The following is a 115,343-nucleotide window of genomic DNA, read 5'->3' as shown; positions in this document are numbered from 1 at the left end:
CGCTTACAAACAGCGAACCGCTGCCTTCCAGCGACTCGTCCCCCGACTGTATCACGGTCGAAGGACCTCTTGCCTGCCAGCTGCATTCATCGTCCTCAAAGTTACTGGTGAAGTATCCCACGCCGCCTGCAACAGGCATTACGCCGCCGCCCTCATTTTTGGTGACTTCTGGCGCAGGGTCAGCCGAATAGTTCCCGTCTATGGTCAGTTCGTTCTCGTAGATCTCCGCATGACCCTTTGACTGATATCCCTCTATATTCAGCGCGACTTCATACATATTTCCCAACTCAAGACCCACCTGTTCCCACGCATCAAAGTGCTTTGAAACAGATATCGTCCCCTCCAGCTTCGTACCGTTCATTTCGGGCTTGACCTGCCTTACGCTCCAGTACTGGTCGAAGGTCTTTGTGCCGTCTATCGATGGCTGTTCGTATCTGGTGGTCTTGTAGATGTCGTATGTGCCGCCGTCCACCGTCACAGTGCCCAGCGGTGCTGTCGCTCCGGGTGGCCTCCACGAACCCCATGTTTCTACGATGTAATATTCCACCAGCGGATCTCTCGTCCAGCCGTAAACGCACATGTAGGAGTTGCCGTCGGGCTGATAGTCAACACCATATTTAATAGAGATATTTCCAAGATCCTTATAAGTCTTTGTGCAGTCGAACTTCTGCCCCCTGCGGAACAGCGCATTGTTGATGTTGTCCCAGCTGCACTTGAATTTTCCGCCGTCCATGACGGTCATCTCGGTGTCACCGTTATCTTTCCAGAGTTCGTAGTCGTATCCGTCAGCCGAACCTGTGATATTTTCGGTGAACACCTGTTCTTCCTTATCTGTCATAGTTTCCGTCTGCCCCTCCGACCGTGTAGTTGTTTCAGCCGCAGAAACCGATCTGCTGTCATCGTCAGCCGTACCGCCGCAGCCTGCTGTCATTCCGACTGCGCAGACCAGTGCGGCAGCCAGCGCCGCGCGGCGTACAAAAAGTCTGTTTCCCATTCGGGCACCGACCTCGCTTTCCCGTAATTATAGCGATCCGCCTTAAAATTCAGACAAGATCCGGTCACAAAACCCATAAATCCCAGCTTTTGCGACCGGATTTTGTGAATTTAAAAAGTTGGATTGCTATAAAGACCACGCTCTGCCGTAACGATCGGCATTTCGGTGAACGTTAAACGCACCCATGCCATCATTATAATAGTGTACCCGACAGTTGAGCATGTTCTTTATTTTAGGTTTAACATTTTTTGACGCATTTTTCAAGTCAAAAATTGCCCTTTGACCTGTGACATCAGTCGGTTTTTGTGCTTTGTGATTATAATTGCCGTCAGTATTACCTTGATATAAATGAAATATGACCAATCGGGTAAATGCTGTGTGAGCAATATATGTGTATTTGCATTTGTGGTCATTCCGCTGACACAACGCCCGATCATGCTTTGGCTTGCCGCATTTTCAGCAGGAGTGTTAAAGGGATAGTCATATTTTCATTTATCACTTATATGTATTATAATGTATGACCCATTAAAAGTCAATACTGCGGAAAGGGACGGCATACTTTGCAAAAGAGGAAATTTTGGCAGTGTTCTGATTTGCTTGCGTATATTTTGTTGAAATATACATAGATTTATAAAAAAGTGCAACCGACATTAACACAAGTGCAATCGCGGAAGTATTGACATTCGGGGCAAAATAGCTTATAATTAAAGCATAGAAAGAGAGAACAACAAAAAGATTATCATTATATGTTTCTCCGCATATGCGGGGGGACATAGATGATGATCGCACTACAGAAAGAAAACAGGCTTTGCAGGCGGCATGGATCTTTGCCGTTTGCTGTAATATAACATTTGATGTGTCGGCGGATGACCGCATGACATGAACTTCGTTATAAGATATCATGGACGGAGGGCGGCAGGTGTTCGGAAATAAAACGGATCTTGATAAGGAACTGCGCCGCGCCGAAAAAAGCGCAAGGCGGTTCGCCGCAAAAAACGCCCGTGAAGCAAAGGAAGTGAACGATATGTTCGGCAAAAAGAATAAGAACACAACTAACTACAGCTATACCGACCTTTCACAGAACAGTTCATCGGGCAACCCTATGCTGCAGTTTTTCATAGGTTTCCTGCTGTTGGGCGGCGGGCTTTACTGGCTGTTCAACTCCTTTACCGTTGCAGGCGGTTTCGGTTTCGGCATGAGAATGTTCGGTATGCACGTATCGGGCGGCGTTATGCTTATACCCCTTATGCTGGGCATCGGGCTGATATTCTTCCTTGACGGCAAAAAGCGTTTTATCGGTTACATGACCGCCGCGCTGGGGCTTTTCGTTATAGTGATATCACTGCTGAATTCTCTTGAATTCCGCCCGAAATACGGCACCACACTTTATGTGTATGTCATCATTTTCGCGATGATAGCATCGGGTGCCGCACTTATGATAAAATCTACCATGAAGAAAAAGAGCTGACCGAATGGAACTCCTTATTGCGGGAATAATACTTTTACTGATACAGCTGCCGCTGGGCTGGACTGCGGGGTATATCCTCAAGGCGATGGGCTTTGCCCTCTGCGCTGCGGGCTTTGCCGCGCTGACAGACTTCTGCGGACAGCAAAATAAAAATGATAAGAATGACCCCCCTGACCGCGCAAGCGGGCTTGGGGGTATCGCTGTTTGGAGAGTTGTGCGGGACATGCTGCAAGCTGCTCCCGAAAGCGCTCACTTTTGTAAGTCAAGGCTGGCAGCGCTCGGCATGCTGCACAGGAACGCTGTCATTTCGGCCGGCGCGGCACTTGTAAGTGCTGGCGCGGCGGCTGTCTTTGAGTTTTTGGTGAAAAGTCCTGCGGGTGCTTATGCGGCGGCTTTTCTCGGTGCGGTGAACACTTTCACCTCGCTGAGGGTGATACTTGCCGCTGTCGGGTTTTTGTGTGAGAACGATTCGCCATCGCCCGAAAAACGCAGTGAACTGCATTTCACCGACAACCGCACCGACCTGCTTCGGCTGAAAGATATACTGGGCAAGACCGCTATCTGTATGCTGGTGAACCTCGCCTGCGACCTGCTGAACCGAATCATACCGATAGAAAGCGTGCAGACATTTGCAGGCTTCATGGCGGCGATGAGCAAGCTGACGCTCTACGTGTTCGCGATAGCGGCGGCAGTGCGCGCAAATGCGGTGAGAGAAGGCTTCTACAGAAAACACCCCGAAGCTAAAAAAGAGAGGGATAGTATATAGACCCTGACTGCCGCTTGAAGAAAAAAATATTGGCGGCGGTAATATAAAAGTGTAAAAATAAGCGGAGATGAAAAATTTGATATCTGTAATAATCCCTGCCTATAACGAGGAGGGCAATGTCGAACGCACTGCTTCGGCTGTGGGCAGGATATTGAGTGAAAATGACATTGACTATGAGATAGTCTTTATAAATGACGGTTCTGCTGACAGAACATGGCAGAAGATGCAGGCGATGGTGAACAGCGACAAACGCATCACTGCCGTGAATTTTTCCAGAAATTTCGGCAAGGAGAGCGCCATTTTTGCGGGACTTGAACTGGCGCGGGGCAACTGCGCGGTGCTGTTTGACTGCGACTTGCAGTTCCCTGTGGAAACTGTGGTCGAGATGTACCGCATCTGGGAAAAGGGCGGTGTGGATATAGTCGAGGGACGCAAGAAGTCGAGAGGTAAGGAAAATCCCGTGTACAAGGGCTTTTCACTGCTTTTCTACAAACTGATAGGCAAGGGGAGCGGGCTGGATATGCAGGACGCTTCCGACTTCAAGCTGATGGACAGGTGCGTTATAGATGCGCTGAACCGCATGCCCGAAAGACTGACCTTTTTCCGCGCAATGTCGGGCTGGGTGGGGTTCAGTACCGAAAAAGTGTGGTTCGAGGTGGCTGAACGTGAGATAGGCACATCGAAATGGAAGCCGTCACAGCTGGTGCATTTTGCGGTGAACAATATAACTTCTTTCACATCTGCGCCTTTGCAGATAGTGACGGCATTCGGCGTGATAACTTTTCTTATATCGATAATACTGGGTGTGAACACTCTTTACAATAAATTTTTCGGCAATTCCGAGGCGGGTTTCCCCACTGTTATAATACTGCAATTGCTGACTTCAAGCATAATAATGTTCAGTCTTGGGGTGATAGGCTATTACATCTCGAAGATATACGAAGAGATAAAACAGCGCCCCCGCTACATCATACGCGATATAGTCCGCCAAAGAGAGGATAAGGATAAAAATGGGTAATTCATCGGCAATGTCTGCACCGCTGACCCCGCCTGCGAAGAGGGGCAGTGCTGTCAGGCGTTTTCTTGAAAACATAGGAGGTTTCTGCATAGACAGGCGGATATACTTTGCGGTGTTCTTCCTGTCAGCGGCGATAATGTACGGGTCGTATGCTTTCTTTAAGATACACCCTATCGGTGACGGTTCGGTGCTGGTGCTTGACCTCAACGGTCAGTACGTTTACTACTATGAACATTACCGCGAAGCCTTCTGGGGCAACGAAAGCTGGATATACAGCTGGTCGCGCAATCTGAGCGGTGAGATGTTCGGCATATTCGCCTATTATCTTGCAAGCCCGTTTATGATAATAATAGCGCTGATGCCGCGACACATGATGCTTACTGCCATACTGATAATACAGCTGGCGAAAATCGGGTCATCTGCGGTGACATGCTGTTTCTTTCTGAAACGGTCGGCAAAGAAAGAGCCGAAAACGGTGTCGCTGGTGATCTTCCCGCTGATGTATGCGCTGATGGCGTACATGGTGGTACAGCTGATGGACCCCATGTGGCTTGACGGGCTGATATATCTGCCTCTTATATGTTGGGGCGTTCAGCGGCTGGTGAAAGAGGGGAAGCTGCTGCCCTATATAGTACCGCTGGCACTGATGTTCATAGCGCATTTTTACATCGGCTATATGGTGGGCATCTTCACGTTTTTCTACTTCTGCTATACCTGTCTCAGTGACCCGAAAAGGGCACTGCCGAAGAAGTTCATACTGCGGTGTCTGGCTTTTGGGGCGGGAACTGTGGTGGCACTGCTGTGTGCGGCGTGGGTGCTGATACCTGTGTACAATTCGCTGAAACTGGGCAAGTTCGAGTTTACCGAACCCGATTTTTCGCTGGCGACACAGTTCGATTTCCTGACATTCATCACAAAGCTGTTCCCCATGACTTACGATACGGTATACCCTGAGGGCATGCCGATGATATACTGCGGTACTTTGGTGCTTCTGCTGGTGCCGCTGTATTTCATGAATGAGAAGATAACCGTCAAGGAGAAAGCGGCTGACGGCATACTGGCTGCCATAATGGTGGTGCTTATGTACATCAAGCCGTGGGATATGGCTATGCACGGCTTTCAGGTGCCTAACTGGCTGCCTTTCAGGTACTCGTTCACGTTCTCTTTCCTGCTGGTGGTGATGGCGTTCAAGAGTTTTGAGAACCTTGACGGCATAACCGCGAAAAATATCGGCGGGGTGTTCTTCGGACTGATGGTCTTCCTGTTCTGGTGCGAGAGGGAGAACTACACACATTTCAAGCTGTTCATCACCCGCAAAAATGCTGAGGGAGAACCTTACAACGTGATACAGGGCATCTGGGTCAGCATGCTGGCGCTGGCGGTATATTTCGTACTGCTGTATCTGGTGAGAAAGTATCCGAAGTCAAAGGTCGCGGCGCTTTCGCTGACGATGGTGCTGACGGTGGAACTGTTCGCGGTGGATATAGACACCATCAAAAAGATAGATGTAGATGTGGCATACTCGAAGTACAGTTCTTATGAACCTTACATGTCAGACCTGAAAAAGGCGGTCGATATGATAGAGGATTACGACACGGAACCTTTCTACCGAATGGAAGCGACTTTCCACAGGACGGTAAATGATGCTATAGGCACAGGCTACAAGAGTCTTTCGCATTCAAGTTCGACCATGAATGCACCTGCGCTGACGATGCTGCACAGGCTGGGATTTGCATACGGCGGTCACTACACCAAATATGACGGCGCTACCCCGATGACTGATGCCATCTTCGATATAAAATACTTGATGGACAAAACGGGCAATGACATGTATGTCAGCAGCAGGTATAAAGTTTACCCTGAGTACAAGCTGACTACCGAGATAAGTTTCGACCATGAAAAGGTAGTTGACGGCAAGTCCACTGTTGTGCCGACCACTTTCAAGTTCTATAAGAACCCCAACGCACTTGGTCTTGGTGTGGCGGCAAAGGGTGACATAGCAGGCGTGAAGCTGGACGATGATGACCCTTTTGAGAACCAGAACAGGCTGTTCAATGCGCTGGCGGGCGAGGAGTATGACTTCTTCAAGCCTGTTGATGTGGTGAACAGCGCCAGTGAAAATCTGATGACGGTGAATACCACTGACGGTCATGTGAAATACTATCCGATGGATAACAGCACGAAGGAATGCCACATAGATTATGTGGTGCGCATGGACAGGTACAGCGACCTGTACATGTTCCTGCCGACCAAATATGAGAGAAGCTGCAACATATGGTATCAGCCCGAAGACGACTATGTTGACGGCGAGTACAAGATGGAATATGTGGGACAGTTCTTCACGGGGGACAACTACTCGATAATGAAGATAGGCAGATTTATCGAGGGGCAGGAGATACGTGTGCGCGTGACCATCGCCAATGATGACAATGAGGCTTATTGGCGCGACAAGCTGTTCTACAGCTTTGACTATGACGGTTTTGCGCAAGCCTGCGCGAAGATGCAGGAAAACTCCTTAGAGGTGACGGAGTTTGAGGACACACAGCTGACGGGCAGAGTCAACGGTGAAGAGGACGGTCAGCTTTTGTTCACGACCATACCATATGAGAATGGCTGGAACATAACCGTCAACGGAAAGACTGTCACTCCGATTAAGGCGGTCGATGACACGCTTATCGCCATACCCCTTGAAAAGGGTGAGAACGTAATAAAGATGAAGTTCTCACCGAACTACTGGCGGCTTTCGCTGGTGGTAAGCATTTTCGGTGTTATACTGCTGGCTGTCATATCTGTATGGGAACTGGGCGGCGGAAAGAAGATGATACGCGCGATGCAGTCGGAAGAAGATACGGGCGAAAATGGTGATGTTCTGCCCGAACCGAAATACAGCGGTGCGCAGGTGCCCGAACCTGTGATGATAGAGATAGACGATGAAAAAACTTTGTCCGAAAAGGCGGATAAAACGGTTGACAAAAAAGAGTGAACCGGGTATCATATAGATATATGATGGAGATAACTGGAAATAAACCACAAAGGGGAACTGAGAATGGCTAAGAAGATATACAGAAAAAAACTGACCAACAGCGGCGGCGGGGTCTGTGTGCTGACGGGTCTTGCGGCGGTATTTGCGCTGTGCGCATCTGCGGGGGACTACATCGCGGGGGCGGTGTACACGCAGTTTTACAAAAAGCAGGTATACGACATGTCTTTTGATGTGATGAAGTACATCGAAAATTACAGAGCCGCATTTGTGATGGCTGTATTTGCGCTGATAATGTTCATCTGGGCGCTGTCTGCCGCTAAGGGCAAAAAGATGGGGCGCGAGTTCGGGTGGACAGGCATATTGATGGGGCTTTGCCTGAGCATAGAGCCTGCACTGGCTGTATGGGAAAAGCTGGAAGGTTCGCTTATCAGCGACTATTTCAAGACTGATTATGACAGCGACAAATTTCGCGGCGGTGTAGAGTTAGCTAAGGGCGGTCTGCCTGTGCTGGCGGGGCTGTTCATACTGCTGGCGGGTCTGGCAGTGGTGATAAAGGTAAGCGGCGAGGACTTTATGGCTGAGGTGCCGAGAGCGGACAAAAAATCAGAAAAGTCTGCAAAAGGTGAAGAGGGTGACGCAAGAGGTTTCGGCGGCGGCACGCAGGAAGTACAGGGTCTTACAGGCGAAACGAAGCCTGCGACCTACAGCGGCACTGCTGAGGAGGCGGTCGTTTCCGAGATGGCGGGTGAGTCTGTTGGCGGTGTTTCGCAGGACAAGTCTGCAAAGAAAGCGACTGTGAACCTTTGCCCACAGTGCGGCGAACTGGTAGGGGCAGACGAGTTGTTCTGTTCCAACTGCGGTCACAAGATGTGATATGTATCAAGAAAGCAACTGCATGGAGCGGCGTTTAGCTGTTCGGTGCGGGGCTTTCTTTTTTTTGTGGGGGCGACTGCTGATGGTGGTTTTATCCTTTGGAGCGAAGAACGAACTGCGGGAGGGTGGGGCTTGCCCCCACCTTATCAGTCATCGGTATGCTTGGTGTTTCTGGTTGGCTTGCGGGCGAGGGTTTAGTGGTTTCATCTTTTTGCGTGCGGGACGAACGGCGGGAGCAAGCCCCCGCCCTACACTATTGACAGGCTTATCCTTTGGAGCGAAGAACGAATGGCAGTAGGGTGGGGCTTGCCCCAAACTTATCAGTCATCGGTATGCTTGGCTTTTTTGGTTGGCTTGCGGGCGAGGGTTTGGTGGTTTTATCTTTTTGCGTGCGGGACGAACGGCGGGAGCAAGCCCCCGCCCTACACTATTTACAGGCTTATCCTTTGGAGTGATGGAAGACCGCCGAAGACGCTATCGCTGTTTAACGCCGGCAAAGCTGTCGCGCTGATACCGCGCGCTTTTTCTCGCTCACTGCTTTGTGGTTCTATCGTGGCTTTGCTGGGCGGCATGGTTTGCTAAAACGGCTTGCTTTCGGTCATGCCAATAATTATGAATTATGAATTATGAATTGTGAATTATGAATTATTGACTTGATACGGAAAATATTGTATAATGTGTGTGATGTTTACTGTATTTCGGTGAAAGTGAGGTAATTCAATGAGAGGTAAAAAGGTCACGGCGTTTGTCTGCGCGGCTGTCTTCTGTATGGGAATTATGGCGGGCTGTGCCGATAAAAGCAAGGAAAATTCCGCTGACAGCAAGGCGGGGGAGAATGTTATGGCTGATAAAACAGAGTTCTACAACGCTCAGCCTGTCGATACAGGCTGGGAATGGTCGAATGTGGAGATAGTGGGGGGCGGCTTTGTGCCGAATATTATCTACAATCCCACAGAAGAGGGTCTTGTATACTGCCGCACCGACATCGGCGGCGCATACAAACTGAACAAGGAGAACAACAGGTGGGAGTGCATCACTGATTTTATCGGCGGTGATGACTGGAACTACATGGGCATCGAAAGCATAGCCACCGACCCTGTCGAGCCTAACCGCGTTTATCTGGCGGCAGGCACTTATTCAAATTCGCCCGGTGCTATATTCTATTCAGAGGACTACGGCGAGAACTGGGGCATTTTTGAACTTCCTTTCGGGTGCGGCGGCAACGAAGTCGGCAGAGGTGCGGGCGAAAGGTTACAGGTAGACCCCAACGACAATTCGATATTATATTTCGGCTCGCGCGCTGACGGGTTATGGAAGTCTGAGGACTATGGCAGGACATGGGCGCAGGTGGAAAGTTTCCCGACCAAAGGCGGCTATTCTGAGGACGGATACAGTCAGGGGCTTACTTTTGTGGCGTTTGACAAATCGAGCGGAGAAGCGGGCAAGGCTACGCAGACTATATTTGTGGGCGCGGCGGCGACAAACGGAAACTACATCTATCGTTCAGACGATGGCGGGCAGACATGGACTGACATCGAAAATCCTGATGCGATAACTGCTGAGGGTGACAAACAAAAGCTGAAACCCTGTCAGGGCGAGGTGTCGGCTGACGGGTATCTGTATACTTCGTGGTCGATGAAGATAGGACCGAACGGTGCGATGGACGGTGCGATACAGAAGTACAACATCGCAACGGGCGAGTGGAAGGAGATAACTCCCGAAACGGGGCTGACCTGCGGGTACAACGGCATATCGGTCAACCCGAACGACCCGAACATGATAGTATGCACCACCCTTGACCTGTGGGCGATAGTGGACAATGTGTTCGTCAGCTTTGACGGCGGTGAAAGCTGGGGAAGCATATGGTACCGTGACGAGGATAAAAACAGGGTGGACAACTACGTGATGGACATTTCATCGGCGGAATGGCTTGACTGGCAGGATCAGCTGAAACCGGGCTGGTGGATGACGGGCGTGGCGATTAACCCTTTCAATGCGGACGAGATAATGTACGGCACAGGCGCGACTATTTACGGCACGACAAATCTGACGAAGGTGGACAGCGAACCTGTCAACATTGAAGTGCGGGCTATGGGCATTGAGGAAACGGCGATATTTGACTTTGTTTCACCGATGCCGAATGATGAGAACGCGCCCGACCTCTATTCGATAATGGGCGATATATACGGTTTCAAGCATCAGGACGCGAATATTGCGCCGAAAGAACATTTCGGTGATTTCAAGTCTACCGACATAGACTGTGCGGCGCTTGACTATAATATAGTTGTACGTGCGACAGATGAGGGAAGCGGTACTATATACTATTCCACCGATGCGGCTGACACTTGGGAAGAGGTGGAAACTCTGCCTGAGGGTGTGAAGAAAGCGGGCGGCGGGAGCGTCAAGCTGTCGGCGGACGGCAAGACCATTCTCTATGCGGCAGGCGTTGCGGGCGCAGGCGTGTTCATCAGCGATGACTTCGGCGCAAGCTGGACGATGTGCGAGGGCGTGCCGTCAGCGGCGCAGATAGAGACCGACAAGGTCAACCCCGACAAATTCTACGCGGCATTTGACGGCGATGTGTTCATCAGCCGTGACAAGGGCAGGTCGTGGGAGAAGCTGACTACCCTGCTGGTATCGAGTTTCTACATGCAGGCGTGTCCCGATGTGGAGGGCGACCTGTGGATAAATATTGGAAGCGGACTGTTCCTGCTGGACACCGAAACGGGCGAACTTGGCAACATGTCGCAGGGCTTGCAGGACTGCAAGGCGATAGGTTTCGGCAAGGCTGAAAAAGACGGTGACTACATGACCATCTACATGCTGGGGCAGGCAGACGAGAAAGGCTTCGGCGTATACATGTCGCAGGACAAGGGCGCAACATGGAAGCGCATAAATGACGATGCGCACAAGTGGGGCAACGTAAACAGCGTGATCTCAGGCGACCCGAAGCACTTCGGCAGGGTGTACATAAGCACCAACGGACGCGGCATAATCCGCGGAGATGTAAGATGATTCATAATTCATAATGCGGAATTCATAATTTTTTGGTATAAGAATATCCCCTCGCGGCGGCGGGGGGATATTTTTAGAATTTATCATTTTTAGTGTTTGTTATTATTTTTAGTATTGAGATAATATCTAAGGCATTTTTATGAGCGATTAAGTAGAAAATACTATCTTTCTTGCATTCAAATGATAATGAAAGAACATCAATATAGACGGTCGGATTGCTTACATCATTTACAGTAATAATAATTTGAATTTTACGACATGTAGGGCTAAAGGTTATTGCATCGGGAGATAAAGGGTTATTACAAGTGGTAGTGCCACATTCCTCAATCAATTGATAATCAATTATATCAGAGTAATCATAAATTTTTGTACTTTTGGTTATAGCAAATGTCACGTTGCTATCAGGAAGTTGTTTGGGAATAGCCCATTTTTTTCTTTTTTCGTCAATGCAAAATAGATTGCTTATTGATTTAGTTGTTTGAAAATAGTCTATTTGCGCTTGTTCCTTCAATGCAATTTGAGTTGTTTTGATATTCTCTTTTTTCTTTTCAATATCTATAGAGATTGAGATTATAACGTAAATTGCAATTAAAAAGAATGGCAATAATCCAATTAAAAGTATATCCATATAATGATCACTCCAGTAATGGTGGGAAACACATGATATTTAATGTATCTATATTATACACGAAATATCATGTAAAGTCAAGTGTTTTTGTGAAAAAGTGTTATAATATTTTCAAAAAGCACAGAGAGGACAGCCGCCATGTACTACCGCAGACTGCGTGACCTTAGAGAAGACCATGACCTGAAACAGCGTGAGGTCGCTGAGATGTTGCAGACTACCCAGCAGGTTTACAGCGAATATGAAAAAGGTATAAGAGAGATACCGCTCCATCGTGTCATAACGCTGGCGAAGTACTATGGCGTGAGCATTGATTATATTGTCGGGCTGACTGATGTGCCTGAACCAAGAAGATAGTTCCCCGTTCGTTGAGCGGGGATATTTTCTTACCATTTATTGCGCTGTGAAGTATATATAGATATGTTGGGTTAGTATACACTAACTATTTTACACAAAAATTTATGCTAAAAAAGTGCCCTTTACGGTAAAAAAAACGGAAAAAACTCTTTACAAACTAAAAAAAAAGTGGTATACTATAAGAGTTAAAGCGGGCACTGTTTGGTAAAAATGGCTAAAATATGGCTAAGAAATTTGTGGTTCATAAGTTTCTTTTTGTTAACTTTCCCGCCGAATTTTGAGAGTTCGTTTCTCAAATCATGTCGGGCTTGACCGCCCGTAGAAAGGATGATCGTTTAAATGGCAAGAAAAATGAAAACCATGGACGGTAACAACGCTGCTGCTTGGGCTTCATATCCCTTCACAGAAGTCGCTGCTATCTACCCAATCACCCCTTCCTCTGTTATGGCAGAGGTCACAGACCAGTGGTCTGCTAAGGGTCAGAAGAACCTGTTCGGCACACCTGTAAAGGTTGCTGAGATGCAGTCGGAGGCAGGTGCTTCCGGTACAGTTCACGGTTCGCTGAGTGCAGGTGCGCTGACCACCACCTACACCGCTTCTCAGGGTCTGCTGCTGATGATCCCTAATATGTACAAGATCGCCGGCGAGCTGCTGCCCTGCGTTATCCACGTTTCTGCAAGATGCGTAGCTTCGCACGCACTGAACATCTTCGGCGACCACTCTGATATTTACGCATGTCGTCAGACAGGCTTCGCTATGCTGTGCTCTTCCAATGTACAGGAAGTTATGGATCTGGGCACTGTTGCTCACCTGTCCACAATCGAGAGCAGAGTTCCTTTCCTGCACTTCTTCGACGGTTTCCGTACTTCCCACGAGATCCAGAAGATCGAAACATGGGATATCGAAGATGTAAGAGAGATGACCAACTTCGAGAAGATCGAGGAATTCAGAAAGAACGCACTGAATCCTGAGCACCCTGTACTTAAGGGTACTGCTCAGAACCCTGATATCTTCTTCCAGGCAAGAGAAGCATGCAATCCTTACTATGATGCAGTTCCCGGCATCGTTGAGGACTACATGAACAAGGTAAATGCCAAGATAGGCACTGATTACAAGCTGTTCAACTACTACGGCGCTGAAGATGCTACTCACGTTATCGTAGCTATGGGTTCTGTTTGCGATACTATCGAAGAAACCATCGACTACCTGAACGCTAATGAGGGCACAAAGCTGGGTCTGGTAAAGGTAAGACTGTACAGACCTTTCGCAGCTGACAGATTGGTAGCTGCTATACCTGCAACTGCTGAGCAGATCACTGTTCTGGACAGAACAAAGGAACCCGGTTCTCTGGGCGAGCCTCTGTATCTTGACGTTGTTGCTGCACTGAAGGGCACTCAGTTCCACGATATCCCCGTTGCAAGCGGCAGATACGGTCTGGGTTCAAAGGATACCACTCCCGACCAGATCAAGGCTGTTTACTGGAATGCAAGCTGGAAGGAGAACTACAAGCCTCGCTTCACTCTGGGCATCGTTGATGATGTTACCAACCTGTCACTGGAGACCGAGGGCAAGCTGGACTCTGCACCCGCAGGCACAACTGCATGTAAGTTCTGGGGTCTGGGCGCTGACGGTACTGTTGGTGCTAACAAGAACTCCATCAAGATAATAGGCGACCACACCGACCTGTTCGCACAGGCATACTTCGCATATGACTCCAAGAAGTCGGGCGGTGTTACCGTTTCCCACCTGAGATTTGGTAAGACTCCTATCAAGTCCACCTACCTCATCAATCAGGCTGACTTCGTAGCATGTCACAACGAGTCGTACATCAACAAGTACAACATCGTAAACGACATCAAGCCGGGCGGAACATTCCTGCTGAACTGCCAGTGGGACGAGGCTGACCTCGAAAAGCATCTGCCGGGTCAGGTAAAGAGATATATCGCTGAGAACAACATCAAGTTCTACACCATCAACGGCGTAAAGATCGGTAAGGAGATCGGTCTGGGCAACAGGATCAATACTGTGCTCCAGTCTGCATTCTTCAAGCTGTCCGGCATCATTCCTATGGAAGACGCTATCAAGTACATGAAGGACGCTGCTACTGCTTCTTACTCCAAGAAGGGTGAAGCTATCGTTAAGATGAACCACGATGCTATCGACGCAGGCTACCAGCAGGTAGTTGAGGTAAAGGTACCTGAGAGCTGGAAGAAGGCTAAGGATACCGAGATGGGTATGCCTAAGGTTACCGAGAAGCAGGAGAAGAACAAGACTCTGCGCGACTTCGTTAACAATATCCAGATACCTTGCAACGCTCAGGAAGGTAACTCACTGCCTGTATCCACATTCAAGGATATGGCTGACGGTGTATTCCCTCAGGGTTCTGCTGCATTCGAGAAGAGAGGTATCGCAGTAGATGTTCCTGCTTGGAACGGTGAGAACTGCATACAGTGTAACTTCTGCTCTTATGTATGTCCTCACGCTGTCATCAGACCTGTTATCATGACTGATGATGAACTGGCTAAGGCTCCTGCACTTGCTAAGGAGAAGGCTGTTCCTGTAACAGGCATGGCAGGTTATAACTTCGTTATGACTATGTCTGCACTGGACTGCACAGGCTGCGGTTCATGCGTAAACGTATGCCCCGGCAAGAAGGGCAACAAGGCTCTGAACATGATGCCTCTGGAGAGCCAGCTGGCTGAGCAGGAGGTATTCAACTACGCTCTGACTCTGGCTGACAAGCCTGAGGTTCACGAGAAGTTCAAGGAAACTACAGTTAAGGGCTCGCAGTTCAAGCAGCCTCTGCTGGAATTCTCCGGCGCATGCGCAGGCTGCGGCGAAACTCCTTATGCTAAGCTGATAACTCAGCTGTTCGGTGACAGAATGTACATTGCTAACGCAACAGGCTGCTCGTCCATCTGGGGCGGTTCCGCACCTTCAACTCCTTACACTGTAAACAAGGAAGGCAAGGGTCCTGCTTGGGCTAACTCCCTGTTCGAGGATAACGCTGAGTACGGTTACGGTATGTTCCTGGCACAGTCTACCATCAGAAACAGAACTATCGCTAAGGTTCTGGAACTGAGCAAGACTACTAAGGCTGCAGGCGTTAAGGAAGCTGCTGAGGCTTACCTGAGCACAGTTGATGACGGTGCTGCTAACAAGGCTGCTACCGCTGAACTGATCGCTGCTCTGAAGAAGTCCAAGAGCGCAGCTGCTGACGAGATCCTGAAGGACGCAGATTATCTGGCTAAGAAGTCCATGTGGATATTCGGCGGCGACGGCTGGGCTTATGATATAGGCTTCTCCGGCGTTGACCACGTACTGGCATCGGGCGAGGACGTTAACATCTTCGTATTCGATACCGAGGTTTACTCCAACACAGGCGGACAGTCCTCCAAGTCTACTCCTACAGGTGCTATCGCACAGTTCGCGGCAGCAGGTAAGGAAGTTAAGAAGAAGGATCTGGCTGGTATAGCTATGAGCTATGGCTACGTTTACGTTGCACACGTTGCAATGGGCGCAGACATGAACCAGTGCCTGAAGGCTATCAGCGAGGCTGAGAGCTATCACGGTCCTTCCATCATCATCGGTTATGCACCTTGCATCAACCACGGTATCAAGGGCGGCATGAAGCTGGCTCAGACTGAGGAGAAGAAGGCTGTTCAGGCAGGTTACTGGCATCTGTACAGATATGATCCTCGTCTGAAGGCTGAGGGCAAGAACCCATTCATTCTGGATTCTAAGGCTCCTTCTGCTGATTACAGAGAGTTCATCATGGGCGAAGTTCGTTACAACGCTCTGGCTAGACAGAATCCTGAGAGAGCTGAGAAGCTGTTCTCTAAGGCTGAGCAGAATGCAAAGGATAGATATGACTATCTGCTGAGATATGCTAAGCTGTACAACACTGAGGAGAAGTAATCCTTAAAGTGAGATAAATTTCCGCCGTACCTGCGGGTGCGGCGGATTTTTTTGTTGACAAAAACTGCGATGTGAGGTATGATAGTATCAGGGCAGGAAGTCTGTAAAACCGCGCAGACAGGGCGTGTCAAAGAGATTTGACAACGATTTTTCGCGGTTGTAAAATGGTTTTGGTGGAGATTTTCGGCGGAATGTGCTATGATGAGTTCACACAAAAGAAAGGAGGCGACCTTATGGAACTTTGCAAGACTATCAGAAAACTGAGGACTGAAAAGGGGTGGTCACAGGAGATGCTGGCTGAGAAGGCTTATGTAAGCCGACAGACAGTTTCAAATTGGGAGAACGAAAAATGCTATCCCGATGTTCACAGCCTGCTGATACTCAGCGACCTGTTCGGAGTGAGCCTCGATGAACTTATCAAAGGAGATGTCGAAACTATGAAAAAGACGGTAAATGAAAAAGACGCAAAAACGCTGAAAACTTCACAGTGGTGCGGGGTGCTGGGGCTTGTCGCCATGATGCTGACGACAGCGATATTCGAGAACTGCGGTGAGGTCGGCAGGGTCATTGGTGCGGTGCTGGCAGGCGGTCTGGCGGTGCTGACTTTCCTTTCCTTCCACCGAATGGAAACGATAAAGGCTGACAACGATATTCAGACTCAGCGGGAGATACTGGCTTTCGTGAAAGGCGAAACGCTCGATGACATCGAGAAAGAGAAGGAGCGGAAAAACCGCCGTTCCATCAGGAATGGTCTGCTGACGGCGGCAGGCATCAGTGCGATCAGCGGAATCATCTGCATAGTCAGGCTGGTGATGGAACTGGTGTGAGGTTCTATTATATATAGTATAGTCCCGTCGGCGGAGGTCGGCGGGACTTTTGGCGAGAAAATGTAAGATATCTGGCAGGGCATCTTGATATATGCAGTAAATAGAGAGAATTGTACATACTAAACAGAAAAAGGTGAAGCGAAAGTCGAAAATTCTACATTGGATAGACGGATAAATTTCCGAAAGCCCTTGCAAAATCGTGGAGGATAGTGTATAATAGTACTTGCACGACTGCAATAGATATGCGATGAAACGGAAGGTTGCTGGCGGTATGTCAGGTAATTTCCGCGGAGTATGTCCGATTTTAAACCGGGCGGCTGTAATACCGAGCACTGTTTGTGTTATGCTTCTTGCGAGAAGGCTGTGGGATATCCTGCGCTCTTTTAGCATAATGCGTGACCTTGTGCTTTGTTTCTTGGCTCGGAGACCGCGATGCGGTGTTCGGGATTTTTTATTGAGAAGCGAGGAACACACGGTAGAGTGTAGATTGAAATCACGAAATTTCGATTGGTAGAACAGATAGTCCTGCAAGCCTGTCAATTGCACAAGCGGTTGAGGGAAAACAGTCGATCGTTTGTGCAATTGACTGAGGCTTCCGGACTTATACTGATACTTACCCAATGTAGTATCGGTACCTTGCCCCTAAAACAATTTTATATTGCTGTAAGGAGGCGATTCAAGTGGCAGTCAATGAGAAGATGAGGATCAAGATCAAGGGCTATGAGCATGCTGTTGTTGACAGCGCAGCTACAAAGATCGTTGAGGCGGTAAAGCGTTCAGGCGCACAGGTTTCAGGACCTATCCCGCTGCCTACCAACAAAGAGGTAGTAACGATACTGAGAGCTGTTCACAAGTACAAGTACAGCCGTGAGCAGTTTGAACTGAGAACTCACAAGAGACTCATAGATGTAATAAGACCTACTAAGGAAACTGTTACCGCTCTTGAGAATCTTGAACTTCCCGCCGGCGTAAACATCGTTATGGAGGTCAAGTAATCTCCAAATGAGACCGAATTTGCGGGTCTCAAAAAACGAGGTTAACGTTAGGTCATGTCGGAAAGTTCCGACCAATAACCACAAGGAGGAAAAATCATGCAGAAGGGAATCATCGGTAAGAAGATCGGTATGACACAGATCTTCGATGAAACAGGAAAAGTTGTTCCTGTAACAGTTGTTGAAGCAGGTCCCTGCGTAGTTGTTCAGAAGAAGACTGTCGAGAATGACGGTTATGAGGCTGTACAGCTGGGTTATGGCGAGATCAGAGCCAAGAGAGTCAACAAGCCTCTCCAGGGTCACTTCAAAAAGGCTGACGTTGCAATGAAGAGAACTCTTAAGGAGTTCAAGCTGGCTGATGCAGCAAACATGAACGTTGGCGACATTGTAAAGGCAGAAGTTTTCACTGAGGGCGACGTTGTTGATGTCAGCGGCACCAGCAAGGGTCACGGCTTCAGCGGTACTATCAAGCGTCACAACGGCCACAGACTTAAGGAAACTCATGGTACAGGTCCTGTACACAGACATGCAGGTTCCTACGGCGCTTGCTCGGATCCTTCAAGGATCTACAAGGGCAAGAAGATGCCTGGTCAGTACGGTAACGTTAAGGTAACTGTACAGAATCTGACAGTCGTTAAGGTAGACGCAGAAAATAATCTTATCGCTATCAAGGGCGCTATCCCCGGTCCTAAGAACGGAACAGTGACCATTTGCGACAGCGTTAAGAAGAAGGCTTAGTGGAAGGAGGAGTTAATATGTCACAGATCGCAGTAGTTGATATGACAGGCAACAAGGTAGCTGACACTGAGCTGAACGATGCAATATTCGGCATCGAGCCTAACAAGGCACTTATGCACGCTATGGTAGTTAATTATCTGGCTAACCAGAGACAGGGCACACAGTCCACTCTCACCAGAACAGAGGTAAGAGGCGGCGGCAGAAAGCCTTGGAGACAGAAGGGTACCGGTCACGCAAGACAGGGCTCCATCAGAGCTCCTCAGTGGGTACACGGCGGTATCGCTCTTGGTCCTAAGCCCAGAGATTACAGCTATTCGCTGAATAAAAAGGAAAGAAGACTTGCTATGAAGTCTGCACTTTCCACTAAGGTCATCGACTCCAACCTGATCGTTGTAAACGAGATCGAGACCAAAGAGTATAAGACCAAAGTTATGGTCGATATGCTCAAGGCTATCGGCGCAGAGGGCAAGGCTCTCATCGTAACTGCTGATGTTGATGCAAAGGTAGTTAAGAGCGCTGCAAACATTCCCGGTGTCAAGACAGCGACCGTAAACACTCTGAATGTTTACGATATCCTGAACTACGACAAGTTCGTTGTATCTTCGGACGCTGTAAAGAAGATCGAGGAGGTATACGCTTGATGAAAAACGCTCACGATATTATCATAAAGCCTATCATCACCGAGGACTCTATGGACAGACTCGCTGATAACAAGTACACCTTCAAGGTTGCTAAGGACGCTAACAAAGTAGAGATCGCTAAGGCTGTCGAAGAGATCTTCGATGTCAAGGTCGCTAAGGTAAACACCATCAGCGTTAAGGGCAAGGAGAAGAGAATGGGCAGATACACCGGTTTCCGCCCTGACTGGAAAAAGGCTATCGTTACTCTTGAGGGCGAGAAGACTATCGAATTCTTCGATGGTATGTACTAATTTCAAAGGCTTGAACTTCGGGTGAGAACCCGTTGGGAAAACTATGAGATAGCCCTCGCAAAAGAGGTGTGGACAGGTTCCGCATTCTCCGCGTTGTTTCGACATTACCGAGAATGGCGCGGAAAGGCTCTGCGAGGCGGCGAGGACCGCTTGTTTATATCACCGCAGGGCGTAGGTATGGAAGGGTGCTTGGCTATATGCTTTGACCTTTTCGCAAAACCATATTTTAAGGAGTTGAATTAAAATGGCAATAAAGACTTACAAGCCCACGACTCCCGGTAGAAGAGGCATGACTGTCATCGACTATTCGGGTCTGTCTAAGGTTGAGCCTTGCAAGTCCCTTCTCGAACCTCTGAAGAAGAATTCGGGAAGAAACAGCTACGGTAGGATCACCGTTCGTCACAGAGGCGGCGGAGTAAGAAGAAAATACCGTGTAATAGATTTCAAGAGAAACAAGCTCGATATGAACGCAACTGTTCAGACTATCGAGTACGATCCTAACAGATCCGCGTTCATCGCACTGGTTGAGTACGAGGACGGCGAGAAGAGATACATCATCGCACCTAACGGCCTTGCTGTTGGCGATGTTATCAGAGCAGGCGCTGACGCTGATATCAAGCCCGGCAACGCTCTGGCACTGGCAGATATCCCTGTTGGTACTTTCATCCACAACATTGAGCTGTATCCCGGCAAGGGCGCACAGCTGGTTCGTTCCGCAGGCAACATGGCTCAGCTGATGGGCAGAGAAGGCGCTTACGCTCTGGTAAGACTTCCTTCGGGCGAAATGAGAAAGATATCTGTTAACTGCATGGCTACTATCGGTCAGGTAGGCAACATCGACCACGCAAACGTAAACATCGGTAAGGCAGGCAGAAAGCGTCACATGGGCTGGAGACCTACCGTAAGAGGTTCCGTAATGAACCCCTGCGATCACCCTCATGGTGGTGGTGAAGGTAAGTCGCCTGTCGGCAGACCTTCCCCTGTTACTCCTTGGGGTAAGCCTACTCTGGGTTACAAGACCAGAGCTAAGCACGCTCGTTCCGATAAGTTTATCGTAAAGCGCAGAAACGGCAAGTAACCTGAAAGGAGGACGATGACTAATGGGCAGAAGTGTTAAGAAGGGTCCTTACGTTCAGGAGGCTCTTTATAAGAGAGTAGTTGCTATGAACGAAGCAGGCGAGAAGAAGGTCCTCAAGACCTGGAGCAGAGCTTCAACGATCTTCCCTGACTTCGTAGGTCATACATTCGCAGTACATGACGGCAGAAAGCATGTGCCTGTGTACGTTACAGAGGATATGGTAGGTCACAAGCTGGGTGAGTTCGCTCCCACAAGAACCTACAAGGGCCACGCAGGTTCCAAGACCTCGAACAACGGTAAGAAGTAAATAAGGAGGATCAGACATGGAAGCAAAAGCTATACTGAGAACAGCTAGAATTGCTCCTCGTAAGGTACAGATCGTCCTTGATCTTATCAGAGGTAAGGATTACGAGGTTGCAATGGCAACTGTAAAGAATACACCCAAGGCTGCCAGCGAGTATCTGGAGAAGCTCCTCAAGTCCGCAGCAGCAAACGCTGAGAACAACCACAACATGGACAAGAACAACCTCTATGTTGCTGAGTGCTACGTTTGCCCCGGACCTATCATGAAGAGGATCATGCCCAGAGCACAGGGCAGAGCCTATAGAATTCTGAAGAGAACATCGCACATCACCGTTGTTCTCAAGGAAAAGGATTAAGTCGAAAGAGGAGGTAAACTATGGGCCAGAAAGTAAATCCACACGGACTCAGAGTCGGTGTGATAAAGAATTGGGATTCCCGCTGGTTTGCAGATAAGAGCACTTTCGGCGACACTCTGGTTGAGGACTACAACATCCGTAAGGATATCATGAAGGACCTCAACAGAAGATCCAAGAACCCCGCTGACAAGTGCGTTTACGCAGGCGTTCCCAAGGTTGAGATCGAGCGTTTTACCGGCAAGGACGGCGCTCAGAAGGTTAGAATACACATCTACTGCGCTAAGCCCGGTCTGGTTATCGGCAAGGGCGGTGCTGAGATCGAGAAGCTGCGTGCAGCTATCGAGAAGAAGATCGGCAAGAGCGTAGCTATCAATATCGTTGAGGTCAAGAACCCCGACATCAATGCACAGCTGGTCGCTGAGAAGATCGCTCATGATCTGGAAGACAGAATCTCTTTCAGAAGAGCTATGAAGCAGTCTATCGGCAGAGCTATGAAGCTGGGCGCTAAGGGTATCAAGGTTAAGGTATCCGGCAGACTTGCGGGCGCTGAGATCGCAAGAAGCGAGAGCTACCACGAGGGTACTATCCCGCTGCAGACCATCAGAGCTGATATCGACTATGGTACAGCTGAGGCTCACACCACTTACGGTCGTCTGGGCATCAAGGTATGGATCTACAGAGGCGAAGTTCTGAAGGGCGAGATCGCTGCAAGCGACAGACGTGACGTTTCCGACAGAAACGACAAGAACGACAAGAAGCGCAGACCCCGCAGAGATGACAGGTCTAAGGACAATCGCAGAGATTTCAACAAGTCCCGCGCGATGAAAAGAGAAGGAGGTAACGTATAATGCTGCTTCCAAAGAGAGTTAAGTTCAGAAAACAGCACAGAGGTCGTATGACCGGTAAGGCGCTGAGAGGTAATAAGGTAAGCTACGGTGACTTCGGTCTGCAGGCTCTTGAGCCCGCATGGATCACTTCCAACCAGATAGAGGCTGCCCGTATCGCGATGACAAGATACATCAAGAGAGGCGGTCAGGTTTGGATAAAGCTGTTCCCCGATAAGCCCGCTACCAGAAAGCCCCTGGGTACCCGAATGGGTAAAGGTAAGGGCGCACCTGAGTACTGGGTAGCTGTAGTTAAGCCGGGCAGAGTAATGTTCGAGATCGCAGGCGTACCTGAGGAGACTGCTAGAGAGGCTATGCGTCTTGCTATGCACAAGCTCCCTATCAAGTGCAAGTTTATAGTTAAAGAAACGGGTGGTGAGCAGTAATGAAGGCAAATGAGATCAAGGAAATGACCGCAGACGAGCTGAACACCAAGCTCGCTGAGCTTAAGGAAGAGCTGTTCAACCTTCGCTTCCAGCATGCTGTGAACCAGCTTGAAAATCCCAAAAGACTTCAGGCTGTGAAGAAGGATATCGCTCGTGTTAAGACATTCATTCGTAAGCATGAGTCCGAAGCTCAGTAATAAAGGAGGAGGATCACTGTGAGCGAAAGAAATCTGAGAAAGACCAGAGTTGGCACTGTTGTTTCCAACAAGATGGACAAGACTATCGTCGTAGCTATCAAGGATAACGTTCAGCACCCTCTGTACAAGAAGATCATCAAGAAGACTGTTAAGCTCAAGGCACACGATGAAAACAACGAGTGCAACATCGGCGATACAGTTAAGGTAATGGAAACAAGACCTCTTTCCAAGGACAAGAGATGGAGACTTGTTAACATCATCGAAAAGGCTAAGTAATTTATATAATGAGTGCGAGGTTCCTCGGCAGAGCGCAAAAACGCTCCTGCCGCGGTAACTGAGTCCTAGTTTTGAAAGGAGGAGCGCTTCAATGGTACAGATGCAGACTTACCTGAAGGTTGCAGATAACTCCGGTGCTAAGGAGCTTATGTGCATCCGTGTTCTCGGCGGTACGAGAAGAAAGTATGCTAACATCGGTGACGTTGTAGTTTGTTCTGTTAAGAAAGCAACACCAGGCGGAGTTGTTAAGAAGGGCGATGTAGTAAAGGCTGTCATCGTTCGTTCGGCTAAGGGTCTGAGAAGAGCGGATGGTACTTATATCCGTTTCGATGAGAACGCAGCCGTAATAATCAAGGAAGATAAGAACCCCAGAGGTACTCGTATCTTTGGACCTGTAGCTAAGGAACTGAGAGATAAGGATTACATGAAGATCCTGTCGCTGGCTCCCGAAGTTCTGTAATGGAGGTGTCGTTGAAATGAATAAAGTACATGTAAAGACCGGCGACACCGTCGTTATCCTGTCCGGTAAGGACAAGGGTAAGCAGGGCAAGGTCCTGGCAGTATCCCCTAAGGAGGGTAAGGTGATCGTTGAGGGTCTGAACGTTGCAAGAAAGCACGTTAAGCCCAGAAGCGCACAGCAGCAGGGCGGCATCGTTGATGCTGAGGCTGCAATGTACGCATCAAAGGTAATGGCTGTTTGCCCTAAGTGCGGCAAGCCTACCAGAGTAGCTCATAAGTTCCTGGAAGATGGAACAAAGGTCAGAGTTTGCAAGAACGATGGCTGCGGCGAAGAATTCTAAGAGGAGGAGTTAAACTATGGGTGCAAGACTTAAAGAACAGTATGTTAGCACAGTAGCTCCTGAACTGATGAAGAAATTCGGCTACGCTAACGTAATGCAGATCCCTAAGCTCGATAAGGTAGTTATCAACGTCGGCTGCGGCGCTGATAAGGATAACAAGAAGGTCATCGACGCTATCATGACCGATCTGGCTGCAATAACCGGTCAGAAGCCTATCGTTTGCAAGGCTAAGAAGAGCGTTGCGAACTTCAAGCTGAGAGATGGACAGATAATCGGTGTCAAGGTAACACTGAGAGCGGATAAGATGTATGAATTCGTTGACAGACTTTTCAACGTAGCATTCCCCCGCGTAAGAGATTTCAGAGGTATCAACCCCAATTCCTTCGATGGCAGAGGCAACTACTCTACCGGTCTGAAGGAGCAGCTGATCTTCCCTGAGATCGAGTACGATAAGATCGACAAGGTAAGAGGTATGGATATCAACTTTATCACTACCGCAAAGACTGATGAAGAAGGCAAGGAGCTGCTCAGACTGATGGGCGCACCCTTTGCTGAGAAGTAATGAGGAGGATACGTTAAATGGCAAAGAAGGCTATGATTAATAAGCAGCAGGCTGCTCCTAAGTATTCCACTCGTGCTTATAACAGATGCAAGATCTGCGGCAGACCCCACGCATATCTGAGAAAGTTCGGCGTTTGCCGTATCTGCTTCAGAGAGCTGGCACATGACGGTCAGATCCCCGGCGTTAAGAAGGCAAGTTGGTAAGTAAGGAGGTAGGCACAAATGCAGATTACAGATACTATTGCAGATCTGTTAACAAGAATACGCAATGCTAGCACAGCTAAGCATGCGACTGTCGATGTACCTGCATCTAACATGAAGAAGTCCATCACACAGATCCTCGTTGATGAGGGCTATGTAAAGAACTTCACCGTTATTGAGGACGGTAAGCAGGGTATCATCAGGATCACACTGAAGTACGATGAGAACAGAAACTCCGTGATAACAGGGCTGAGAAGAGTTTCCAAGCCCGGTCTGAGGATCTACGCAAGCTGCGAGGATATGCCTAAGGTTATCAAGGGTATGGGTATCGCTATCGTATCCACTTCCAAGGGCGTTATCACCGACAAGAAGGCGAGAGAGCTGAATGTCGGCGGCGAGGTCCTTGCATTCATCTGGTAAGGAGGACTAAGATATGTCAAGAATCGGTTTAAAGCCTATTAGTGTTCCTGCTGGTGTTGAAGTAACAATTGCTGACGGCAACGTTGTTACAGTTAAAGGTCCTAAGGGCACACTTACAAAAACATTCCACAAGGATATGATAATCAAGAACGAGGGCGGCGTTATCACTGTTGCTCGTCCTTCCGAGGATAAGCTGCACAAGTCGCTTCACGGTCTGACTAGAACACTCGTTAACAACATGGTTGAGGGTGTTTCCAATGGTTTCTCAAAGAAGCTCGAGATCGTTGGTGTTGGTTACAGAGCACAGAAGCAGGGCAAGAACCTTGTTATGAACCTGGGTTATTCTCATCAGGTGATCTTTGAGGAAACTGACACTATCAAGATCGAAGTTCCCGATCCTAACCACATTGTTGTATCGGGCTGCGACAAGCAGGAAGTAGGTCAGTTTGCTTGTGAGATCCGCGAGAAGCGTCCCCCCGAGCCTTATAAGGGTAAAGGTATCCGCTATGAAGGCGAGTACGTTATCCGCAAGGAAGGTAAGGCAGGCAAGGGCGCCAAGAAGTAATAAAAGGAGAGAATCACTATGGTTAAAAAGCTTGACAGAGCTAAGGCAAGAATCAAGAGACATCAGAGGATCCGCAACAAGATCAGCGGTACTCCCGAATGCCCCCGCCTCAACGTATTCCGCTCCTCTAAGCATATATATGCACAGATCATCGACGATGTTAACGGCGTAACACTTGCTTCCGCTTCCTCTATGTCTAAGGGCTTTGAGGGCAACGGCGGCAACAAGGAAGGCGCTCGCAAGGTAGGCGAGATGATCGCAGAAGCTGCAAAGGCAAAGGGAATCGAGAATGTCGTATTCGACAGAGGCGGTTTCCTCTATCACGGCCGTGTGCAGGAGCTTGCAGACGGTGCCCGTGAAGGCGGACTTAAGTTCTAAGAGGAGGAGGAAAAACAATGGCTTTAATTGATGCTTCAAAGATCGAAGAGCTGCAGGAAAAGGTCGTAGCTATAAACAGAGTATCCAAGACTGTTAAGGGCGGCCGTATCATGAAGTTCTCCGCACTTGTAGTAGTAGGCGACGGCAACGGCATCGTTGGCTTCGGCATCGGCAAGTCGGGCGAAGTTCCCGACGCTATAAGAAAGGCTATTCAGGACGCTAAGAAGAACCTGGTCAGAGTATCTCTCAAGGGTACAACTATCCCTCATGAGATCGTAGGCAAGTTCGGCGCAGGTGAGGTTCTCCTCAAGCCCGCCGCACCCGGTACAGGTATCATCGCAGGCGGCACTGTGAGAGCAGTGGTTGAAGCAGCCGGCATAAGAGATATAAGAGCAAAGTCGCTTCGCTCTAACAATCCTTACAACGCAGTAAGAGCTACCATCAACGGTCTGACCAGCGTAAGAAGCGCTGAGGCTATCGCTGAACTGAGAGGCAAGACTGTTAAGGAAATATTTGAATAAGGAGGATAAACAGTATGGCAAACCTGAAAATTCAGCTGATCAAGAGCCTGAGCGGCAGAAGCGAGAAGCAGATCGCCACTGCAAATTCTCTTGGTCTGAGAAAAATCGGGGATACGACCGAGCAGCCCGACAACGCATGCACACAGGGCAAGATCAAGCTGGTATCCCACCTTATTAAAGTAACCGAAGCGTAAGCAGGGAGGTGCGACAACATGAAGCTTCACGAATTATCACCTAATCCCGGCGCAGTAAGAGATGTTAAGCGCGTCGGCAGAGGTCACGGTTCAGGAAACGGTAAGACTGCAGGTAAGGGTCACAAGGGTCAGAAGGCCAGATCCGGCGGCAGCATCAGACCCGGCTTCGAGGGTGGTCAGACCGCTCTTGCAAGAAGAATTCCTAAGCGTGGATTCAACAATATATTCGCAACTAAATATGCGGTTATCAATGTATCCGATCTTGAACAGTTTGTTGAGGGCACAGTAGTTGATACTGAAGTTCTGAAGGCAGCTGGCATCATCAAGAAGGAACTGGATGGAGTAAAGGTTCTCGGCAACGGAGAACTCACTAAAAACCTTACCGTCAAGGCTGCTAAGTTCTCAGCAGCAGCTAAGGAGAAAATCGAAAAGGCAGGCGGGAAGGCTGAGGTGATGTAATTGTGATAGAGACATTTCGTAATGCCTGGAAGGTCCCGGAATTAAGAAGAAAGCTTCTATTTACATTTTTCATCATCGTTATATACAGGATAGGCGGCGCAGTTCCTGTGCCCTATCTTGACTCTGCTGCACTGGAAACATGGTTTGAGGGCAGCAAAAATTCAGGTGACTTTTTCAGTTACCTGAACGTCCTTTCGGGCGGTAACTTCTCAAAGGCTACACTGATGGCGCTGTCAGTTGGTCCTTACATCAACGCGCAGATCATTATACAGCTGTTGACCTATGCACTGCCTCCGCTGGAAAGACTCTCTAAGGAGGGTATGGAAGGCAGAAAGACTCTGAACAAGATCACCAAGTACACTGCACTCGGTATCGCACTGTTCCAGGGCTGGGCTTATTACAGAACACTGATGAACGTTGACGGTCTTCAGGTAGTTCAGTACACTGGTCACACCTTTGAGAGATATTTTACTGAAGTTATCATTATCCTCTGCTTCGTGGCAGGCGCTTCGCTGACTATATGGCTGGGCGACAGGATCAATGAAAACGGTATAGGCAACGGTGTTTCGATGCTTCTGTTCGCAGGTATCATCGCAAGAGGTCCTGAGGCTGTTCTCGGACTGTTCGAGCTGATGAAGACAGGCGAGGCAAGAAACATGATCCTTGTTCCTATCATCATCGTGGTATTCATTCTGATGATCGGCTTCATCATCTTCATGAACAATGCCGAGAGAAGGATACCGATACAGTATGCAAAGCGCGTTGTCGGCAGAAAGCAGTACGGCGGTCAGAACACTTACATCCCGATCAAGATCGCGATGAGCGGCGTTCTCCCCATCATCTTTGCGATGAGCTTTATGTCGATCCCCCAGACGCTCAAGCTCTTCACGGGCGAGCCGAAGGCGGGTACCTTCTATGCAGGACTCCTTCACTGGTTTGAGTACACTCATCCGTTCTATGCTTGTCTGTATTTCGTTCTCATCATCGCGTTCAACTACTTCTATGTAAGTATGTCCTACAACCCGATCGAGATCGCTAACAACCTCAGGCAGAACAACGGCGGCGTACCAGGCATCAGACCCGGTAAGCCCACCAGCGACTACTTCCAGAAGATCCTTGGTAAGATCACTCTGGTCGGTGCAGTGTTCCTGGGTATAATCGCTATCTTCCCTATCATATTCACTGTTATCACAAAGCTGAATATCGCAATGGGCGGTACATCTATACTCATCGTAGTAAGCGTTGCACTTGAAACTGCAAGAACTATGGAATCTCAGATGATGATGCGTCATCACTCGGGCTTCCTGAAATAATAAATTCCGATCGGGAAAGGGGTAAGACTTATGAACAATATCATTCTTTTGGGCGCTCCCGGTGCCGGCAAGGGCACACAGGCAGAGGTCATCTGCAAGGAGCTGAACATTCCTACCATTTCCACAGGCAATATGCTCAGAGCCGCTGTTAAGGCAGGCACCGAGTACGGTCTGAAGGCTAAGGCAGCTATGGACGCAGGCGCACTTGTTTCCGACGATATCGTTATCGGTATACTTAAGGACAGGATCGCTGAGCCTGATGCACAGAATGGCTTCATTCTCGACGGTTTCCCCAGATCTGTTCCTCAGGCTGAAGCACTGGACGCTATGGGCGTTCAGATAGACAAGGTCATTGAGATAGATGTTGCTGATGACACTATCCAGAAGAGACTTTCGGGCAGAAGAGTTTGCCTCGACTGCGGCGCTACCTACCATGTGGATTTCAAGCCATCTAAGGTAGAAGGCGTTTGCGATGTCTGCGGCAAGCCGATCGTTATCCGCAAGGACGACGAGCCTGCCACTGTAAAGAGCAGACTGGAAACATATCATAAGACCACCGAGCCCCTTAAGGGCTACTATGAGAAGCAGGGCAAGCTGACCTCCGTAAAGGGTCGCGAAACTGTTGAGGAAACTTCCGCAGCAGTTATGGCTGCTCTCAAGGCTTGATATTTATATAGAAAGCGTAATTTTTAAATGATATGTATCAAATCCAATAAGGAAATAGAAAAGCTGCGCAAGGCGGGTCAGATAACCGCCGGCGCGCTGCAAGCAGCAGGTGAGGCGCTCAGGCCGGGCATGACTACCCATGAGCTTGATAAAGTTGTCGAGAGATACATTCTTTCACACGGCGCTAAGCCGGGATTTAAAGGCTACGGCGGGTTCCCCGCTGCTGCCTGCATATCCGTAAATGACGAGGTCATTCACGGCATACCCGGTAACAGGAAGATCCTGGAGGGCGACATAGTTTCCGTTGATACGGGTGCTTTTGTTGACGGCTATCACGGTGACTCCTGCAAGACATTTGCCTGCGGCAAGATCTCAGACGACGTTCAGGCACTTCTTGATTCCACCGAAGAAAGCCTTTACGAGGCTATTAAAATGGTAAAGCCAGGCGTAAGGTTGGGCGACATCGGTGCGGCTATACAGAAGTATAACGAGGACAGAGGTTTCTCGGTCGTCAGAGAATACTGCGGTCACGGACTGGGCAGGGATCTCCATGAAGACCCCGAAGTTCCCAACTACGGCAGGGCAGGTCATGGAGTAAGGCTCCAGGCAGGTATGGTCATCTGCATCGAACCCATGATAAATATGGGTACTGCTGCCATCAAGGTACTGCCCGATGGCTGGACTGTAAAAACACAGGACGGCAAGTGGTCCGCACATTTTGAGCATGCGATCGCTGTAACACAGGACGGCTGTGTGATACTCAGCAAACTGTGATGACAGACGGTGGTATACAGGTCGGTTCATTGGTATGGGCGCTGGCAGGCCGTGAGAAAGACTCGCTCTATGTTGCAGTGAGAGTCGGCGGCGGCTTTGTGTATCTGGCGGACGGACGGCACAGAAAGGCTGAAAGTCCTAAGAAAAAGAGCATGAAGCACATTTCACCTGCGAACGCGCCTGTTTATACCGGCGAACTGACAAACAAGAAGTTAAGACGGCTGATAAATCAGTACATGACCCATACTGATGAACAGCAGACAAGACCTTTGAGTGGGGAGGTTTTTTAATGTCGAAAGAAGATGTACTTGAAGTTGAGGGTACAGTTGTGGAGGCACTGCCTAACGCAACATTCACTGTTGAACTTACAAACGGTCATAAAATTCTTGCTCATATTTCGGGTAAGCTGCGTATGAACTACATTCGTATCGTGCCCGGTGATAAGGTCACAGTCGAGATGTCGCCTTATGACTTGACAAAGGGAAGAATAACCTGGAGAGCTAAGTAAAGCAAGCGGTTGCAACAAGGCTTTCCCTTATACGTTGAGGGCTGAAAAGCCCGGATAATCGAAGGAGGTATTTCAATGAAAGTAAGACCTTCAGTTAAGCCTATCTGCGAAAAGTGCAAGATCATCAAGAGGAAGGGCAAGATCATGGTTATCTGCCAGAATCCTAAGCACAAGCAGCGTCAGGGCTAACAAACCAATAATGGAGGTGCAGCTAAATAATGGCTCGTATTGCTGGTATAGACCTGCCCAGAGATAAGAGGATCGAAGTCGCTCTTACCTACGTTTACGGCATTGGTCAGAAGACTGCTACAAAGATCATCAAGGAAACAGGCGTTGATCCTGACGTAAGAGTCAAGGACATGTCTGAGGATGATGTTTCTAAGCTTCGTGAGTATATAGATCACAACCTGACTGTTGAGGGCGACCTGAGAAGAACAGTTGCTCTGAACATCAAAAGACTGACAGAGATCGGTTGCTACAGAGGTCTTCGTCACAGAAAGGGTCTGCCCGTTAGAGGTCAGAGAACTAAGACGAACGCCAGAACTCGTAAGGGTCCTGTTAAGACCATCGCTAACAAGAAGAAGTAAGGGAGGGTATGAAGCATGGCTCAGGCTAAGAAGAAGACGACTGTACGTCGCCGTCGTGAAAGAAAGAACATTGAACAGGGACAGGTTCATATCCAGTCCACATTCAACAACACAATCGTTACCATCACTGACATGCAGGGCAACGCGATTTCTTGGGCATCCGCAGGCGGACTCGGTTTCAGAGGTTCCAAGAAGTCCACTCCTTTTGCTGCTCAGACTGCCGCAGAAACTGCTGCAAGAGCCGCTAAGGAACATGGTCTGAAGGTAGTTGAGGTATTCGTTAAGGGACCCGGCGCAGGCAGAGAAGCTGCTATAAGAGCGCTGCAGTCTGAGGAACTGGAAGTAAGACTTATCAAGGACGTTACTCCTATCCCTCACAACGGTTGCCGTCCCCCAAAGAGAAGAAGAGTGTAATAACATACGAATTGAGTTACAGTTTGACTCAAAGTCGGGTAAAGCTGCTTAGCGCGTAAGACTTAAGACCCGATATAACATTGAAAACGGAGGTCATTAAAAATGGCAGTAAACAGAGAACCAATACTCAAGAGATGCAAGTATCTCGGCATCAGCCCAATGGTTATGGGCGTAGCTAAGGAAACCAAGCGTGACCCTAACGCTAACAAGCGTAAGAAGGTATCCGAGTACGGTCTTCAGCTGAAGGAAAAGCAGAAGCTGAGATTTATCTACGGCGTTCTGGAGAAGCAGTTCCATCACTATTTTGAGATCGCTCAGAAGATGGAAGGTCAGGCTGGTACCAACCTGCTGACTATACTGGAGTCCAGACTGGACAGCGTTGTTTTCAGAATGGGTCTTTCCATGACCAGACGTGAGGCTAGACAGCTGGTCGTTCACGGTCACTTCCTTGTTAACGGCAAGAGAGTTGACATCCCTTCCTACAGAGTGAAGGCCGGCGACGTTATCTCCCTGAAGGAGAACAGCAAGAAGAGCCCCAAGTTCAAGCAGATCATCGAAGCTACTGCCGGCAGAGTTGTTCCTACTTGGCTCGATATGGACAAGGAGAACCAGACTGCAAAGGTAGTTCGTATGCCTGTTAAGGAAGACCTCGATTATGAGATCGAGGAACACCTGATCGTAGAGCTGTATTCTAAGTAATCCGTTTAAGGTTCTCGGTGTGCTGTACCTGCAAGGGTACAGCCTATCGGGATACTTGGAATTATTTAGTTAGATTCGGACACATTACAAATCATGTTTGAAAACAGGAGGGTTATTAATGCTTGAAAAGATAGAAAAGCCAAAGATCGAAACGCCTGAGCTCAAAAGCAACGGAACATACGGCAAGTTTATTCTCGAGCCTCTGGAGCGCGGCTATGGTATAACTCTCGGCAACAGTCTGAGACGTGTACTGCTCTCCTCTTTACCCGGTGTGGCTGTTACATCTGTAAAGATAGACGGCGTACACCACGAACTCTCAACGATCCCCGGTGTTAAGGAGGACGTTACTGAGATAATCCTTAACCTGAAGGGTCTGACTGCAAAGCTTTACGGTGAGGGTCCAAAGACTATCTACATTGAAGCTGAGGGCGAATGCGTTGTTACCGCAGGCGACATCAAGGCTGATTCTGAGGTAGATATACTTGTTCCCGATATGCATATTGCAACACTGGGCGCTGGTGCCAAGCTGTATATGGAGATCACTATCGACAGAGGCAGAGGCTATGTTTCTGCTGAGAAGAATAAGTCACTTATGCAGAATGCACCTATCGGCATTATTGCTGTAGACAGTATCTATTCGCCGGTACTCAAGGTAAACTACACTGTTGACAACACCCGTGTAGGTCACATTACCGATTTTGATAAGCTCACACTGGAGGTCTGGACTGATGGTACGATCTCCGCTAAGGAAGCTGTTTCAATGGCAGCCAAACTCCTCAACGAGCATCTTAATCCTTTCGTTGACCTCTCTGAGGAGGCTAACGTTGTGGAGATAATGGTTGAGAAGGACGATCAGAGCCAGGCTAAGGTTCTGGAGATGACCATTGAGGAACTTGACTTATCCGTGCGTTCTTTCAACTGTCTGAAGCGCGCAGGCATCAACACAGTCAACGATTTGATCGAAAAGTCAGCAGAAGAGATGATGAAGGTTCGTAACCTCGGTAAGAAGTCCTTCGACGAGGTAAAAGAGAAGCTTCATTCACTGGGCTATGAGCTCAATTCTGAGGAAGATAATTAATGTAAGGAGTGAAAATCTATGCCAGGCACAAGAAAGCTGGGAAGGACCAGTGACCAGAGAAAGGCTATGCTGAGAGCTATGGTTACTTTCCTTCTGGAAAACGGTAAGATTGAAACCACTGTAACTAGAGCTAAGGAAGTTGCTGCTATGGCCGAGAAGATGATAACTCTCGGTAAGGCAGGCGACCTGCATTCTAAAAGACAGGTACTTTCTTATGTAACTAAGGAAGCTGTTGCTAAGAAGCTGTTCGACGAGATAGCTCCTAGCTATGCTGAGCGCAAGGGCGGCTACACCAAGATCGTTAAGATCGGTCCCCGTCGCGGCGATGCTGCTGAGATGGCTATTATCCAGCTGGTTTAATATACTACTGATTTTTAAGACCGTACCTTTGGGTGCGGTCTTTTTATTTGCCGCTATTATTGGAGGGCGGGGGCTTGTTCCCCGCCGTTTTGCTGTGTCGTAATTCTTCTGTGTTTTTTCGTCTGTCACTTTGTTCGCCCAAACCGTTTCGTTTGTCGCGTTGCTTGACCGCGCGCTCTGACACTTTGGCGTTTCCCACTAATAAGTGCAAAAAAGCGCCCACTTTTTAAGTGAGCGCTCTTCTATCGTTCATGTCAATAATTATGAATTATGAATTATGAATTATGAATTCAGAATTATATCATCGACTCTTCCCAGCTTGCAGGTGCTTCGATACCCAGTATCTTAAGTACGGTAGGTGCAACGTTTGCAAGACCATACTTGGTGCTGTCAGCATCTTTGATCTCGTACTTATCCTTGCTTACGATGTAGAAAGGTACACGGTTCAGCGAGTGTGCTGTTCTTACAGTGATCTCGCCCTTCTTGTTCTTCTCCAGCATCTCGTCAGCGTTACCGTGATCTGCGGTGATGAGGACGGTGTAGCCGTATTCCTCAGCGACTTTCAGCAGTCTTGTCAGACCGAGATCAACAGACTCAACGCCGATGATAGTAGCGTCCATCGAACCTGTATGACCGACCATATCGCCGTTAGGGTAGTTGCATCTGATGAAGTCGAACTTCTCGGACTTGATAGCTTCGATGAGGTCATCGGTTATCTCAGCGGACTTCATCCAGGGGCGCTGATCGAAGGAAACTCTGTCAGAAGGTATCTCCTTCCACTCTTCGGAAGCGAACTTCTCGGATCTGTTGCCGTTCCAGAAATAGGTTACGTGACCATACTTCTGAGTTTCGGAAACTGCGTAGGACTTCAGACCTGCCTTGTCGAGTATCTCGGACATGGTTTCCTTGATCTCGGGAGGATTAACCAGATACTTGCTTGGAATGTGGAGGTCGCCGTCATATTCCAGCATGCCTGCGTACTTGACATCAGGCTTAACGCCTCTGTCGAAGTAGGTGAAGTCATCGCCTGCATCGAATGCCATTGAAAGCTCGATAGCTCTGTCACCTCTGAAATTGAAGAGGATAACGCTGTCGCCGTCAACGATCTTGCCCACTGGCTCGCCGTTCTCAGCGATAACGAATGCAGGAAGATCCTGATCGATAGCGCCGGTTTCGTTTCTCAGTGTTTCAACAGCTTCCAGTGCGTTTGCGAACTGTCTGCCTTCGCCCTTTACGTGAGTTTCCCAACCCAGCTTGACCATATCCCAGTCAGCCTGGTATCTGTCCATAGTGACTTTCATTCTGCCGCCGCCCGAAGCGATCTTAGCATCGAAAGTGCCGTCATTCAGTGAAGCCATGCACTTTTCCAGATCCTCGATATAGAGGGGAGCGCTTGTTGCGGGCACATCTCTGCCGTCCAGCAGAACATGTACTCTTACCTTAGCCGCACCCTGCTCTTTAGCCTTAGCTATCATTGTCTTGAGGTGAGAGATGTTTGAGTGAACGTTGCCGTCAGACAGCAGACCGATGAAGTGCAGAGTGCCGCCATTAGCCTTAGCGTTCTCCAGCAGTTCCTTCCATGTAGCGGAGTCGAACATCTTGCCGCTTTCGATGGACTCATTTACCAGCTTAGCGCCCTGCGAGTAGATCTGACCGCAGCCCAGTGCGTTGTGACCTACCTCTGAGTTACCCATATCGTCATCGGTAGGCAGACCTACTGCACTGCCGTGAGCCTTAAGGGTGGTATAGGGACAGACTTTTCTAAGTCTGTCCAGTGTGGGGGTGTTAGCCTCAGTGACAGCGTCACCCAGACCTGTAACGGAGATGCCAACGCCGTCCATTACTACGAGTATGACCTTTTTGTTAGACATGTTAAAAACGTCCTTTCATGTATATATTGCCGATCTATCTGCCAAGCGCCCCCGCGTCAGCGGGGGGACACCCGACAGCCATTCGGCTTGAATTTTCAGCCGAAACCGTTACTTTGCTTTACCCTGATTTGCCACGCTGTTCATTTTAGCAGTCAGTTCATCGGGGTCGCACAGATACTCTTTGCCTATCACGTTGAGGTCGTCATCGAATTCATACACCAGCGGGATAGCTGTAGGTATGTTTACACTAACTATTTCCTCATCGCTCAGACCGTCGAAGTACTTTACAAGCGCTCTCAGGCTGTTGCCGTGAGCGGCTATCACCACGCGCTTGCCTGCCTTGATCTGAGGTTTTATCACCTCTTCAAAGTAGGGCACTGCTCTTGCGATAGTATCCTTAAGGCTCTCCTGCAAAGGAAGTTCTGCGGGGTCTGCCTCGCGGTACTTGGGGTCTTTCTTCGGATTTCTCTCGTCGTCCTCAGTCAGAGCCATCGGAGGGATATCGAAGGATCTTCTCCAGATCTTTACCTGCTCTTCGCCGTATTTAGCGGCAGTTTCGCTCTTGTTAAGACCCTGGAGCGCACCGTAGTGTCTTTCATTGAGTTTCCAGCTCTTCACCACAGGCAGCCATTCCCTGTCCATCTCTGCCAGCACATTATTGAGCGTATGGATAGCCCTTTTGAGGTAAGAGGTATAGCATATATCGAAATCAAAGCCTGCATCTTTCAGCACCTTGCCTGCTTTCTTAGCTTCCTCCACACCTGCCTCGCTCAACTCAACATCTGTCCAGCCTGTGAACTTGTTCTCCTTGTTCCACTCGCTTTCGCCGTGACGGATAAGTACCAGTTTCATGCTCATATTAAATTGTCCTTTCGTTTATGCCCCATACCCGCGCATGAAGGGCAGCGGCATACTTATTTATAACAAATGCCGTTGGCATCTATTACCGAAACCAAATAAGATTTAAGCTATGCCGAACTCACTCAAATGCAGTGATGTCCAGCGTATCGGGGTCGGGGTTGACAGCGCGGTAAGCATCGTCAGCCTGATCCCACTTTTCTTTCATAAGTCGTTTTGTATCGGGGGCAAGGGCTTTTTTAAAGTCTGCCCTGAAATCGGGGTCGTATTTATCGACATCGTCCCATGTGTAGTACACGCCTTCGATGGTGAAGACACCTTGGTTTTCATGGACTTCCCTGCCGTCAGACAGCTTTATGTCGAACCAGTCGCCCACCTTGTCGTTCTGCGCTTCGATGGCTTTATCTTTGCCCGAACCGCTCTCAGCCATTGTTCTGATGAACTCGTCAGCCCGCGCGACAGCATCGGGGTTTGATAACTCCTGTCCGTAACCGTAGGGTGAACTGTCACTGCGATACCAGAGGGTAACACCGTCAAGGTCAGTCTTGCTTTCAGCCTGTGCGGGGGTCTTGCTATCGACATTTCCGCAGGCGGTCAGCGCCATCAGACAAGCCGCTGTAATAAAAAGTATAGTTTTTTTCATTTTGTTTTCTCTTTCAATTTATCTATCTCTTATAGCCTCACTCATGCGAGGTCGGCGTGTTTTTGTCTTGCGACCGCGTAAGCCATCATCAAAAAGATGAAAGCCGCGATATTTGCCCAGCCGCAGTAATTCATCACTGTGAAATTCATCATATGGAATGCAAATGTTTCCTGACCCTCACGGATCAGTATCCTTTGAGTTCTGCGATACATATAGATGTAGACCACCTGACTGACAGGCAACACCAGTAATGTCACCACGCCCATAAACAGCGGGTCTGAGTCGGTGTCCATAAGTAATTTCATAATGAACCAGAGTATGAAATACAGCACCACGCCGCCGTAGAGTGTTATCACCAGCGCGGTGTCGGGGCTGTTGGGCGGTATCTCGCTATTAAGGTCGAATACCGAGATCAGCGCCTTTGAATAAAAGGCGGGTCTGAAAATGTAGATTATCGTTATCAGCAGGAAATATATCTCCTCAAACACGATGGATAATATCATCAGTCGTCTGAGCAGTGTACTTCTCTTCATTCAGCATCACTATCCTTAGGATAAGATTTCCCCAAAAGATATTTGCCTTTCTCTCACATGCCGTGACTTTCGGGGGACTTTATACGTCCCCCCGAAAGCGGCATATGGTTTTATTCTATATTATATTAGCCGTTTACAGCTGCCTGTACGATGGTGTTGAAGTCAGCTGCCTTAAGGGAAGCGCCGCCTATCAGACCGCCGTCAACGTTCTCCTTAGATAGCAGTTCAGCAGCGTTGCCTGCGTTCATGGAACCGCCATACTGAATGGTAACAGCCTGTGCGGTAGCTTCATCATATATCTTAGCCAGAGTTGCTCTGATGAATGCACAAACTTCCTCAGCCTGATCTGCGGTAGCGGTCTTGCCTGTGCCGATAGCCCATACAGGCTCATAAGCGATAACAGTCTTCTTAACGTCCTCAGCGGAAACGTCATACAGATCCAGCTTTATCTGACGAGCGATAACTTCCTCAGTGATGTTGCACTCACGCTCCCACAGCAGTTCGCCAACGCAAACGATAGGCTTAAGACCTGCGGCAAGTGCAGCCTTAGTTCTCTTGTTTACTGTTTCGTCAGTCTCACCGAAATACTGTCTTCTCTCGCTGTGACCGATAACAACGTACTCAACGCCCAGCTCTACCAGCATGTCAGCAGAGATCTCACCTGTGAAAGCGCCGCTCTTCTCGAAGTGAACGTTCTCAGCGCCTACTTTAATGTTAGAACCTGCGGTGGTGTTTACAGCAGTTTCAAGGTTGGTGAAAGGTACGCAGGCGATGACTTCAACTTTGCCCTCAGCATTAGCTACGAGAGGCTTGATAGCTTCCAGCAGTTCCTTAGCTTCGGGACGGGTCTTGTTCATCTTCCAGTTACCTGCGATGATAGCTTTTCTTACAGACTTCTTCATGTTAAAAACTCCTTTTAAGTAATGATACGGACACTTTTCACACAAACGCCGAACGTCAGCATGCCGCGCCGTTAGATATTGACCTACATTGTTAATTATACAACAATATCCCCTCAATGTCAATCCTTAAACAAAAGAATTCACGGATATTTCGCGCATGAAAAAACAGCGGGTGCGGTCAATTTTTGCGGCGGTCTTTATCGGCTTTTGCCCCCTTGCAAAATCTGCCTTTATATGGTATAATAAACCTAAAAGAAAATATGACTATCCCTTTAGCACACCACTGCAAAATACCTTTATCAATGAGGAAAAACTGAGTCGATGTTATCTTTCCCCCGCCGCAGGCGGGGGAAAGATAACCGCCAACTGTATTCAATTCCCGATATAACATCGTTTATTTTGGTGTATCAGCGGGATAATCACAATTTATAAAAGGAGAACTCAAATGTACGAAGAATTTGCCGCATGGCTCGATGAAAAACTTGAAAATGCCCTGCCTGCCGATGCGCAGGCTGTAAACTTCAATATCTACGAAGAGGAGGACAACGGCTGGACTGTACAGCTGATAGCTTCCGACCGCTTTGACCCGCAGGACGATGAATGGGCTTGCTTTGAGGTCTATTCGACAGGTGAAGACCTGTATTACTGGGAGAAAGAATGCGGCTGGGAAGAGATACACGAAGATGTGCGCGAGATGGTCAAGACTTACCTTGAAAAGGGCAAGTTTGCTGAGGTGCTGAAAAACTTCCGCGCAGTGGGCTTCGGCTTTGTTGACGGCGACCTCGAACTGGCTTATGTGAGGGAACTTCAATGAAAACGCTCGAAATCGTCTTTGCCGTTGTGCTGTGGGTCATGGCTGTGCCCATGATAGTTGTTGATGTGCGGATGATACTGCTGATGAAAAAAACGGAGAAAAAGGCTGTGGTTTTCAGCCTGTTCAGCATTTTACCGGATTTTTTTCTGCTCGTTGGTGTAACATGCAGTTTTATTGGCGGTAATATCTCTGTGACGCTGTATGCGGCTTTCTGTGTTTTTGCCTTCACGATGCTTCCGCTGATACCTATTTACATCACACCGCAGGGAATGCCGAATGTAGGGCTTAAAGATGCCTCTTTTGAACCTGCTGACAGCGTAAGCTATGAATATGCGCAGGGTGGTCGGTTCAAAGAAACTCTGCTGATATACCGCAATGGTTCAGAAGTGCCGATAAAACTGCATTTCGGCATAAAAAATCCGAAACTGATAACCATACTGAACGACAATTATGTGAAGCATGGATATGAAAATCCTCTTTTAAAGGAGCAATAAAATGAAAACATATGAAATTGTTTTTACTGTTGTGCTGGCGGTCATGGCTGTGTATTACATAATTGCTGATGTGCGGCTGATACTTGTGCTTAAAAAGGCGGGCAAAAAGACTATGGCATTCAAATCAGACTGCTTTGGGGAGTTGTTTTGCCTTATCTTTGGTGTGACGATCTGTTTTTTGCACAGTAATATGATCTTGGCAAGCATAGCGGCGTTATGCACCGTTGTTCTGCTGCCGATGATACCGACTTATATCACATCGCAGGGAATGCCGAGAGTCGGTTTAAAAGCATTTATGGAACCTGCGGAAAAAATAAGTTATGAATATGCGCAGGGCGACCTTGTCAAAGAAAATCTGCTTATATACCGCAATGGTTCGGAAGTGCCGATAAAACTGCATTTCGGCATAAAAAGTCCGAAACTGATAACCATACTGAACGACAATTATGTGAAGCATGGATATGAAAATCCTCTTTTAAAGGAGCAATAAAATGGAAATTACAAAACTGCTGTCACTTGCGGCAGATGAAGAGAAAAACGCTTTTGACGGGCTGTTCAGCGGCGCGGGCGGAATTGTGGGCATAGTGCTTATCGTGACGGGCTTGCTGATAATCTATATCGGCATAAAAGTTATGAGAGGTTACAGCTTTATGCCGACACTGGGCGTTGAAACTGTCATTGAAGAAGACACCTACGTTGAGGGTACTGCGACACTTGTCAGTCAGCAGAAGACCACTCTGCCAGATTTTAACGGCACAGGCGAACGGGAGTTCACCGAATGGACGATAAGCTATACTGTCGGCGGTGAGGAGTATACTCAGACTATACCCGATGATGGCTACAGCAAAGGCGATACTATAAAAATAAAGTACGACCCCAAAAAGCCCGATGAATACTATCTGGCGGAAGAGGCTGATGAAGAAGCCGCCGAAGAAGCTGACAACACGGACGAGAGGAAGTCACGCAACAGCGGCGCGATACTGATAGTGCTGGGCGTTATCGTCATTGTGGGCGGCGCGGCACTGGTCACGATGTAGGGGATATATTACATTTTCAATATGAAAGGCAGCACCGCAAAAGCGCGATGCTGCCTTTTTTTGGGAGGAAAAAGGAATTTTGCTATTTTATGGATTATACATAATTAAAAGGGGGTATTAGCTGTATATAATGACATGTGAAAAATTGTTGTGATTTTACACAATAGTGTCTGAAAAATTATTGTGAATTAAAAAAATGTAATCGTTAAACCTGACGAAAAACACACTAAAATTTCGGCTAGATGCACAAAAATCGAATATCCGAATTGTGCGGTACAGACAAAGTTGTGAAAAATGCCAAAATTATGCTATTTCAAGGTGTTTTTACCGCTTGACAAACTGACGGTAAATTGTTATAATGAATGATAGCATAGTGTGCGGTTTTGTCCATTTTTGATAAAATTTCAAGCAAAATCGACTTTAAACAAATTGCTTTTTTGAACATATTGTACACAAACACTGCATGTTGTGTTCGGGATAATTAATATATCACAAGATGTGAAAATTGCACAAAACGTTAGCCTGAAGCAGACGCATTCGGGAGGGAGGCTGATCTCCAATGGATGTGATACTAAGGACGGAAGAACTGTACCGTGACTTCAAAATAGGTGACGGCAGCGTGGTTTCCGCTTTGAAAAATGTCAATATCGAGATAGAAAAAGGCAAGCTGACTGTCCTGCGCGGACGCTCCGGCAGCGGCAAGACCACTCTTATAAATATACTCGGCGCACTTGACCGCCCGACAAAGGGCAAGGTGATGTTCGATGGTAAGGATATCACGAAGCTGTCCGAGGGTGCGCGGGATAATTTGCGCAGGCACGATATGGCATTCGTGTTCCAGTCGGTGGCGCTGATGTCGGGCATGAATGCCTTTGAGAATGTCAGCTTCGGACTGAGGCTGGCAAAGTACCCCTACGACAAGCGCGATGAACGCACAAGGGAATGTCTGGCGGCTGTGGGACTTGACAAGCGCATGACCCACCGACCCAGCGAGATGTCGGGCGGTGAACAGCAGCGTGTAGCTATCGCAAGGGCGATAGCCCACGAGCCAAGACTCATATTTGCTGATGAACCTACTGCCGAACTTGATACGAATACTGCTCTGCACATCGTCAAGCTGTTCAAAGAGCTTGTAGCCAAGCAGAACATGACTATTATAATGACCACACATGACCCCAGCATGATGGACGTTGCGGACAAGGTCTACACATTGGAGGACGGTGAGATAGTTGGCTGAAACTGATGCTGATACTATTGTAAAGCCCGATGATGGTGAATATATGATCAGGTGTGAGAACCTGGTGAAAATCTATAAAACTTCTGATGTGGAGGCTGTAGCGCTTCAGGGACTCGACCTTGATGTAAAACGGGGCGAACTGATGGCTATAGTCGGCAATTCGGGAAGCGGCAAATCGACGCTGCTGAACATGCTGGGCGGTCTTGACCGACCTTCGGCGGGCAGTCTGGTGATAGACGGCAAAGATATGCTGAAATTCACTGATAAGGACTATATGGCGTATAAGCGCGATACTGTCGGGTTTGTCTGGCAGAACAATGCGCGCAACCTTGTGCCTTACCTGACAGCGGTGCAGAATGTCGAACTGCCGATGCTTCTGAAAGGCAAAAAAGGCAGACGGGCAAGGGCACTGGAACTGCTGAAAAAAGTGGGGCTGGAAAAGCGCAGGAACAGCAGGCTCGACCAGATGTCGGGCGGTGAACAACAGAGGGTGGCGATAGCGATAGCTATGGCGAATGACCCCAAGCTGCTGCTGGCGGACGAGCCTACGGGTTCGGTGGATACCAAGACTTCGGCAATGATACTGGATATCTTCAAAGAACTGAACAAGAGCGAGGGCGTGACGGTGGTCATCGTCACACACGACCTGAAACTGGCTGAACATATCGACAGAGTGGTCGCCATAAGGGACGGGCGCACGAGTTCGGAGATAATCAGAAAACGGTCATATGCCGAAGAACTCAACGAGATGGGTGAAGTCATCTCGGAGGGGGACGCTGTTCACGAAGAACTGGCGGTGCTGGACAGATCGGGCAGATTACAGCTGCCTAAGGAGTACATGCAGTCGCTGGGCATAAAGGGCGGCGGCAAGGTAAAGGTCGAACTTGACGAGGAGAGGGGCGGCATAATGCTGTTTCCCTCAGATCATTAGGATCATTGAGCCTGCGGGCTTAAGATAAATGGGATCTGTATACTTTTATGACACACGAGCGGTCGGAAAACAGTGAGGATCTCAGGCTTTTTACACACACTACATTTTGAGAAAGGGTGGATTCAATAGTGAAAAACACAATGTTTAGGCGTGTTGTTTGCTCTGCTGTAGCGCTCAGTCTGAGTGTCAGCTGCTTTGTTCCGACGGCTTTTGCAGACCAAAACAACTCTCTGGACACCCAGGACGAAAGCTCGGAATCGATGACAGGTACTGACAGTATACGTCAGACTTCTTACAGCAAGTATCTGGAGAAGTATGAGGATACCGCAAGACCGAATATCGATGAGATAGTCATAAAAGGCTCGGATTATATACCCGACTCGGTCAGTGCTGACCTTGTGCTGGGTACTGATACCAGCTTTGAGGGTGTCGATGATGTGCTTTACTGGGCAAACCAGCAGGGCTCTGTTTCCTACGAGGTGGATATCCCACAGGACGGCAGATACAACCTGAAAATGTCCTACTATGCACTGCCGGGCACTACCAATGACATTGAGTTCTCGCTGCTGATAGACGGTGAAAGCCCCTACGGCACAGCTCAGCGTATCACACTTGATAAGGTGTGGGTCAATGACGGCGAAATAGGCGAGGACGCAAAGGGCAACGATATGCGTCCCGGTCAGGTGGAGTTCCCGTCGTGGCAGATGGATAAGCCCGTAGCTGATGTTGACGGTCTGTACAATGAACCTTTGCAGTTCTTTATGACTGAGGGCAAACATGTGCTGACTATCGATTCGGACAAGGCACAGTTCGTGCTGGGCGATATCAAGGTATACAATTATAAAGAGCCTAAGGAGTATGAGTCACCTTCGGCTAACGATGTTTCGCAGCTGAAAGGGCAGATGATAACTCTTGAGGGTGAAACTGCGAACTACAAGTCATCGCGAACACTTTACCCCACATCGGACAAGACTTCTTACATGACTTCAAGTTCAAAGGGTTACAGCCCCACCAAAACAAGGTATAATACCATCGGCGGCGGCAACAACTGGAATCAGTCAACACAGTCTGTCACATGGGAGTTCAACGTTCCTCAGGCGGGCTACTATAAAATAGGCATCTTCGGCAGACAGGATCAGATGCGAGGCATGTACTCGAACAGAAGACTGTACATAAACGGCGAGGTGCCCAACAAGGAGTCGGAGCAGATCAAGTTCTACTATGACACCGACTGGAGCGTTGTATCACCTTCAAACAAGGCGGGCAACCCCATGCTGTACTTCTTTGAGGCAGGCACCAATACGCTTACTCTCGAAGCCGTACCCGGTGAGATCGGTGAGATCATGGGCGAACTGGACGATGTTGTTTTCGACATCAACAGCTACTACCGCCAGATCAGACAGATCACAGGTCCTTCTCCCGATGAGTACAACAACTACATGATAGATGTTGCTATCCCCGATATTCTCGGTGACTTTGAGTACAACGCAAAGCTGCTCAGACAGGAGAAAAAAGAGATCGAGCGTCTTTCAGGCTCAGGCGGAACAGAGGCTGAAACGCTGGAAAAAATGGCGATCGTACTTGACAAATGTGTGAAGAAGCCTGATATAATCCCTGAAATGATGGGACAGATCAAGGATAACGTTACTGCGGTTTCGACCTTTATAAATACTTACAGGATGCAGCCTCTTGAGGTTGACAAGATCGAACTTTGCTCGGATGACACTTCGTTCTCTGAATGCGACACCTCTTTCTTCGGCACTGTAGGTCACGGCTTCCAGTCTTTCATTGGCTCGTTCTTTGAGGACTACAACTCGCTTTCAAACGATGAAGATGCAGCTGCACAGGAGTGCTGGATAACTCTCGGACGTGATAACGCGGTAGTTATCAAGGAACTGATAGACAGCGACTACAATGCGACTTCAAATTCCAAGATCAACCTCAAACTGGTACAGGGCGGTATCACTGAGGCTACATTCTCGGGCAAGGGTCCTGATATGGCGCTCTTCCTGGGCGGCGACTACCCCATTCAGCTGGCGGTAAGAGATACGCTGGTCGATATCACACAGTTCCCCGATTATGAGGAAACCATACAGAGATTCGCACCCAATATAATGACTCTGTATACCTACGACGGCGGCGTTTACGGTCTGCCATGCACACAGAACTTCCCGATGCTGTTCTACAGATCGGATATACTTGCAGAGTACGGCATCGACCCCGAATATGATCTGGTATCGTGGGACAGGATAATCAACTGCCTGCCTACTCTCCAGAGAAACTACCTCGAAGTCGGTCTTAGACTTCCTGCGACTGCAAGTGCGGGCGTTACAATGGTATCGGCTGTTACCGAGAACGGCAACACTTTCGCTATGATGGTGCTTCAGCAGGGTCTTAACTACTACACTGCCGACCAGAAGAAAACTACTTTTGATACTCAGGAAGCTATCAACGCTTTCGATACCTGGACAAAGTTCTATACCACATACAGCTTTGAACAGACTTATGACGCATTCACACGTTTCAGACAGGGCGACATGCCTGTACTGGTCAACGACTACTCGTTCTACAACCAGCTGACTGCTGCGGCACCTGAAATAAAGGGCTGCTGGTCGTTCAGGGCAGTTCCCGGTACTTTTGACGAGAACGGCAACCTCAACCACGCTGCAAACTCTGAGGGTCAGTGCTGCGTTATCTTCAAAAAGGCGCCCGACCATCAGGCTGCATGGGACTTCATCAAGTGGTTCACAAGTGCTGATACACAGATGAAGTACGGCAACAACATCGAATCTGTACTCGGTCCTATGGGTCGTTACTCCACTGCTAACCAGGAGGCTCTGAGAGGTCTGTCATGGACAACAAAGGAAGCTGACCTGCTGCTGGATCAGATGAATGCACAGGTAGAGATACCGATAATCCCCGCTTCTTACGGCGTAACAAGAAACGTAATGAACGCATTCAGAAGTGTCGTAAACGACAACGAGAATGCAAGAGATACCCTGTTCTGGTACAACAAGGATATCAACGACGAGATCACACGTAAGCGTGAAGACCTCGGTTTAGACTAAGGAAAGGAGAGTGTGTTATGGCTAAAAAAACACAAGGCCCTATGAACAAACAGGGCAGAGGGGCTTATACCTGGCACATGATGAAGGCGAATAAGGGCTGCTACTTCATGCTCATTCCTTTCATGATCTTCTTTATCATCTTCACGGTAGTACCCGTTGTAATGTCCCTGCCTATGGGCTTTACAAACTTCAACATGATACAGATGCCCAAATGGGTGGGTCTGTCGAACTTTTACACACTGTTCGTAAACGACGATGTATTCCTGATCGCTGTCAGAAATACCCTGATATTCGCGATCTTCACAGGTCCGTTCTCTTACGTCCTCAGCTTCCTGATAGCGTGGCTGATAAACGAGATGAACGCATTCCTGAAAACATTCTTCACATTCGTATTCTATGCACCTTCGATGACCACATCGGTATATGTCACATGGCAGCTGATACTTTCGGGCGACTCCTACGGTTACCTGAATGCTGTGCTGATGGATCTGGGTATACTCAAATCTCCTGCACAGTGGATAACTGATACCAAGTACATACTGACAGTCGTTATCATCGTGCAGCTGTGGATGTCGATGGGCGCAGGCTTCCTTGCGATACGTGCAGGCTTCCAGAATATCGACAAGTCGATGTACGAGGCGGGCGCTATCGAAGGCATCAAGAACAGATGGCAGGAACTTTTCAAGATCACTATCCCCTCGATGGGACCCCAGCTGCTGTTCGCTGCTGTTATGCAGATATCCACTTCGTTCACAGTTGGTATGGTAGGTCAGAACCTCGTTGGTCTGCCTTCTACCGACTACGCAGCACATACCATAATGAACCACGCGACCGACTACGGCTGGGTACGTTATGAGATGGGCTACTCGTCTGCGATATGCTTCGTGCTGTTCGCTGCGATGCTTCTTGCCAATAAAGGTGTCAACTGGATACTTGGCAAGTATCTTGATTAAAAGGGGGGAATATTTCAAATGGCTAGAAGAAGAAAAAAGCAGTCTATCGAAAAGCTCAAAGTTTCTGCGAACAAGAAGCCTATCAACGGCTCTCGTGCAGGAGATGTGTGCATTTTCATATTCTTAGTGCTTCTGGGTGCATTCATGGTATTCCCGCTGTACTATTCGGTGATACAGTCACTTAAGCCTGTTGAAGAACTTTTCGTGTTCCCGCCGAAGCTGTACGTTATAAACCCAACGGGAAGAAACTTCTCGGATATGTTCAGAGTTGCGGCGAACTCATGGCAGGTGCCGCTGTCGAGATATATCTTCAACAGCTTCTTCATCACCATCGTTATCTGTGCTGCGAACCTCTTCGTGTGCTGCTGTGCGGCATTCGTACTGGCTAAGTGCAGGTTCCCCGGTGATAAGATCATCAACCAGATCATCGTGCTTGCGCTGCTGTTTGCTTCAAACGCTACATGGATCATGCAGTTCATGGTAATGGCTAAGCTGCACATGATAGATACCTACTGGGCACTGATACTCCCCAGCATCTCCACTTCGATCGGTCTGTACCTGATGCGTCAGTCGATGTCTACCATACACGACGCTATGGTAGAGGCTGCAAAGGTCGATGGTGCGAGCCTTTTCAGGATATGCTGGCAGATAGTCGTTCCCAACTCAAAGCCCGCTCTTATGACGCTTATCATTTTTGCATTCCAGGGCGCATGGAACATGCAGGGCGGCGCACTGACATACTCAGAAGAACTCAAAACACTACCTACTGTAGTACAGCAGATATCTGCGGCAGGTCTTGCCCGTCAGGGTGTTACCTTCGCATCGAGCGTTGTACTGCTCATTCCTCCGCTGCTGGTATTCCTTGTCGCTCAGGGCAACGTTATGGAAACTATGGCGAACTCAGGTATGAAGGATTGATAAGTATCCGACAAAAGATATGAAAAGGAAAAAGGTGATAAGTAGTGTTGAGAATAAAAAATTCTTTTAAGAAAATTCTCTGCGCAGGGCTGGCAGCAGTCGCCGCTATGTCGATGACGCTGGACGCCTTCGCAGCTGAGCCTTACAAGTCCTACATCTACGATACCTGGAACGACTCGATACCCTCGCAGAACGCTTACCGTATCGACAAGACAGTTACAGGCTATGACATGGGACTGAGCAGGCTGTCCGACCCTGCCGACCCGCTGTTTCTAAGTGAAACTGCATCGGCAAGGCTGTCAAACCCAAAGGACATGTACTTCGACCCCGATGAGAAAGAGTTCTGGATAGCGGATACCGACAATAACCGTATCCTCAGACTTGATGACCAGCTCAATATCATAGGTGCTTACGCAGAACTGTCCGACGGAAGCCGATTCGCTTCCCCGTCGGGTGTGTATGTAAAGAGAAGTCTGTATGATGACAAGCCCCTTTACATCTACATCGCAGACTATGAAAATTCAAGAGTCGTAAAGGCTAAGGTAAAGTCTGATACCGAACTGGAGATCGTCAAGGAGTATACAAGACCTGATACCGACCTTTACACAGTAGAAACTTTCAACCCATCTAAGGTCGTTGCAGACTTTGCCGAGAACGTGTATGCAGTTTGTACCTCTGTCAATCAGGGTGCGGTGCAGTTCAACCGTTCGGGCAAGTTCCAGGGTTACTACGGCGCTAACCGAGTTGAGGTAACAGCTGCCGTTATCGCACAGAAACTCTGGAGAAAGTTCGCATCGAACGAGCAGATCTCAGGTATGACAAGAAATGTACCTGTTGAGTATGCAAACTTCGATATCGACGACGGCGGCTTCATCTACACCGTCACCGAAGCGGCTAACACCACTACGGACGCTGTAAAGAAGCTGAATCCCGCAGGCTACAACATCTGGGACAACTCAGCGGGCAACGAATACAAGTTCGGTGATATCGCATCTGAGTATGACCCGACACAGAACCAGACCTATTCTACCAGACTGACTGATATCTGTGTGTCTGACAACGGTCTGATAAACGTGCTGGACTTCTCAACGGGACGAGTTTTCCAGTATGACAGAAATGCAAGACTCCTCTGCATCTTTGGTACAAAGAACTCTACCAACGACCAGAGAGGCAGTTTCTCGAACCCCAACGCGGTCGAGGCTTACAACAACAATATCTACGTAATAGACGGTTCAAAGAACGATGTTACCATCTATTCCGAAACCACATTCGGTGCACTGATGCACGAGGCTGTTGAACTTTACGATCAGGGCAGATATTCCGAAGCGAAACCTATCTGGCAGAACGTTATCGCAAGAGATGGCGGTTACCCGATGGCGTATATCGGTCTTGGCAAGGCAGCCCTGAATGAGGGCGAGTACAGCAAGGCGCTGGATTACTTTGAAACTGCCTACGATCAGGACGACTACGACAGGGCGTTCAAGTACGCAAGAGAAGAGTTTTTGAGAGAGAACTTCACTCTCATCATCATCGTGCTGGCAGTCATCATCGTGTTCCTGTTCGTGCTGTCAAAGATGCACAAGAAAGGCAAGTACCTGCTGAAAGGCAGACTGTACGGCAAAAAGTCAAGAAATAGGGGGGGAAGATAAACTATGTATGAATTTACACCTGTAGGCTGGTTGAAACATTGTATCTTCCACCCGGTCGAGGGTTTTGAAGACCTCAGATGGAAGAAACAGGGTTCAATGAAGATCGCCCTGATAATAGTTTTCTTCCTGTTCGTTGCAATGGTGGCTGACAGACAGCTGACGGGCTTCCAGTTCAACAACAATTATGTCAAGATCTTCAACGTTGTTCCGCTGATAGTCCAGTCGGTGGTATACTACTTTACATGGTGCGTCGGCAACTGGTCGATATGCACACTGCTGGAAGGCGAAGGCACTTTCAGGAAGATAAGCATATATTCAGCTTATTCACTGGTACCTTTTATAGTATGCACACTGGTAAAGGTGATCTTCTCGAATTTCCTCGTACAGGAAGAGTCCATATGGATCACTGCACTGACTTATCTGGGCTTTGGCTGGTCTATCGTGCTGATGATACAGGCGATGAGAGCCTGCCACCAGTATTCGTTCGGCAAGACCCTCATTTCGATGGTGCTGACACTGGTAGCTATGCTGCTGATACTGTTTTTGGCGATACTGCTGCTCTCGCTGTTCCAGCAGGTTTATGTATTCATATATCAGATCTACACTGAGATCGCGTATAGGATCCGAGGCTAATTAGAAACGGTGGTGTAAAAATGGCAAACAAAAGTTATAAAAAAGCTGTTGTCTTTGGTTTGTGTCTTGCAATGCTGACGCCTCTGGGTTCTATGGCAGTAACTTCGGCAGATGCCGAAGAGGATACTGCGGCGGTCGAGGAAACTGTTGAAGAAGTGGTTTCTGATGACGCTGTGACCTCTGATGACGAGGATAAACTCCCCGATAAGATCAGCAATGAGCAGGCTGCTGCTATGGCGCAGAAACTCAGCGAGAACGACAAATTCATTCTCTACGGCGACGAAGAGAACGAAAGACTCGGTCTTTATGTAAAGGAAACAAACAGTTATTGGTGGACTTCGCCCATCAATGTATATGCCGATGATATCGTGGTCGATCCCGAAAAGGGCGACATGATGAAGACAGCGCTGAGAAAGCAGATAGCTTCCAGCTGTGCTATCAAGGTCGGTGACCTCAGACAGGAGAAGAGGACTGAGTCCGCTGCACCTGTTTACTCCAATAAGGCGAAGGTAAAGTGGAAGACCAACGACAAGGGCGCAGTCATACACTATGACTACAACTCAGAGGGCGTTGAGTTCGATGTCCACTATGAACTCTGTGAAGACAGCCTTTATGTGTATGTCGATACCGCAGAGATAAAAGAGGACAATATCTCGACTGTTGACGGCAAGATACTGACAAAGCTACAGCTTTGCCCCTATTTTGCGGCAACACCTTCGGTCGATTACGAGGGCAATCCCACTGAGGGTTACATGATAATCCCCGATGGCAGCGGCGCTGTCATCAACTACAACAACGGCAAGGGCAACTACCCCGACTACGTACAGCAGGTATACGGCAGAGATTACACAATGGTACCCCTGACCGCGCCGAGAGTTACCGAGCAGGCTTATCTGCCCGTACTCAGCACTGTATACGGCGACAGCGGCATCGTTGCCATAGCTACTGACGGTGACTCGAATGTCTACGCAAGGGCACAGGTCAGCGGTCAGAACAAGCAGGTATACAACAACTGCTACTTTGAGTTTGAAACTCGTTCGTCAGATGCGTTCTTCATGAGCGGCGACAGTGCCAACAAGCTGAACGTTTTCGAGAAAGACGGTATCAAGACCGACCGCTTCGGCATACACTACTACCCCGTTGCTTCAAAGGACGGCGGTATGGTGAATTACGCTGACTGCGCTGAGGTCTACAGAAATTACCTGATAAACGAAAAGGGTCTGAAACAGCAGGCTTCACCAAATAACCAGCTGTACCTCGATATGTACGGCGGCGTGCTGAAGAGAACTTCGATACTGGGTCTGCCTTTCAACCTGAAGACTGAGATAACAGGCTTCGACCAGGCAGGTGAGATAGTTGACGAACTTAAAGGCAAGGGCGTCAGCGGTTTCACAGTAAACTACAACGACTGGACAAATGCCGCTATCAAGGGCAATATCTCCACAGGCTTCAAGCCTTCGGGCACACTGGGCGGCAAGGGCGATATGCTGGACTTCATGGGTACTGACGGCGTTACTGTTTACCCATCGCTCAACAACTTCACCATGAACAAGTCGAGCGCAGGCTACTGGACACTGACCAGTACAGCCATAAGGATATCCAATGCTTATTCAAGACAGTCTTCCTACAGCCTGTCCTTCGGCGTTGCACAGAAGGGCGTTGCGCCTGCACTGCTGTCACCCAGCAAGTATCAGGACACCTTTGAAGAGATAACCGAGAGTTTCAGTGACAAGGGCGTTAAGAACGCAGGCTTCGGTATGTTCTCGTCAAGACTGGTGGGCGACTACACCAGAAAGGACACATACTCCAGAAACAAGACCATGAACACTGTGGTCGAGAACTATCAGAAAGCACAGTCTTCCATCGGTTCACTGATAGCTGATGAGGCTAACGCTTACGTTCTGCCTTATGTTTCTACGGTAACAGGCGTGCCCGTATCGTCAAGCGGATTTGACCTGACAGATTTCGACATTCCGTTCTATCAGATGGTGCTTCACGGCTATCTGCCTTACTCTTCAAGCGCTATCAACAAGAGTTCCAACACTGATGAAACATTCATGCTGGCGCTGGCTTCGGGTTCGCAGATACACTACGATTTCACTTATGCAGACAGCGATGTTTTGCAGGATACAGACTACAACAAGCTGTATTATACCAACTACAAGGGCTGGACTGATGCTGCGGCTAACCAGTTCAAGGCTGAAAACGAACTGCTGAGCGGTCTGGGCGACTACACCATCAGCAAGTACGAGGTAAGCGCTGACGGCAATGAGTTCACCACAACATATTCTAAAGATGGTCAGAAGGACGTTGTGGTAGTCATCAACAAGGAAGATGCTACAGCATCGGTCGATGGCAGAAGCGTCAGCATAGAAAACTGTATTGAAGGAGGTCTGAGATAATGAGCGATACTGAAAAGACCACTACCGCTGCAGCGCCTGCAAAGGCGGAGAAAAAGCACAGACTCTCCTATGAAAAGAGAAAAGGTCTGTACGGCTACGGATTTATTGCACTGTGGGCACTGGGTACTATATACTTTTTCATATACCCGCTGATCGTTTCGATCATCTACTCGTTCAATGAAACTCACGTACAGCCCGGCGGCATGGAGATGAAATATATCGGCTGGAAGAACTATGTGAATGCCTTCCGTAAGGATCAGGACTATTCGCTGGCGCTGGTGGATATGCTTAAAAACACCGCGCTGAGGACTCCTCTGATAATCATATTCTCCATATTTATAGCACTTGTACTTAACCAGAAGTTCAAGGGAAGAACTTTCGCGAGAGCGGTATTCTTCCTGCCTGTTATCATCGCTACGGGTCCTGTAATGGATATCATCAACGGTAACATGAGCACAGGCGGCTACTCGGGCGGTTCCGAGCAGTTCAGCACAATGTTCGAGGCTAACCTCGTTGACCAGCTGCTGAATTTCTTAGGCATATATAACATCAGTGACAAGCTGTCGAGCATCATCAATTCGCTGACCACCGACATCTTCAATCTGGTGTGGAACTCGGGTATACAGATACTTCTGATATTGGCAGCTCTCCAGGGCATCTCGCCCGCCTCTAAGGAAGCGGCGCAGATGGAGGGCGCAACATCATGGGAATTTTTCTGGAAGATCACACTTCCTACGATCAGCCCGATGATACTCGCAAGCGTTGTTTACACTGTAGTTGACTCGTTCGTTGACCCCGGCAACAAGGTAATGACCATAGTTCTTAACAAGTCTACCAACTGGGATCACGGCTATTCGGCGGCAATGGCGTGGGCTTACTTCGCGATAATCGGTGTTTGCCTTGCGATCATCGTTGCCATACTGAACAAGGTCATCTACTACGAAGTTGAGTAAAAGGGGGGATAGAAGTGGCGACTAAAAAAGAAGAAAAGCAGTTTGAAAAGGAACGTAAAGCGGCTGCTAAAGCGCGTCAAAGACGCATGAAAGAGATCGGTATCGAAAAGTTCCTGACCCCTGAGCAGATCAAGTACAACAGAAGACAGAGGGCTATCAGTGCTGTTTGGCCTGTTTTCAGATTTCTGATATTGTTTGGTCTGTGTTTCATCATTCTCTATCCTCTGATCTTTATGCTGTCAACAGCATTCAGACCCAGTGAGCAGATGAACGACCCCTCTATCATCTGGATCCCAAAGAGTTTCACAATGGATAATGTTAAGCAGACATGGGGCGTTATGAAGTTCGATAAGACCCTTATAAACACCATAATCCTCAATCTGGTGGCTTCTATATTGCAGGTCGTGACCTGTTCGATAACAGGCTACGGCTTTGCAAGATTCAAGTTCAAGGGCAAGAACATACTGTTCGGCATCGTTATAATGATGATCGTCGTTCCGCCTCAGATAACCACCATACCTCTGTACATGCAGTTTGCGCACTTCAAGCCTGAATTCTTAGCAAAGCTGTTCACGCTGGGCAGATCCGCTTCGCTGATAAACAGCCCGTGGACAATGTATCTGCCCGCACTGTTCGCAAACGGTATCAGAGCAGGTCTGTTCATCTTCATCTTCCGTCAGTTCTTCAGAGGACTGCCGAAGGAACTGGAAGATGCGGCTTACCTTGACGGCTGTTCACCTCTTTACACCTACGTGAAGATAATGATACCAAACGCAAGGCAGTCTTTCCTGACAGTTTTCCTGTTCTCCATCGTATGGTACTGGAATGACTACTATGTATCCAGTTCATTCTTCACTAACAACGACACAGTTGCGCTGATGCTGAAGAACCTGAATACCAACCTGATACAGCAGTTGTTCGATGGTCAGTCGGTATCTGTTCGTCAGATAATCGTTTGGCTGGAAGCAGGCTGTCTGCTGTCGATAACACCTATACTGGTAATGTATGTATTTCTCCAGAGATACTTCGTTGAAGGTATCGAGAAATCGGGTCTTGCAAACTAACATGCTGAACTCTTCGGAGTTTTGCAGTGGTCACACAAAAAAGCACCTCCGTTTTTCGGGGGTGCTTTGCTGTATGTACACTTAATGCACTATATATAGTGGTCGGATACTCGGATATAAGCGCGTGTTCAGGTGGGCGGAGAAGCATGAAGCCCCGCAGACATGGCGTTTTGACGCTGTATATGGAGTGAAGGACACCTTATTTTACATTCCGTCCGACCTGCCGCAAAAAAACGCATGAATATTATTATCGTCCGATTTTTAACAATGTTTGTCTTAGCCCGACAGTGCGGTCATGCAGATGGTTCAGCTAAACAAAACACCGTAAAATATGAACCGCCCTTTGTGAGGTGTTCCAAAAAAAACAGCGTGTTATTGTGCAACATTAATTACCAAATCGCTTGACAAATACTATATCTTGTGTTATTATAATATACGCAATACAACATGATGAAAGTGAGAGGAAAATACTATGATAAGCGTAAACGTTAAAAACGGTGTCCTCAGTGAGGAAGAGAAGCAGGCATATGTATCAAGGGCGCATGACCTTTATCCCGGTAAGGCTATAGACTCCATCGATATCTCACTTGACGGTGACTATGCTGATGTCGAGTATCACTTCTCGGCAGTTCCTTTTCAGAGGATAAGGAGAATAACAGGTTATCTGGTCGGCACACTTGACCGCTTCAATGATGCCAAGCGTCAGGAAGTTGAAGACAGAGTAAAGCATGGCATTGTAAGCTGATAATTATATAATTTGATTTTATTGCTTGAAGACCGTTCCGACAATAGTTGGGGCGGTTTTTTATGCGATTAAAGATAAAGCGCAGTCGGGAAGATATGTCCCGACTGCGTTTTATCTATATATGGGAGAAAATCATCTGCATAATTATGTCATCGAGAACATTTCGCCGCGTCTGCCGCCGCGCATGCCGCCTTGCATACCTTCCTGCATCTCGCCGCCCATCATGCCGCCGTGACCGCCCATTCCGCCGCCCATCATTGAAACGGGTATCTCGCTTACCTCTTCACCGTTGACGATTATAGTACCGCCGTTGAATTCGGCAGTGCCGTCATAGTCGAAAGAGGACATCTGTGCGGTAACATCAATAGTGCCGCCGTTTACTATTACCGAACCGTTGGCATCAACGCCGTCGGTGTCGCCCTGACCCATGACTATCGTGGTATAGCCGCCGTTGAACTCTATCGCAACATCGTATGCGGTACTCTTGTTTGTGGCGTTTATGCCGTCATCAGATGCGGTTATGTTTATAGTGCCGTCATTTATCTGCACGTAGGTAGCTTCTATGCCCTCGCTTGCGGTCATGTCGAAACTGCCGCCGTCTATCTGCGCGATGGTCGTTGCCTGTACAGCATCGCTCTTTGCATCTATCGAGAATGTGCCGTCCGCTATGTAGATATAGCCCTGCGAATCGTCCTCGTCATTCTCGCTGTGCAGACCGTCTTTGCCTGAAATAATATCGAATGTGCCGCCGCATATCCTTATGGAGTCGTTGGCTTCTACAGCATCAAGGGCTGAGGTGATATTGTAACTGCCGCCTGTGAACTTGACATCGTCCTTGCCTGATATGCCGTTGCCGTATGCCGAAGAGATGTTCAGCACGCCCATACCGTTGAACACGATGTCGTCCTTTGAGAATATGACTGCATCGGTGTTGGTGTCAGCATCAGCGGTAAAACTGCCTGTTACCGAGAGGGTGTTCTCACTGCCCTCAGCAGTGGTGATGAAGCACTTGTCGGCACTTACAACGTAAATCGCGGGGAAATCTTCGTTGGTGATGGAAACACCGTCCAGCACCAGCTGAACTTTCTCCTGACTGTCAGCTTCTACCCTGATGGTGCAGTTTTCAGCCGAACCGCTTATCACATAAACGCCGCCGTCTGTTATGCTTATGGTGTCATTGCTGCTGACGGTGATATACTCAGCCTCAGAAACATCGGCTGTCTGTTCGAGATCTCTTTCGCTGAACATGTCAGCGGTGTCGAGCATACCCGATGTGCTGCCCTCAAATGAAGCTGATACGATGTCTAAGCTGTCACCGTCATCGGTGAATGCTGACTTTATCTCGGTATCAGCGTTCTCAGTATCGCCTGCCGCGACTTTTTCGCCCGAAACTGTTTCGGTGGAAAGGTCGGTTGTTGTCTTTGTTGTTGTTTCTGCTGTGTTGTCACTGCTTACTGCCGACTCTGCGCATGATGCCAGAGAGAGTACCATTGTTATTGCTATCATAGCTGCGTAAATATTAGTCTTTTTCATAAGGTCTTACCTCGCTTTCTTTATGTTGACTAAAGTATACCGCACATGACTTAAACCAACCTAAAGCAGGCGGTGAAACTTCTGTGAAAAATATAGGCATTCGGTGAAAAACCTGCCGCGAAATTACCCCGTGTTATTAACAGATATTCTCTTGACAATGGAGGCTGTTAGTGTTAAAATCTAAATAGGTATATCCGCACAATAAAAGTGCTGACTTTTTCATCACATTCAACATTTGATTTTCTATAAGATGGAGGGATATAATGAAAAAACTGCTTTTTGTGTTCAATCCTTTTGCGGGAAAAGGGCAGATAAAGAACGAACTTTTCAATATAATAGATATATTCACCCAAGAGGGCTATGACGTTACCGTTTACCCCACACAATATGCAGGTGACGGCGGGCGAAAACTGCATGAGGAAGCAGGCAATTACGATCTCGTGGTAGCCAGCGGCGGTGACGGCACTCTCAGTGAAGCGGTATCTGCTATGATAGGGCTTGATAAGAAAGTCCCGCTGGGATATATACCCGCAGGTTCGACCAACGATGTCGCAATGTCACTGGGACTGCCCCGCAATCCCGTTGAGTGCGCCAACGCTGTCGCACACGGCGTTTTCTTTGACTATGACATCGGTCTGTTCAACGGCGACACGAATTTTGTCTATGTGGCGGCTTTCGGCGCTTTTACGGCGGTGTCATATGAAACTCCGCAGGAGTATAAAAACAAGTTCGGTCACGCGGCTTACATTGTTGAAGCGCTTCGCCGCCTTAATGAGATACGCGGCTATGACCTTGTTATCGAACATGACGGCGAAACTATCGAGGGCAGTTTTGCGCTGGGGCTTATATCAAACTCGCAGTCCATCGCGGGCATGAAGAATTTCATACAGCATGGTGTCTGCTATGATGACGGTCTTTTTGAGGTCTGCCTTATAAGGACACCAGGCAACCCCATAGTACTCAGCAGTATACTGGCAGATGCCGCCATAAACAAGCTGACAGGTCCGCATTTTGTGACTTTCAAGACTTCAAAACTGACTATAAAGAGCAAACAGCCGTTGGCATGGTCGCTGGACGGTGAGTCGGGCGGCGTGCATGACGAGGTGGAGATCGTCAACCTCAAACAGGCGATACGCCTTAAGATAGGCTTCAACGAGATAACTGCCGAGCAGGAATTTGTCAGAATGCAAGCCCCCGCCGAAAAACTGCTGAGGCAGAGCGCGGAAGAATACTTCAAAGTACAGGAAAAAACTGACAGTACGTTTGAAGATAAGGACGATACAGATGAATAAAGGTCACCTGCCGCTGTAAAAACAGTGAGCGGTATGACAAAATATAAATATGACTATCCCTTTAGCACACCACTGCAAAATACCTTTATCAATGAGGAAAAACTGAGTTGATGTTATCTTTCCCGATATAACATCGTTTATTTTGGTGTATCAGCGGGATGATCACAAATATAAATAAAAGAAGGTAAGTAAAATGAATGGCTGCAAAAGAGTTGCCGCTATACAAGACCTGTCAGGGCTGGGCAGATGCTCGCTGACAGTTATAATCCCCACACTCTCCGCTATGGGGGTGCAGGTCTGTCCTGTACCGACGGCGGTGCTGAGCGCCCACACGGGTTACAGTGAGTTCGTTATTCGCGACCTCACCGATTTCATACACCCCGCCCTTGAACACTACAAGCGCATGGGCACACATTTTGACTGCATTTACAGCGGTTTTCTGGCTTCGGCTGAGCAGATAGACCATTGTCTGGAATTTTTCTCTGCTTTTCCCGATGCGCTGAAAGTCGTTGACCCTGTGATGGGTGATGACGGCAAAAGCTATGCCACATATACGGGCGAACTCTGCAAGCGCATGGGTGAACTGGTGGCGGTGGCAGATATAATCACACCGAATATCACTGAAGCGGCGATACTTCTGGGTGAGGACTACCCCGCTAACCCGCTGGGCAGCAGCGATGCAAGGTCGTGGCTGGTAAGGCTTTCCGAACAGGGCGCTAAGACCGTTGTCATAACCAGCGTAAATCTGGCGGGCGGCGGCATGCACACCATCGGCTATGACAAGGCTACGAACAGCTTCTGGAAGATACGCAACGACTATGTAAGGGGCGCACACTATTCGGGTACGGGCGATATTTTCACCAGTGTGCTGATAGGTTCGCTGTTAAAGGGTGACAGCCTGCCCATAGCCATGAACCGCGCGACTGCTTTCAGTGAACTGAATGTCAAGATAACATACAGCTATCAGCAGCCGTGGACTGAGGGTCTTATGCTGGAGGGTCAGCTGCCGTGGCTTACAAGCTACCAGCAGTTGGACGATTATTCGATACTATGATGAAGCAGGATAACGTAAATGCCCTTTCGCCAGAACATCAGCCGCCCGAAAATTCCCCAAAAAGGGCACACAGGCTGAACATTGTGCTGGTTGAACCCCGCATACCGCAGAACACAGGCAACATATCCCGCACCTGCGCCGTAACGGGCGCGGCACTGCACATGGTAAGACCGTTCGGCTTTGAGATAGACGATAAAAAGCTGAAACGCGCAGGTCTTGACTACTGGGATAAACTGGATATATACTATTATGATAACTTGGAGGACTTCTTTGCGAAGAACGAGGGCGAGTTCTATTTCTTCACCACAAAGGGCAGAAAAGTACACTCAGATGCGGCGTACCCCGAAGACAAGCCCGTTTACATAGTTTTCGGCAGAGAAGATGCGGGTCTGCCCGAAGAACTGCTGTATGCACACCCCGAAGAATGCGTGCGCATACCCATGCGAAACACGCTGAGAAGCCTTAACCTTTCAAACTCGGTGGCGATAGCGACCTATGAGGTACTGCGTCAGTGGGATTACCCCGATCTCGGCAGAGAGGGAAAGCTGACAAAATATACCTGGGACTGAAAGTAAAAGAAAAGAACAAAAAAATGAAAAAAAAATACTGTTACGAATCGGACAAAGACCTTGAGCCGGCGGATGCACTGATTTTAGGTTCGTTAGCATTGTTTATCATAGCATTTATCAAACGTGATGCTATTGAAACAAAGGTATTCTTCACGCTGCTTGCCATATCGCTCGTGTTATTTATCTGCTGGATCATATATTTAAATCTTCAAGGATCCTTTACCGCTGACGACAAAGCTGTAACATTCGGCAAGTTCTCCAAAAAGAGGATAGAGTATTCTTCGATAAAAAGCATCGATATTTGCAGATCAACGAAAACACGCCGGAAAAACCACAAAAAATATGCAAAACTGGTCGAGTGGATCACCTTCCACTGTGAGGACGGCGATCATAGATTTGCGGGCGTACTGGTCCCGGAACGAGAATGCAGCTCGCCGGGTTCAGAAATGTCTATGTTTAAAGGCGACTGGTCTGTCAGCCCTTTTTGGCAGCTTAAAAGATACATCGAAGAACAAATGAAATTATAGGACAGGCTAAAGAAAAACTTACCAAAAGGAGAAACAAAATGAAAGAAAAATACAAAAAAGATACCATAAGCAGAAATAAAACTCCTCTGCTTGTTGCGTGCATCGTTTTTCTGGCGATAGCATGTGTTTTAAAAATCTACTCTGACAGGACTGGCAAAAACCTTGACCTGTACATGATCTTAAGTCTGGGTGCAATGTTTTACTGCGCACTGTTCCCAGTCTGGACATCGGTATTTACCGCAGATGATAACGCAGTCACATTCGGCAGAGTATTCAGAAAGAAAATACCATATTCTTCAATAAGAAGCATCGACATACAAACCGAAAAAAGAACATACCGCCGCAACAGACACGATTATTCATATGTTGCAGAAATAATAACTTTCCACTGCGAAGACGGCGATCATTCCTTTGCGGGAATGATAGAACCCTCCCGCAAAAGCCTGACATATGTACAAGGTTCAACGGGTGTCAGCGCAGAGGACAAGGCGAACAGCGCCTTTTCAAGACTGAAATACTTCATCGAAAGCAAGAGGTATCTCTGACATGAAAGAAAACTACAATCACGATTTTGCAAGCAAGGAAGATGGTCAGGTAATGGGCTGTTTGGGGACAATGGTCATCTTTGGCGTTCCATTGATTATCGCTGTGCTGATCGATGACACCATGATCGGCATGCTGTTCTTTATTCTGGTCTTTGCCATAATGCTTGTCATACTGTATACATGCAAGGCGAGTTTTTCTGCCGATGACCATGCCGTGACATTCCGCTATCTGCTGAAAAAGACAGTTATACCTTATGAAAACATAAAAAGCATAGAGGTAAATGCTGAGTTGCGGGAGATGCGCGGTCGCGGCGGGGTGAACAGGTATTATGCGGAAGTCATATCTTTTCACTGTGATGATGAAAAGGAATATGTTTTTGGCGGCAATCTGGATATAGACTTTGAAGCGATACTAAAAGACCCGAATTATCTGCAAAAGCAGACGGAGAACAGCAAATTCACAAGACTGAAAGCGTTTATTGAGGGCAAAATGGCATGAGAGAAGAATTTACTTATCCGTCGAATATGACTTATGTGTTTCTTTTCCCGACTTTCGTAGTGACCTTTGTATTTGTTATAGCGGCAGATAAAGATTGGTATGATGGATTTGCTGTCTTCGGGATACTGTTATTGTTGTGTTTCCTTATCTTATTGATATTATCCTTTGTGCCGTGTAGCTTTGATGCGCAGGAAAAGGAAGTCAAATTTATAAAAGCGTTTATAAAGACCGATGTTATAAAATACAGCGAGATCAGGAGCATGGAAATAAAGCGAGAGCATTATGATACAAGGAGCGGCACACACTGGCTGGAAACTATCTGCTTTAAACTTGATGACAGAGAACTAACATTCAGTTCAATAATGGATATAGACTATGACAAGCTGTCCGCTGACCCCGATGAACTCGGAAAACAGTTTGATAACAGCAAATTTTCGCAGTTAAAGCGTTATATAGAAAGTAAAATGAATATTCAGGAGGAAAACTAAGATGTCAAAGATCAAGATAATGACCGACTCAGCAAGTGATATATCTGCTGAGAACGAAAAGAAGTACGATATACATGTGGTATCGTTCAAGGTGGCGCTGGGTGATAACAGCTACACCAGCCGTGTCGATTTCGACAACGAAAAGTTCTATAAGATGATGGACGAGTATGACGGCATACCCATTACCTCGCAGATAACTGTCTTTGAATTTACCGAGCATTTCAAGGCGCTGTATCAGCAGGGGTACACCGATGTCATATATGTCAGCATAAATTCAAAGGGTTCTTCCACCTACAATAACGCTGTAATGGCGGCAGAACAGCTTTTTGAAGAGATTCCCGAAGCTAAGGGCAAGTTCAATATAATCAACATAGACGGCAAGGGCTACACGGGCGGTTACGGCTATGCGGTGGTGGAAGCCGCTAAAAAGGCGCAGAAAGGCGCATCTGTCAGCGAGATAGAGAGTTTTATCCGCGACTGGGTGGATAACTGCGTGATATTCTTTGGCATGTATTCGTTACAGTATGCGAAAAAGTCGGGCAGGATACCTGCGGCGGCGGCTTTTGTGGGCGAGATAATGGGTCTCAGACCTGTATCGCGCATACAGCATAACAGCATCACCACCGAGTCAAAGGTGCGCGGCGACAAAGCCCTTGTGCCGAAGATACTCGAACTGACAGTCGGTGAACAGATACCGAAGACACCCTACTGTGTAGTTTACGGCAGTGATGAAGCTGTGCGCGATGAAATGGTGCAGGCTATGACAAAGAAAGTCGGCTACCCTCCCGCTGATACCTACCGTATAGGTTCTGAGGTGGCAGTTAACGCAGGACCTAAGGTGGTCGGCGTTATATTCAAGTCGCAGAAAAAGTAAACAGCGGGGAAAAAGATATGAATGAAGAGAACAAAAGCATAAAAGGGACAAAAAGTTATATCGTTGAAACGTTGTTCATCGCGGTGGTGATGTTGCTTGCGGTGCTTCTCATAATATTGTTCGGTGCAAGCACAGGCTATGCGATAGCGGTGCTGGGGATCGTCTGGCTGCTGATGATGAGATCAAAGCGCAAAAAAGGCATCACAGACTGGCAGGAGAATACCAAGCGGATAATAATTTTCGTGCTGGCGGCGGGGCTGATGAACCTCTTCCCTTTCCTGTCTATGGCGAAAACAGGCGGCTGGCGCTACCCGTTTGAAAGAAGCTACGTGGAGATGCGCCACACTTCGACTCTGCCCGAATGGTTCCCGAAAGAACTGCCCGACAGCGCCAAAAACTGCCGCATGGATTATACGCCCTCGATAATGCAGGGTACAGGCTTCTTCACAGCAGGCTTTGAGTGCAGTGATGAAGAGTGCGCAAAGTGGGAAGAATTCGGTAAAGAGCGGGCGAAATATATCATACCGCTGGAGGAATATCAGACAGACGAAAGTTTTGACCCCGCAGGTTATGAAACTGAACTCGCGGTCAAGACAGATACATCAGGCTCACACGTTGAAGTTGGGAAGATGTCTGCGATCTGGGACGGAAATGAGAGCGGCGCAAAGATATATGTCATAAACACGAACCTCGATCTCAACCACCCGCACAATGAGGCAGTCATAGTCGGGAACGGCAGGGTACAGCTGTTCGCGGAATAAAAAAGCCCCCGATATTTCGGGGATAAAAAGGAGGACTTATAATGAGCAAAGTTATCGAAAACATGGTAACAAGACGAAGCGTGAGGGCTTTCACCGATGAGATGCCCACTGATGAGCAGATAGCCGAGATAGTCAAGGCGGGTACATACGCCGCCACAGGCATGAACAGGCAGTCGCCCATAATCATCGCCGTTACCAACAAGGCGCTTAGGGATAAGCTGGCTGTTATGAATGCAAAGTTCATGGGCAAGGACGAAAGTTTTGACCCGTTTTACGGCGCACCCGCAGTGCTGATAGTTCTGGCAGACAAGAGCGCTCCCACGTACATTTATGACGGAAGCCTTGTCATGGGCAACCTGATGCTTGCCGCCCACGACCAGGGATTGGGAAGCTGTTGGATACACCGCGCAAAAGAGGAGTTTGAAACCGATGAGTGCAAAGCTATCCTCAAAGAACTGGGCATAGAGGGCGACTATGAGGGCATCGGTCACTGCGTTATAGGTCACATCAAGGGCGACTACCCCGCCGACAAGCCCCGCAAGGAAAATTACGTTTACTACATAAGATAACAGACGAAAATACCCCGCTGAGGGTCATTATAAAGGAGGAATAGATCATGCCATTCATTGACATCAAGACAAATGTTGCAGTTACTTCCGCTGAGGAAGAGGTCATCAAGACCGCTATGGGACAGGCAATAACTGCCATACCGGGTAAGTCCGAAAGCTGGCTGATGGTGGGCATCGAGCCTGAATTCAAGCTGTATTTCAAGGGTACTGCCGATCCTGCCGCTATGGTGCAGGTGAGCATCTACGGAAGCGCTGACAGGTCTGCAAAGAACAAGCTGACAGGCAAGATATCCGAGATACTGGGCGACGAACTGGGTATCAGCCCATCGAGGATATATGTCAGCTATGCCGAAACAGCTGACTGGGGCTGGAACGGTGCAAATTTCTGATAAGGTAATATCAGTCGGGCGGCAGGTGACTGCTGCCCGAATTTTTTTGCAGAAAATGAGATTTGCAGAAGCGGTATTTTTGTGTATTCTTCCCCGCCGCAGGCGGTGAAGAATCATTTAACGCCATGATCTGCCAACGTAATGACTGTGCTGACCTCTGCATTTCCTTAAAGATGCTTTCTGTGGTTCGCAGAAAAAATTAGTTGAAAAATGCGGTCGGTTGTGATATACTTTAAACATCGCAAGGGACGAAAGTTTGAAAGGAGAGATGTTAAATGAAGATCACATCGGCAGAGGCTGCAAAGCTGTTAAGACAGTTCAACGAAGAGTTCAACACCATAGCCAACAAGGAGAGAAACTCCAAAGAATTCAATGCCGCAGTGGGCGAGGATATAGAAGAACTGCGCCCCGATTACAGCTACGAAGAAACTCGTGACGCGCTGGACGAGATAGATGCGAAGATACGCAAGCTGAAACATGCCATAAACGTGTTCAATACTGTCACTGAGATACCCGGTTTCGGTATGACCATCGACCAGGCGCTGGTGTACATACCTCAGCTGGGTGCAAAGCGCAATAAGCTGTACGGCATGATGAACGTCCTGCCAAAGCGCCGCTGTACTTCAGGCAGTTACAGCAATATAATCGACTACACTTACGCCAACTATGATGTTGAGCAGGCTAAGGCTGACTATGCAAAAACAGGTGAAGAACTTGCGAGGTTGCAGACAGCCCTCGATCTTGTCAACAGCACTGTGACTCTGGAAGTCGAGTTGTAAAAGTGAATAAGCAGTGCTCAGGCGGTCGGGAACCTGTCGGGCGCTGCTGAAAAGATTTTCCGCTGCCTCCTGCATTTTGAGATTTTTAACAGGTTCAGTTTTGAATAGGTTCGGGTTCAATGATATGAGGATCTAGGATGCTGACAGTTATTTTTTGTCGTTATATGTAAAGGTACAAGGTCTGTGTATGTAAACGGATACTTTCTTATAAGTAATTTAGCGCAGGTCAGGCAGAAAAGCTGCTGCCGCAGAAGCTCGGTCATAAGCGGCACGCCCGTCGGGGGAAACTCCGACGGGTGTTTTTTTGCATGTGTTTACTTTTGCGGCATGCAAAAATTGATTTTCGAGTAGTTTGTCTATTTTTGGTTGATTTTTGAGAACGAGTATGCTATAATAAGATATATATGTCTTTTTGTGTAATCCCAATTTGGTTGTGTATTGTTCCCCAATTTTGTATCATCAGCAATACATATCAAAATTGGGAGTTTGTGTGAGAATGGCGGTGCTTATGATGAGAAACAGAAAAATATGGTTCAAAGCCCCTGCGGAGGACTGGAACGTTGCTCTGCCTGTGGGTAACGGCAGGATAGGCGGCATGTGCTTCGGTCAGCCGCTTTATGAGAAGATACAGCTGAATGAGGATTCGATATTTTCGGGCGGACAGCGTAAGAGAAACAATCCGTCAGCGAGGGAGAACCTTGAAAAGGTAAGGCAGCTGCTTAAAGAAGAGAAGATAGCCGAAGCCGAAAAGATAGTGCTGGAGGCTTTCTGCGGCACGCCTGTAAATCAGCGGCACTACATGCCTCTGGGTGACCTTGTGATACAGCACCACCTTGAGAGCGAATGCGAATACAAGTGCAGGAGCCTTGACCTTGAAAATGCTGTCTGCACTGCGGAATATTCCATAAAAGGCGTGAATTACGTAAGGCGGGTGATATGTTCCGAGCCTGCACAGGTGATGGCGATAAACATCACAGCAGACAAGTCGGCAAGCATCTCGCTTAAGCTGACCCTTGACGGACGGGACGATTATTTTGATGACAACAGCCCCATGAACGATACAGACATACTCTACTACGGCGGCTGCGGCGGCGAGGACGGCATAAATTTCGCGGCGTATCTGCGGGTCATCGGTGTGGGCGGCAGCGTACACCGATGGGGCAGCAGCATCGTCACTGAGGACTGCGACAGCGTGACCATACTCATCGGTGTACAGACAAGCTACCGTGTCAGCGACTATAAAAAATCTGCCGAACTGGATGTTATCACAGCGGCAGAGAAAGATTTTGAAGAACTGCTGAAAGAGCATATCGAGGACTACCGAAGTTATTTTGACAGGACGGAGATAGTTTTTGATGAGGGCGGGAATGACAGCCTGCCCACTGATGAGAGATTGAAGCTGGTGAAAGAGGGCGGCGTTGACAACGGGCTGGTCAGCCTGTATTTCGACTTTGGCAGATACCTGATGATATCGGGAAGCCGCGAGGGTACGCTCCCGCTGAATTTGCAGGGCATCTGGAACAAGGATATGTGGCCTGCATGGGGCTGCCGATTCACCGTTAATATAAATACCGAGATGAACTACTGGCTTGCGGAAGTTGCTGATATGGGCGACCTGCATATGCCGCTGTTCGACCATATAGAGAGAATGCGCCCCAACGGACGGGCAACAGCAAGGGAGATGTATGGGTGCGGCGGATTTGTCTGCCACCACAATACAGACATCTGGGGCGATACTGCGCCGCAGGACTTGTGGATGCCCGGTACACAGTGGGTGACAGGCGCGGCATGGCTTTGCACACACATATGGGAACACTGGCTGTACAGCCGCGACAGAGAGTTCCTTGCAGAGAAGTACGATACGCTGAAAGAAGCATCGCTGTTCTTTGTGGATTTCCTAATCGACAACGGCAAGGGTCAGCTGGTGACCTGCCCGTCTGTATCGCCTGAGAACACCTATATCACGGCGAGCGGCGCGAAAGGTTCGGTCTGCATGGGACCCTCTATGGACAGCCAGATAATATACGAACTGTTCACAGCGGTGATAGAAGCGGGCGAGGTGCTGGGCATAGATGCCGATTACAGAGAGAAGCTGAAAGGTATGCGTGAAAAACTCCCGAAACCGCAGATAGGCAAGTACGGGCAGATAATGGAGTGGGCTGAAGACTATGACGAAGCTGAACCGGGTCACAGGCATATAAGCCAGCTGTTCGCACTATACCCTGCCGATATAATATCATACAGGAAGACCCCCGAACTGGCGGCGGCGGCGCGGGCGACCATAGAGCGCAGGCTGGCACACGGCGGCGGTCACACAGGCTGGTCGAGGGCGTGGATAATAAACCACTGGGCGCGTCTGCATGACGGTGTCAAGGTAAAGGAGAACATCGCGGCATTGCTGGAAAATTCAACATCTGACAATCTGTTCGATATGCACCCGCCGTTCCAGATAGACGGAAATTTCGGCGCGGCGGCAGGTATAGCGGAAAGCCTTTTGCAGAGTGAGTGCGGTGAGATAGAACTTCTGCCTGCGGCAAGCCCCGACTGGAAGAACGGTCATTTCAGAGGGCTGAGAGCGCGCGGCGGCTTTGCGGTAGACTGTGACTGGGCTGACGGCAAGCCTGTGAAGTGTGTTATAAAGTCCCTTAAAGGCGAAAAGTGCAGGCTGGTGATCCCTGACGGCTGTGAGATAAAGAACGCATCGGCAGAGTATGTAACATCAGGTGACTGCATCGAACTTAATATGAACGCAGGCGAAAGCGCGGAGATAGTTTTCGCATAAATACAGAGGAGATGACATTATGGAAGAAAAACCAAGAAAGATATGGAGCATCAGTCTGCTGGTCATAAGTATTGCGGCGCTGACAATAAATGTGTGCGATCTGGCATCGGTGGAACTGCCTGTCATCGTTAAAGCGGTGTGTGCGGCGGTCTTTGCTGTGGGTGTGCCTGCGGCGGCATACACGACAGTCAGGCTGTTTAAGCTGAGAAAGGCTCGGAAAGACTGAGCGGGTATTTGTGTAAGATGGTGAAGAGAGGATAGTAAAAGGTAAAATGAAAATTAGGTTTATATCTGCTGTTGTTGCGGCTGTGCTTGCGGCTATGCTCGCGGGGTGCGGCAGTGAGATACAGGATAACGCCGAAGTTTCGGCGGATCTGGGTGTGCTTACGGCTGACGAAGATATCGTGACGAATGAGGAAGACGCACTCACCGATGAGGAAGAGGCGGAAACACCTGTGCCTGTGGCAGAGGAAACAGAAGAAGAGGTCAAGACTTTCAGCGAAGTCAAGATAAAGCCTGCCGATCTGAAATATGAGAAGTTTGACGAGATATATCAGGCTGAGAGCGGGACTGTCGGCGGCAGTGCGGCGATATCAAAGGAACGCAAGGGATATCAGGGCGATGGCTATGTCAGCGGCATCGGCAGTGAAGAAGACTGGTCGGTGAGTTTTGAGGTGCCTGCCGAACAGTACTACAATATCATACTGACAGTCGCGGCTGATGACACAGCAGAGGGCGGACTCAGTCTGAACGGCAGTAAGATAAGCGAATTCGAGGTGGGAAAGACCGAGAAGTTCGAGGGGCGGACTTTCCGCAACATAAAGCTGAAGAAGGGCGAGAACAAGCTGTCTTTCATACCTGTCAGCGGCAATGTGGATATCGACCGCATACAGGTGGCGGCAAGCGACGAGATAAGCAAGCTGAAACTGACGGCGGCGGGCGGCACGCTCTCCGACAGGAAAGCGGAGTACAATGCAAAGGCGCTGTACAAGTACCTCTGTGACAGCTTCGGCAGTAAGATACTTCTTGCGCAGAACGACACTATAGGCACAAGCTACGAAAGCGAACTTATCTACAAGAACACAGGCAAGTACCCCGCCATAAGGCTGGGCGACATGATGTATGTTACTGGCGGAGAGCATACCGAACAGGCACAGGCTGAGGTAAACGAAGCGCTGAGCAGGTCTGAGAGCGGTGCTGTGATAGGTTATATGTGGAACTGGACTTCGCCCAACAAGCCTGATGACAGTGAGAGCGTTTATGCCGAGAACTCTGATTTCGATATAACAAAGGCTGTCACCAAAGAAGATGTGGCGATGCTGGACATCGACACGCTGGAGAACATGGCTGAGAGCGGCGGCATAACAGTCGAATGCTTACAGCTTATGAGCGACATAGATAAGGTATCTGCCGAGTTGGAGAAACTCAGGGACGAGGGAGTGCCTGTGCTTTGGCGACCCTTGCAGGAGGCTTCCAACGGGCTGTACTGGTGGGGCAAAGATGCTGATGCCTACATATGGCTCTGGAAGACCATGTACAAGCGCATGACCGAGTATCACGGTCTGCACAACCTGATATGGGTGTGGTCGGCACAGAATTCCAACTGGTTCGTGGGCGGCGAGTACTGTGATGTGTTGTCGGCTGATGTGTACGGCGGCGGCAAGGGCGGTCAGGTGAGCACACTGCTGTTTATGCAGAGCATTGCGGGCGGCAAGCCCATCGCCATGAGCGAGTGTGACAGCATGCCGCTGATACAGAACATGGCTGACGAGCACGCTATGTGGTCGTACATCGGTCAGTGGGGCGGAAGCTACATCGTGGGTGAGGACGGCGAACTTTCGCAGGCATACAACGATGCGCAGGATATCATCACCATGTACAACAACGACCTTACAGTGACTATGGATAAACTGCCCGACTTCATGACTATGGCGGAAGAGGTCAAAAAAGCTGAGGAAAAGGCGGCGGCAGAAAAAAAAGACGAAAGCAAGGCTGAATAAACATAAAGTGCGCAGACGAAAAATAATGTCTGCGCACTTTTTTTGACCAAAAGAAAAAAGCCCGCATAAGCGGACTTTTGTAAATCGACTTTGATCAGTCTTCGGTCTTAGCCTCGATGAACTTAACGATGTCGCCAACAGTCTTGATATTCTCAACCTCTTCATCGGGAATTTCAAGATCAAAGCTCTCTTCGATACTCATGACCAGATCAACAACGTCCAGAGAGTCAGCACCCAGATCTTCGGTGATAGAAGCGTCTGTAGTTACCTTGTCCTCGTCAACGTCGAGCTGCTCAACAATGATCTCACGAATCTTGTCAAATACCATGTTCATTTCCCTCCATTCTATACTCAAACTGGTTCATTCAGCCGCATTATCTGACGGCTGTGTATCAGAATGCGGAAACTCATCAAAGTCTCCGACAACTCTAAACTTATTATAACGACTATTTAGCATTTCGTCAAGCCCTTTTTGAAATTTTCTTTGTAAATTTTGCAGACTTTCTGAAATATATGCAGAAATGTTCTCAGCAGTCAGCTGAGGGTCGTTGTGCGCACCGCCGTCTGCTTCTGGTATAACGTGGTCGCAGACCTTTAAGCGTACCAGATCTTCGGCGGTTATCTTCATTATATCGCAGGCTTCGCGCTCGCGTGAAGCATCTTTCCAGAGAATGCTGGCAAAGCCCTTTGGCGATATTACCGAGTAAAGCGAGTTTTCCAGCATAGCAAGTTCATCGCAGACTGCCAGTGCCAGCGCACCGCCCGAACCGCCTTCGCCTAATATAATGGAGATAACAGGTGTTTTCAGCATCATGAATTCCATTATATTGCGGGCGATAGCTTCGCCCTGACCACGCTTTTCAGCCTCGACGCCCGGATATGCACCGGGAGTATCCACAAGGCAGATGATTGGTCTGTGGAACTTCTCAGCCTGCTTGGCGAGCCTCAGTGCCTTGCGGTAGCCCTCAGGGTGGGGCATGCCGAAGTTGCACTGCTGATTTTCCTCAAGGTCGCGTCCCTTGACCTCTGCGATGACCGTTACGGGCGTGCCGTGAAAAGATGCCACGCCGCCGATTATAGCCCTGTCATCGCCGCAAAGCCTGTCGCCGTGAAGTTCAAAGAACTCGTCAAATATCATCGGTATGTAGTCGAGGGCGGTGGGTCTGCCCTTGTGTCTGATTATATCCAGCCTGCGGCTGGCAGAAAGCTGTTCATTCATCGCTCTCGACCTCCTTTATCTCAGGCGTTCTGTGGAGTCTGATAAGGTGTGCCAGCACACGGCGCATCTTGTTGCGTTCAACTATCATATCCACAAAGCCGTTTTCAAGCATAAATTCTGCCGACTGGAAATCATCGGGGAGTTTCTGCTTTATAGTGCCCTCTATGACGCGCCTGCCTGCAAATCCTATAAGCACTTTCGGCTCAGCGATTATTATGTCGCCCAGCGAGGCAAAGCTGGCTGTTACGCCGCCTGTGGTGGGGTCTGTCATAACAGATATGTACAGTCCGCCCGCTTCGTTATGTCTTGCCACAGCGCCCGATGTCTTAGCCATCTGCATCAGTGACACTATGCCCTCCTGCATACGTGCGCCGCCCGATGCAGTGAAAGCCACAACAGGGAGTTTTTTCTCGGTGGCGTACTCGATGGCGCGGGTGATGCGTTCGCCCACCACGCTTCCCATAGATGCCATCATGTAGTTTGAGTCCATGACTATCAGCACCACATCTTCGTGATGTATCTTAGCCCTGCCTGTCAGCACCGCATCATTAAGACCTGTCTTCTCGCGCAGTTCTTTCTGCTTAGCATCATAGCCTGGAAAATCGATGGGGTTTTTTGATATCATCTTTCTGTCAAACTCACGGAAACTGCCGTCATCAGCGGTTATTTTCAGCCTTTCGCGGGCAGTCAGACGTGAATGGTAGTTGCAGTTGGGGCAAACCTTGCCGTTCTGGTTGAACTCTTCGATGAAAGTCACGCTGCGGCAGCGGGGGCATTTGAAAAGCAGTCCTGCGGGGATATCGGTTTTTTTCTTTGAATTGTCATCACCCTTGTCACTGCCAAGTCTTTCCCTTACAACTGAGAAAAATTCATCGAACTGCATCAGTCTTCACCTCTTTCATCAGCAAGTATATCTGTGCGGTTGAGGAAGCCGTTGTCGTAGTTGCCGTCGATGAACTCGGGGCGGCGTATCAGTTTCAGCTGGAAATCAACGTTGGTGGCAACGCCGTCAACGATGAACTCAGCCAGCGCCCAGTTCATTTTAGCTATGGCTTCTTCGCGGTTCTTGCCGTGTACTATCAGCTTGCCTATCATCGAATCATAGTAAGGCGGTATCTCATAGCCCGAATAAGCCGCAGTGTCCACACGCACGCCAAATCCGCCTGGTATGAACATTGAGTTTATCCTGCCCGGTGACGGACGGAAGTCATTAGCGGGGTCTTCGGCATTTATACGGCACTCTATCGCGTGACCTGTCAGCTTGACATCTTCCTGCTTTATCGTGAGCCTTTCGCCGCCCGCTATAAGAAGCTGCTGCTTTACAAGGTCGATGCCCGTTACAGCCTCAGTGATGGGGTGTTCGACCTGTATGCGGGTGTTCATCTCCATAAAATAGAAATCGCCGTTGCTGTCCACCAGAAATTCTATCGTGCCTGCATTCCTGTAGCCGCATACCCTTGCAGCTGTGACAGCAGCCCTGCCCATTTTCGCACGCAGTTCTTCTGTCATGAAGCTGGCAGGTGAGGGTGCTTCTTCGAGGACTTTCTGTCTTCTGCGCTGCATCGAGCAGTCGCGCTCACCAAGATATATGACATCGCCGTAGTCGTCAGCGAGTATCTGTATCTCGATGTGCTTAGGGTCTTTGATGAACTTCTCTATGTACACCTCGTCATTGCCGAAGCATGCCAGCGCTTCCTGACGGGCAGCCTTCATCATCGGTTCAAGCTCTTCCTCGCTCTCCACGATGCGTATGCCGCGTCCGCCGCCGCCTGCCGATGCTTTGACCAGCACAGGGTAGCCCAAGTCGCGTGCGAGGGTCTTTGCGGCGTGTATATTGGATATCGCGCCGTCACTGCCCATTATTACAGGCACGCCGTTTTCTTTCATAGTTTCTTTAGCCTGCGCCTTGTCGCCCAGCATCTCGATCGAAGTCGCACGCGGACCTATGAAAACTATGCCGCACTTTTCGCACATGCGGGCAAAAGCGGGATTCTCGGACAGAAAACCGAATCCGGGGTGGATAGCTTCCGCGCCCGTTATCTCGCAGGCTGAGATTATCGCGCGTACATTCAGGTAGCTGTCCTTGCTCTGCGGACCGCCGATGCAGACTGCTTCATCTGCGAGCATGGCGTGCAGTGCATTTTTGTCGGCGGTGGAATATACCGCCACAGTTTTTATGCCAAGTTCACGGCAGGCACGTATAACACGCACCGCGATCTCGCCGCGATTGGCTATCAGAACTTTTTTTAACATATCTTACTCCTTGATAAGGAAAATTATTTATCAGCTGTTGATGCAGCTGCGGTATCTTTCCCCTCGCCGTCGGCGGGAGAAAAGATGCGGCAGTACAACTGTCGCGATAAGTTTTTGTGGTTATCCCGCTGACACACCAAAATAAACGATGTTATATCGGGAACTGAATATAGTTGGCGTTTATCTTTCCCCCGCCTGCGGCGGGGGAAAGATAACATCAACTCAGTATTTCCTTGTTATAAAGGTATTTTTTGGTGGTGTGCTAAAGGGATAGTCATATAAGTTTTTCATCAGTCGGGCTGCTGACCGTCATGGGCGAGCCACTTGCATTCAGTGACCTCCATATCGGTGAAAGTCGCTCTGAATGACGACTCTTCGGGACTGCATGCGTAGATGCCGAATTTTATGGTATCTTTCAGGCTGAAAAGGTGGCAGATGCGCATCTGGCTGAAATCCACGCCGTCAAGGGAGTTTTCTATGCAGATATCTTCCTCGCGGCGGCTCAGCCTGAACCACATGACTTTCACCGAAGCGTCGATATCGACCGATGCCCAGTCTGAATAGCCGTTGTTTGTGACCACACTGCCAAGACGCTGTATCCTGTCATTTTCGTACTCAACAGATGCCTTTACCCAGTTGTCGCAATCAAGGTAGACTGCAACGCCGCACTGGTCAAATCGGGTCGTTGATGCAAACTCTGTCCTGACGGTGAACGAGAAGAATTTTTCATCGCTCTCAGCCTGTAAAACAGGGGCATTGTCGTTGCGGAAATGATAATAAGTCCTCTGCCACAAGTCGGTGTGCGGTTCGGTGACTATCTCCACCTTATCCTCTCCGATAGTGAAAGAATGCGGAGGTCTTGTCCACTGCATTTTTTTCAGGTCAGGCTTCATGTCAGACTCTCCTTTTCGGAAGATGCCCTGTTTTTATGTCGTTTACCATATGTTACTTTATTGCAAATGTTATCTCGCAGGAAACAGCCTTCTTGCCGCCTACGGTAGCCAGCGCCTTGCCCACGCCGATAGGTCCCTTTACCTTGATGATCTCGACTTCTATCTCCAGCGTGTCGCCCGGTACCACCTGCTGGCGGAACTTGCAGTCGTTGATGCCGCCGAAGAAACCTATCTTGCCCTTGTTCTCAGGCAGTGCCAGCAGAGCAACAGCGCCCGCCTGTGCGCACATCTCCACCATCAGCACACCCGGAGTAACAGGGTACTGCGGAAAGTGACCCTTGAACCAGAAATCATCTTCCTTTATGTACTTTGTGGCTTTCACCCTCTTGCCGACTTCCAGTTCGTTTATCTCATCAATGAGCAGGAAAGGGTCGCGGTGGGGTATGACTTCCATTATCTGTTCTTTATTCATTAAAACTGCCATCTCAGCAGCTCCTTTCAGATTTATTTTTGACCGTCAGGGTCGGTGTTTTCATTTGTTGTGAAGCATCTCACATACCGCCGTAATAGCGGTAATAGTCATCGTCAGATTTTCTGCCTGCTGATATTATCATTCTGCCCATCTTGTACAGCGGTGTAACAAAAAATATGCTCAGCGTACATACCCCAAGATAGCCCAGATAATACTCAGCTGCACTATAAATGTGCTCAGTGACACGTAAAGCTAAGAGTACCGTGAACAAGATCGCACCCATCGGGAATACGGTCAACAGCCATATGCCTATTTCCTTGAAGTGCTTGCCCACTGCGGAGTCACTTTCACCTGTCAGCTTTTTGTAGTTTATCAGATAAGCTATCGGCATCGCGGCCAGCGGCAGACACGCAAAGTACACATATTTGTTCGTATCATCGTCAAGAAAATTATCAAGATAGTCGGTGACTATTGCCGCGAAAAAGCCCGCAAGATGCACTGCAACGCAGAATATCAGGAAATTCCTGCGCGGATGGATATCATACTGTTCCATAATATCATGCACCCCGCTTTTTTCTGACAAAATGGCGAATGCCCATAGCTATCGGTGTTAGCAGTACAAAGCCTGCGGCTGATGTGATGGCGAATATCAGATACTCCATACCGTTGAACATTATACGCCTCTGATGAATGAACCAGTGGTCGTAATTAACGGCATCCCAGAGCGGCAGTGATATCAGTGCCGATACAGCCGTCCATATGATACAGTGTATCGCAGTATCCTTTATGCGCTCGCCTGTGCTGAACAGCTTCTCTTTTAGCAGGTACAGCACCGCAGGAACGGCAGGCAGTGCGAAAAGCAACAGAAAATCAACGATGTATCGCAAAATGTAATGAATGCGTATCCTGCCCTCGTCTATCTCGTAGTCGTACAGGCAGAATACTGCCCACAAAAGCAGCTGCATAACAACTGCCGCAATGGTGAATTTAAGATAGATCTTTTTCATAGTTGTCAGCCTTTCTGCGGGCAAACGCCGCGTTTAAACGAAAGGGGAGTTATTCAAGCACCATTATAGTCTGGTCATATTCGACCGCATCGCCGTTCTGAACACATATCTCCTTTACAACGCCGTCAAATTCGCTGGGCACCTCGCTCATCACCTTCATCGATTCGATGATGAAGATGACATCGCCCTTCTTCACCCTGTCGCCTACCTTTACGAAAGGCTTTGAATCGGGTGACGGTGCAGAATAGAAAGTGCCTACGATAGGCGCTTTCACCTGCTTGCCCGAAACGGGTGCAGCTGCGGGGGCATCAAAGCCCTGTGCGGGTGCGGGCATCTGAGGCATGCCTGCGGGTGCGCCAATCGGGGGCATCATAGGGATAGGAGCGGGCGCAGGAGCAGGTCTTTTGCCCTTAATGGTGATGGTAGTGCCGCCGTCGGTTATAGTCAACTCGGAGAGTTCCTTAGCGTTGATTATATCAGCGAGCTTCTCAATTGTTTCAAGGTCGAACTGACCGTGTATCTTCTCACTCATCGGTGATATTCTCCTTTTCTATTAGTCGCACTTCTTTATGCAGATCGTAGCATTGTGACCACCGAAGCCCAGCGAGTTTGAAAGTGCCGCATATACGGGCATCTCGCGGTTGGCATCAACTGCGTAGTCAAGGTCGCACTCAGGGTCGGGGGTGGTGAAGTTTATGGTCTTGTGTACGAAGTCGTTCTTTACAGACAGTGCAGTAACGATGGCTTCAACGCCGCCTGCCGCGCCCAGCAGATGACCTACCATAGACTTAGTGGAATTGATGACTGTCTTACGCGCAGCATCTTCACCGAGCGCTATCTTGATAGCGTTTGTTTCGTACTTGTCGTTCAGCCCTGTTGAAGTGCCGTGTGCGTTGATGTAGTTTACCTGCTCAGGCGCAAGACCTGCCTCCTTGTATGCCATTTCCATAGCATGTGCAGCAGCTTCGCCTGTAGGTGAAGGGCTGGTCATGTGGTAAGCATCGCCTGTTGCGCCGTAGCCTGCAACTTCTGCGATGATGTTTGCGCCCCTTGCCTTTGCGTGTTCATACTCTTCCAGCACCAGCATGCCCGAACCTTCGCCCAGTACGAAGCCCTGACGGTTCGCATCGAAAGGTGTGGAAGCCTTGTCAAGGTCGGTAGCCTGCGAGAGGGCTTTCATGTTGTTGAAGCCGCTGAGTGCAAATCTGGATATGCAAGCCTCAGAACCGCCGCAGAGGCAGGCATCGAGATAGCCGTCCTTTATCTTGCGGAAAGCCTCACCGATGGCGTGGGTAGCAGATGAACATGCAGTGGTGGTGCAGTAGTTATCGCCCTTGAAGCCTGTTTTCATTGCAACTGTGCCTGCCGCCATATTGCCTATCATCATGGGTATGAAGAATACCGATACCTTATCGGGCTTCTCGTTGAATTTTGTCACCTCAGCTTCGGTCATGTTCAGACCGCCGATGCCTACACCGATTATAACGCCCACACGGAAAGGATCAAGGTCTTTGAGGTCGCTGCCCGCGTTCTCAAGCGCCTGCTTTGAAGCCGCCAGCGCGAACTGTGTGAACCTGTCCATGCGCTTTGCTTCTTTCTTCTCTATATACTCGGTGGGGTCAAAATCCTTGACTGCACCGACTATCTTAACGGGGAAATCAGAGGCATCGAACTGGTCGATGTAACTAAGACCGTTCTTGTTCGCCTTGATGTTCTCCCAGAACTCTTCAACATTTTTGCCCAGCGGGTTTATGGTACCCATACCCGTTATCACTACTCTTCTGCTCAATTAAAACACTCCTTGTAATTTAGAGATATATCCATATTTATCGGTTTTACATCATTATGCCGCCGCTTATCTCGATGACCTGTCCTGTCACGTAAGCCGCGTCCTTTGAAGCGAGGAAAGATACCACGCCCGCGATGTCCTCGACCTCGCCAAAACGCTTCATAGCTATCTGACCCAGCATAGCGTTCTTCTGGTCATCGGTCAGCTTGTCGGTCATGGGGGTCTTGATGAAGCCCGGCGCTACCGCGTTGCAGGTGATGCCGCGCGAACCCAGTTCCTTGGCGACAGTCTTTGTCATGCCGATGATAGCGGCTTTTGTTGCCGAATAGTTTATCTGTCCGGGATTGCCGTAAACGCCTGCCACCGAAGCAAGGTTGATTATCCTGCCCGACTTCTGGCGCATCATAACGTTGCCCACGAACTTAGACATGTTGAAAACGCTCTTCTGGTTGACAGCAACTACCATGTCATACTGTTCTTCGCTCATTCTCGCCATCAGACCGTCCCTTGTGATGCCCGCGTTGTTTACAAGAACATCGATAGAACCGAACTCAGCCTTGATAGCTTTTACAGTTTCCTCAGCCTGTGCGTAGTTCGATACATCGCAGATGAACTTCTGTACCTTTACGCCCTTTGCGGCTATCTTTTCCATTATATCGTTATCCTCGAACATAGCCTCGCTGATGTCGTTGAGTGCTATGTCAAAACCGTCCTCAGCAAGTCTGAGCGCGATAGCCGCACCGATACCTCTTGCCGAACCTGTTATAAATGCTGTTGCCATTTTATTTTCCTCCGTCAAATATCATTGTCAGGATAGTCAGGCGATAAAAGCGCCGACCTTTGACCACAAAAAATTATGAATTAAATATCGCTTCTGCCTGTGCGAACATTTCCTCGACTATCTCCTTCGCAGGCTTTACTTCGTTTACCATGCCCGCGATAGCGCCGCAGAGGAACGAACCCTCATCGAGGTTGCCGTCCTGAACAGCCTTTCTCAGTGCGCCGAGTGTTATCTTCTCAAACTCGTCAGGGTCGATACCGCCCTCCATCTCGCGCTTAGCCAGCTGTTTTAAGAACTTTGTCTTGACATTTCTGCATGGGTGACCTGTAGTTCTGCCGGTTACCACGCTGTCAGTGTCCTTAGCCTTGACTACCAGTTCCTTGTAGGTGGGGTGTATCTGACATTCCTCAGCGGCGAGGAAGCGTGTGCCCACCTGAACGCCCTCAGCGCCCAGCATGAAACTTGCGCAGATACCTCTGCCGTCAGCGATGCCGCCTGCTGCGATAACGGGTATCTCAACTGCGTCAACTACCTGCGGAACAAGGCACATCGTAGTGTTCTCACCGATGTGACCGCCCGACTCGGTGCCCTCAGCGATGACTGCGTCAGCGCCGCTTCTCTCCATTCTCTTTGCCAGCGCAACAGAGGGAACAACAGGTATCACTTTGATATTTGCGGCTTTCCAGTCTGCCATGTACTTGCCCGGATTGCCCGCGCCTGTTGTTACAAAAGGCACGCCCTCTTCGATGACCAGCTTTGCCAGGTCGTCAGCATTCGGGCTCATCAGCATGATGTTCACACCGAAAGGCTTGTCGCCCACAGCGGCTTTGGTCAGCCTTATCTGCTCGCGCAGGTAGTCGATGGGTGCCGAGCCGCCTGCGATTATGCCTGCGCCGCCTGCATTTGTGACAGCGCTTGCCAGTGTGTGTTCAGCGACCCATGCCATGCCGCCCTGAAGTATAGGGTACTTTATGCCCAGCAGGTCGGTTATCCTTGTTTTTGTGGTAGTCATTGTTTTTACCTCTCTTTATATATTTTCTTTAAATTCGTTTTATTTGCCGCTTTTGGAATAATGGTTCTCTATCGCCATTTCGTACTTGGTGTAAACGTGTCTGCCCTCTTTTATAGCAGCATATTCTTTCATGCAGACATCAGCGCTCTTTTCAACAAAGCCGCGCACTATATCCATATCAAAGTGCATCAGTTCGCCCTCGATGTGCATCTGCATGTCCGCGTAAATATCAGCTATGAGGTTTTCAGGTTCAAAGCCGAAATCACGATACAGCCGCGTATCTCTCAGCCTTTCGGGGACTGTCAGCGTCCTTGTCAGACCGAAATTTTCTGTTATCATGGGGTTGAGCAGATTGTAGTCGCGGTAGAATTCTTCAAACAGGCTCTTCTCGCCGCGCCGTGAAAGAAGCCCCATGTCGATGTAAAAGGTCTGACGGAAGATATTGTCTGAGATAAGATGGAAATAATACCCCAGATATATCGGGTCTTCCATGACCTCTTGCCTGTACTTTTCAAAGAAAGTCAGACTGTCGAACCACTTGTAACGCCCGTCATCAAATACAGATATGAAGTGCGAATTGCGCTCCTGCTTCTCTTTGGCGGGAAGTGCATCGGGCAGTATACTGCCGATGATAAGACCCTCTTTATCATTGATGTCCAGCCGCTCGGCAAGTGTCTTGCCAAGCGCGAAGTGCATCAGCCTGGAACCCATCAGTATTCAAATATTATGCCCGCGTAGGTCAGACCGCCGCCGAAGCCTACAAAGCATATCTTGTCGCCGCGCTTTATCCTGCCCTCAGCCACCGCATCACAGAAAGCTATCGGTATAGATGCCGAAGATGTGTTGCCGTAGCGGTCTATGTATACCACCATCTTGTCCATCGAAACGCCAAGATTTTTTGCGGCAGTTTCGATTATGCGCACATTAGCCTGATGGGGAACGATAGCGTCAAGGTCTTCGGGGGAGATGCCCGCCTTTTCACAAGCCTTTGTTACCGCCAGCGGCAGTGCCTTAGTCGCGAACTTGTATACCTCTTTGCCGTCCTGTGTGAAGTAGTGGAGTTTTGTTTCGGGCATGCCCATATCGAAATCTTCCTTGTTGGTGCGGAATACGTTCTCGCTCCTCATGGCGCGTGAAACAAGGAATTTAGCGCCGCTGCCGTCTGCGCCCAGATAAGCCGAGTAAAGTGCATCGTACTTTCTTTCCAGCACGAATGCCGCCGCGCCGTCACCAAAGAGGATACAGCTTGAACGGTCAGTATAGTCGGTGAACTTTGAAAGTTCCTCTGCCGATACCAGCAGAACAGTGTTCACATCGTCCTCGGAAAGCAGGTAGCGCCTTGCCATATCAAGACCGTAATCGAAGCCTGTGCAGGCACAGTTTATGTCTATCGCCATTGAACCTATAGCGCCTATCTCGCGCTGTATAAGACAGGCGGTAGAGGGTGTGTAGAAATCAGGTGTAACTGTGGCGCAGATGATAAGGTCTATCTCGCTGACATCTATGCCCGCATCAGCGATGGCTTTCTTAGCCGCCTCAGCGCCTATCCAGTAGGTAGGTTCGCCGTTGGTGATGTGCCTTGTCTTGATGCCTGTACGCTGGGTTATCCACTCATCACTGGTATCGACTATCTTAGCGAAATCCTCGTTCGATGCTATCATCTCGGGCACATACTTGCCTATACCCTTTACCTTTATTCCTGTTACCTTTTTTGTTTCAGACAATTGAATATCCTCCTTGTGTGCTAATGCAAAAATTATATTTATGGTTATCCCTTCAAACGCCGCTCAGAATGACGGTATAACAATGTGCGCTGTCACGCTCTCACAAAACCTTCCTGCCAAAGGCATTCATTCAGGGTGTATCTGCTTATGCACCATTCCCGGCGGCGGAAGCGCTTTTTCAGGTCTTCCATCGCCCGCTGTGCATCACAGCGCGAGGTGAAGCATATGCTTTCGGTGATATCTGTTTCGTCGCCGCTTTCATTGACATTCCAGCCGTACACCATATATATGATGTCGCTGTCTGCCGCGCCGATGACTTCCTTTTCGGTGATCTCAAAGCCGATATCATAGTCTTTGAAGCCTGCGGTGTCTTTAAGATATCGCTGTGCGGTCTTTTCAGCCTTAAGGCGTTCGGTGAAAAAGCCTATACAGAAACTTTCTTTGTGACCCTCGCAGGAAAGTTCCCTGTCGGTCATACAGAGTTCATATATCACAGCCGTTCACCTCGTAAAAAGTCCGAAAAGCCCTTGCAATATGGGAAAAACTATGTTATAATATTATTTCGGTACTGCCGATAGGGCATAGCTTGCCCGACATTGGCGAACCACAATACTAATTATAAACCCTTTTCGCGGGCAATTCAATTAACAAATTATGAACAACGCGTGCGTTTTCTGAAAATTCGGAGAATTTTTCATAGAATTTCGGGTGTTGGTTAATAATTTGTGACTGATTTTGAAAATTATTTGCAAAAGTTAAATCATGTTACTTAAGTGGCGATTTTCAACAAATAAGGTTCACGCAAAAGGGCGAAGTGTGTAATTTCAATAATTAAAAAGTAGATTCAGGAGGAAAACAAATGGCTAAGAACATGTTTTTATTTTCGGGACAGGGCTCGCAGTATGTGGGCATGGCTAAGGAACTCTGCGATAAGTACCCAGCCGCAAAGGCAGTATTTGACAAGGCATCAGAGGTTCTGGGCTACGACATATCTGCGATAGCTTTTGACGGTCCTGAGGAGGAACTGAACAAGACCATCAACTCGCAGCCTGCTATAATGGCTTGCTCGCTGGCAGCTTTTGAGGCTGCAAAGGCTGAGGGTATCGAGTTTGACGGCGTTGCAGGTCATTCGCTGGGCGAGTATGCTGCTATGGTGGCAGCAGGTGTAGTCACCATAGAGGACGGTTTCAGGCTGATAAAGGCAAGGGCTGCCGCTATGCAGAAAGCTGCCGAGAGCGCTGAGGGTTCGATGTATGCGATAATCGGTCTTGATGCGGCTGAGGTAGAAAAGGTGTGCGAAGAGGTCGAGGGCTATGTTGTGCCTGTAAACTACAACTCTTCTGCACAGACTGTTATTGCAGGCGATACTGCGGCTTGCGAGGCTGCTGCTGCTAAGTTCGGTGAGATGAAGAAGAGAGCGGTCAAGCTGAATGTTGCCAGTGCTTTCCATTCAAAGCTGATGCAGCCTGCGGCAGATGAGTTCATTGGTGCGGCTAAGGAGATAAACTTCAAGGCGGCGGAAAAGGAATTTTATTCAAACGTACTGGGCGAGAAGCTGACCGATTTCACCAACATGCCCGAAATGCTGGCTAAGCACATTGTTTCGCCTGTAAAGTTCACATCTGAACTGGCTGAGATGGAAAAGGCAGGCTATGAGAACTTCATCGAACTGGGACCAAACAAGGTTCTGACAGGTCTGGTGAAGAAGACCCTCAAGGGCAAGAACGCTGTAAACATCGAAAACGAAGCTACACTCAGCAAGGCGCTGGAGTCTGTAAAGGGCTGATATCTTAAAGACACTTTGTCGGGGGCGTTTTGCTTTGGAACATTTTTCTTACACTGCTGATGGCGGGGCTTCCCCCGACAATGTCGGGGGAAGAAGATGTTTTGTAAAAGTTACTGAATACAGAATGAACGATCTGATATTTATAGCAATCCGCCTTAAAATTCAGACAAAATCCAGTCACAAAATCCATAGATCCGAGCTTTTGCGACTGGATTTTGTGAATTTAAATAGTTGGATTGCTATAGTGGTTATCACGCTGACACACCACAAAAACAGCGGTTTTACAGAACTTAAGGTGGTCGTTGTATATCTTTCCCCCGCATGCGGCGGGGGAAAGATATGAGGCGTGCAAAAGGGACAGCCATTTGATGCTTTATACTACAGACATGATACGATGGGGTAATTTATGGAAAAATTCAACGAACTGATACGCGATATTGACGGATATGTATGGGGTCTGCCGCTGATACTGCTGATAATCGCCTGCGGGCTGATACTGACTGTGAGGGTCGGGCTTTTGCAGGTGAGGAAGCTGGGTCTGGCGATCAAATACATGTTCAAGGACGAAGAGGGCGAAAGCGGCGAAGTTTCCAGCTTTCAGGCGTTATGCACCGCGCTTTCCGCGACGGTGGGCACAGGCAACATAGTCGGTGTGGCTACGGCGCTTTGCGCAGGCGGCGCAGGTGCGCTTTTCTGGATGGAAGTTGCGGCATTTTTGGGCATGGCGACTAAGTATGCTGAGGGTCTGCTGGCGATAAAATTCCGCCGAAAGGACAAACACGGCAGTATGCTAGGCGGTCCGTTCTATTACATAGAGAGCGGTCTTGGAGAAAAGTGGAAGTGGCTGGGCAAGCTGTTCGCACTGTTCGGACTGCTGGCGGGTCTGATGGGTATAGGCACCATCACCCAGATAAACGGCATAACCTCAGCGGCAAACAATTTCTTTGACCCCCAAAATGCCCATACAGTCAGCATTTTCGGTGCGGATTACACTTACACTACCATAATAGCGGGACTGATAATAACAGTTCTTGCGGCTCTGATAATCATAGGCGGCATCAAGAGGATAGCCACCGTTTCCGAGATAGTCGTGCCTGCGATGATACTCATTTATGTGGGAAGCTGTCTGATAATAATTTTCACGAACATCACCGAGATACCTGCGGCTGTTGTGCAGATAGTAAAGGGAGCGTTCGGGTTAAGACCGATGGCAGGCGGCGCGGCAGGATTTGCTGTAATGAAGATGGCGATGAGAAGCGGTGTTGCAAGGGGCATTTTCTCCAACGAAGCGGGACTTGGTTCGGCACCCATCGCGGCGGCAGCGGCAAGGACGAAAGAACCTGTCAGACAGGGTCTTGTCACCATGACAGGTACATTCATCGACACGATGCTGGTATGCACCATGACAGGTCTTTCGATAGTCATGGCGGGCAGTCACGAAAAGGGACTGGAGGGCGTTGCAGTAACGACTGACGCTTTCAAGGTGGGTCTTCCGTTCCCCGAAAAAGTTTCGGCATTTATGCTGATGTGCTGTCTGGCGGTGTTCGCATTCACTACCATACTGGGCTGGAACTATTATTCCGAGAGATGTCTGTCATATCTGACAGGGTCACACAAGAAGATAACTTCGGTATACAAGTGGGTGTACATCGGATTTGTTTTTATAGGACCGTATCTGACTGTCGAGGCGGTGTGGAATCTGGCTGACATTTTCAATGGTCTGATGGCTTTGCCGAACATTGTTGCACTGGTATGTCTTTCGGGGACTGTTGCGAGTGAAACGAAAGATTATTTCAGGCGGCTGAAAGGTGAAGAAACTCAGCAGGAAAAAGCAGGATAGGATAATAAGATAAAACTGCACAGTCGGCAAAGACTGCGCAGTTTTTTTATTGCCTGACGGCACTTGCACTTGTCAGAAAAATGTGCTATAATAAACAAAAAACAAGCAGGGGGCGGAACGTATGCAGGACAGCGATAACAAATATCTGATATTTCCCGTAGATGATAAGGTCTATGCCATAAGTTTTTCTGACGTAAAACTGATAATAGCCAATGAGTACGCGAGGAAGATACCTGATTTCCCCGATTATGTCAAAGGCACCATAGTTAACGAGGGCAGGACCGTAACGGTCATAGACCTGCGTGTGCGTTTCGGCTGTGTGCCTAAGCCCGAAACGGGGCGCGAATGTATAATGCTGTGTGACTGCGAGAAAAGTCTGGGGCTTTTGTGCGACAGCATCACAGGCTTTGTCGAGGTGCGCCCCGAAGAAATACAGCCGCCGCCCGATGTCAATGAACAGGTAAATGCCCGCTTCATCAGCGGGACCTTCCTGCACGAGGGTCAGCCATGCTACATCATACGCCCCGAACTTGTCATACGACCCGATGATGAAGAGAAGTTTGCTTCTCTTACCGAAGAATAGCTATATTTAGGCAAAACAAGACCGCCCGGCATATGTTTGTCGGACGGTCTTTCATATGATTGAAAGGCAGATCGCTATATTTTATAGCATTTATTTCTGCATTCAGCGCTTGCAGACACTTTGATCTTTGTGGCTGTGAGCGCTGAATGTCCTGAAATTAATGTCGTTTACTATATATCAGTCAAACAGTGCAGTAGACAGATATCTCTCGCCTGTGTCGGGGAGAAGTGCAACTATCACCTTGCCTGCATTTTCGGGACGCTTGGAAAGTTCAGCAGCCGCATGCAGTGCCGCGCCCGAAGAGATGCCAACCAGTATGCCTTCGGTCTTGGCAAACTTGTTGCCTGCCGCAAAAGCATCTGCGTTCTCTACTGCGAAAACTTCGTCATATACCTTAGTGTCAAGCACATCAGGCACAAAGCCTGCACCGATACCCTGTATCTTGTGCGCACCCGACTTGCCCTGTGAAAGGACGGGCGAAGATGCAGGTTCAACTGCAACTACCTTTACATCGGGGTTCTTGGACTTAAGATACTGACCAACACCTGTGATGGTGCCGCCTGTGCCGATACCTGCTACGAAGATATCTACCTTGCCGTCAGTGTCGTCCCATATCTCAGGACCTGTTGTAGCAAGATGAACAGCAGGGTTTGCAGGGTTCACGAACTGACCGAGTATTACAGAATTCTCTATCTCCTGCTTGAGTTCTTCAGCCTTCTTGATAGAACCTGTCATGCCCTTTGAACCTTCGGTCAGCACTATCTCAGCGCCGTATGCCTTGAGCAGGTTTCTTCTCTCAACGCTCATGGTTTCTGGCATGGTGAGTATTACCTTATAGCCCTTAGATACGCCTACAGCCGCCAGACCGATACCTGTGTTGCCCGATGTCGGCTCGATGATCGTAGCACCCTTTTTCAGCACGCCGCTCTTCTCCGCATCTTCGATAAGGCTGAGGGCAACTCTGTCCTTTACACTGCCTGCGGGGTTGAAGTACTCCAGCTTTGCAAGTATATTGCTGCCTGCGCCCACTGCCTTAGAAAATCTTTCAGCCTCTACAATAGGTGTGTTGCCGATAAGTTCGCCAATGTTCTTATAGATCTTTGCCATGATGAATAACTTCCTTTCGATATTAAATATTGTATCGTGTGCGGTTTTTTATACCGCTTCGTTTACTGTGATTAGAGTATATCACATTATTCCTACTATGTCAATAGGTTAAATAGTGATTTTTACCCTTTGCACAACAAACACCTCCGCGCTTTGGTCATATACAGCAGTTTTAACTAACAATTCCTATTGGTATACTAGGATAACTAATGAGTGTGCGTGAAAAAAGTGCGCAGTCGGGCTGACTGCGCACTTATGGGTCACTTGTACATGTTGTTTTCGATAAGTTCTATTTTGTCATAGCTGCTTGAAGATGCTGCGCCGAGTGCGAAAAGGACATCTGTTGCGCCGACATCGTGGGCGAAGCTGACTGAGTTTATATCGAAAAATCTGTTGTCACAGAGGTATATTTTCTTGAACGATGACGTCAGGAAAGGCACCAGTGCGTTGCCGTAGCTGTCTTTGAATATGACAAGCACACGGTCGTTGGGGGCATCGGTGTCTATTTCCAGAATGGTGTCATCTGTTCCGACGAATACTGTGTAGCTTGAAGAAAGGTCGTTATCCTCAAAGAACAGCTGACCCTCGTAGCCATCGCTGAAATAGGTATCGTGGAAGACAACGCCCAGCTTATCGAGGTTTGCGGGCTTGTAGTAGGTGAAAGTGTCGGGATATTCTTCAAGCGGGTAGATATCGTTCAACGAGTAGAACGCACCGAGATAGCCCTCGCGCTCGACCTCTTCATAGCTTTCAAAGTCGGCAAAATCCACACCCGACTGTTCGGCATAAACTTTAGCCGCGTAGTAGGCGGCAAGGGGCTGCCAGTGGTAGTCGGTGCGGGAGTAGATGTATTCAGCCTTGTGCTCTTCAAGTACGGAATTTATAGGCACGCCGATGCCCGAAGTCATCATGCCATAGACTTCATCGGCGCATTCTTTCTGGTCGGGGTAGCTGTCTTTCAGTTCGGCGGGGGTGTAAAATTCCTGTGAGGTGGGTATCAGCATCAGCGAGGTGTTGACATTTGCGCCGACGCTTTCAGCGAAGACATCGATGCAGTCGGCAAGGTATCTGCCGTTTTCGGGACTGTAGTAGAATTCTTCCATCGCCCGCACCTGCGGTGTGCCGGAATATGCGAGGATACAGCCGTTCATAAATTCGTATGAGCTCTCAGCGGGCGGCTCGGTGGTGGTGACAGGCAGCGTTGTTGTGGTGGGAGTAGTTGTTGTGACGGCGACCGTTTCGGAAGTGGTTGTCACGACATCGGCGGGGGATTCGGTTGGCGGTGGAGCGGTCTGAGTACCCGATGTGGCATCACTGCTGACGGTACTGCGGATATCGCTGTTGTCAGCGATGGTATTGCCGCAGGAAGAAAACATCAGAGCGGCGGCGAGGGTAACGAGGGTGAATTTTTTATTCATCGGTATTCTCCTTTATATATATCATTCTGCGGTGCAGAAACGGAAATCCGTAATTATGGTCAAAATTTGATGCGCACAAAGTAAAAATGCACATCAGACGATAAGTGCAAAAGAAAAGCGGCGCTGTATACAAATGTGTCAGCGCGAAAGTTCCGTTTTGGTTAATATATTTGCATAGTACAATAATAAACCATTCTTCATAAGGCGCAAATTGTAAAAAAAATATTAACTTTTCGGAAGTATACGTTTTCATTCAGGGTTAATCGTTTTCTTGACATGGTCGGGGGCTTGCAAAATGCGCAATAATTGTGTATAATAAATCCATGATGACCGCACGTATCTTTCGTGTGGCAACTATATGATATGAAATATAAACGAAAGGTGGATCATTATTATGAAAACACAGGTAATCAATGGCGTTTCTCTGCCGAATATCCCCTGGCAGGACAAGCCCGCAGACTGCAAGGACGTTATCTGGAGATATGATGCTAACCCCATTATACCCAGAGATCTTCTGCCTACATCGAATTCTATCTTCAACAGTGCTGTAGTTCCCTTTGAAAGCGACAAGGGTCACTTCGCAGGCGTTTTCCGTGTTGATGACAAGGTCAGGAACATGGAACTGCACGCAGGCTTCTCTGAGGACGGCATACACTGGAACATCGAGCCTGACAGGATAGTTTTTGAGCAGGCTGAAAAGTCTACTGAGGAAGTTAACCAGTGGGGTTACGGTTATGACCCCAGAGTTTGCTTCATCGAGGACAGGTTCTGGGTGACCTGGTGCAACGCTTACGGCTGGAAGCCCACCATCGGTGTTGCCTACACCTTCGATTTCAAGAAGTTCTATCAGTGTGAGAACGCTTTCCTGCCTTTCAACAGAAACGGCGTACTGTTCCCAAGAAAGATAAACGACAAGTTCGTTATGTTCTCAAGACCTTCTGACAGCGGTCATACTCCTTTCGGTGATATGTATATCTCGCAGTCACCTGATATGAAGTACTGGGGCGAACACAGACACGTTATGGGACCCCTTAAGGCGTGGGAATCCAAGAAGATAGGCGCAGGTCCTATCCCGATAGAAACAAGCGAAGGCTGGCTGTGCTTCTATCATGGTGTTCTGGAGAGCTGCAACGGCTTCGTTTACAGCTTCTCGGCTTGCATACTCGACAAGGACGAGCCTTGGAAGGTAAAGTACAGATGTGCTGAGTACCTGCTGAGCCCTCAGAAGATATACGAGTGCGTTGGCGATGTACAGAACGTTACATTCCCCTGCGCTACTCTGGTCGATGCTGACACAGGCAGGATAGCTATCTACTACGGCTGTGCTGATACCTGCGTAAGCATGGCATTCACCACCGTTGACGATGTTGTTGATTACGTAAAGAATCATTCTTCCGTTTGATAGTATGATACTGATGCCCCGCGCTGAATGCGCGGGGTATTTTTTGCAGGTATATCTTCCCCGCAGAATATGATACCATATATTTGGCGATTTTGTCAATGGCTTTAGCCTGTGATTGTGCAAATGGTATAATAAACGTTTTCAAGATGAATAATTGATTGAATTTGTAAGATAATGTATCTAAATTATAATTATTTTGCTATTTTATCAGAATAATGCTTGAAATTTAAGTGAAAAAGTGATATAATATACATTAGAAACAAGTCGCTTCATGCGTTTACAGGAAAAGATATAGAATTGGGGAATAACTATGAAAGAGGATAAACTGTCGCGGTATTACGTTTTGCTGGAAGAATTGAATGAAGCTGTCACATCAGAGGCGGGCTTTGATATTGAGAGTATCACAAGTGCGCTGGCGGGGCTTTGCGGGCTTTTTAATATATCTAAGGGCGTTACGGAATATTACAAGTCCATATCATATGAACAGGTCGGCAAGGGTGACCGCTTTATCTGTTTTGACAGTGGTGAGGAAGGAACTGTCCTCATGGAGAAGCGTGTGGTCACCAAAAATATGGCGGTGGCTAAGTGTACGGTATATCAGGCTGAGGGTGCATGCCCGCTTGAAGAGGACGAGCGCAAAAAGGTAGACCTTATCATGCGCATAGTACTCCGCGTTATAATCCACAACAATTTGCAGGATATCGTTGAGCAGATGACATTCTATGACGAATCGGGTTACCCGAATCTGCGCAGTTTTACCAGATATCTCGAAAAGCACGCTGAGAACAACAGGCTTTACGGCTACACTGCGGTGCATTTCAACCTGCGGCATTTTACACTGATAAATCAGGAGATAGGCAGGACGAGCGGTGATATCGCCATGAAGAACTATTTCAATGAGATAGGGAAGCTGGTGGGCGATGACGGCATAGTCTGCCGCGTGGGCGGTGACAACTTCGTGTGCATGTTCGCTTCTGAAAGGATAGCGCCTATACTGGAGGTCATGAAAAGTGCGCCTGTCGCCTACGATGTCGGGGGCGAGAAGCGGGTGATGGTATCTTCGAGCGCAGGGGTTTTTGTGATACCCGATGACTTTGTGTACCGCAATCTCGGTGATGTGATGGACAAGGTGCTGACATGTTCGCGGGCGGCGAGAGAAGGCGGTCAGGAGAGCATAGTGTACTTTAACAGCAGAATGGTAGAGGGCAAGGAAAAGGTCATGCGGGTACAGCAGCTTTTCCCGAAAGCGTTGGAAAACGGCGAGTTCAAGGTATTCTATCAGCCTAAGATCGACATTGAAACAGGTGAGCTGGCGGGTGCTGAAGCGCTCTGCCGCTGGATAAGGGACGGCAGGATAGTCCCGCCGATGGAGTTCATACCTATACTGGAGCAGAACACAGACATCTGCAAGCTGGATTTCCACATGCTGGATATGGTCTGCAAGGATATCAAGCGGTGGCTGGCTGAGGGCAGAAATGTGGTAAGGGTATCGGTTAACCTTTCGCGCAAGCACATGATGGATGTTGACCTGCTGGAACACATATTGCGGATAATCGATGAGAACGAAGTACCTCACAAGTACATAGAGATAGAACTGACGGAAACTACCACAGATGTTGAGTTCAAAGACCTCAAGCGAGTCGTGAACGGTTTGCAGATGGCGGGCATATATACTTCGGTGGACGATTTCGGAATGGGTTATTCATCGCTGAAGCTGATACGTGAGATACCCTGGAACGTGCTGAAAGTTGACAAGAGTTTCCTGCCTGTTGATGATGACAGCGCCGAGAGTACAAGGACGATAATGTTCAAGTATGTGGTGGCTATGGCTAAGGCGCTGGGTCTTGAAACGATAGCGGAGGGCGTTGAAACAGAGCATCAGGTAGATGTGCTGAGGGATAACAGGTGTTCATTCGCACAGGGCTTTTTGTTTGACAAACCTCTGCCGCTGAACGAGTTTGAGGACAGGCTGACAAAACACAAGTACGAAATGAACAAATGACACAAAGAAGTTCCGCAAGGGTAAATGGAGCGATGTTATTCGCAGTCGGATAACGCAGGAAAGGACTGACAACAGCTGTCAGTCCTTTCTTCATTGGCAAGTATTTTATTCGGAAATTGCGTCAAGCGAAAGTGTGGCTATGCCGTTAAGACTTTCGTCTGCGCGTTTGCCTGCAAGGAAATCGTAATAGCCCTGACAGGATATCATCGCGCCGTTGTCGCCGCAGTATTTGAGGTCGGGCATGTAGACTTTATAGCCGCGCTTTTCACACTCGCTCTGTAAAAGGGTGCGCACGCCCGAATTGGCAGAAACTCCGCCTGCAAGACCGATGGTGGTGTATCCTAAGTCTTTGGCGGCAAGCAGAGTCTTTTCCACCAGCGTTTTTGCTACGGTGGACTGGAATGAAGCCGCCATGCCCTCGCGGTCTATCTCTTCGCCTTTCTGCTGTGCGTTGTGGACGAGGTTGATAACTGCGGTCTTAAGTCCCGAAAAGCTGAAATCATACTCACTGCCCGTTACGCGGGGCTTGGGGAGGGTATATGCTTTGGGGTCGCCCAGTTTTGCGGCGGCATCAATGAATTTTCCGCCCGGATATTCATAGCCCAGTGTGCGGGCGACTTTATCGAAGCATTCGCCTGCGGCATCATCGCGCGTTCTGCCGACAACGTGGTAGTGGGTGTAGTCTTTGACCTCAACTATGTGAGAATGCCCGCCCGATGCCACAAGGCAGAGGTAAGGCGGTTCAAGGTCGGGGTGGGATATGTAGTTCGAGGCTATATGCCCTGCGATATGGTGAACGGGCACAAGGGGCTTTTTTGCGCTCATCGCAAGGCCTTTTGCGAAGCTGACACCCACCAGCAGTGCGCCTATCAGTCCCGGTGCGTATGTGACAGCCACCGCATCGATGTCGTCCATAGTGCAGTGTGCTTCTTCCAGTGCCGCTTTTGCCACCCATGAGATATTCTCGGCGTGGCGGCGGGAAGCTATCTCAGGCACGACACCGCCGTAAAGCCTGTGTTCGTCTATCTGTGAAGCCACTATGTTTGACAGCACCGTTCTGCCGTTTTCAGTGACGGATATGGCTGTTTCGTCACAACTGCTTTCAATTCCCAATATTTTCATGCGATCATCTCCTAAGTAAGATCATGGTTTGCGATAATTGGTCATCTCTTTGATACACCTATAACAAGGAACATTACCGAGATGTTTTCTTTCCCTCGCCTGCGGCTGGGGAAAGAAAAGCGCCAACTATATTCAATTACCGATAATTATGACTATCCCTTTAGCACACCAACTAAAAATGCGGTGAACAAAAGGATAATTGAGCGGTGTATTGAGGTGAAGTTCACAGTCTGCACAGCATGATGAACTCTTCATCGTTTTCACCGACTGTTTCAAAGCCGACTTTGCGGTACATCTTGACGGCGTAGTTGGCTTTCTGTACTGCGAGGGAAGCCTGTGCAAATCCCGCATTTTTAAGTTCTTCAAGCATTTTTGACATAAGCGCTGTGCCTATCCCCCGACTGCGGTACTCTTTATAGAGCGATATGGCGAAAGACGGGGTGTTATCATCAATATGTCCGTAGTCCTCCATGATGCGCACCCACACAGCGCCGACCACTTTGCCGTCAGCTTCGGCACAGAGGGCGATGTCGGCGGGCTTTTTCCCGAAATCTTTTATATAGAGTTGTAACTCAGGCTGTTTTACTATCTCGCGCGGCGGCGGTGATACCCCATCGGGGATAAAGATGGCGTTGTAGAGGAAGTCCTCTAAAAGCGGGTATTCTGCGGGGGCGAGGTGTCTTATGGTGTACTTCATTCTGTTACTGTGTGGTAATAGCCGTCGCCGTCATCGACTGCATAGAACTGTTTGCCGATGATGGTGAGCAGTTTTTCTATATCTGCGATATTGCCTGATGCAAATTCCTGATAGCAGGTGACTTCACTTTCTGCGTTGAGGTCATCGTAGAAATCCGACACCCAGACCATATAGGAATCCAGCAGGTCTTCAAACGGGGTCTGCGAGATGTCCTGCGGACAGTCCTCTTCCTCACCGAAGCGGGTGTTATCCATCTCAAAGGTCAGCGAAGTTACATAGTCGCCGCCTGCATTTTTGTAAATGCCCTGCCCTGCCTTTTCGTAATCGGCGGTGTTATATTTTTCGGGGGTATAGAGTTTAAAGTTTTTCATTCTCGTTTATCCTCACGTTTCATCAAGGTGATAGATGCGGTTCATCTCAGGTGAAAGCCCGCCGTCAGCCGAACGCACGTAAAGCGGCTTTTCTATCTGCAAAAAATTCCTGCCGCCCTTGCGCCCCTCGACAAGTATCAGCCAGGGCGGGCAGTTCGGGTTTTTGTGGACTGTGCGCAGGCGTTTGGGTTCTATGCCGTTTGCACGCATGGCGGTCATTATATCGCAGAGGCGTTCGGGGCGGTTGCAAAGGCAAAGTCTGCCGCCGAATTTCAGACTGCGCTTTGCGGCGGCGCAAACATCGTCCACCGTACACATCATTTCATGTCGGGCGATGGACACCGCTTCGCTGTCATTTTTTTCGCCTGTGTTGTTTATTTTATAGGGCGGGTTGCAGGTTATCAGGTCGAGTTCTTTTTCGGCGCGCCAGTCTTTCAAGTCGCCCAGTACGGGGATAATGCTGTCTATCTTCGAGCGTTCCAGCGAAACTTTCAGCTGGTCGTGGGCTTTTTCCTGTATCTCCAGCGCGTAGGTGAGTTTCGGCTTGAAATTTTTATATAACAGCATGGCTATGATGCCGCTGCCTGTGCAGAAGTCGGCACACAGGTCTTTGCGTCTTGCCTGCGAGAAATCCGCCAGCAGAAAAGCGTCAGTGCCGAAGCGGTGTTCCTCAGATATACATATCTCTATGCCGTCGCCCAGCGATTCAAAGGTGAAGTCGGTATATTCCATCATATCGTCCTTTCATCATGCTTTGGTATGTTCCGCAGAAAAAGAGTGTTGTCGGAATTGATTATACCACGATTTCCCGCACTTGTCAATTATAGTAAACGACCACAGATACAATGAGAGAAGTATCTTCGAGCGGTCTATGTGAAATTTTAATTGTCGTTTACTATAAAGACCCGATGGCGGCATGCACCATCGGGTCTGTTTGTTATCCGAATATCTGTCCTGCGAGTTTCAGCTTTTGCTTTGGCGGAAAGATCTTGTCGAACTCTTCCACCTCGTCATCGGGGACATAGTACCCCTGCGGTGTCTGATACACGCCTGTAACGCCGTCAAGATAGCCCTCTTTCAATTCTTTGCAGAGGAAGAATGACTGATCTGCGCCATCGGGCAGGTCATGGTAGCGTATGCCGAATTTCTCGGCATAGTCAAAACCGCTTTTGCCGTAGAAGTTTATATTGCCCTCGAACAGCACTGCGCCGAAGCCCATACTGCGGGCTTTTTCAACGGTGAAGTCCAGCAGTTTCCTGCCAAGACCCGTGTGCTGTAAATCGGGGGTTATGCAGATGGGACCCATCGTAAGCACATCGACAACTCTGCCGTCATCGGCGTTTATCACTGTTCTGACAAAGATGTTCTGCCCGATAAGTCTGCCGTTTTGCACCATCACGAAGTTGAGTTCTTTCACGAAAGCGGGGTCATCACGCAGGACATGCAGTACATAATGCTCACTGCACCCCGGCTTATAGACGTTCCAGAATGCTTCGCGTACAAGAAACTCGTTCTCTCTGCGGTCGTTTTCGGTCTCAAGGCGTATTATAAAATTATCCATAGTTATTTCCTCCCGTTCAAACGTTAAACAATGCGTTTTTGGATCGGGAGATCGGGGTGTTGACAGCTGATCTCCCGATCAGTCTGCTATCTCCGTTCTAGTAAGTTTCAAACAATTAACTCCTTACAATTATATTATATGACCCCGCACCGCATCAGCGGGAGGTCACTATAATGATAACACGTTATTCCGTCTTTGTCAATACAAATCTTGACAAATCTTCAGCGCAGTGGTATACTGTACGCATAAAATGTGAGGTGTGAACATGGCGAGCAGAAGAAAGAAAAAAGAAAGGCAGAAGCTGGAAGCTCAGAGGCAGGAGCTGGAAGCTAAGAAAAAGAAGAGAGCGAAGCTGGCAATACGCATTATTTTGGCGTTTTTGGTGATAGTTGACCTTGTGCTTGCGGGAGCGGGTATAAACTATCTGAAAACGGAATACGAACTAAAGAAAAAATGTACAGCCGAAGCTGTGGGCTATGTGACTGATGTAAAAGTGACCACGAGAACGAGCAGGTCAAGAAGAGGCAGACCGACAACAGTCAGGACATATCACACTTATATAGAGGTAAATGACAGCAAGTGTCCTGTACATGAAATATATATCGAAAAGGACGGCTTTAAAGAAGGCGGGAACGTAAAGGTATACTACGACCCCGACGGTTACAGTTACTATGTTGAGGGGGGACCCAAAGACAAGATAATTATTGGCAGTGTGCTGACGGCACTGGGGGTGCTGATGCTGGTGTTTAAGGGGTGGCTGGTCTATATTTTGCGGGACAGGAAAAAGCCCGAAGATAAGAAAGACAATGCAGGTGAGAAAGACAAGCAGTCCATATAAAGAAAACCAATTTGGTTGTGTATTGTTCCCCCGCCGAAGGCGGGGGAACAATACGAAAGAACAGCCATTTTGTATCATCAGCAATACACATCAAAACTGGGATTATAAAGAAAACGAACGGTAAGTAAAAAAGCCGCAGAACGCTGTGTTCTGCGGCTTGTATCATTATATCGGATATATCAGAACATTCTGATCTTGCTTGCTATCTCGGCAGACTTGGAAAGAGTTTCCAGATTAGCATCTATATCGCTCTCGACCATATTTGGAGTGATGAAAGCGAGTTCATCATCGGGACGGTTGGTGCGCTCGATATACATCAGCTTGCCGAACATCTCGGAGATGGAAGGCTTGAGTTCCTGAACGTTTTCGCCCTTAAGACGAACATACATGGAGCAGTTGGTGTCCTTGTATCTTACAACGAACTTCTCGTCCTTCTTGGACTCTTCCCAGTGGATGCCCAGCGATCTGCCCTGATGTCTGAGGCAGTCGATGATGTCACCGACAACAGCCGAAGCGGTAGGCAGTTTGCCTGCGCCCTGACCGTAGAACAGTACATCGCCCACGCCGTCACCTGTTACGCTGACTGCATTGTAAACATCGTCAACGCTTGCCAGCATATTGCTCTTGGGAACGAGTCTTGGGCAAACGATAGCGCTGAGACTGTTATCTTCAAGTCTTTTTACAGAAGCGATCAGCTTGATGACATAGCCTGCGTTTGCGGCGTACTCAACATCATCGAGGGTGATGCGGGTGATGCCCGACTTATGTACCATTTCGGGGTAGATGTGTTTGCCGTATACCAGTGAACCCAGTATGCAGATCTTGCGGCATGCGTCCTCGCCCTCAACATCGGCAGTGGGGTCGGCTTCGGCATAGCCCAGCTGCTGAGCCAGTTTCAGCGCGTCCTCAAAAGACATCTGATCCTTTATCATCTTGGAGAGAATGAAGTTGGTAGTACCGTTGAGGATACCCGATATCTGCTGTATCTCGTTGCCTGCCAGACACTTGTAAAGCGGTCTGATTATCGGTATACCGCCGCCTACGCTTGCTTCAAACAGGTAGCTGCAGCCGTTATCCTGTGCCAGCTGTAACAGCTCGGCGCCGTAAGCCGCAACAAGTGCCTTGTTGGAAGTTACCACGCTCTTGCCCTTTGCAAGCAGCTTCTTGGTGTATTCATATGCGAAAGTTGTGCCGCCTACTACCTCTGCTACAACTTCTATCTCATCATCGTTCAGAATGGTATCGAAGTCGTGTATGATGCGGTCGGCAAAAGGCGACTCAGGGAAATCCCTCAGGTCGAGAATGTACTTGATATCGCATTCTCTGCCTATCTTTTTGTTGATGGCATCTCTGTTCTTCATAAACAGCTCGACAGTACCCGAGCCTACCACACCATAACCGATGACTGCTACATTCTTGCTCATAAATTATCCTCTTCCCATTGTATTTTTGACCGAACCCGGTCGGTCAGAACGGTTTGTATTTATTTGCCCCGCGCCGTATGCGCAGGAAATTTTCTCACTCGCCTGAGATTATCTTCGCTTCCACCACGCCTGCGACCTTTGAAAGCTCCTCAGTGAGCCGCTGAGTGTTGAGCGCATCTCTGTCGAACCTGACCGAAAATGTCACCGTTGCCACTGAGTCAACAGGGATATTCTGGTTTATCGTCAGTATATTCGTGCCAAGTTCATACAGCTTTGAGATTATTGATGAAAGCACACCCTTTTCATCACGCAGGGTGCAGTAGACTGACACGATGTTGTTGGTCAGCCTTTCCTCGTAATTGAAAACCGAGTCTTTATATTTATAATACGCGCTCCTCGATATGCCCACTGCCCTGCACGCTTCGGTAGAGGTAGATACCTCGCCCCTTGCACGCATGCGCTTTGCGGCAAGCACTTTTAGCACTATGTCAGGCAGTACATCTGCACTGACTATCACCAGACCCGAGTCGTTTTCTGCCACGAAAAGTTCACCTCCGGCAAACAAGTGTATTCACAACACATACAACTATACCACTTTTTTTTTCGTTTGTCAAGCGCCGTATGTTAATTTAAAGTTAACGTCAGGGTCAGATAACAGTGCTTTTAAACAATAATTGCGGCTGTTTTGAGGCGTATATAAAGACGATTCTGGTAAATATCAACGAAATTAATCGGCACTTAAGTTAGCAATTGTTAAAAGCGTGGAAAAGGTCAGGCTTTGCTTGAATTTTATTCAAAAAAGTTGTAAAATGAATTTGTGTTTCGGACAGAGTGCTTTTTTGCATCAGTGCAGTAAAGCGTTCTGCATGATAAACAGAAATGATAGCCGAAAGGAGAGCGATCGGTTTGGATATAATCAGCGAGATACTGGAAACTGACAGACTTGCCGAAGAAAAGCTGGAAGCAGCTATGGAAAAGCGCGGCGAGATGGAACTTTCCTGCGATTTTGAAGTCGGTGAGATACGCATGCGAGCCGAAGCAGAAGCGGAAGAATACCGCAGAAAAAAGCTGGAAGAATGCGGCGCGGCAAACAATGCAGGCGCGCTGAAAGAGAGCGAGCAGGCGCAGCTGAAAGCGCTGAGCGAGGCTTTTGAGAAGAACCACGAAAAGTGGGAAAACGACATAGTCGCCGCGATAACGGGTCAAGGGTAGTGCGGCTTGAAAGGGGGTGCCCGACATGCTGGATAATTACAGTTCAAATGCGACGACTGCCAAGATAAGGGCAAAGTACGCACAGCTGTTCACGCCCGAAGAATACAGGGAGATGGCGGCACTGAGGACGGTTCCCGAAGCGGCTGAGTTCATCGCGAGGTCGGCACGTTTCAAAGAGGCTTTCACTGAAGTTGACCCGAATACCATACATCGCGGTTATCTGGAAGAACTTCTGTACAGGGAGAATTTTGAAACTTACATACGTTTGTGCAAATTTCAGGGGCTTGACAAAGAACCGTTCTTTGGCTTCCTGATAAGGCGCAGCGAGATAGAGTGCATACTCTCGATAATCAACCGCATAAATTCGTCGCTTGACCGCACTTATCTGTCAGACCTGCCCGGATACCTTATAAAGTACCTGAGCATACCTGTGATGGAACTGAGCAACTCGCAGACCTATGAAGAACTGGTGGCGGGGCTGAAAGGCACGCGCTACGGCAAGGTGCTGGGGCGCATACCCGTCAGGGAGGACGGCAATGCCGACTATACCGAATGCGAACTTCGTCTGAGGACGGATTATTATGCTGAATTGCTGGAGCAGGCGGATAAGGAGTTCGGCGGGGCGGTATCGGACGAGCTGAAAACGATGATACTGCGCGAGATAGACTGCCGCAATATCATAAACGCTTACCGTATGAAAGCATACTTCGGGTTTGAGCCTGAGGAGATAAAGCGCAGGTCGCTGAAATTCTACGGTATAGGCAAAAAGAATATGGAAAGGCTGTATGAAGCCGCAGACGCTGAGGTCATGATGGATATGGTCAACCATACCATATACGGCAAAAATTCGCCTGATACCGACAATATCGAGGTGGAGATAAACAGCGTGAAGATACGCAGGCTGAGGCATTATCTGACGGGCAGCACCTATGCTCCCGTATCGCTTTATGCTTTCATACAGCTTTGCGATATAGATGTTTCAAATCTGGTGACTATAATCGAGGGCATCAGATACGGTGTGGAGGCTGCGGCTATAGAAGCGCAGCTGATAACGCTTTAGAGGGCGACCTCTTGAATTTATTACGGAAAGGAGCGCGATCATCGGAATATGGCGATCGAGAAAATGGCGCTTGTCAATATAATCGGCAGATTTGAGGATCTGGACGAAACGCTGATGCGATGCTGTGACAGCGGGTGTTTTCATATAGAGCCTGCTTTCAAGAACGAGGCAAACTCGACTGTAAGGCTGCTCAATGAGAAGAACCCTTTCGGCGTGCCGCTGAAAGAATTCGCGTCACTGGCGAGTGAGATGGATATCAAGCTGACCGAAGCGCCCGGCACACGCTTCAAGGGCTGGACGGCTGAACAGTTTTGCGAACTGTCGGATAATATTGACGGTGAGATAGAGGAAAAGAGCAAGGAAAAGCAAAGGCTTGCAAAGGAAGTATCCGAACTGGAGGGGGCTGTTTTACAGGTAGACCACCTGCGGGGCATGAACAACGATTTCAGCAAGATATTCGCCTGCAAGCATACTGCCTGCCGCGTTGGACGCATGCCTGCGGACAATCTGGCGAAGTTGCAGTACTACGACCAGACATTCTTCTTTGTGCCTTTTGAAACTACGAAGGACTTCTGCTGGGGCATGTACTTCTGTGCAGAAGGCGACAAGGAACTGATAGACAGCATCTTCCGCTCGATGTTCTTTGAGAGGATAAGGATACCTGATTATGTAACGGGCAACACTGACGAGGCGCTGAAAAAGCTGGAAAGTCAGATAAAGGAAAAGAAAGCGCAGATAGAGGCGCTCGACAAGGAGATAAGTCAGCTGGCGAAAAAGCACGACCAGACTGTGCTGGAAGCCTACACTGCACTGAAAAAGCGGTATGATATATTTGAACTGCGCCGAAAAGTCGGGGCGGTCAAGGAAAAGTTCTACATAAAGGGCTTTGTACCGAAGAAAAATGCTGACAAGTTCAGTGAAGGGTTCAAGGATATGGACGAGGTGGAAGTGGTTCTGCTGCCCGCTGATGCGGACGCGAACATAACGCCGCCTACAGTGCTGAAAAACGGCTGGTTCACAAGACCTTTCGGGATGCTGGTCGAGATGTACGGTCTGCCTAAGTATAACGGCTTCAACCCGACGGCATTCGTGGCAATAACCTACACGATACTGTTCGGTATAATGTTCGGTGACCTGGGACAGGGCTTTCTGCTGTTCCTGCTGGGCTTCCTGATAAGCAAGAAGATAAACAAGCCTGCGGGCGGCATGGTGACCAGATGCGGACTTTCCAGCATGGTATTCGGTACGCTTTACGGCTCGGTATTCGGCTTTGAGGAACTGCTCGACCCTGTGTTTGAGAATTTCGGCGTTGACTTTTTGCCGCTGAAGATATTCAAGCAGTCAACTTTCATACTGCTGACTGCGGTGGGTATAGGCATTTTCCTGATACTTGTTTCGATGCTCATAAATATCGGCATCGGTTTCAAGGAGAAGAACTACGAAAAAGCTATATTCGGCTGCAACGGCATAGCGGGTCTGGTGTTCTACGCATCGGTATGCGTGGGCGTTGTATGCACCATGATGCTTAAGATAGAAGTCATGTCACTGCCGTTCAAGATATTCCTGATAGTTATACCGCTGATATGTATATTCTGCCGCGTTCCTTTCTCGATAGCGATGAAGTACAAGAAGTGGAGGCTGTCTGAGGACGAGGAAGATATGACCATCGGCGGGTTCATCGTTGAGAATTTCTTTGAGATGTTCGAGTTTCTGCTGAGTTATGTTTCAAATACAATGTCATTCCTGAGAGTTGGCGGCTTCGTACTGTCACACGCGGGTATGATGATGGTGGTAATGACCCTGATGGATATGACCGCATCTGCGGGCAAGCCTGTGACACTTATCATCGGCAACCTCTTCGTTATGGCGATGGAGGGCATGATAGTTGCGATACAGATAATCCGTCTGGAATTCTATGAGATATTCTCGCGTTTCTATGAGAGCGACGGCAAGGCTTTTGAGCCTATGAGCGTCAGCTTCGATACTGAGGTAAATGTTTGATAAACTTATTTGGAGGTTTTTGATATGCTTAAAATAATGTTGATGCCGCTGGCAGCTGTCGTTCTGCTGACAGTACCTTTTCTTGTAATGGCAAAGAAGATAAAGACAGGTGAGAAGTCTGCAAAGGGCGCTTTCATCGGCAACCTGTGTACATTTGCGGGTCTGATGCTGGTGGGCATGATACTGCCTTTCAGCAATCTGGTGGCATTCGCCGCTGAAGAGGGCACAACTGTTGCAAAGGCGATCTCCACAGGCGCAGGTCTGGGCTATCTGGCAGCAGGTCTTTCGGTAGGTCTTTCCTGTATCGGTTCGGGCATCGCAGTTGGTTCGGGTGCGCCTGCGGCTATCGGCGCTACTTCCGAAGATCCCAAGAACTTCGTTAAGGCACTGATCTTCGTCGTACTGGGTGAAGGTATCGCACTGTACGGTCTGCTGATCTCGATCCTTATCATATCGAACATCGGCGGCTAAGTATGAAATTCTATCTGCTTAGCGACAACATAGATACCCTGATGGGTATGAGGCTGGCGGGTATCGAGGGCAAGGTGGTACACACCCCCGAAGAAGTTTCAAAGGCGCTGGACGAGGCGATGGAACTTGAGGATGTGGGCATAGTGCTGATGACTGAACTGGCACTGAAACAGTGTACCGACAAGGTCATGGATTACAAGCTGAACCGCGCGGTGCCGCTGATAGTTGAGATACCCGACAGACATGCCACAGCGAACATATCCGATACCATATCAAAGTATCTGGCGGAGGCTGTGGGCATCAAGCTGTAAAATGATCGGAGGACAAGTATGACTGATCAGACACAAAAGCTGGAAAAATTCAAGCAGGCGGTCTTTGATGAGGCTGCCGAAAAGGCTGAAGAGATAATAAAAGAAGCTGAGGAAAAATGCGCACAGACCATTTTGCAGGCTAAGGCTGAGGCTGAGAAACTCGTAAAGACAAGCAAAGCTAAGGTCGATAAGGAAGTGCGTGAAGCGACCCAGAGGGCGCAGTCGGCGGGCAGACTGGATTCAAGAAGAGTCGTGCTGACCGCAAGAGAAGAGGTCATCGGCAAGGTGTTTGCAAATGTCAGGGAAAAGCTGGCGGCTTTCCGTCAGACGGCTGACTATGAGGCACTGCTGGTGAAGCGTGCGAAGGAATGCGCTGATGCTTATCCCGACAAAAAGGGCGAGGTAAGGCTGGCATCTGCTGACATGAAGTATGCAGATAAGCTGACATGCGGCGGCAGATTTACCGTCTGCGAGAGCGGGAATATCCTGCTGGGCGGGCTTATGGTGGTCTACCCTGAGGACAATCTGGCTGTTGACTGCACTTTCGACAACGAATACAACAGGCAGAAGAGCGGCTTCGCAGGCAAGGCGGGACTTTCGCTGAATTAGCAGGTCATCGGGCGTATGCGCGGCGGGGCTTTGCAATAATAAAACACAAACATCTGCGGGGTTTGACCTGCGGTATACCGAACGCCCGTCGGGGTTTGGTAGAGTTCACATAAAGGGCGTGAATAGAATGAGTACGGAAACAATGGATAAGATATATTCGGTCAACGGACCTGTCGTCACTGTCAGGAACACAAAGAGTTTTTCCATGCAGGAAATGGTGTTTGTGGGCAACAAAAAGCTGATAGGCGAGGTAATTCGTGTAAGTGCGAAAGAAACTACTTTGCAGGTCTATGAAACTACCACAGGTCTTAAACCGGGTGAACCTGTTTACGGCACAGGTGCGCCGATGGCGGCAACACTGGGTCCCGGAATACTGGACAACATGTATGACGGCATAGAAAGACCTCTGAAAAGGCTGGAGGAGATAAGCGGTGCGTTTATCTCTGAGGGTGCGAACGTGCCGTCTCTGGACACCGAGAGGAAATTTGAGGTGACGCTGGCGGTCAAGCGCGGCGACATGCTTCGTCCCGGACAGATATATGCTACCTGTCCCGAAACTGCGCTGATAACACACAAGTGCATGCTCTCGCCGCTTTCAAAGGGCGGTGAGGTCATCTGGACTGCGGTGACGGGCAAGTACACCGTCAACGATGTGGTATGCAGGATAAGAGATGAATACGGCAGGGAAGAAGAACTTACTCTCTGCCAGAAGTGGCCTATCAGAACTCCCCGCCCATGTGCGGAGAGAATGCCGATGTCAAGACCGCTGATAACAGGTCAGCGTATAATCGACACGGTCGTGCCTGTGGCTAAGGGCGGTACTGCGGCTATACCGGGCGGTTTCGGTACAGGCAAGACCATGAACCAGCACCAGATAGCAAAGTGGTGCGATGCGGATATAATCGTATATGTAGGCTGTGGCGAGCGCGGCAACGAGATGACGCAGGTACTTGAAGAGTTCAGCGAACTGATAGACCCCAAGACACAGCGTCCGCTGACTGACAGGACCACGATGATAGCTAATACATCGAACATGCCTGTTGCGGCGCGTGAGGCTTCGATATACACGGGCATAACACTGGCTGAATACTACCGCGATATGGGCTACCATATCGCGATAATGGCAGATTCGACCTCACGCTGGGCTGAGGCTTTGCGTGAGATATCGGGACGACTGGAAGAGATGCCCGCAGAAGAAGGCTTCCCTGCTTACCTGCCTTCGAGAATATCCGAGTTCTACGAGAGAGCGGGATATGTGAAGACACTGGGCGGCGCTGAGGGTTCGGTAACTATAATCGGTGCGGTATCACCGCAGGGTTCGGACTTCTCCGAGCCTGTCACCCAGAACACAAAGCGTTTCGTAAGATGCTTCTGGGCGCTGGACAAGGCGCTGGCTTATGCAAGACACTATCCTGCGATAAACTGGAATACCAGCTACTCAGAGTACACAGATGACCTGAGCGCTTATTACAAGAACAATGTTGCCCCCGATTTCATGGAGGTAAGACAGCAGATATCAAATATTCTGGTGGAGGAGAACAGCCTGATGGAGATAGTCAAGCTGATGGGTACAGATGTACTTCCCGATGACCAGAAACTGCTGATAGAAGTGGCAAGAGTAGTGCGTGTAGGTTTCTTACAGCAGAACGCTTACCATAAGGACGATACTTATGTGCCGCTGGATAAGCAGTACCGCATGATGAAAGCGATACTACAGTTCTTTGAGTTATCAAAGGAAGCACTGGGCAAGGGCGTATCGATCGATGAGATAATGAAAAACGGCTGGGCTGACAAGCTCATAAAGATAAAGTATGATATCCCAAATGACAAGCTCGGCATGTTCGATGAATATGAGCGCGAAATGACCGATTGGTACAAGAAAGCGGAGGTGGTCTGATTGAATATCAAATATATAGGTTTGAGCGAGATCAACGGACCGCTGGTAGTGTTGGACAAGTGCAAGAATGTCAGCTATGATGAGATAGCCGATATCGAACTTGACAACGGCACACACCGTCTGGCGAGAGTCGTTGAGGTGTATGAGGACAAGGCTGTTTTGCAGGTGTTCGAGGGCACAAAGGGGCTTTCGCTGAAAAACACCACCACCAGCTTTGAAGGCAGACCGATGGAACTGCCGCTTTCGGGCGAGATGCTGGGACGCATATTCAACGGTGCGGGCAAGCCGATAGACGGTCTGGGCGAGATAGTGGCAGAAGAGAGCCGCGATATAAACGGCAGTCCGCTGAACCCCGTTTCGCGTGTATACCCAAGAAATTACATAAACACAGGTATTTCTTCGATAGATGCGCTGATGACACTTATCAGAGGTCAGAAATTGCCTATTTTCTCAGGTTCGGGTCTTTCGCACAACAAGTTGGCGGTGCAGATAGTTCGTCAGGCAAAGATAGCGGACGAAGCGGGTCAGGATTTTGCGGTGGTATTCGGCGCGATGGGTGTTACCAACGATGTTGCGGACTACTTCCGCAGAAGTTTTGAGGAAACAGGCGTTTTGCAGAGAGTTGCCATGTTCCTGAACCTTTCCAACGACCCGATAATCGAGCGTATACTGACACCTAAGTGTGCCCTTACCTGCGCTGAGTATCTGGCGTTTGAGAAGAACATGCACATACTGGTAATACTGACAGATATGACCTCTTATGCTGAGGCGTTGCGTGAGTTTTCGTCATCAAAGGGCGAGATACCCGGCAGAAAGGGTTATCCCGGCTATCTGTATTCCGACCTTGCGGCTATCTATGAGAGAGCGGGCATCGTCAAGGGTTCGAGCGGTTCTGTCACACAGATACCGATACTTACAATGCCCAACGATGATATCACCCACCCTGTACCCGACCTGACGGGCTACATCACAGAAGGTCAGATAGTGCTTGACAGAAACCTCGATGCTACGGGCATTTATCCGGGCGTTGCCATACTGCCGAGCCTTTCGCGACTGATGAAGGACGGCATCGGTGAGGGCTACACCAGAGAAGACCACCAGATGTGTGCTAACCAGCTTTTTGCGGCATACGCAAAAGTGCAGGACGCAAGATCGCTGGCATCGGTAATAGGTGAGGAAGAACTTACCGACACAGACAAGGCTTACCTGAAATTCGGTAACTTGTTTGAAGAGCATTTTATAAATCAGGGCTTTGAAACGAACCGTTCCATCGAGGAAACGCTTGATCTCGGCTGGGCACTGCTTTCGACTCTGCCGAAGAGCGAACTTGACCGTGTCGATGACGAACATCTGGAAAAGTTCTACAAGCCCGAAGAAGCGACTTTTTGATTCATAATCCATAATTGCGCGGCGGGGTTCGCATGGGGCGGAAGATATCTGTCGCGCAAGAAATTTTACGTCTGGTCAACGGCTGTACGGGATAACCGAAGATACGAGGTGAGAAAATGGCTGAACAGCAGGTGTTTCCTACCAAAGGAAACCTTATGGCTACCAAGAAAAATCTACAGCTTGCAGCGCTGGGTTACGAGCTGCTGGACAGAAAACGCAACATTCTGATACGCGAGATAATGACGCTGGTGGAAAAGGCGAAAGAACTGAGAAGTTCCATCGAGGAAACCTACAAAGAGGCTTATGAGATGCTGAAACTGGCAAACATGTCGATGGGTGTCATAATGCCTTATGCCGAGTGCATGCCCATCGAGAAAGGCATCGAACTGAGTTCAAAGAGCGTAATGGGCGTTGAACTGCCCGAAGTCATTTTCCATGAAACGCCAACAGATGTCTGCTACGGCTTTTCAAGGACGGACTCGCAGCTGGACAGAGCGTTCCTTGCTTTTGAGAAGGTAAAGAGGCTTACTGTAACGCTGGCTGAGGTCGAGAACAGCATATACAGGCTTTCGGTGGCGATAAAGAAAACTCAGCGCAGGGCGAACGCTTTGCAGAACATAATAATCCCGCGCTACACAAATACTGTCAAGTTCATATCCGATTCGCTGGAAGAGAAGGACAGAGAGGAATTCTCGCGCATGAAGGTCATCAAGGCTGTAAAGCTGAAAAAAGAGGCTGAGAGCGAAGGGGAGGGCTGAGCATGGAAAGTCTGAAAAAGGCAGTCCGCAACTATTGGGTGCTGTCGGCGTTCTGTATAGTTATGGGCGGAGCACTGATATACAGACCGGGATTTTTTACCCGAATGGTGGGCATCGTTGTCGGCGGGCTGATGGCGCTGTACGGCGCGGCATCACTGGTAAAGTACTTTGTTGGGCACAAGGCTGACCCCGAAAGGGCGAGCGGTCTGGTATCGGGCGTTATTTTCATGGCGGCTGGCATATTCGTCATGGTAAGACCTGATTTTATCCCTAAAGTCATCTCGCTGGTATTCGGCTGTTACATGCTGGTCAGCGGTGTGGTGAACGTTCAGGAGGCGCTTTATGTGAAGGGCAGGGGCGAACCCAACTGGCTGAGGGCTTTTCTGCCTGCATTGCTGACGGCTCTGCTGGGCATATCACTGCTGGTGAATCCTCTGCTGATAGTCAACGGCGCTATGACCATACTGGGGATATGTCTGCTGGTGGCGGGCATAATGAACCTGACAGGAAGAATATCCATTTCACGCAGCGTTTTCCGACGCAAAAAGGAAGACAATAAAGGCGGCAGCGCCGAATTTATCGATATCGACTGATGAACAGCTTTCCTTCGCACAGCGGAGGAAAGCTGTTTTTGTGGCTGAACGCGGCTTTGTAAATCTTTTGTTAACGGGGGTGAACTTTTCTCGGCGGAGGGGGCGTTAATGCCTTAAAATGGAATTAAAATTGCCAAAATTATTCAAAATGACTATATATGATAAAAAGTTAATACCAAATTAGAGCATTTTGTGCAAAGTCCACGATTATTTCTGTTCATCGCTAAGGGTAATTTGTACAAATAACACCTTGAAAAAATGGGGAAAATAATGTACAATCAAAATGAGGAAAGCCCGAAAATAGGGCTTGTGCATAGTATTGAACGGATATTAAGGACGGAGGGTATTTATTATGTTAAAGAAAATAATGGCTATGGCTTGCGCATTGTGTCTGACAACTGCTGTTTTCGCATCTTGCGGTGATACTTCTGAGGGCGGCAGCAGCGAAGCTGCCACAACTACAACAAAGGCTGCCGAGAGCGCAGCAGAAGAGGCATCAAGCGAGGAAGCAGCTGCCGCAGAGAGCAAGGCTGAGGAAGAAACTTCCGCTGAGGAAAGCAAGGCTGAAGAGGGCGGCGATTCTGCTGCCAGCGACCTGCCTTACATCGACGAAGTTACAGGTCTGGAGTGCTTTAAGCCTGATCCTGACTACAAGGCTGTTACGGAATTCAAGGGCTACGATGCTTTCCTGATGTTCGCTGACAGCGAGTGGTTCTGGTCTAACTTCTCGGGTCAGGGTTATCCTGAGGATCTGAGAGCTGACGGTGCTTATGGCGTTGACGCTGATGTTACGGGTGACGGCACATACACTGTTTCGATCACTAAGGACTCGATCGCGGCTCAGGACGCTGTTACAGGCGCTTACAATCCTCAGGTATTGCTGGACGAGAACGAGGGCGTTGTATTCCCTGCTAACGGCGCAACAGTATTCTGCGTAGATATCACAGGTATCTGCGACGGTACAATGACCGACACAGGCGAGGAAACCAAAAAGGGCGACCAGAAGAAGTTCACCGATGAAGAGAACTACGGTGTTAACAAGAAGGCAAGAGGCAAGTACACAGGTCAGGAGATAAGTGTTACTGTTGACTCCATCAAGGCTGACGGCAAGGACGTTGAGTTTGATGATGCCAAGATCGTAAAGGGCAATATCGAGAGTGACAACAACTGCTACAGACTTGAGATATACAACGAGTACGGCAAGGGCAAGGAAGATCCTGCTATCGACAAGAGCAAGCTGATGTTCTCACAGAGCCTTGAAGTTACTTTCACCATCACAGGTCTTGATAAGGAAGACGGTGCGGCTGAGGGCGACACAGCTGAGGCAACTGAGGAAGCTGTAGAGTCTGCTGCTGAGTAATAATATGACATCTTAGGCGGAAAGCGTGGGCTTTCCGCCTTTTTTGCTGTCGGTTTGCGGGAAAATTATTATGTCGTTTATTATAAAAATATCCTGCGGCTATTGACAAGCGGGGGAGGGTGTGATATAATAATTTATGTTGATAGCATGGTAATACTTTACTATACTGAAATTTGACAGAGCGCACGCGCTGTGTTATAATATTTCAGAAAGTTGAATGTTCGGACGGGCGTGAGTGTCTGCTGTGCCGTCTGATGCGGGGCAGGATATTCACCATGCGATATCTGCAATTTTGAATGTGAGGAGAGTAACGAAATGTCTGAAAAACTCTGGAGAAAAAATTTGATAAATATTGAGCCGTATGTGGCGGGCGAACAGCCGAAAAATGAGAATATCATCAAGCTGAATGCCAACGAGAACCCCTATCCGCCTGCGCCTGCGGTGGCTGAGGTGCTGGCGAAAAAGGATATTTTCGACCTGAAAAAGTATCCTTCGGCTGATGCAGTGCCCCTTAAGGCGGCACTGGCTGAAAGGTATGGTCTTAAGGCGGAGAATGTGTTCTGCGGCAACGGATCGGACGATGTGCTGGCTACGGCGTTCAGGGCGTTTTTCAACTCGGATAAGCCGATATTCTACCCCGATATAACTTACAGTTTTTACCCTGTTTGGTGCGAACTGCTGAAAATTCCCTACGAAACAAAGCCTGTTGACGGCGATTTTCTGATAAATGTAAAGGACTACTACCCCGAAAACGGCGGCGTTGTCATACCTAACCCGAATGCGCCTACCGCCATCGGTGTAGGCAAAGACTTTATTGTTGACCTGCTTGAACACAACCGCGACTGCATCGTGATAATAGATGAGGCTTATGTGGATTTCGGGCGTTACAGCTGTGTTGAACTGATAGAGAAGTACGACAATCTGATAGTCACACAGACTTTCTCGAAGTCAAGGTCGCTGGCGGGCATGCGCATCGGTATGGCGTTTGCACAGCCTGAACTTATAAACTACATGCAGGCAGTCAAGGACAGCTACAACAGCTACCCACTTGACCAGCTTGCCATTGAAACTGCTATCGCAAGTCTTAAGGACGAGGAGTATTTCCGCGAAACTGTTGGCAAGGTCAAGGCGACAAGGGACAGGTCGGCGGCGGCTTTCCGCGAGATGGGATTCACTGTTACCGACAGCGAAACAAATTTCCTGTTTGTGAAGCACCCGACTATCCCCGCAGAGGAGATATTCAGCTACACCCGTGAAAAGGGCATATTTATAAGGTATTTCAAGAAGCCCGTCATAGACAGGTGGCTGAGGATAACCATTGGCACAGATGAAGAGATGGACAAGCTGATATCGGCAGTGAGGGAACTTATCGAAAGCAGGTGAGTCGATGCTTTTGGAATACGCAAAAAGGCTGAAAAATACGCTGAGTGTACGCAGGGCGGAAAAGGAGCGGTATGCGGCGGTGCGGCAGTTTGTAAAAGGGCGCGGGCGCGGCAGACTGCTGGACATCGGCATGGGCAGTGATGAAATGCTCAGGATGCTGGGCGGCAAGGGGCTTGACCTTTACGGGGTGGATATATCTTCTGCTGACCGTGAGCGCAGTATAGACGAGATAGCGCTGATGGGTATGGCGAGCATTGAAGAACTTCCCTACAATGACGGCTTTTTTGATTGTGTGACTTCGGTGGACACTCCCCCGCTGTGGCAGGACAAAGCCGCCGCTTTTGCGGAGATACTGCGGGTGCTGAGGTCGGGAGGTCAGCTGGTGTGCGCCTTTGAGTTTGACGGTGAAACAGGTGCAGGCACTCCCCCGCGGGCATTCAGGGCGCAGGCGCGTAAAGCGGGTCTTGTGAATGTCAGCGTGAAAGTCCTGCGGGAAGATGGCGGCTATCTGCTGGTGGGTGAAAAGCCATGACGGAGATAGTTGCGCTCAATGAGGAAAATGTTTCAGCGGCGGCGGAAATTTCGGCAAAATGTCTGCGCGAAGCGTGGAGTGAACAGACCCTTTGCGCACAGCTGAAAAATCCCAACGACCACACATTTTTAGCCTGCGTTGACGGCAAAGCGGCGGGCTTTGTAAGCTGTTGGTGTGTGGCGGGCGAAGCTGAGATAAACAACATCTGCGTATTGCCCGAATACCGCAGGCGCGGTCTGGCGCGGGCTATGTTTGAAAAGCTGGAAGAAGTTCTGCCCGATGCAGAGCGCTGGGTGCTGGAGGTGCGGGAGTCTAACAGCGCAGCTAAAGCACTGTATGAAAGTCTTGGATTTGCGCAGGTGGGTCTGCGGAAGGATTTTTACGATGACCCGACCGAAAACGCGGTGATAATGGCGAGATAGTCAAGAATGGAACGGCGAACGATATAGAAGTTATGCCCCTGAGTGTCACAAAACACTCAGGGGTATTTTAATTTGCGGATCTTTAATTTCGGGCATCACTCGATAGGCTCCGCCTTAAATTTCAGACAAAAAGTTGGATAGCTAAAGAAGAACGGCAAGTTTAGGCTTATGTTAAAATAATAACAAACGAACAATTCTTTGTGAACAAACGATAAACAATGAGTTTATGATATTGATATCAGAGCAAATAAATGATATAATGTTTATTGTTAAATGGATTGATTATAAGGCTTAATTAGAAAATTTATTACGGTATTCTACGTAGCTTAATTATTGAAAATTGACAGTGATTGTGTGACCGTTAAGCTGAATGCAGAATGTATCGGAAAATATCGGAGATAATTACAAGTATGATAAAAATAACAGACTTCTCAAAAAAATACGGAAAAGATATCATATATGATAATGCAGATGCTGAGTTTGAAACAGGGAAAATATCTTTTTTGATGGGCAAAAACGGCTGTGGAAAAACTACCCTTATAAAGTGTATCTCTGACCTTGAAGGCTATTCGGGAAAGATCGAATTTGACGGCAGACCGATAAATGGTGAAGTACGTAAGGATATTTTTGTAGTCTGGGACGAATGTACGTTTTACAAGGAACTCAGCGGTCTTGACAATCTGATCTGCTTCGCGGAAGGCAAAAGCAAGGCGGAGATAAAAGAGGCGGCGCTTAAGTATTTCAGCCCCGAACTTATAAGAAAAAAGGTGTCGCATTATTCATACGGGCAGAAGAAGAAACTCTCACTTGCACTTATCAGCATACTAAGACCCAAGACCATAATAATGGACGAGGTAACGAACGGGCTTGACTATGCGATGCTGAAAGGACTTAAACGCGATCTGCAGATCTGGAAAAATGATTCAACGATCATTCTCACGGGTCATCACCTTGAATTTTATTCCGAGATAGTCGATACTGTTTACGTTATAGGTGATAAAAAAATGCAGAGATACGAAAAGAAAAACGGAGAAAAATTTGACTTAGGAGAAATATACGATGAATATGTTGAAGAATGAGATGCGTCGTTTTGTCAAGTCAAAAGCATTTGTCGTTTTCCTGCTGTTGTTTACAGCTATATCGGCGCTGAATCTCTATTCAAATTATAATCATGCAGTGAACGACTACGATTGTTATAAACACGATTATGAAAGTTACTTATCAGAAGGTATGACTGAGGAAGAGATCAAAGCTGAGATAGAACGCGGGTATACTATATTATTACAGGATAAATCATTTTTTAAATCCGATTTATTCCTCGAAAACCCTCTGCCATATTATATTGAAGCTACACAAAAAGATGTGAATGTTTTTGCACCTGTAAATCTGCTGTCACTGGTGATCGAACCGGTGATATCCATAGCAGTTATTTTTGTAACGTTTCTTGCATCGATATGCGTGACTGATGATATCAAAAACAAAACGATCAGAAATCATGTACTGCGGTATGGAAAGACAAAATATATACTTTCAAAGATAGTTTCGACTATCATGAAAAATCTGCTGGTCGTTTTCATAACGCTGATACTTGCTTATATCGCGGGGCATGTTATTTACAGCAAATTAAGCACAGATATAACAGGTATAGATCTTACCGTGACCGACCTCAACAAGTCAAACTACGCGGTACAGATACTTGTGCTTATAGCCGCTGTTATATTCTATTCTGTTATCGGCGTATTTCTGGGGATCGTATTCAGAAAAAGCTACTTTTGCCTTATAATTGTTTTGATAAAGTCATTCTTGCCATTTAACTTTAAGTATGATATCTCAAATGTCATCAACCATTTTATGGCAAAGATATATATTTTTGAAGGCGCTTTCGTTCATTTACAACAAACCGAAGAAATGTCGGATATGATGCACCTTATACCTGTCGGGGCGACTGCTCTGATGATAGCATTCATGCTGATCTTCTTCAAAAAACGTAGTGCATATTAAAACATCTGACCGCTCTGCTTTTTAACAAAGCAGAGCGTTTTTGCGAAAGATCTGATCTGTGTTCGGAAATTTGGACTGAAACATCAAAGACATGAAAAAGCTATTGTATTTTCTTTACAGTTATGTTATAATAAGTTCATGCCCACATCGATGAATGGCAAAAAGCTGTCCGAACAGGACAACGAAACGAAAAAACAAAATTTTGATCGGAGGCTCAGACAATGAAAAAAACTATATCGTTCATTACTGCCGTTGCTTCACTGCTTGCGTGCTGCAACATCACAGCGTTTGCAGAGAACACACAAACACCTGCAAATGTTGACGAAGCTGTATATGCACAGCTTATGAAACACAAATTTTTATACGATCTCGATTCTGACGGGGTTATCACCGATGCCGAACTTGCACAGACTGAATACCTTAGTATAGATCTTGACGGTATTTCAGATCTGTCATGGCTGAAAAAACTGACATCATGCAATGATATCTCTTTCAGCAACGGCAATATCACTGATTTTTCCATACTTAAAGAACTACCCACACTGAAATATATGGACATGAGAAATGTGCCTATAACAGATATTTCCTTTATGAAAGATCTGCATCTGGAGTCCTGTTGCCTTTATGAAATGGATCAGATCACCCCTGAACAAAGGGCGGAAGTGCTTCATTTTACTGCCCCTGAGATATGGGAAGGGACAGCCGCAAGGATAGAATGTCAGCCCAGAAATCTTTTGGATTATGATATCTCGATAGCAGATAAGGATACTGCGGCATTTCTGAACGGCACAACGAGCGCTTCTTATGTCTATGATTATATCTACGGTGTTTCCGCAGGCAAAACGACTTACACGATATCTTACGGCGGAAAGGACTTATACACAGGCGATATCACCGTCAAAAAAGCACCGCAGGCGTATGACCCCGCTCTGCATGATACAGGCATAGATAATTTTGAAGTTGAATACAGTCATTTCTACAACTACGATGCTGAAGACGGCAGACTGGGTAACGTAGCACTGCTCAACGGAATACTGTACAGCATTCGCGGCAGTGAAGTCAAAGTCCTTGAAACCGATGTGGCGGATTATGAGTATTTCAGCAAGCGCACGTATAACAATGACTACAACAGGGCTGATATGGTGCTGAAAAAAGACGGCACACTGCTCGTCAACGGTGAGCCTGTCACCGATATCAAGGTAAAGTCGATGCGCAATGGTTATTATCTCGGTGAAAACGGCAATATCTATACTTTAGTACCTAAGGGTGACGGTTTTATCACCACGACAGTCGCAACAGATTCAAAGGGCTGGATAGACGGCTGTGAGCCTTTCTATGTTTCGGATAATGGGCATATAAAGTATTACAGCACAAAAATTATCGGTGATGGCAGAGTCAACGTGTATACCGGCAGCACCTATATCGGTGAACCTTCCGATGCTTGCTGTGTTGGTTCAAACTGCTATGTGATAAACGGCAGAACGCTCTATGAGATAAGATATTCAGATACCCTGACAAAAAATGTTATAGCTGAAGATGTCGTATCTGTACGTGCGTCAGATGACGGCTTGTATGCTGAGTACACTAAAGCAGACGGTACAGTTGAGAAGATAGCAGGTAAAAATGTCTACAACACTCACCCTGAAAGAGCGCTCGGCATCTATAACGGGGTATTCTATATCCACCAGTATCAGTATCGCGGCATAAGAGAAGACGATGCAGTGTTCAATTACTTCATACAGAATGATGATAAGACCATGTCGCTTGCATTTCTTGGTGACTGGTGCGGTCTGACAAATGTTGAGTCCGAAGTATGCTGTACATATGATGAAGCAATGGGACACGGTTTTGTTTACTTCCTCCGCACTGACGGAAGCATCTGGAAATACGACCTTGATGCAAAGCAGTGGCAGGAGGCGGTGGCAGGAACATCGCCCATAGTGATCCCGCAGGAAGATCAGCCTGTAAGAGGTGATGTCAACGCTGACGGAAAATTCAACATAGCCGATGCAGTGCTGCTGCGGCAGTGGCTCAACTCGTCATATGATGCGTTCATACCCAACATCAAGGCAGGCGACCTCTGCGAAGACAACAGACTCGATGAAGCCGATCTGGAGATAATGGAAAAAGAACTGATAAAAGCCAGATAAACATAAAAAATCAGGGCGATACCTTAAACATAAGGTATCGCCCG

Annotated in this window: 127 protein-coding genes (1 of these 127 running past the window's edge); 95 read left to right on the top strand and 32 right to left on the bottom strand. The window is 48.5% G+C overall.

Annotated elements, in window-relative coordinates; genetic code table 11:
* Positions 1–994, bottom strand: the 5' portion of a protein-coding gene (locus tag CUS_RS05055) for a glycoside hydrolase family 11 protein (RefSeq protein ID WP_002847764.1). Its footprint begins 1,055 nt before the window's first position; only the first 994 of its 2,049 coding nucleotides appear in the window; it begins with the start codon at positions 992–994; its stop codon lies off the left edge, out of view.
* A 919-nt stretch (positions 995–1,913) separates the two neighbouring features.
* Between CUS_RS05055 and CUS_RS05050 the strand changes: the two genes are divergently transcribed.
* The 6 genes from CUS_RS05050 to CUS_RS05025 all read left to right on the top strand — a co-directional run bounded on the left by CUS_RS05050 (position 1,914) and on the right by CUS_RS05025 (position 11,117).
* A complete protein-coding gene (locus tag CUS_RS05050; protein WP_002847756.1) occupies positions 1,914–2,462 on the top strand; it encodes a hypothetical protein in 549 nt (182 codons plus the stop codon).
* A 4-nt stretch (positions 2,463–2,466) separates the two neighbouring features.
* Complete coding sequence (locus CUS_RS05045) at positions 2,467–3,228, top strand: hypothetical protein (RefSeq protein ID WP_002847818.1); 762 nt, start codon at positions 2,467–2,469, stop codon at positions 3,226–3,228.
* Positions 3,229–3,295: 67 nt separating this feature from the next.
* The gene (locus CUS_RS05040; protein WP_037276580.1) at positions 3,296–4,246 is read left to right on the top strand and encodes a glycosyltransferase family 2 protein; all 951 of its coding nucleotides are present in this window, start codon (positions 3,296–3,298) and stop codon (positions 4,244–4,246) included.
* Positions 4,239–7,229 carry a YfhO family protein gene (locus CUS_RS05035; protein WP_002847973.1) on the top strand — a complete coding sequence of 997 codons (2,991 nt, stop codon included), beginning with the start codon at positions 4,239–4,241 and terminating at the stop codon, positions 7,227–7,229. Before CUS_RS05040 ends, CUS_RS05035 begins: the two co-directional genes overlap by 8 nt.
* A gap of 63 nt (positions 7,230–7,292) precedes the next feature.
* Positions 7,293–8,102, top strand: coding sequence for a zinc ribbon domain-containing protein (locus CUS_RS05030; RefSeq protein ID WP_002847782.1), 810 nt, complete (start codon positions 7,293–7,295; stop codon positions 8,100–8,102).
* A 720-nt stretch (positions 8,103–8,822) separates the two neighbouring features.
* Positions 8,823–11,117, top strand: coding sequence for a hypothetical protein (locus CUS_RS05025; RefSeq protein WP_002847865.1), 2,295 nt, complete (start codon positions 8,823–8,825; stop codon positions 11,115–11,117).
* Positions 11,118–11,190: 73 nt separating this feature from the next.
* Here CUS_RS05025 and CUS_RS05020 read toward each other — a convergent pair whose 3' ends face one another.
* Complete coding sequence (locus CUS_RS05020) at positions 11,191–11,745, bottom strand: hypothetical protein (protein ID WP_037276578.1); 555 nt, start codon at positions 11,743–11,745, stop codon at positions 11,191–11,193.
* Between the two features lie 138 nt (positions 11,746–11,883).
* Between CUS_RS05020 and CUS_RS05015 the strand changes: the two genes are divergently transcribed.
* From CUS_RS05015 to rplQ, 35 genes are all read left to right on the top strand, one after another.
* Entirely contained in the window at positions 11,884–12,099 is a 216-nt protein-coding gene (locus CUS_RS05015; RefSeq protein ID WP_002847769.1) for a helix-turn-helix domain-containing protein, read from the top strand.
* 339 nt (positions 12,100–12,438) lie between these two features.
* Entirely contained in the window at positions 12,439–16,017 is a 3,579-nt protein-coding gene (gene nifJ, locus CUS_RS05010) for a pyruvate:ferredoxin (flavodoxin) oxidoreductase (RefSeq protein WP_002847819.1), read from the top strand.
* A 233-nt stretch (positions 16,018–16,250) separates the two neighbouring features.
* Positions 16,251–16,844 carry a helix-turn-helix domain-containing protein gene (locus tag CUS_RS05005; protein ID WP_037276576.1) on the top strand — a complete coding sequence of 198 codons (594 nt, stop codon included), beginning with the start codon at positions 16,251–16,253 and terminating at the stop codon, positions 16,842–16,844.
* Positions 16,845–17,524: 680 nt separating this feature from the next.
* Positions 17,525–17,839, top strand: a complete 315-nt coding sequence (rpsJ, locus tag CUS_RS05000) for a 30S ribosomal protein S10 (protein ID WP_002847849.1) — start codon at positions 17,525–17,527, stop codon at positions 17,837–17,839.
* Between the two features lie 96 nt (positions 17,840–17,935).
* Entirely contained in the window at positions 17,936–18,574 is a 639-nt protein-coding gene (gene rplC / locus CUS_RS04995; protein ID WP_002847845.1) for a 50S ribosomal protein L3, read from the top strand.
* Positions 18,575–18,591: 17 nt separating this feature from the next.
* On the top strand, positions 18,592–19,215 hold the full coding sequence (rplD, locus tag CUS_RS04990; protein WP_002847800.1) for a 50S ribosomal protein L4: 624 nt from the start codon (positions 18,592–18,594) through the stop codon (positions 19,213–19,215).
* Positions 19,215–19,505 carry a 50S ribosomal protein L23 gene (rplW, locus tag CUS_RS04985; RefSeq protein WP_002847914.1) on the top strand — a complete coding sequence of 97 codons (291 nt, stop codon included), beginning with the start codon at positions 19,215–19,217 and terminating at the stop codon, positions 19,503–19,505. Before rplD ends, rplW begins: the two co-directional genes overlap by 1 nt.
* Before the next feature lie 244 nt (positions 19,506–19,749).
* Positions 19,750–20,583 carry a 50S ribosomal protein L2 gene (gene rplB, locus CUS_RS04980; protein ID WP_002847952.1) on the top strand — a complete coding sequence of 278 codons (834 nt, stop codon included), beginning with the start codon at positions 19,750–19,752 and terminating at the stop codon, positions 20,581–20,583.
* Between the two features lie 22 nt (positions 20,584–20,605).
* On the top strand, positions 20,606–20,890 hold the full coding sequence (rpsS, locus tag CUS_RS04975) for a 30S ribosomal protein S19 (RefSeq protein ID WP_002847829.1): 285 nt from the start codon (positions 20,606–20,608) through the stop codon (positions 20,888–20,890).
* 16 nt (positions 20,891–20,906) lie between these two features.
* Complete coding sequence (gene rplV / locus CUS_RS04970) at positions 20,907–21,242, top strand: 50S ribosomal protein L22 (RefSeq protein ID WP_002847807.1); 336 nt, start codon at positions 20,907–20,909, stop codon at positions 21,240–21,242.
* 20 nt (positions 21,243–21,262) lie between these two features.
* A complete protein-coding gene (rpsC, locus tag CUS_RS04965; protein WP_002847888.1) occupies positions 21,263–22,090 on the top strand; it encodes a 30S ribosomal protein S3 in 828 nt (275 codons plus the stop codon).
* A complete protein-coding gene (gene rplP / locus CUS_RS04960) occupies positions 22,090–22,512 on the top strand; it encodes a 50S ribosomal protein L16 (RefSeq protein WP_002847759.1) in 423 nt (140 codons plus the stop codon). The genes rpsC and rplP overlap by 1 nt, the downstream gene beginning before the upstream one ends.
* Entirely contained in the window at positions 22,512–22,709 is a 198-nt protein-coding gene (rpmC, locus tag CUS_RS04955) for a 50S ribosomal protein L29 (RefSeq protein ID WP_002847971.1), read from the top strand. The genes rplP and rpmC overlap by 1 nt, the downstream gene beginning before the upstream one ends.
* Positions 22,710–22,727: 18 nt before the next feature.
* Positions 22,728–22,985, top strand: a complete 258-nt coding sequence (gene rpsQ, locus CUS_RS04950; protein WP_002847964.1) for a 30S ribosomal protein S17 — start codon at positions 22,728–22,730, stop codon at positions 22,983–22,985.
* Between the two features lie 91 nt (positions 22,986–23,076).
* Positions 23,077–23,445 carry a 50S ribosomal protein L14 gene (gene rplN / locus CUS_RS04945; RefSeq protein WP_002847897.1) on the top strand — a complete coding sequence of 123 codons (369 nt, stop codon included), beginning with the start codon at positions 23,077–23,079 and terminating at the stop codon, positions 23,443–23,445.
* Positions 23,446–23,461: 16 nt separating this feature from the next.
* On the top strand, positions 23,462–23,785 hold the full coding sequence (gene rplX / locus CUS_RS04940; RefSeq protein WP_002847869.1) for a 50S ribosomal protein L24: 324 nt from the start codon (positions 23,462–23,464) through the stop codon (positions 23,783–23,785).
* A 16-nt stretch (positions 23,786–23,801) separates the two neighbouring features.
* Positions 23,802–24,347: a 50S ribosomal protein L5 gene (gene rplE / locus CUS_RS04935; RefSeq protein ID WP_002847766.1), complete on the top strand. Its 546-nt coding sequence runs from the start codon at positions 23,802–23,804 to the stop codon at positions 24,345–24,347.
* 17 nt (positions 24,348–24,364) lie between these two features.
* Positions 24,365–24,550: a type Z 30S ribosomal protein S14 gene (locus CUS_RS04930; RefSeq protein WP_002847856.1), complete on the top strand. Its 186-nt coding sequence runs from the start codon at positions 24,365–24,367 to the stop codon at positions 24,548–24,550.
* A gap of 18 nt (positions 24,551–24,568) precedes the next feature.
* Complete coding sequence (gene rpsH, locus CUS_RS04925; protein ID WP_002847802.1) at positions 24,569–24,967, top strand: 30S ribosomal protein S8; 399 nt, start codon at positions 24,569–24,571, stop codon at positions 24,965–24,967.
* 13 nt (positions 24,968–24,980) lie between these two features.
* Positions 24,981–25,532 (top strand): 50S ribosomal protein L6, encoded by a 552-nt coding sequence (gene rplF / locus CUS_RS04920; protein ID WP_002847908.1) that lies wholly within the window; start codon positions 24,981–24,983, stop codon positions 25,530–25,532.
* Positions 25,533–25,550: 18 nt separating this feature from the next.
* Positions 25,551–25,910, top strand: coding sequence for a 50S ribosomal protein L18 (gene rplR, locus CUS_RS04915; RefSeq protein ID WP_002847813.1), 360 nt, complete (start codon positions 25,551–25,553; stop codon positions 25,908–25,910).
* Positions 25,911–25,927: 17 nt separating this feature from the next.
* Complete coding sequence (rpsE, locus tag CUS_RS04910; RefSeq protein ID WP_002847946.1) at positions 25,928–26,431, top strand: 30S ribosomal protein S5; 504 nt, start codon at positions 25,928–25,930, stop codon at positions 26,429–26,431.
* A gap of 14 nt (positions 26,432–26,445) precedes the next feature.
* Complete coding sequence (rpmD, locus tag CUS_RS04905; RefSeq protein WP_002847873.1) at positions 26,446–26,625, top strand: 50S ribosomal protein L30; 180 nt, start codon at positions 26,446–26,448, stop codon at positions 26,623–26,625.
* An 18-nt stretch (positions 26,626–26,643) separates the two neighbouring features.
* Positions 26,644–27,084 carry a 50S ribosomal protein L15 gene (gene rplO / locus CUS_RS04900; protein WP_002847767.1) on the top strand — a complete coding sequence of 147 codons (441 nt, stop codon included), beginning with the start codon at positions 26,644–26,646 and terminating at the stop codon, positions 27,082–27,084.
* Between the two features lie 2 nt (positions 27,085–27,086).
* Positions 27,087–28,397, top strand: coding sequence for a preprotein translocase subunit SecY (secY, locus tag CUS_RS04895; protein ID WP_002847773.1), 1,311 nt, complete (start codon positions 27,087–27,089; stop codon positions 28,395–28,397).
* 30 nt (positions 28,398–28,427) lie between these two features.
* Positions 28,428–29,063, top strand: coding sequence for an adenylate kinase (locus CUS_RS04890; protein WP_002847852.1), 636 nt, complete (start codon positions 28,428–28,430; stop codon positions 29,061–29,063).
* A gap of 27 nt (positions 29,064–29,090) precedes the next feature.
* Positions 29,091–29,837: a type I methionyl aminopeptidase gene (gene map / locus CUS_RS04885; protein WP_002847753.1), complete on the top strand. Its 747-nt coding sequence runs from the start codon at positions 29,091–29,093 to the stop codon at positions 29,835–29,837.
* Positions 29,837–30,127, top strand: a complete 291-nt coding sequence (locus tag CUS_RS04880; RefSeq protein WP_002847967.1) for a KOW domain-containing RNA-binding protein — start codon at positions 29,837–29,839, stop codon at positions 30,125–30,127. Before map ends, CUS_RS04880 begins: the two co-directional genes overlap by 1 nt.
* Entirely contained in the window at positions 30,127–30,345 is a 219-nt protein-coding gene (infA, locus tag CUS_RS04875; RefSeq protein WP_002847851.1) for a translation initiation factor IF-1, read from the top strand. The genes CUS_RS04880 and infA overlap by 1 nt, the downstream gene beginning before the upstream one ends.
* Before the next feature lie 75 nt (positions 30,346–30,420).
* A complete protein-coding gene (gene rpmJ, locus CUS_RS04870; RefSeq protein ID WP_002847757.1) occupies positions 30,421–30,534 on the top strand; it encodes a 50S ribosomal protein L36 in 114 nt (37 codons plus the stop codon).
* 29 nt (positions 30,535–30,563) lie between these two features.
* Positions 30,564–30,932: a 30S ribosomal protein S13 gene (gene rpsM, locus CUS_RS04865; protein WP_002847850.1), complete on the top strand. Its 369-nt coding sequence runs from the start codon at positions 30,564–30,566 to the stop codon at positions 30,930–30,932.
* A gap of 15 nt (positions 30,933–30,947) precedes the next feature.
* Complete coding sequence (gene rpsK, locus CUS_RS04860) at positions 30,948–31,346, top strand: 30S ribosomal protein S11 (protein ID WP_002847929.1); 399 nt, start codon at positions 30,948–30,950, stop codon at positions 31,344–31,346.
* A gap of 102 nt (positions 31,347–31,448) precedes the next feature.
* The gene (gene rpsD / locus CUS_RS04855) at positions 31,449–32,045 is read left to right on the top strand and encodes a 30S ribosomal protein S4 (RefSeq protein WP_002847915.1); all 597 of its coding nucleotides are present in this window, start codon (positions 31,449–31,451) and stop codon (positions 32,043–32,045) included.
* Between the two features lie 118 nt (positions 32,046–32,163).
* Positions 32,164–33,123, top strand: a complete 960-nt coding sequence (locus CUS_RS04850; protein WP_037276573.1) for a DNA-directed RNA polymerase subunit alpha — start codon at positions 32,164–32,166, stop codon at positions 33,121–33,123.
* Positions 33,124–33,141: 18 nt separating this feature from the next.
* Positions 33,142–33,483, top strand: a complete 342-nt coding sequence (gene rplQ / locus CUS_RS04845; RefSeq protein ID WP_002847948.1) for a 50S ribosomal protein L17 — start codon at positions 33,142–33,144, stop codon at positions 33,481–33,483.
* A gap of 296 nt (positions 33,484–33,779) precedes the next feature.
* Here rplQ and gpmI read toward each other — a convergent pair whose 3' ends face one another.
* From gpmI to tpiA, 5 genes are all read right to left on the bottom strand, one after another.
* Positions 33,780–35,354 (bottom strand): 2,3-bisphosphoglycerate-independent phosphoglycerate mutase, encoded by a 1,575-nt coding sequence (gene gpmI, locus CUS_RS04840; RefSeq protein WP_002847861.1) that lies wholly within the window; start codon positions 35,352–35,354, stop codon positions 33,780–33,782.
* A gap of 108 nt (positions 35,355–35,462) precedes the next feature.
* Positions 35,463–36,206, bottom strand: a complete 744-nt coding sequence (gene gpmA / locus CUS_RS04835) for a 2,3-diphosphoglycerate-dependent phosphoglycerate mutase (protein WP_037276599.1) — start codon at positions 36,204–36,206, stop codon at positions 35,463–35,465.
* A gap of 127 nt (positions 36,207–36,333) precedes the next feature.
* Complete coding sequence (locus CUS_RS04830) at positions 36,334–36,855, bottom strand: hypothetical protein (protein WP_002847966.1); 522 nt, start codon at positions 36,853–36,855, stop codon at positions 36,334–36,336.
* A 41-nt stretch (positions 36,856–36,896) separates the two neighbouring features.
* Complete coding sequence (locus CUS_RS04825) at positions 36,897–37,388, bottom strand: hypothetical protein (RefSeq protein WP_002847831.1); 492 nt, start codon at positions 37,386–37,388, stop codon at positions 36,897–36,899.
* A gap of 125 nt (positions 37,389–37,513) precedes the next feature.
* Complete coding sequence (tpiA, locus tag CUS_RS04820; RefSeq protein ID WP_002847895.1) at positions 37,514–38,290, bottom strand: triose-phosphate isomerase; 777 nt, start codon at positions 38,288–38,290, stop codon at positions 37,514–37,516.
* A gap of 445 nt (positions 38,291–38,735) precedes the next feature.
* On the opposite strand from tpiA, the gene CUS_RS04815 reads away from it, so the two are divergent.
* From CUS_RS04815 to nrdD, 15 genes are all read left to right on the top strand, one after another.
* A complete protein-coding gene (locus CUS_RS04815; RefSeq protein ID WP_002847754.1) occupies positions 38,736–39,104 on the top strand; it encodes a hypothetical protein in 369 nt (122 codons plus the stop codon).
* Positions 39,101–39,598 (top strand): hypothetical protein, encoded by a 498-nt coding sequence (locus tag CUS_RS04810; RefSeq protein WP_002847910.1) that lies wholly within the window; start codon positions 39,101–39,103, stop codon positions 39,596–39,598. Before CUS_RS04815 ends, CUS_RS04810 begins: the two co-directional genes overlap by 4 nt.
* A gap of 1 nt (position 39,599) precedes the next feature.
* A complete protein-coding gene (locus CUS_RS04805; RefSeq protein ID WP_002847835.1) occupies positions 39,600–40,088 on the top strand; it encodes a hypothetical protein in 489 nt (162 codons plus the stop codon).
* A gap of 1 nt (position 40,089) precedes the next feature.
* Entirely contained in the window at positions 40,090–40,635 is a 546-nt protein-coding gene (locus CUS_RS04800) for a DUF3592 domain-containing protein (RefSeq protein ID WP_002847761.1), read from the top strand.
* Between the two features lie 559 nt (positions 40,636–41,194).
* Entirely contained in the window at positions 41,195–41,872 is a 678-nt protein-coding gene (locus CUS_RS04795; RefSeq protein WP_002847789.1) for an ABC transporter ATP-binding protein, read from the top strand.
* A 43-nt stretch (positions 41,873–41,915) separates the two neighbouring features.
* On the top strand, positions 41,916–42,803 hold the full coding sequence (locus tag CUS_RS04790; RefSeq protein WP_050792204.1) for an ATP-binding cassette domain-containing protein: 888 nt from the start codon (positions 41,916–41,918) through the stop codon (positions 42,801–42,803).
* 128 nt (positions 42,804–42,931) lie between these two features.
* Positions 42,932–45,871 (top strand): extracellular solute-binding protein, encoded by a 2,940-nt coding sequence (locus CUS_RS04785; protein ID WP_037276571.1) that lies wholly within the window; start codon positions 42,932–42,934, stop codon positions 45,869–45,871.
* 17 nt (positions 45,872–45,888) lie between these two features.
* On the top strand, positions 45,889–46,824 hold the full coding sequence (locus CUS_RS04780; protein WP_002847917.1) for a carbohydrate ABC transporter permease: 936 nt from the start codon (positions 45,889–45,891) through the stop codon (positions 46,822–46,824).
* Positions 46,825–46,842: 18 nt separating this feature from the next.
* Positions 46,843–47,742 carry a carbohydrate ABC transporter permease gene (locus tag CUS_RS04775; RefSeq protein ID WP_002847806.1) on the top strand — a complete coding sequence of 300 codons (900 nt, stop codon included), beginning with the start codon at positions 46,843–46,845 and terminating at the stop codon, positions 47,740–47,742.
* A 44-nt stretch (positions 47,743–47,786) separates the two neighbouring features.
* Positions 47,787–49,391, top strand: coding sequence for a tetratricopeptide repeat protein (locus tag CUS_RS04770; RefSeq protein ID WP_157769499.1), 1,605 nt, complete (start codon positions 47,787–47,789; stop codon positions 49,389–49,391).
* 3 nt (positions 49,392–49,394) lie between these two features.
* Positions 49,395–50,024: a Yip1 family protein gene (locus tag CUS_RS04765; RefSeq protein ID WP_002847837.1), complete on the top strand. Its 630-nt coding sequence runs from the start codon at positions 49,395–49,397 to the stop codon at positions 50,022–50,024.
* A gap of 20 nt (positions 50,025–50,044) precedes the next feature.
* Positions 50,045–52,426: a DUF5696 domain-containing protein gene (locus CUS_RS04760; protein ID WP_002847870.1), complete on the top strand. Its 2,382-nt coding sequence runs from the start codon at positions 50,045–50,047 to the stop codon at positions 52,424–52,426.
* Entirely contained in the window at positions 52,426–53,379 is a 954-nt protein-coding gene (locus CUS_RS04755) for a carbohydrate ABC transporter permease (RefSeq protein WP_002847944.1), read from the top strand. Before CUS_RS04760 ends, CUS_RS04755 begins: the two co-directional genes overlap by 1 nt.
* Positions 53,380–53,393: 14 nt before the next feature.
* Positions 53,394–54,443, top strand: coding sequence for a carbohydrate ABC transporter permease (locus tag CUS_RS04750; RefSeq protein ID WP_002847921.1), 1,050 nt, complete (start codon positions 53,394–53,396; stop codon positions 54,441–54,443).
* A gap of 472 nt (positions 54,444–54,915) precedes the next feature.
* Entirely contained in the window at positions 54,916–55,188 is a 273-nt protein-coding gene (gene nrdD, locus CUS_RS04745; protein WP_002847955.1) for an anaerobic ribonucleoside-triphosphate reductase, read from the top strand.
* A 144-nt stretch (positions 55,189–55,332) separates the two neighbouring features.
* Here nrdD and CUS_RS04740 read toward each other — a convergent pair whose 3' ends face one another.
* Positions 55,333–56,721, bottom strand: a complete 1,389-nt coding sequence (locus tag CUS_RS04740; protein WP_002847758.1) for a carbohydrate-binding domain-containing protein — start codon at positions 56,719–56,721, stop codon at positions 55,333–55,335.
* Between the two features lie 263 nt (positions 56,722–56,984).
* On the opposite strand from CUS_RS04740, the gene CUS_RS04735 reads away from it, so the two are divergent.
* The 15 genes from CUS_RS04735 (at position 56,985) to CUS_RS04665 (ending at position 69,849) form a co-directional block, all read left to right on the top strand.
* Positions 56,985–58,013: a diacylglycerol/lipid kinase family protein gene (locus CUS_RS04735; protein WP_002847803.1), complete on the top strand. Its 1,029-nt coding sequence runs from the start codon at positions 56,985–56,987 to the stop codon at positions 58,011–58,013.
* A gap of 193 nt (positions 58,014–58,206) precedes the next feature.
* The gene (locus tag CUS_RS04730) at positions 58,207–59,067 is read left to right on the top strand and encodes a pyridoxamine kinase (RefSeq protein WP_002847953.1); all 861 of its coding nucleotides are present in this window, start codon (positions 58,207–58,209) and stop codon (positions 59,065–59,067) included.
* On the top strand, positions 59,064–59,636 hold the full coding sequence (locus tag CUS_RS04725; protein ID WP_002847823.1) for a tRNA (cytidine(34)-2'-O)-methyltransferase: 573 nt from the start codon (positions 59,064–59,066) through the stop codon (positions 59,634–59,636). Before CUS_RS04730 ends, CUS_RS04725 begins: the two co-directional genes overlap by 4 nt.
* Before the next feature lie 23 nt (positions 59,637–59,659).
* Positions 59,660–60,163: a hypothetical protein gene (locus tag CUS_RS04720; protein WP_080559519.1), complete on the top strand. Its 504-nt coding sequence runs from the start codon at positions 59,660–59,662 to the stop codon at positions 60,161–60,163.
* A 38-nt stretch (positions 60,164–60,201) separates the two neighbouring features.
* A complete protein-coding gene (locus tag CUS_RS18535; protein WP_002847906.1) occupies positions 60,202–60,708 on the top strand; it encodes a hypothetical protein in 507 nt (168 codons plus the stop codon).
* 1 nt (position 60,709) lies between these two features.
* Entirely contained in the window at positions 60,710–61,207 is a 498-nt protein-coding gene (locus CUS_RS04710) for a hypothetical protein (protein ID WP_002847872.1), read from the top strand.
* Entirely contained in the window at positions 61,204–61,695 is a 492-nt protein-coding gene (locus tag CUS_RS04705; protein WP_002847825.1) for a hypothetical protein, read from the top strand. The genes CUS_RS04710 and CUS_RS04705 overlap by 4 nt, the downstream gene beginning before the upstream one ends.
* A gap of 1 nt (position 61,696) precedes the next feature.
* On the top strand, positions 61,697–62,569 hold the full coding sequence (locus CUS_RS04700) for a DegV family protein (protein ID WP_002847936.1): 873 nt from the start codon (positions 61,697–61,699) through the stop codon (positions 62,567–62,569).
* A gap of 17 nt (positions 62,570–62,586) precedes the next feature.
* A complete protein-coding gene (locus tag CUS_RS04695) occupies positions 62,587–63,330 on the top strand; it encodes a hypothetical protein (RefSeq protein WP_002847847.1) in 744 nt (247 codons plus the stop codon).
* A 41-nt stretch (positions 63,331–63,371) separates the two neighbouring features.
* The gene (locus tag CUS_RS04690) at positions 63,372–63,899 is read left to right on the top strand and encodes a nitroreductase (protein WP_002847801.1); all 528 of its coding nucleotides are present in this window, start codon (positions 63,372–63,374) and stop codon (positions 63,897–63,899) included.
* A gap of 47 nt (positions 63,900–63,946) precedes the next feature.
* Positions 63,947–64,288 (top strand): phenylpyruvate tautomerase MIF-related protein, encoded by a 342-nt coding sequence (locus tag CUS_RS04685; protein WP_002847977.1) that lies wholly within the window; start codon positions 63,947–63,949, stop codon positions 64,286–64,288.
* A gap of 275 nt (positions 64,289–64,563) precedes the next feature.
* Positions 64,564–65,067 (top strand): hypothetical protein, encoded by a 504-nt coding sequence (locus CUS_RS04680; RefSeq protein WP_002847927.1) that lies wholly within the window; start codon positions 64,564–64,566, stop codon positions 65,065–65,067.
* A 511-nt stretch (positions 65,068–65,578) separates the two neighbouring features.
* Entirely contained in the window at positions 65,579–67,849 is a 2,271-nt protein-coding gene (locus tag CUS_RS04675) for a glycoside hydrolase family 95 protein (RefSeq protein ID WP_100084536.1), read from the top strand.
* A gap of 19 nt (positions 67,850–67,868) precedes the next feature.
* Entirely contained in the window at positions 67,869–68,075 is a 207-nt protein-coding gene (locus tag CUS_RS04670) for a hypothetical protein (protein ID WP_002847778.1), read from the top strand.
* Positions 68,076–68,121: 46 nt separating this feature from the next.
* Positions 68,122–69,849 carry a glycosyl hydrolase gene (locus tag CUS_RS04665; protein ID WP_002847787.1) on the top strand — a complete coding sequence of 576 codons (1,728 nt, stop codon included), beginning with the start codon at positions 68,122–68,124 and terminating at the stop codon, positions 69,847–69,849.
* Positions 69,850–69,943: 94 nt separating this feature from the next.
* Here CUS_RS04665 and acpP read toward each other — a convergent pair whose 3' ends face one another.
* The 15 genes from acpP to CUS_RS04590 form a co-directional block, all read right to left on the bottom strand.
* The gene (gene acpP, locus CUS_RS04660; protein ID WP_037276568.1) at positions 69,944–70,177 is read right to left on the bottom strand and encodes an acyl carrier protein; all 234 of its coding nucleotides are present in this window, start codon (positions 70,175–70,177) and stop codon (positions 69,944–69,946) included.
* 33 nt (positions 70,178–70,210) lie between these two features.
* A complete protein-coding gene (locus CUS_RS04655; RefSeq protein ID WP_002847771.1) occupies positions 70,211–71,068 on the bottom strand; it encodes an acetyl-CoA carboxylase carboxyltransferase subunit alpha in 858 nt (285 codons plus the stop codon).
* Positions 71,061–71,951: an acetyl-CoA carboxylase, carboxyltransferase subunit beta gene (gene accD, locus CUS_RS04650; RefSeq protein ID WP_002847768.1), complete on the bottom strand. Its 891-nt coding sequence runs from the start codon at positions 71,949–71,951 to the stop codon at positions 71,061–71,063. Before accD ends, CUS_RS04655 begins: the two co-directional genes overlap by 8 nt.
* Positions 71,951–73,321 carry an acetyl-CoA carboxylase biotin carboxylase subunit gene (locus CUS_RS04645; protein ID WP_002847972.1) on the bottom strand — a complete coding sequence of 457 codons (1,371 nt, stop codon included), beginning with the start codon at positions 73,319–73,321 and terminating at the stop codon, positions 71,951–71,953. The genes accD and CUS_RS04645 overlap by 1 nt, the downstream gene beginning before the upstream one ends.
* Positions 73,322–73,611: 290 nt before the next feature.
* A complete protein-coding gene (locus CUS_RS04640; RefSeq protein ID WP_002847958.1) occupies positions 73,612–74,214 on the bottom strand; it encodes a DUF1349 domain-containing protein in 603 nt (200 codons plus the stop codon).
* Between the two features lie 52 nt (positions 74,215–74,266).
* A complete protein-coding gene (fabZ, locus tag CUS_RS04635) occupies positions 74,267–74,698 on the bottom strand; it encodes a 3-hydroxyacyl-ACP dehydratase FabZ (RefSeq protein ID WP_002847779.1) in 432 nt (143 codons plus the stop codon).
* Between the two features lie 67 nt (positions 74,699–74,765).
* Entirely contained in the window at positions 74,766–75,239 is a 474-nt protein-coding gene (locus CUS_RS04630; protein ID WP_002847925.1) for a hypothetical protein, read from the bottom strand.
* 4 nt (positions 75,240–75,243) lie between these two features.
* Entirely contained in the window at positions 75,244–75,693 is a 450-nt protein-coding gene (locus CUS_RS04625; protein ID WP_037276566.1) for a hypothetical protein, read from the bottom strand.
* A 49-nt stretch (positions 75,694–75,742) separates the two neighbouring features.
* Positions 75,743–76,225 carry an acetyl-CoA carboxylase biotin carboxyl carrier protein gene (accB, locus tag CUS_RS04620; protein ID WP_002847828.1) on the bottom strand — a complete coding sequence of 161 codons (483 nt, stop codon included), beginning with the start codon at positions 76,223–76,225 and terminating at the stop codon, positions 75,743–75,745.
* A gap of 21 nt (positions 76,226–76,246) precedes the next feature.
* Positions 76,247–77,482: a beta-ketoacyl-ACP synthase II gene (fabF, locus tag CUS_RS04615; RefSeq protein WP_002847923.1), complete on the bottom strand. Its 1,236-nt coding sequence runs from the start codon at positions 77,480–77,482 to the stop codon at positions 76,247–76,249.
* Positions 77,483–77,528: 46 nt separating this feature from the next.
* The gene (gene fabG, locus CUS_RS04610) at positions 77,529–78,263 is read right to left on the bottom strand and encodes a 3-oxoacyl-[acyl-carrier-protein] reductase (protein WP_002847839.1); all 735 of its coding nucleotides are present in this window, start codon (positions 78,261–78,263) and stop codon (positions 77,529–77,531) included.
* A 73-nt stretch (positions 78,264–78,336) separates the two neighbouring features.
* A complete protein-coding gene (fabK, locus tag CUS_RS04605; RefSeq protein WP_002847976.1) occupies positions 78,337–79,275 on the bottom strand; it encodes an enoyl-[acyl-carrier-protein] reductase FabK in 939 nt (312 codons plus the stop codon).
* 39 nt (positions 79,276–79,314) lie between these two features.
* The gene (locus CUS_RS04600; RefSeq protein ID WP_002847765.1) at positions 79,315–79,971 is read right to left on the bottom strand and encodes a hypothetical protein; all 657 of its coding nucleotides are present in this window, start codon (positions 79,969–79,971) and stop codon (positions 79,315–79,317) included.
* A 14-nt stretch (positions 79,972–79,985) separates the two neighbouring features.
* Entirely contained in the window at positions 79,986–80,999 is a 1,014-nt protein-coding gene (locus CUS_RS04595; protein ID WP_002847760.1) for a beta-ketoacyl-ACP synthase III, read from the bottom strand.
* 92 nt (positions 81,000–81,091) lie between these two features.
* The gene (locus tag CUS_RS04590) at positions 81,092–81,493 is read right to left on the bottom strand and encodes a hypothetical protein (protein ID WP_002847969.1); all 402 of its coding nucleotides are present in this window, start codon (positions 81,491–81,493) and stop codon (positions 81,092–81,094) included.
* A 365-nt stretch (positions 81,494–81,858) separates the two neighbouring features.
* On the opposite strand from CUS_RS04590, the gene fabD reads away from it, so the two are divergent.
* The 4 genes from fabD (at position 81,859) to CUS_RS04570 (ending at position 85,208) form a co-directional block, all read left to right on the top strand.
* A complete protein-coding gene (gene fabD / locus CUS_RS04585; RefSeq protein ID WP_002847809.1) occupies positions 81,859–82,785 on the top strand; it encodes an ACP S-malonyltransferase in 927 nt (308 codons plus the stop codon).
* Between the two features lie 34 nt (positions 82,786–82,819).
* A complete protein-coding gene (locus CUS_RS19735) occupies positions 82,820–83,128 on the top strand; it encodes a hypothetical protein (RefSeq protein WP_037276563.1) in 309 nt (102 codons plus the stop codon).
* A gap of 63 nt (positions 83,129–83,191) precedes the next feature.
* Positions 83,192–84,625 (top strand): alanine/glycine:cation symporter family protein, encoded by a 1,434-nt coding sequence (locus tag CUS_RS04575; RefSeq protein ID WP_002847882.1) that lies wholly within the window; start codon positions 83,192–83,194, stop codon positions 84,623–84,625.
* A 121-nt stretch (positions 84,626–84,746) separates the two neighbouring features.
* Positions 84,747–85,208: a chemotaxis protein CheW gene (locus CUS_RS04570; protein ID WP_002847932.1), complete on the top strand. Its 462-nt coding sequence runs from the start codon at positions 84,747–84,749 to the stop codon at positions 85,206–85,208.
* A gap of 177 nt (positions 85,209–85,385) precedes the next feature.
* Here CUS_RS04570 and cysK read toward each other — a convergent pair whose 3' ends face one another.
* Positions 85,386–86,315 carry a cysteine synthase A gene (gene cysK, locus CUS_RS04565; RefSeq protein WP_002847876.1) on the bottom strand — a complete coding sequence of 310 codons (930 nt, stop codon included), beginning with the start codon at positions 86,313–86,315 and terminating at the stop codon, positions 85,386–85,388.
* Positions 86,316–86,575: 260 nt separating this feature from the next.
* Positions 86,576–87,733 carry a DHHW family protein gene (locus CUS_RS04560; protein WP_002847798.1) on the bottom strand — a complete coding sequence of 386 codons (1,158 nt, stop codon included), beginning with the start codon at positions 87,731–87,733 and terminating at the stop codon, positions 86,576–86,578.
* Positions 87,734–88,127: 394 nt separating this feature from the next.
* Between CUS_RS04560 and CUS_RS04555 the strand changes: the two genes are divergently transcribed.
* On the top strand, positions 88,128–89,135 hold the full coding sequence (locus CUS_RS04555) for a glycoside hydrolase family 130 protein (RefSeq protein ID WP_002847919.1): 1,008 nt from the start codon (positions 88,128–88,130) through the stop codon (positions 89,133–89,135).
* A gap of 310 nt (positions 89,136–89,445) precedes the next feature.
* The gene (locus CUS_RS04550) at positions 89,446–91,137 is read left to right on the top strand and encodes a putative bifunctional diguanylate cyclase/phosphodiesterase (RefSeq protein ID WP_002847884.1); all 1,692 of its coding nucleotides are present in this window, start codon (positions 89,446–89,448) and stop codon (positions 91,135–91,137) included.
* A gap of 105 nt (positions 91,138–91,242) precedes the next feature.
* Here the strand turns inward: CUS_RS04550 and tsaD are convergent, their stop codons facing one another.
* The 5 genes from tsaD to CUS_RS04525 form a co-directional block, all read right to left on the bottom strand.
* Positions 91,243–92,259, bottom strand: coding sequence for a tRNA (adenosine(37)-N6)-threonylcarbamoyltransferase complex transferase subunit TsaD (gene tsaD, locus CUS_RS04545; RefSeq protein WP_002847961.1), 1,017 nt, complete (start codon positions 92,257–92,259; stop codon positions 91,243–91,245).
* A 223-nt stretch (positions 92,260–92,482) separates the two neighbouring features.
* Positions 92,483–92,956, bottom strand: coding sequence for a GNAT family N-acetyltransferase (locus tag CUS_RS04540; protein WP_002847805.1), 474 nt, complete (start codon positions 92,954–92,956; stop codon positions 92,483–92,485).
* Positions 92,953–93,327, bottom strand: coding sequence for a hypothetical protein (locus CUS_RS04535; protein WP_002847843.1), 375 nt, complete (start codon positions 93,325–93,327; stop codon positions 92,953–92,955). The genes CUS_RS04540 and CUS_RS04535 overlap by 4 nt, the downstream gene beginning before the upstream one ends.
* Before the next feature lie 12 nt (positions 93,328–93,339).
* Positions 93,340–94,059 carry a tRNA1(Val) (adenine(37)-N6)-methyltransferase gene (locus CUS_RS04530; RefSeq protein ID WP_002847762.1) on the bottom strand — a complete coding sequence of 240 codons (720 nt, stop codon included), beginning with the start codon at positions 94,057–94,059 and terminating at the stop codon, positions 93,340–93,342.
* A 205-nt stretch (positions 94,060–94,264) separates the two neighbouring features.
* A complete protein-coding gene (locus tag CUS_RS04525; protein ID WP_002847978.1) occupies positions 94,265–94,888 on the bottom strand; it encodes a GNAT family N-acetyltransferase in 624 nt (207 codons plus the stop codon).
* A 265-nt stretch (positions 94,889–95,153) separates the two neighbouring features.
* Here CUS_RS04525 and CUS_RS04520 point away from each other — a divergent pair, with 265 nt between their 5' ends.
* Positions 95,154–95,726: a hypothetical protein gene (locus tag CUS_RS04520; RefSeq protein WP_002847833.1), complete on the top strand. Its 573-nt coding sequence runs from the start codon at positions 95,154–95,156 to the stop codon at positions 95,724–95,726.
* Positions 95,727–95,905: 179 nt separating this feature from the next.
* Here CUS_RS04520 and CUS_RS04515 read toward each other — a convergent pair whose 3' ends face one another.
* Positions 95,906–97,150 (bottom strand): homoserine dehydrogenase, encoded by a 1,245-nt coding sequence (locus tag CUS_RS04515; RefSeq protein ID WP_002847775.1) that lies wholly within the window; start codon positions 97,148–97,150, stop codon positions 95,906–95,908.
* A gap of 94 nt (positions 97,151–97,244) precedes the next feature.
* Complete coding sequence (locus tag CUS_RS04510; RefSeq protein WP_002847970.1) at positions 97,245–97,691, bottom strand: ACT domain-containing protein; 447 nt, start codon at positions 97,689–97,691, stop codon at positions 97,245–97,247.
* 365 nt (positions 97,692–98,056) lie between these two features.
* Between CUS_RS04510 and CUS_RS04505 the strand changes: the two genes are divergently transcribed.
* The 17 genes from CUS_RS04505 (at position 98,057) to CUS_RS04425 (ending at position 115,299) form a co-directional block, all read left to right on the top strand.
* On the top strand, positions 98,057–98,362 hold the full coding sequence (locus tag CUS_RS04505; protein WP_002847830.1) for a hypothetical protein: 306 nt from the start codon (positions 98,057–98,059) through the stop codon (positions 98,360–98,362).
* A gap of 25 nt (positions 98,363–98,387) precedes the next feature.
* Entirely contained in the window at positions 98,388–99,422 is a 1,035-nt protein-coding gene (locus CUS_RS04500; protein WP_002847874.1) for a V-type ATPase subunit, read from the top strand.
* Between the two features lie 48 nt (positions 99,423–99,470).
* Entirely contained in the window at positions 99,471–101,423 is a 1,953-nt protein-coding gene (locus tag CUS_RS04495) for a V-type ATP synthase subunit I (RefSeq protein ID WP_002847797.1), read from the top strand.
* Between the two features lie 24 nt (positions 101,424–101,447).
* Positions 101,448–101,894, top strand: coding sequence for an ATP synthase subunit C (locus CUS_RS04490; RefSeq protein WP_002847755.1), 447 nt, complete (start codon positions 101,448–101,450; stop codon positions 101,892–101,894).
* A 2-nt stretch (positions 101,895–101,896) separates the two neighbouring features.
* Positions 101,897–102,205 (top strand): V-type ATP synthase subunit F, encoded by a 309-nt coding sequence (locus CUS_RS04485; protein ID WP_002847935.1) that lies wholly within the window; start codon positions 101,897–101,899, stop codon positions 102,203–102,205.
* A gap of 18 nt (positions 102,206–102,223) precedes the next feature.
* A complete protein-coding gene (locus tag CUS_RS04480) occupies positions 102,224–102,814 on the top strand; it encodes a V-type ATP synthase subunit E (RefSeq protein WP_002847854.1) in 591 nt (196 codons plus the stop codon).
* Between the two features lie 142 nt (positions 102,815–102,956).
* Positions 102,957–104,711, top strand: coding sequence for a V-type ATP synthase subunit A (locus CUS_RS04475; RefSeq protein WP_002847763.1), 1,755 nt, complete (start codon positions 102,957–102,959; stop codon positions 104,709–104,711).
* Positions 104,712–106,100, top strand: a complete 1,389-nt coding sequence (locus tag CUS_RS04470; RefSeq protein WP_002847975.1) for a V-type ATP synthase subunit B — start codon at positions 104,712–104,714, stop codon at positions 106,098–106,100.
* A 116-nt stretch (positions 106,101–106,216) separates the two neighbouring features.
* On the top strand, positions 106,217–106,858 hold the full coding sequence (locus CUS_RS04465) for a V-type ATP synthase subunit D (RefSeq protein WP_002847796.1): 642 nt from the start codon (positions 106,217–106,219) through the stop codon (positions 106,856–106,858).
* A gap of 2 nt (positions 106,859–106,860) precedes the next feature.
* Positions 106,861–107,451: an HdeD family acid-resistance protein gene (locus tag CUS_RS04460; RefSeq protein ID WP_002847950.1), complete on the top strand. Its 591-nt coding sequence runs from the start codon at positions 106,861–106,863 to the stop codon at positions 107,449–107,451.
* A 352-nt stretch (positions 107,452–107,803) separates the two neighbouring features.
* The gene (locus CUS_RS18530) at positions 107,804–108,811 is read left to right on the top strand and encodes a hypothetical protein (protein WP_002847827.1); all 1,008 of its coding nucleotides are present in this window, start codon (positions 107,804–107,806) and stop codon (positions 108,809–108,811) included.
* A gap of 315 nt (positions 108,812–109,126) precedes the next feature.
* A complete protein-coding gene (hisC, locus tag CUS_RS04450) occupies positions 109,127–110,194 on the top strand; it encodes a histidinol-phosphate transaminase (protein WP_002847878.1) in 1,068 nt (355 codons plus the stop codon).
* Positions 110,195–110,198: 4 nt separating this feature from the next.
* Positions 110,199–110,726 carry a class I SAM-dependent methyltransferase gene (locus CUS_RS04445; protein ID WP_002847826.1) on the top strand — a complete coding sequence of 176 codons (528 nt, stop codon included), beginning with the start codon at positions 110,199–110,201 and terminating at the stop codon, positions 110,724–110,726.
* The gene (gene rimI, locus CUS_RS04440; protein WP_002847916.1) at positions 110,723–111,148 is read left to right on the top strand and encodes a ribosomal protein S18-alanine N-acetyltransferase; all 426 of its coding nucleotides are present in this window, start codon (positions 110,723–110,725) and stop codon (positions 111,146–111,148) included. Before CUS_RS04445 ends, rimI begins: the two co-directional genes overlap by 4 nt.
* Positions 111,149–111,558: 410 nt before the next feature.
* The gene (locus CUS_RS04435; protein ID WP_002847894.1) at positions 111,559–112,227 is read left to right on the top strand and encodes an ATP-binding cassette domain-containing protein; all 669 of its coding nucleotides are present in this window, start codon (positions 111,559–111,561) and stop codon (positions 112,225–112,227) included.
* Positions 112,208–113,149: an ABC transporter permease subunit gene (locus tag CUS_RS04430; RefSeq protein ID WP_037276560.1), complete on the top strand. Its 942-nt coding sequence runs from the start codon at positions 112,208–112,210 to the stop codon at positions 113,147–113,149. Before CUS_RS04435 ends, CUS_RS04430 begins: the two co-directional genes overlap by 20 nt.
* Positions 113,150–113,370: 221 nt before the next feature.
* Entirely contained in the window at positions 113,371–115,299 is a 1,929-nt protein-coding gene (locus CUS_RS04425) for a dockerin type I repeat-containing protein (protein WP_002847886.1), read from the top strand.
* Positions 115,300–115,343 lie beyond the last annotated feature (44 nt).

The sequence above is a fragment of the Hominimerdicola alba 8 genome (assembly GCF_000178155.2).
Classification (GTDB): Bacteria; Bacillota; Clostridia; order Oscillospirales; family Ruminococcaceae; genus Hominimerdicola; species Hominimerdicola alba_C.
The sequence above is the reverse complement of the archived record's forward strand: the minus strand, read 5'-3'. Positions and strand labels throughout refer to the sequence as shown.

Bases quoted from the DNA above. Each gene is read 5' to 3' on its own strand.
- rpsS (WP_002847829.1), top strand. From the start codon at position 20,606: ATGGGCAGAAGTGTTAAGAAGGGTCCTTACGTTCAGGAGGCTCTTTAT.
- CUS_RS04640 (WP_002847958.1), bottom strand. From the start codon at position 74,214: ATGAAGCCTGACCTGAAAAAAATGCAGTGGACAAGACCTCCGCATTCT.
- CUS_RS05040 (WP_037276580.1), top strand. From the start codon at position 3,296: ATGAAAAATTTGATATCTGTAATAATCCCTGCCTATAACGAGGAGGGC.
- CUS_RS04740 (WP_002847758.1), bottom strand. From the start codon at position 56,721: ATGAAAAAGACTAATATTTACGCAGCTATGATAGCAATAACAATGGTA.
- rplC (WP_002847845.1), top strand. From the start codon at position 17,936: ATGCAGAAGGGAATCATCGGTAAGAAGATCGGTATGACACAGATCTTC.
- rplD (WP_002847800.1), top strand. From the start codon at position 18,592: ATGTCACAGATCGCAGTAGTTGATATGACAGGCAACAAGGTAGCTGAC.
- CUS_RS04575 (WP_002847882.1), top strand. From the start codon at position 83,192: ATGGAAAAATTCAACGAACTGATACGCGATATTGACGGATATGTATGG.
- CUS_RS04890 (WP_002847852.1), top strand. From the start codon at position 28,428: ATGAACAATATCATTCTTTTGGGCGCTCCCGGTGCCGGCAAGGGCACA.
- CUS_RS04480 (WP_002847854.1), top strand. From the start codon at position 102,224: ATGACTGATCAGACACAAAAGCTGGAAAAATTCAAGCAGGCGGTCTTT.
- CUS_RS04790 (WP_050792204.1), top strand. From the start codon at position 41,916: ATGATCAGGTGTGAGAACCTGGTGAAAATCTATAAAACTTCTGATGTG.
- CUS_RS04425 (WP_002847886.1), top strand. From the start codon at position 113,371: ATGAAAAAAACTATATCGTTCATTACTGCCGTTGCTTCACTGCTTGCG.
- rplW (WP_002847914.1), top strand. From the start codon at position 19,215: ATGAAAAACGCTCACGATATTATCATAAAGCCTATCATCACCGAGGAC.
- CUS_RS04880 (WP_002847967.1), top strand. From the start codon at position 29,837: ATGACAGACGGTGGTATACAGGTCGGTTCATTGGTATGGGCGCTGGCA.
- CUS_RS04710 (WP_002847872.1), top strand. From the start codon at position 60,710: ATGAAAGAAAACTACAATCACGATTTTGCAAGCAAGGAAGATGGTCAG.
- CUS_RS04800 (WP_002847761.1), top strand. From the start codon at position 40,090: ATGGAAATTACAAAACTGCTGTCACTTGCGGCAGATGAAGAGAAAAAC.
- CUS_RS04645 (WP_002847972.1), bottom strand. From the start codon at position 73,321: ATGTTAAAAAAAGTTCTGATAGCCAATCGCGGCGAGATCGCGGTGCGT.
- rplE (WP_002847766.1), top strand. From the start codon at position 23,802: ATGGGTGCAAGACTTAAAGAACAGTATGTTAGCACAGTAGCTCCTGAA.
- CUS_RS04460 (WP_002847950.1), top strand. From the start codon at position 106,861: ATGGAAAGTCTGAAAAAGGCAGTCCGCAACTATTGGGTGCTGTCGGCG.
- CUS_RS04680 (WP_002847927.1), top strand. From the start codon at position 64,564: ATGAAGATCACATCGGCAGAGGCTGCAAAGCTGTTAAGACAGTTCAAC.
- CUS_RS04755 (WP_002847944.1), top strand. From the start codon at position 52,426: ATGAGCGATACTGAAAAGACCACTACCGCTGCAGCGCCTGCAAAGGCG.
- CUS_RS04700 (WP_002847936.1), top strand. From the start codon at position 61,697: ATGTCAAAGATCAAGATAATGACCGACTCAGCAAGTGATATATCTGCT.
- gpmA (WP_037276599.1), bottom strand. From the start codon at position 36,206: ATGAAACTGGTACTTATCCGTCACGGCGAAAGCGAGTGGAACAAGGAG.
- CUS_RS04665 (WP_002847787.1), top strand. From the start codon at position 68,122: ATGAAAATTAGGTTTATATCTGCTGTTGTTGCGGCTGTGCTTGCGGCT.
- CUS_RS05035 (WP_002847973.1), top strand. From the start codon at position 4,239: ATGGGTAATTCATCGGCAATGTCTGCACCGCTGACCCCGCCTGCGAAG.
- CUS_RS04675 (WP_100084536.1), top strand. From the start codon at position 65,579: ATGAGAAACAGAAAAATATGGTTCAAAGCCCCTGCGGAGGACTGGAAC.
- CUS_RS04495 (WP_002847797.1), top strand. From the start codon at position 99,471: ATGGCGATCGAGAAAATGGCGCTTGTCAATATAATCGGCAGATTTGAG.
- CUS_RS04515 (WP_002847775.1), bottom strand. From the start codon at position 97,150: ATGAGCAAGAATGTAGCAGTCATCGGTTATGGTGTGGTAGGCTCGGGT.
- rplB (WP_002847952.1), top strand. From the start codon at position 19,750: ATGGCAATAAAGACTTACAAGCCCACGACTCCCGGTAGAAGAGGCATG.
- CUS_RS04485 (WP_002847935.1), top strand. From the start codon at position 101,897: ATGAAATTCTATCTGCTTAGCGACAACATAGATACCCTGATGGGTATG.
- accB (WP_002847828.1), bottom strand. From the start codon at position 76,225: ATGAGTGAGAAGATACACGGTCAGTTCGACCTTGAAACAATTGAGAAG.
- CUS_RS04810 (WP_002847910.1), top strand. From the start codon at position 39,101: ATGAAAACGCTCGAAATCGTCTTTGCCGTTGTGCTGTGGGTCATGGCT.
- hisC (WP_002847878.1), top strand. From the start codon at position 109,127: ATGTCTGAAAAACTCTGGAGAAAAAATTTGATAAATATTGAGCCGTAT.
- accD (WP_002847768.1), bottom strand. From the start codon at position 71,951: ATGCAGTTCGATGAATTTTTCTCAGTTGTAAGGGAAAGACTTGGCAGT.
- CUS_RS05025 (WP_002847865.1), top strand. From the start codon at position 8,823: ATGAGAGGTAAAAAGGTCACGGCGTTTGTCTGCGCGGCTGTCTTCTGT.
- acpP (WP_037276568.1), bottom strand. From the start codon at position 70,177: ATGGTATTTGACAAGATTCGTGAGATCATTGTTGAGCAGCTCGACGTT.
- CUS_RS04825 (WP_002847831.1), bottom strand. From the start codon at position 37,388: ATGAAGAGAAGTACACTGCTCAGACGACTGATGATATTATCCATCGTG.
- nrdD (WP_002847955.1), top strand. From the start codon at position 54,916: ATGATAAGCGTAAACGTTAAAAACGGTGTCCTCAGTGAGGAAGAGAAG.
- CUS_RS04780 (WP_002847917.1), top strand. From the start codon at position 45,889: ATGGCTAAAAAAACACAAGGCCCTATGAACAAACAGGGCAGAGGGGCT.
- CUS_RS04730 (WP_002847953.1), top strand. From the start codon at position 58,207: ATGAATGGCTGCAAAAGAGTTGCCGCTATACAAGACCTGTCAGGGCTG.
- fabK (WP_002847976.1), bottom strand. From the start codon at position 79,275: ATGACTACCACAAAAACAAGGATAACCGACCTGCTGGGCATAAAGTAC.
- cysK (WP_002847876.1), bottom strand. From the start codon at position 86,315: ATGGCAAAGATCTATAAGAACATTGGCGAACTTATCGGCAACACACCT.
- CUS_RS04720 (WP_080559519.1), top strand. From the start codon at position 59,660: ATGAAAAAAAAATACTGTTACGAATCGGACAAAGACCTTGAGCCGGCG.
- CUS_RS04570 (WP_002847932.1), top strand. From the start codon at position 84,747: ATGCAGGACAGCGATAACAAATATCTGATATTTCCCGTAGATGATAAG.
- CUS_RS05005 (WP_037276576.1), top strand. From the start codon at position 16,251: ATGGAACTTTGCAAGACTATCAGAAAACTGAGGACTGAAAAGGGGTGG.
- CUS_RS04690 (WP_002847801.1), top strand. From the start codon at position 63,372: ATGAGCAAAGTTATCGAAAACATGGTAACAAGACGAAGCGTGAGGGCT.
- rplF (WP_002847908.1), top strand. From the start codon at position 24,981: ATGTCAAGAATCGGTTTAAAGCCTATTAGTGTTCCTGCTGGTGTTGAA.
- CUS_RS04705 (WP_002847825.1), top strand. From the start codon at position 61,204: ATGAGAGAAGAATTTACTTATCCGTCGAATATGACTTATGTGTTTCTT.
- CUS_RS04625 (WP_037276566.1), bottom strand. From the start codon at position 75,693: ATGAAAAAGATCTATCTTAAATTCACCATTGCGGCAGTTGTTATGCAG.
- rpsC (WP_002847888.1), top strand. From the start codon at position 21,263: ATGGGCCAGAAAGTAAATCCACACGGACTCAGAGTCGGTGTGATAAAG.
- CUS_RS04555 (WP_002847919.1), top strand. From the start codon at position 88,128: ATGAAAACACAGGTAATCAATGGCGTTTCTCTGCCGAATATCCCCTGG.
- rpsH (WP_002847802.1), top strand. From the start codon at position 24,569: ATGCAGATTACAGATACTATTGCAGATCTGTTAACAAGAATACGCAAT.
- nifJ (WP_002847819.1), top strand. From the start codon at position 12,439: ATGGCAAGAAAAATGAAAACCATGGACGGTAACAACGCTGCTGCTTGG.
- CUS_RS18530 (WP_002847827.1), top strand. From the start codon at position 107,804: ATGTTAAAGAAAATAATGGCTATGGCTTGCGCATTGTGTCTGACAACT.
- rpsE (WP_002847946.1), top strand. From the start codon at position 25,928: ATGGCTTTAATTGATGCTTCAAAGATCGAAGAGCTGCAGGAAAAGGTC.
- rpmD (WP_002847873.1), top strand. From the start codon at position 26,446: ATGGCAAACCTGAAAATTCAGCTGATCAAGAGCCTGAGCGGCAGAAGC.
- CUS_RS04530 (WP_002847762.1), bottom strand. From the start codon at position 94,059: ATGGAATATACCGACTTCACCTTTGAATCGCTGGGCGACGGCATAGAG.
- rplP (WP_002847759.1), top strand. From the start codon at position 22,090: ATGCTGCTTCCAAAGAGAGTTAAGTTCAGAAAACAGCACAGAGGTCGT.
- CUS_RS04630 (WP_002847925.1), bottom strand. From the start codon at position 75,239: ATGGAACAGTATGATATCCATCCGCGCAGGAATTTCCTGATATTCTGC.
- CUS_RS05030 (WP_002847782.1), top strand. From the start codon at position 7,293: ATGGCTAAGAAGATATACAGAAAAAAACTGACCAACAGCGGCGGCGGG.
- CUS_RS04475 (WP_002847763.1), top strand. From the start codon at position 102,957: ATGGATAAGATATATTCGGTCAACGGACCTGTCGTCACTGTCAGGAAC.
- gpmI (WP_002847861.1), bottom strand. From the start codon at position 35,354: ATGTCTAACAAAAAGGTCATACTCGTAGTAATGGACGGCGTTGGCATC.
- rplO (WP_002847767.1), top strand. From the start codon at position 26,644: ATGAAGCTTCACGAATTATCACCTAATCCCGGCGCAGTAAGAGATGTT.
- fabZ (WP_002847779.1), bottom strand. From the start codon at position 74,698: ATGGCAGTTTTAATGAATAAAGAACAGATAATGGAAGTCATACCCCAC.
- CUS_RS04550 (WP_002847884.1), top strand. From the start codon at position 89,446: ATGAAAGAGGATAAACTGTCGCGGTATTACGTTTTGCTGGAAGAATTG.
- CUS_RS04670 (WP_002847778.1), top strand. From the start codon at position 67,869: ATGGAAGAAAAACCAAGAAAGATATGGAGCATCAGTCTGCTGGTCATA.
- CUS_RS04600 (WP_002847765.1), bottom strand. From the start codon at position 79,971: ATGCACTTCGCGCTTGGCAAGACACTTGCCGAGCGGCTGGACATCAAT.
- CUS_RS04805 (WP_002847835.1), top strand. From the start codon at position 39,600: ATGAAAACATATGAAATTGTTTTTACTGTTGTGCTGGCGGTCATGGCT.
- CUS_RS04490 (WP_002847755.1), top strand. From the start codon at position 101,448: ATGCTTAAAATAATGTTGATGCCGCTGGCAGCTGTCGTTCTGCTGACA.
- rplV (WP_002847807.1), top strand. From the start codon at position 20,907: ATGGAAGCAAAAGCTATACTGAGAACAGCTAGAATTGCTCCTCGTAAG.
- rimI (WP_002847916.1), top strand. From the start codon at position 110,723: ATGACGGAGATAGTTGCGCTCAATGAGGAAAATGTTTCAGCGGCGGCG.
- CUS_RS04535 (WP_002847843.1), bottom strand. From the start codon at position 93,327: ATGAAAAACTTTAAACTCTATACCCCCGAAAAATATAACACCGCCGAT.
- rpsM (WP_002847850.1), top strand. From the start codon at position 30,564: ATGGCTCGTATTGCTGGTATAGACCTGCCCAGAGATAAGAGGATCGAA.
- fabD (WP_002847809.1), top strand. From the start codon at position 81,859: ATGGCTAAGAACATGTTTTTATTTTCGGGACAGGGCTCGCAGTATGTG.
- CUS_RS04500 (WP_002847874.1), top strand. From the start codon at position 98,388: ATGCTGGATAATTACAGTTCAAATGCGACGACTGCCAAGATAAGGGCA.
- CUS_RS18535 (WP_002847906.1), top strand. From the start codon at position 60,202: ATGAAAGAAAAATACAAAAAAGATACCATAAGCAGAAATAAAACTCCT.
- rplQ (WP_002847948.1), top strand. From the start codon at position 33,142: ATGCCAGGCACAAGAAAGCTGGGAAGGACCAGTGACCAGAGAAAGGCT.
- CUS_RS04760 (WP_002847870.1), top strand. From the start codon at position 50,045: ATGGCAAACAAAAGTTATAAAAAAGCTGTTGTCTTTGGTTTGTGTCTT.
- CUS_RS04525 (WP_002847978.1), bottom strand. From the start codon at position 94,888: ATGGATAATTTTATAATACGCCTTGAGACCGAAAACGACCGCAGAGAG.
- CUS_RS04735 (WP_002847803.1), top strand. From the start codon at position 56,985: ATGAAAAAACTGCTTTTTGTGTTCAATCCTTTTGCGGGAAAAGGGCAG.
- tpiA (WP_002847895.1), bottom strand. From the start codon at position 38,290: ATGAAGAAGTCTGTAAGAAAAGCTATCATCGCAGGTAACTGGAAGATG.
- CUS_RS04930 (WP_002847856.1), top strand. From the start codon at position 24,365: ATGGCAAAGAAGGCTATGATTAATAAGCAGCAGGCTGCTCCTAAGTAT.
- rplX (WP_002847869.1), top strand. From the start codon at position 23,462: ATGAATAAAGTACATGTAAAGACCGGCGACACCGTCGTTATCCTGTCC.
- CUS_RS04725 (WP_002847823.1), top strand. From the start codon at position 59,064: ATGATGAAGCAGGATAACGTAAATGCCCTTTCGCCAGAACATCAGCCG.
- CUS_RS04795 (WP_002847789.1), top strand. From the start codon at position 41,195: ATGGATGTGATACTAAGGACGGAAGAACTGTACCGTGACTTCAAAATA.
- map (WP_002847753.1), top strand. From the start codon at position 29,091: ATGATATGTATCAAATCCAATAAGGAAATAGAAAAGCTGCGCAAGGCG.
- CUS_RS04655 (WP_002847771.1), bottom strand. From the start codon at position 71,068: ATGAATGAACAGCTTTCTGCCAGCCGCAGGCTGGATATAATCAGACAC.
- rpsK (WP_002847929.1), top strand. From the start codon at position 30,948: ATGGCTCAGGCTAAGAAGAAGACGACTGTACGTCGCCGTCGTGAAAGA.
- rplN (WP_002847897.1), top strand. From the start codon at position 23,077: ATGGTACAGATGCAGACTTACCTGAAGGTTGCAGATAACTCCGGTGCT.
- CUS_RS04435 (WP_002847894.1), top strand. From the start codon at position 111,559: ATGATAAAAATAACAGACTTCTCAAAAAAATACGGAAAAGATATCATA.
- CUS_RS04540 (WP_002847805.1), bottom strand. From the start codon at position 92,956: ATGAAGTACACCATAAGACACCTCGCCCCCGCAGAATACCCGCTTTTA.
- CUS_RS04765 (WP_002847837.1), top strand. From the start codon at position 49,395: ATGTATGAATTTACACCTGTAGGCTGGTTGAAACATTGTATCTTCCAC.
- CUS_RS05045 (WP_002847818.1), top strand. From the start codon at position 2,467: ATGGAACTCCTTATTGCGGGAATAATACTTTTACTGATACAGCTGCCG.
- rpsD (WP_002847915.1), top strand. From the start codon at position 31,449: ATGGCAGTAAACAGAGAACCAATACTCAAGAGATGCAAGTATCTCGGC.
- CUS_RS05015 (WP_002847769.1), top strand. From the start codon at position 11,884: ATGTACTACCGCAGACTGCGTGACCTTAGAGAAGACCATGACCTGAAA.
- rplR (WP_002847813.1), top strand. From the start codon at position 25,551: ATGGTTAAAAAGCTTGACAGAGCTAAGGCAAGAATCAAGAGACATCAG.
- infA (WP_002847851.1), top strand. From the start codon at position 30,127: ATGTCGAAAGAAGATGTACTTGAAGTTGAGGGTACAGTTGTGGAGGCA.
- CUS_RS04695 (WP_002847847.1), top strand. From the start codon at position 62,587: ATGAATGAAGAGAACAAAAGCATAAAAGGGACAAAAAGTTATATCGTT.
- rpmJ (WP_002847757.1), top strand. From the start codon at position 30,421: ATGAAAGTAAGACCTTCAGTTAAGCCTATCTGCGAAAAGTGCAAGATC.
- CUS_RS04815 (WP_002847754.1), top strand. From the start codon at position 38,736: ATGTACGAAGAATTTGCCGCATGGCTCGATGAAAAACTTGAAAATGCC.
- CUS_RS04850 (WP_037276573.1), top strand. From the start codon at position 32,164: ATGCTTGAAAAGATAGAAAAGCCAAAGATCGAAACGCCTGAGCTCAAA.
- fabG (WP_002847839.1), bottom strand. From the start codon at position 78,263: ATGGCAACAGCATTTATAACAGGTTCGGCAAGAGGTATCGGTGCGGCT.
- CUS_RS04775 (WP_002847806.1), top strand. From the start codon at position 46,843: ATGGCTAGAAGAAGAAAAAAGCAGTCTATCGAAAAGCTCAAAGTTTCT.
- tsaD (WP_002847961.1), bottom strand. From the start codon at position 92,259: ATGAAAATATTGGGAATTGAAAGCAGTTGTGACGAAACAGCCATATCC.
- CUS_RS04685 (WP_002847977.1), top strand. From the start codon at position 63,947: ATGCCATTCATTGACATCAAGACAAATGTTGCAGTTACTTCCGCTGAG.
- CUS_RS04445 (WP_002847826.1), top strand. From the start codon at position 110,199: ATGCTTTTGGAATACGCAAAAAGGCTGAAAAATACGCTGAGTGTACGC.
- CUS_RS05020 (WP_037276578.1), bottom strand. From the start codon at position 11,745: ATGGATATACTTTTAATTGGATTATTGCCATTCTTTTTAATTGCAATT.
- CUS_RS04560 (WP_002847798.1), bottom strand. From the start codon at position 87,733: ATGAATAAAAAATTCACCCTCGTTACCCTCGCCGCCGCTCTGATGTTT.
- CUS_RS04520 (WP_002847833.1), top strand. From the start codon at position 95,154: ATGGCGAGCAGAAGAAAGAAAAAAGAAAGGCAGAAGCTGGAAGCTCAG.
- CUS_RS04430 (WP_037276560.1), top strand. From the start codon at position 112,208: ATGAATATGTTGAAGAATGAGATGCGTCGTTTTGTCAAGTCAAAAGCA.
- CUS_RS04465 (WP_002847796.1), top strand. From the start codon at position 106,217: ATGGCTGAACAGCAGGTGTTTCCTACCAAAGGAAACCTTATGGCTACC.
- rpmC (WP_002847971.1), top strand. From the start codon at position 22,512: ATGAAGGCAAATGAGATCAAGGAAATGACCGCAGACGAGCTGAACACC.
- CUS_RS04830 (WP_002847966.1), bottom strand. From the start codon at position 36,855: ATGAAAAAAACTATACTTTTTATTACAGCGGCTTGTCTGATGGCGCTG.